Genomic DNA, 107,275 nt, shown 5'->3' on the forward strand with positions numbered 1-107,275 from the left:
AACGTTTTTGACAGATTTTTCAAGAATGGATTCTTCCAGTTGCAATTTAGCTGGTGCTTCTGCACCGCCATGTACTCTTCGAAGTTTCCCTTCATTCTCTAACTCGTCCAAATCCCTACGAACAGTGGATTCGGATGTTTCTAGAATATCAATCAATTCTTCCAGTCGGACAAATTGTTGTGCTTGAATACGTTCTAGTATGACTTGCTTGCGTTCTGATTTGAGAATGTCCAACACCTCCTGCAATCGTTTACAAAAACCATTATACACTAAAAACCATCATTGTCAATCATTTTCTAGCAAAATCTTTCAAAAAATGTCAATTTTCTTCAAAATTCTTCAAAAAAGAACAATCTCTTACGAAATCGTCCCCTTTTCTATCATTGATTTGACCATCTCTTTAAGCATAGCCATCTCTTCTGGACGTCCAACGGACAGGCGAATGTAACCTGCTAATTTCCCTGTTGGATAGTACTTGAAATTCCAATCTTTTGCTAAGGCTTGTCGGTGAAACACTTCTGCCCACGGCGCCTTAAAGGTCACAAAACTGGTCTGACTTGGCAGGACATGACAATCTTCTAATTGTTCTAAAAAAGCAATCATTTCTTGACGCAGTTTGACAATTATTTCAACCGTTTCTGTTACTTTATCTTTGTAATCCAAGGCAACTGCAGCCATATGAGCCGTTAAGTTGGATAGACTAAAAGGTGGAATAACCTTGTCTAGTTCATAAATAAGCTCTTCACTTCCAACCGCAAAACCAACTCGTAAACCTGCAAGTCCAAATGCCTTAGAAAGTGTACGTAAAACCAAGACATTCTCATATCCTTCAAGTCGACTGATGAAACTTTCAACTTCCGCAAATTCAATATAGGCCTCGTCAATAACCAGCAATCCCTTGAAAGAAGTCGCTAGCCTTTCCAAATCTTCCATAGAATAAGCAACCGATGAAGGATTGTTGGGATTGGAAAGCATGAAAATTTTTGCTTTGCTTGCCTCTGCACGCGCCAACAAGTTCTCAACTGGCAAAACCAATGTCCCATCTTTCTCTTCCAAGTCAATGGCTTCAAACCGACTACCATGCATCTGGTTATAGGTTTCATACATGAAGAAATCAGGATTGACCGTCAAGAATGCATCATCCTTCTCCATAAAGGTGGAAACAATCATATGAATGAGGTGGTCAGAGCCAACTCCCACCGTCACTTGTTTCGGATGTACTCCAAGATAGGTCGCATATTTCTCAATCAGATTTGAGTATGTATTGTCACCGTAAAAGCTCAATTGACCAACTTCTAAGCTCTCTAAGGTCTTTTGCGGTAAAAAGGACCAATCAATAATGCGATTTTCATTATTGCCCAAGTCAAATCTAGCCTTATGTTTTATTTTATAAGGTTGGTAGTCTTCAAATACCTGACGTTTCATAATTTTCTCCTTTGAACATGAAAACACAGTCTAATCAACTGTGTCTTCTGCTTTGATTTTTTCAAAAATAGTTAACTCTTCAGCTGTAAAGTTATAATTTTCCAACAAATCTGGACGACGTTGGTAGGTTTTTCGTAGGCTTTCTTCCAGACGCCATTTTCGAATATTTTCATGGTGGCCACTCATGAGAACATCTGGCACTACCATCCCTCGATATTCGTAGGGACGAGTGTACTGAGGATATTCCAGTAGACCAGAAGAAAAACTATCATCCGTATGGCTGACTTCCTTGCCAATAACCTCTGGAATTAAACGAACAGTAGCATCAATCATAGTCATGGCCGCCAATTCCCCTCCGGTCAGAACATAATCTCCGAGAGAAATCTCGTCTGTCACTAGGGTCTTAATCCGCTCATCATAACCTTCATAATGACCACAGATAAAAATTAACTGCTCTTCCTGGGCCAATTCTTCTGCATAGGCCTGATTAAAAGTTCTACCAGCAGGATCCAACAAAATAACACGGGGCTTGGTTTGTTCAATGCTATCCATGGTGTCAAAAATCGGTTGAGCTCGAAGCAACATCCCTTGACCACCACCGTAGGGCTCATCATCCACATGGCGAGCCTTTTCAGCTTTCTCCCGGAAATTATGGTAGTTGATTTCCAGCAAGCCCTTGTCACGTGCCTTGCCCACAATAGAATGTTCTAGCGGAGCAAACATTTCTGGGAAGAGGGTCAAAATATCAATTCTCATCGTCCAAGCCCTCAAGCAATTCCACATCTACGCGATTGTTTGGAATATCAATGTTTAAGACAACGGGCGGAATGTAAGGCAAGAGCAGGTCTTTCTTCCCTTTGCGTTTGACCACCCAAACATCATTAGCGCCAGGTTGCAAGATTTCCTTGATTTGTCCAATCAATTGGTCATTTTCATAAACATCCAAACCAATAATTTCATGATAATAAAACTCACCGTCTTCAAGGTCGGACAAATTTTCTTCCGCAATTTTCAAACTAAAGCCCTTGTACTTCTCGATATCATTGATGTGGTACATGCCCTTGAACTTGATAATATCAAAGTTTTTAGCCTTGCGGTGATTGGCAATTTCAACTTCCATGACAAACTGGTCCTTGTCAGTAAACAAGGCTAGCTTTGCCCCTTTTTTAAAGCGTTCTTCTGCAAAATCCGTTACAGACAAAACACGCATTTCTCCTTGTAAGCCTTGGGTGTTAACAATCTTTCCTACGTTAAAATAATTCATAATTTCTCCATCTGATTTTCTATCCTTTTATTTTAACATGATGAGGTTATTTTCTCAAGCAAAGAAAAAAGCCGGATTACTCCGACTTCTTCTAGTCTATCAACTCAGACAAGGACTTTTTGATCCTGACTGTCAACTCATAAGGAAACTCCAGATAAGTCTTGCCATTTTTTTCATAGAGATAGGCTATTTTGTTATTTGGATGAAAGGTTAGTTGATAATACTCTTCTACCCCGACTGGCTGGTCATGGTTGCTTGCATTTTTGAAAAGATAGGGATGAATTTGGATAAGCTCCGATAGAAAATCGCTCATTTCACTACCTTCCAAAGTTTTTATCTCTAAACTATCTTGATTGCTGATAATAATCTGGTCAGCTTGAGGTAAACTAATTTCAGTTTTCTTCACAACTTGATAAGCAAGCAACAAGGAAATACTAGATAAAACAACAAAAATCATCCATCTCTTTTTCATATAAGAACCCAACCTTTTCTAGTAAATTATATCAAGCTCAAAAATCTGTCAAGTAAAAACTTAGAAATCTATTGAACACTAGCAATTTTCCTCAAACGCAATCTTAGAGCAATCCCGCAAACAAAAATACCTGAAATTAGACCAATCCAATAGGCTTCCGGTCCCAGGTGGAAAAATCTTTCCAGGAAAAAGGCAACCGGAAAGGTTATGGACCAATAAGCAACTAGTCCAAGTACAAATGGAACAGTTGTATCCTTGTAGCCCCGCAAAATTCCTTGAATTGGAGCTGTATAGGCATCTGCCAATTGGAACATGAGGGCAAAGCTTAGAAAATGTGACGTTAGTCGGACAAAGTCTGTATCATTTCCGTAGAGATAGGCAACTTTTGAGCGGAAAAAATAAAGGAAGGTGAGGGTCAGCCCTGCAAACCCTAGTGCTACCAAACGTCCTAAATGGCTATAGGCTTTCACATCCTGAAGTCGTTTAGCTCCCACTTCGTAAGCAATAACAATGGCCAAGGCTGAAGATACAGAAGACGGGAAGGCATAAAGAAGAGTAGCAAAGTTCATGGCTGCCTGATGAGCCGCGATAATCTGAGCAGAAAATTTTGCCATGTAAAGGCCAACTACTGCAAAAATAGCCACTTCTGCAAAGACTTGCAAACCAATCGGCAAACCAATTTTCAAGCCTTCCTTCAATAAAGAAAAGCCAATCGGACTCCATCGCCAAATCTGATACGAAGAAATGGTCTTATTTTTGCACATGACAAGGACAATGACTAGCAACACAGCCCAGTAAGCTAAAGCAGTGCCCAATCCAGCACCTGCTCCGCCCAGGGCCGGTAGGCCCATTTTCCCATAAATCAAGAGATAGTTAAAGAGGCTGTTAAAGGGAACCAGAAGCAACATGAGGTACATAGATAGGCGGGTCAAACCTAGGGCGTCGAAAAAGGATCGGCAGACGCTGAAGAGTAAGAGGGGCAAGATGCCGATGGAGATATAGTAGAGGTACTGCCGACCGACCTGAAAGACAGCTTCGTCCAAGTCAAAACGAGACAAAGTCGGAACGGCAAAAAGATAGACCAATAGTAAGAGGATTCCCGTCAGTCCTAGGGCCAAATAGACAAACTGATGAAACTCTTGCCGAATCTTTGACTTCTCTCCTTGTCCTAGATATTGAGCAATGATTGGAACAAGCGCAGATACGATCCCCGTCAAAAATGAGAACAGGGGATTCCAAAGACTTGTCGCCATGGAAACACCTGCTAAATCCATGGTACTGTACTGACCAGTCATCATGGTGTCAATAAAAGATGCGGAGTAATTAGCAAATTGATAAATTAAAATAGGCAAAAATATTTTGATAAAGAGCCAGAGCTTCTCATTGTTATTTCTTGTTTGGTACATACTTATTCTCTTTCAATTTTATACAAATATTGTAACAAGAAAAGGACCTGCATTGCAAGTCCTCTTTGACTAGATAGAATCCCCATTCCAGATTGAATTTTTTACAATTACATAATCCACGTGCTTCAAGCTGGTAATGTCACGACCGCCAGCATAAGAAATGGATGATTGCAAATCTTGCTCCATTTCAATCAGCGTATCTTTCAAGTGACCTTTGGCTGGCAGGAGAATTTTTTTGCCTTCCACGTTCTTATAAGCACCTTTTTGGTATTCAGATGCAGAGCCATAGTATTCTTTAAACTGTTTGCCGTCTACTTCTACCGTCTTACCTGGGCTTTCGATGTGACCAGCAAAGAGGGAACCAATCATAACCATGCTTGCACCGAAACGGATAGATTTGGCAATATCTCCGTGGGTACGGATACCACCGTCCGCAATAATTGGCTTACGAGCAGCTTTTGAACACCAACGAAGGGCAGCCAGCTGCCAACCGCCTGTACCAAAACCAGTTTTGACCTTGGTGATGCAGACCTTACCAGGACCAATTCCAACTTTTGTTGCATCCGCACCAGCATTTTCCAATTCTCGAACAGCTTCAGGAGTGCCGACATTACCTGCAATGACAAAGGTATCAGGCAATTCTTTCTTGATATGCTTGATCATTTTAATCACGCTATCCGCATGACCATGCGCAATATCAATGGTAATAAACTCAGGCGCGTCAGCTTTTAAACTAGAAACAAAGTCATATTCATAGTCTTTCACACCAACCGAGATTGAAGCAATCAAACCTTGGTCATGCATGCGTTTCACGAAAGGAATACGCCCCTCTTCATCAAAACGGTGCATGATGTAAAAATAACCATCTTTGGCCAACATTTCTGCCACATCTTCATCCAAGATCGTCTGCATATTGGCTGGAACAACTGGCAATTTAAAAGTGTATTTTCCGAGTGTTACAGATGTATCTGCCTCTGAACGGCTATTGATGATACATTTGTTTGGAATGAGCTGAATATCTTCGTAGTCAAAAACAGGTGTCTCATTAAACATGGGCTTCTCCTCTGTTCGTTTTTAAATGATTTTTGTAGTAGGAAACAGGATTTTGTTCGCTTTTCCTTAACCGACATCTATTATTATAGTCCATTGTTTGTTTTTTGTCAATATACTTTGTACATCATGTTTAAACGTTCGTTTATTATCGTTTTATAGAAGTAAAACAGGATTGAATATTCGTCAAATTCCGTTTTAGAAGATATTCTATTAAATATTTATAAAAACGTTCTGATTTAGCTAGGTATTTCTTATAAGAAAACGAAAAAAATCTTCAAAAACTGAAGATTTTTTACTCAAATTCATATAATTGTGGAAATTTATCACATTCAGGATTTTTGGGATGGCAGACTTCTCGTCCAAAATAAATCATAGCCTGGTGGGCTGGCAGCCAGAGTTCTGGTGGTAAGACCTCCATGACCCGCTTTTCCGTTTCCAGTGGGGTCGCTGATTTTTTGACAATGTCGTGGTGTTTGCAGATCCGACCCACATGGGTATCGACTGCGAATGCAGGAATGCCAAAACCGACACTCAACACCACATTGGCCGTTTTTCTCCCCACACCCGCTAAAGCCTCTAATTCTTCCCGTGTCTGTGGGACAATGCCATCATGTCGCTCCAACAACTGCTGGGCGCATTCTTTCAAAAACTTGGCCTTATTACGATACAAGCCCAAGCGAGAAATATAGGGCTCGATGTCCTTCACCTCTGCTGCTGCCATGGCTTGAGGCGTTGGAAAGGCCGCAAATAGACCTGGGGTAGCCTTGTTAACAGCAGCATCCGTTGTCTGAGCTGACAAAAGTACTGCGCAGACCAATTCAAAATGGTTGCGGAAATCCAAACTAGGTTGAGCATCAGGATAGAGGGCAATAATTTCTTCGATAACTTTTCTAGCACGTTTTTTTGATAATACCATATGTCCATTATAGCATGAAAAAGATGATTTTTCTAAAAAGTTAATTGCAAATGCCACTGAAACTCATGCTATAATAATCTATGAAAGGAGTTGACAATTATGGATTTACAAGAACTTTGTAGGCAGGTCATTCAGGAACGACCTATGAACAGCCACAAGGGAACCTTCGGCCGTGCCTTACTGATTGGCGGACTTTACCCTTACGGTGGCGCCATCATCATGACTGCCCTAGCCACTGTCAATAGCGGAGCTGGCTTGGTTACTGTCGCTACTGAAAATGAAAATATTCCAGCACTGCATAGTCACCTGCCTGAAGCCATGGCCTTTTCAGTTGATGACAAAGACTTACTCCTAGCTAACTTAAAACATGCTGACCTGGTATTGATTGGTCCGGGTTTGGGGGACAATAGCCGAGCAGAAAACCTAGTTGACCTTGTACTTGAAAATGTGTCAGAAAAACAAATTCTTGTCCTGGATGGCTCTGCCTTGACCTTGATAGCCAAACAGAACAGGAAAATTTTTCCCTGCAAACAGGTCATCCTAACACCTCACCAAAAAGAATGGGAAAGATTGTCTGCCATCCCCATTGACCGACAAACAAGCCAGACCAACCTAACCGCCTTAAGAGAGTTTCAAGAACATACCATTTTAGTCGCCAAGAGTTCATCTAGCCATGTCCTGCAAGCCAATCCTGAGCAAATCACACCAATAACTGCTGGTGGTCCCTATCAAGCAACTGGAGGAATGGGCGATACGCTTGCTGGTATGATTGCAGGATTTGCCCTGCAATTTCCACATGTAGGACTATATGATAGAGTTGTGACTGCCACCTACCTTCATTCCTACATCGCTGACCAATTAGCCCAGCAATTCTATCTTGTAAAACCTACAGACATTTCGAAAGAAATTCAGAAAATGATGAAAGATTTTCAAACCAACTAGAGATGATAATAAAAGTCCTTCCCAGCAGGTATCCCATTTGCAACATATAGATAATCAATAGAAAACAGTAAAACCACTAGTTCAGAATTGTCCTAGTGGTCTTTTGTCTTATTTCCGATACATCTTGAACTGGAGATAAAGGTCATTGTACATTCCCAGCATCTCTTGTCCGAGGTTATCATAGACTTCCATCTTCTTCATGGTTTCTTCTGAAGGATAGAAGGATTCATCGTTCTGAGTTTCTTCATCCAACATGGCTTTTGCTGCAGGAATTGGTGTTGAGTAACCAACATATTCAGCATTGCGCAGTGCATTTTCAGGACGGAGCATGAAACTCATAAAGGCATAGGCACCGTCCAAATTCTTAGCGGTTTTTGGAATGACCATGTTATCAAACCACAGGTTGGAACCTTTTGATGGTACGACGTAACGTAGATTTTCATTGCCATCCAACATTTCACTGGCTTCACCAGAGAATGATACCGCAATTGCTGCCGCATCCTGTATCATGTAGCCCTTGATTTCGTCAGCTACGATAGCCTTAACATTTGGTGTCAAATTGTAAAGATGTTCAGCAGCTTTTTCGATTTCAGCTGAATTTGTTGAGTTTAGGCTATAACCTAAAGATTGTAGCCCAAATCCCATCACTTCACGAACACCATCGATCAACATGATATTGTCTCGGTATTCTTCAGACCATAAATCTTCCCATTCTTGAGGAGGATTTTCGACCATGGTTTCATTATAAACAATTCCCAAGGTTCCCCAGAAATAGGGGATGGAATAATCATTGTTCTTATCAAAACTCAAGCCCATGAATTGTGGATCAATATTTTCCAAACCTTCGATTTTCGACTTGTCCAATTTGATGAGCATATTCTCTTCGGTCATCTTGGAAATCATATACTCAGATGGAATGGTCAAATCATAGGTGGTACCACCCTGCTTTATCTTGGTATACATGGATTCATTGGAGTCGAAAGTCTGGTAATCCACCTGAATACCTGTTTCAGCAGTAAATTCTTCCAGTAATTCTGGGTCAATATAATCTCCCCAGTTATAGATAACCAACTTATCCGTCGTTCCTTGAGTTGAATCAGCTTCGAGTTTATAACTGATTCCCCAAAGAATGAGAATAATGGCAATAATTCCTAGGAAAAATGAATATAAACGTTTCATTAGTTGGCCTCCTTTTCACGTGAGATGAAATAATAACCCACTACCAATAAGATTGAGAAAAGGAAAACTAAGGTTGACAGGGCATTGATTTCCAAAGAAATCCCTTGACGAGCCCGTGAGTAAATCTCTACAGATAGATTTGAGTAACCATTTCCCGTAACAAAGAAGGTCACGGCAAAGTCATCCAAGGAATAGGTAAAAGCCATGAAATAACCTGCAATAATCGCTGGTGTCAAGTATGGCAACATGATTTCTTTCAGCATTTGCGGCTGAGTTGCACCCAAGTCATAGGCAGCTGAAATCATATCCGCATTCATTTCCTTCAAGCGTGGCAAGACCATCAAGACCACGATAGGAATGGAGAAGGCAATGTGACTGAGTAATACTGAAACAAATCCAAGCTGGAAACCAATCATGGTAAAGAGAATCAGGAAGCTCGCCCCAATCATGACATCTGGTGCCACCATCAAAATATTATTGACAGACAAAAGCGCATTTTGAAAACGAGGTGTTGCCTGATAGATATAGATGGCACCAAAAGTTCCAATAATGGTCGCAATCAAAGAACTCAAGAAAGCCAAGAAAAATGTTTGCGCCAAAATCAGCATCAGACGGCTGTCACCCAACATGGACGAAAAATGCTCCAAGGTAAAACCTGTAAAGCCGTTCATATCTCCACCTTCATTGAAAGCGTAGAAAATAAGATAGAAAATCGGCAAATAAAGAAGAAGAAAGGCAACTGTTAAGTAAATGTTTGCAAATTTTTTCATTATTTCTTCCTCTCTTTCGTCATCCACATAATTAAGAGCATGGCTAAAATCAAGACCACACCAATGGTTGAACCCATTCCCCAGTTTTGTGTTGTAAGGAAATGTTGCTCGATAGCTGTACCCAAGGTAATCACTCGGTTACCACCAATCAAGCGGGTCAACATAAAGAGGCTCAAACTCGGAATGAAGACGGCCTGAACACCAGAGCGCACACCATTCATGGAAAGAGGAAAAATAACTTTTGTAAAGGTCTGCCAAGATGTCGCCCCTAGATCACGACTGGCATTGATTAGGTTTTTATCCAAATCATCTAGGGCATTAAAAATCGGCAAAATCATAAATGGAATTTCAATATAGGCTGCAACAGCAATGAATGAGAAATCCGTGAAAAGAATTTGCTGGGCACCCAAGCCAATAAACTCTAAGAACTGGTTGATAGAGCCATGCTGTCCAAAAATACCGATAAAGGCATAGGCTTTTAGCAAGAGATTGACCCAGGTCGGCAAGATAATCAACATGAGCCAGAGCTGTCTATGCTTGAGCTTGGTCAAGAAGTAGGCAGTTGGATAAGACACCAACAAAGTGACCAAAGTAATAATACCTGCGTAAAAAATGGAGTTAAAACTCATACGCAGATAGGTCATATTTGGTGAATTAAAATAGGTTTGATAATTGGCCAGAGTGAAATTACCATGAATATCAAAGAAAGACTTGAAGATAATCAAGGCAACGGGTGCGAGTACAAAGAGAAAGACCCATAGGGCATAAGGAATTGCAAAGAGCCTAGAGGTTTTCTTCATTACGTTCCTCCTCGATGGCGTTAATCAAACCATCTTCCACTTCTTCCACTTCCACATACTCTTCGATACGAGCATCAAATTCCTCTTCCGTTTCATTGAGGCGCATGATATGGATGTCTTCTGGCTCAAAGTCCAGACCGATGACCTCTCCCACAATAGCCTTACGGGTTGAGTGAATCATCCATTCATTGCCCAAATCATCGTAGGCAATGATTTCATAGTGAACCCCACGGAAGAGTTGGGTATCTACTTTTACCTGCAATTTGCCTTCTTCTGGAAGTGTAATCTGCAAGTCTTCTGGACGGATAACGATTTGAACTTCCTCATTTGGACGCATTCCACCATCCACAGCTTCGAAGCGTTTGCCGTTAAATTCAACTAAATAGTCTTTAATCATACGACCAGACAGGATATTGGACTCTCCGATGAAGGTGGCAACAAAATGGTTGATTGGCTCGTCGTAAATGTCCACTGGCGTTCCTGACTGGACAATCTCACCTTCATTCATAACGAAAATCCAGTCACTCATGGCCAGTGCTTCTTCTTGGTCGTGGGTAACAAAGACAAAGGTAATTCCTAGACGTTGTTGCAATTCACGCAGTTCGTACTGCATTTCTGTACGGAGTTTCAAGTCCAGGGCAGAAAGTGGTTCATCTAGCAAGACAACGCGAGGCTGATTGATGATGGCGCGAGCAATAGCGACACGTTGCCGTTGACCACCTGACAATTTCTGAATGGAGCGTTTCTCGTAACCAGAAAGACGGACCATTTGAAGAGCCTCTGTCACACGGCGTTCGATTTCAGCCTTGTCAACCTTACGCAATTTAAGAGGAAAAGCCACATTCTCAAAGACAGTCATGTGTGGGAATAGGGCATAGGATTGGAAAACGGTATGGACATCTCGCTTGTTAGTCGGAACGTCGTTAATCCGTTGACCATCCAGATAAATATCACCTGAACTTGCATCCAACAAACCAGCGATGATATTCAAAATCGTTGATTTACCTGAACCAGAAGCTCCTAAAAGGGTATAAAATTTACCCTCTTCCAATTCAAAACTAATATCCTTTAATACAGTTGTACCACTGTCTTCAAAAACTTTTGAAACGTGTTTAAATTCAATAATTGGCTTTTTCAATTCTCATAAATTCCTTCTGTTTTGTAAGAGCCTGATGGCTAGAGTTTAGTCTTTCAGTTTGCTTTTAGTACTAGGCAACGAGCTGCAGACAGTACTGAAGTACGTCAAAGCGAGTTAACGACGTAATAAAAGATAAACTGAAAGACTATGTATCAGACGGGTCGCCGATAATACGCACTTCTCTCTCCAGTGTAACGCCTGAAGATTTTTCAACAACTTCGATAACGTGGGCAATCAGATTTTCATAATCCTTTGCTGTACCATTCTCGACATTGACCATAAAACCAGCATGTTTTTCAGATACTTCCACACCACCAATACGGTAGCCTTTCAAGCCAGCCTCCATGATCAACTGACCAGCAAAATGACCTGGAGGACGCTTAAAGACTGAGCCACACGATGGATATTCCAGAGGTTGTTTCAATTCACGCAAATGGGTCAAACGAGCCATTTCATTTTGAATAACTGGGTGGTTACCAGGTTTTAGGGCAAATTTAGCAGATAAAACAATGGCACCATTCTCTTGTAAAATTGACGAGCGGTAGCCAAAACGCAACTCACGGTTATCCAAGGTTTCTACATAACCTGCAGGGGTCAAAATCTGAGCAGAAACCAGAATATGAGCGATTTCTCCTCCGTAGGCACCAGCGTTCATATAAACCGCTCCACCTATGCTACCAGGAATACCACAGGCAAATTCAAATCCTGTCAAGGAATGGAAGAGGGCAACCTTAGTTGTTTCAATCAGGTTCGCCCCTGCTTCTGCTTCGATAGTATAGCCCGAAACAGTCACAGAATTGAGCTTGTCCATACGGATTACAAATCCGCGAATACCACCATCACGTACGATGATATTACTTGAATTACCCAATACCTGCCAAGGAATATTTTCACGCTTGGCAAACTCGACAATACGGACAATTTCATAACGGTTACGAGGAAATGCTAGGTAATCAACAGCCCCTCCAACTTTTGTATAGGTATATTCTTTTAAGGGCTCATCGAAGCGGATATCAATTCCTTCTAATTCTAGCCTAATTTTATCTTTCATCATCTTCTCATTTCAATTTAAAATATACAGGTCATATTATACCAAAAATCAGCTCAAAACACGAATATAAATCCAGTTTCTAGGCAGAAATTTTTACAAAAAAATCAGCTCTCGTGGAGCTGAATATTATATCACTTGAATACCCTTAGTATCCACCTGAAGAGGATGAACCGTTCCATCCAAGTCTAATTGCTCAAGGGCTGTTACAAGGGCAGCTTCCTTATCCTTTGAAGTCAAAACCATGACAGTTGGTCCTGCACCTGATAGATAGGTTGCGTAGGCTCCCAGTTCTTGTGCTGTTTGCTTGATTGGACAAAATTCTTTGACCAACAATTGGCGGAAAGGTTCGTGGAACATATCTGACTGAATGGCTTTACCAGCCTTCTCCAAATCACCCGCCATCAAACTAGCAACAGCCACATTGGAAATGGCGCTAGCAGCAACAGCTTTTTTGTAGCCCATTTGCGAAGGTAGAACTCCGCGACTTTCAACTGTGCGCAATGGGTAGTTTGGAATGAAGGCTACAAAACTTGCCTCCGGAAACGCTGTTACTACAGCCTGTACCTTCTTATTGACATAACTAGCAATAACCAGATTACCGTAAATCGCAGGAGCCACATTATCAGGATGCCCTTCAATTTCAGTTGCTTTAAGTAATTTTTCATCTGCAGTCATATTCAAGCCAGCCAGTTGGTTGGCCAACTCAATACCTGCTACAATAACAGAACTTGAAGAACCTAACCCACGCGCTAAAGGAATATCACTAAACATTTTAATCCGATGAGGCTGGAGGTTTTTAGCTACCTTCAAAGCTGTTTTGATAAGAAGATTATTCTTATCTGACGGCACATGGTCAAGATTGTGTTCGATGACCCACTCATCCGTCTGCTCTAAAACTTCAATGGTCAAGTATTTCGAAAGGGCAACACCAACTGAATCAAATCCTGGTCCGAGATTGGCAGATGTTGCAGGGATAATAATTTTCATGCCTTATTCTCCCAACACCTTGAACGTATTCAAGACTGTAAAGTCTGATTCTTGAGCCAATTTAGCTGTTACATTTTCCAATTGGGTCTTGCTCATTTCATGTGTTACAATGACCAAGCGAGCAGTTTCTCCATCTGCAGCCTGTTGCAAAATTTGCTTGAAGGAAATTTCTTCTGAATTGAAAATTTCTGCTAAACGAAGCATTTTACCATTCTTATCAGGTGCAACAATTGAGAAATAGTATTCGCTCTTCACATCACTTGGAGTCGCTAATTGAAGCGGACGATTATATTCGTTGAAGGCTTTACCGACTGTCTGGTCTTTCAAACGACGGACAATGCGAATAATGTCTGCCATAACACTTGTTGCAGTTGGTTTTTGACCTGCACCTGGTCCATAATACATGGATTGACCAATTCCGATAGACTCGACAAAGACTGCATTCATCACACCATTTACGCTAGCCAGTGGATGATTTTTCGGTAGGAAGGTTGGAGATACTTCGGCAGAAATACCAGAGGTGGTTTCTTGGATATCTCCCACAAGTTTAATGACATAGCCCAATTCTTGAGCCACTGCTACATCTTCTGGCGTAATGTTGGCAATCCCTTTGTGAGCTACATGGTCAAAATCAACCGTCATACCAAAGGCAAATTGACTAAGAATCACAGCCTTGTAGGCTGCATCGATTCCCTCAACGTCGTTGGTTGGGTCTGATTCTGCATAACCAAGTTCTTGAGCTGTTTGAAGAGCTTTTTCGTAAGTCCAGCCCTCATCAACCATCTTAGTCAACATGAAGTTTGAAGTGCCATTTAAGACGCCGAGGATACGAGTAACCTTGTCAGCAGCCAAAGAGTTGACCAAAGTACGCAAGATTGGGATACCACCAGCTACTGCAGCCTCATAATAAAGAGCCAGCCCCTTTTCTTCAGCCAATGCACGTAATTCGCTACCATGAACCGCCAACAAATCCTTGTTCGCTGTAACAATATGCTTACCTGCTTCCAAGGCGCGAGTGATAAAGGTTTTGGCTGGTTCGATACGTCCCATCAATTCAACGACGATGGCAATGTCCTCATCAGCTAAAATCTCGTCAATATTTGTAACAAAATTATAGTTATGTCCCGCAGCCAACAAACGTTCTTTCTCTGCATCATCTTTGACAAGAACTTTTGCAACCTCGATACTGTCCTGCGCTGCCTTTTCAATCTTTTCTGTATTCTCAGCTAATAAAAACGGCACGCCACTTGCAACTGTACCAAAACCTAATAATCCAATCTTAACTACCATGTGATCTCCTTTAGAAAGTATTTCTCCTATTATAGCAAATTGGCTAACCATTTGGCAAAAAATTTGATATAATCGTTATATACATATTTATAGGGAGAATTTCTCATGAAACATTCCAGACTGAATACTCTGAATCGAAAACAAAAGCGAAAAAGAAAGACTAGAATTGAGCGTTTCTTAGACCTACTCCCCCTAATTGTTTTGTTTACCATACTTGGCTTCCTCATCTTTCAAGTCGCACAACAAATGACTGTAAAACAAGCTAGCACTTATTCCTCCAGCACACAGATAAAAGAAACTACAGCTACTACAACATCCAACACTTCTAGCTCAACTGCTATTTCTTGGGAAGTTCAGTCCGAACCTATCAAACTGCCAATTCTCATGTACCACGCCATTCATGTCATGGCACCCGAGGAAGCTCCAAATGCAAATTTAATTGTAGATCCTGCAACCTTTGAAAGTCACCTTAAAGCATTAAATGATGCGGGTTACTATACTTTATCTCCTGAAGAAGCCTATAAGGTACTAACTGAAAATATTCTACCAGCTGGCAAAAAAGTGGTCTGGCTAACCTTTGATGATAGCCTATGGGATTTTTATAGCCATGCCTACCCTCTGCTCAAGCAGTATCAAATGAAAGCAACCAACAATGTCATTACAGGTTTTACGGAGTATGAACAGGCTGGACACCTGACCATTGAACAAATTAAGGAAATGCAGGCAGCAGGGCTCTCCTTCCAAGGCCACACTGTCAACCATCCTGACCTGGAATATAGCAGCATAGAAACGCAAACAGAAGAACTAACTGCATCCAAGGCCTACCTAGATAGCCAATTAAATCAAGAAACCATCGCCATTGCCTATCCAGGTGGACGCTACTCAGCTGATACCGTTGCCTTGACTGAGCAAGCTGGCTACAAGCTTGGCGTGACAACTAACAACGGCTTAGCTTCAGCAAGTGATGGTCTACTGACCCTCAATCGTGTTCGCATTCTACCAACTACTACAGCAGAAAATCTACTAGCTGAAATCGCCTATTAAGTACGAAACTCCCCTGTCTTCACTGACAAGGGAGTTCGTTTTTTATTTGGATTCACTAAACTGACTTTGATAGAGATTGTAATAGAAACCTTTATCTGCCAAAAGACTTTCATGGTTACCCTGTTCGATAATCTGTCCATCTTTCAAGACCAAAATCTTATCAGCTTCCTGAATGGTTGATAAGCGGTGGGCGATGACGAAACTTGTCCGCCCCTTCATCAATCGTTTCATGGCCTTTTGAATCAAAAGTTCCAAACGCGTATCGACTGAAGAAGTCGCTTCATCAAGAATCAGAATAGCAGGATCTGCCAACAAGGCACGCGCAATGGTCAAGAGTTGCTTTTGACCTTGGGAAATATTGCTGGATTCCTGGTTCATTTCCATATTGTAGCCACCAGGAAGCGTGCGAATAAAGTGGTCAACGTTGGCAGCTTTGGCAGCTTCCACAACTTCCTCATCTGTCGCATCCAGACGACCAAAACGTAAGTTTTCCTTGATAGTTCCTTCATAAAGCCAAGCATCTTGCAAAACCATACCAAATTGACTACGGTAGGATTGACGAGAAATATTTCGAATATCCTGGCCATCCACTTTGATAGAACCTGATGTCACATCGTAGAAACGCATGAGTAAGTTGATGAGGGTTGTCTTACCAGCCCCTGTTGGTCCAACGATAGCTACCATTTCACCCGTTTTAACATCAAGATTAAAGTTACGGATAAGTGGCTTGTCTTCTGAATAGCCAAATTTGACCTGTTCAAAGCTGACTTGTCCGGTCAAACTAGCTGTCAACTCCAGCGCATTGGCGTCTTCTTCGTCAAGCTCATCTAAGACTGAAAAGATGCGTTCAAGGGAAGATTTGGCAGACTGCAACTGGGGTGCCAACTGGGTCAAGGTTTGGACAGGCTGAGAAATCTGCCAGACGTATTGGACGAAGGCCTGCATATTACCGACCGTCAATGTACCTGCAAGTACTTTCAGACCAGAAAGTAGGGCGACGACGACATAGGCGATATTTGACAAGCCATGAACCAGAGGCATGAGCAAACCAGACATAAAACTAGCCTTGAAACCAACTTCCTGCAAGTCAGCAGTTATCTGGCGAAATTCCTCTGTAGAGATTTCTTCTCGGCCGTATAGCTTGAGGACATTGAAACCTGTGAGATTTTCTTGGACAAAGCCGTTCAATCGACCGAGGGCATCAGCCTGTTGTTTGAAATATGGCTGGGATTTGCCCATGACAAACTTGGAACCAAAATAGGTCACTGGAACCAAGGTCACGACTACGAGAGCTAATGACACATCCAACCAGAAACACATGAAAATGGCTAGAGAGAGGGTCAGAACGGCATTGACTAGCTGGAGAAAACTTTGTTGCATGGCGTTTGAAACAGTCTCCACATCGCTGGTAAAACGCCCCAGCAGGTCACCATACTGGTGCTTATCAAAGTAAGAAACAGGAATTTTGTTAATCTTGTGGCTTAAATCCTGACGCAATTCTTTGGTCGCCCCCTGCACTGCTTTTGTCATAAAATAGTTAGAACCATAGGCACCGATTTCGTACATAAGGGCACGGAATGCGTACAGACCAAGCATGACGGCGATATAGGAAACATTTATCTGCGCCCCCTCTACCCCATTAGCAATATCCAGCAAATTCTTGGTCAATTCTGTAATGATAAGCCCCAGTACAAAGGGTTCTAAGGCGTTCATAACTGCGCTAATGGCCTTTAGAAAAACGGCTAAAAATACAGAAGATTGGTAACGACGCAAATAGTCCCAAACACGAGTAAATACTGATTTATTCTTCATAAGTCCTCCTATTCTTCTGTTAGCGATTGACGGTTAAGCTGAGAATTGGCAATTTCTCGATAAATCTCATTGCTTTCCATCAATTCATTGTGGGTACCGCGACCAACGATTTCACCTTCATTCAGCACGATAATCTGGTCAGCGTCCATAATGGTTCCGACACGTTGGGCAACGATTAAGACCGTCGCATTTTCCGTCACTTCTTTCAAACGGCTCCGCAAAATTGCATCCGTTTTATAATCCAAGGCAGAGAAGGAATCATCAAAGATATAGATATCGGGCTGTTTGACAATAGCACGCGCAATGGACAAACGTTGCTTTTGCCCGCCTGACAGGTTGCTTCCACCTTCTGCTAGATGGGTGTCGAATTTCTCTTCCTTACTCTCGATAAACTCCTTAGCCTGAGCCACATCCGTCGCATCATGAAGTTCAGCAAGACTAGCATCCATCTTACCGTACTTTAAGTTTTCCGCGATAGTTCCGGTAAATAGCAGAGCTTTCTGCGGAATAAAGCCTATCTTGCTGCGGAGTGCCTTTAGATTGTAGCGTCTAACATCCACACCGTCCACTAAGATTCGACCAAGTGTCACATCATAGAAACGTGGAATCAAGTTGACCAAGGATGATTTACCAGAACCTGTTGAACCAATAAAGGCAATCGTTTCACCAGGCTTAGCTTTGAAGGAAATATTGTGCAATACAGGCGACTCGGTCTCACCAGGATAGGCAAAGGTCACATTTTCAAATTCCAAATAGCCACGAGTATCTGTTTCAGTAATACCATCCTCATTCTTAGAAATAGAAATCGGCATGTCCAAGACTTCCTGAATCCGTTGGCTCGATACCGACATCCGTGGATACATGTTAAACAAGTTAGCAAAGAGCAAGAAGGAGAATAGAGCGTGGAAACTATATTCGATAAAGGCTACCAAATCACCGATTTGCAAACTACCATCTTTCAAAGGAGGCAGGGCAAACCAGACAATAGCCACAATCATGGCAATAATAATCTGCACAAATAGTGGCTCTGTCAGCGCAGTCAGGTTAAAGAGTTTTTTGGATGTTTCAGTATATTCTTCATTAACCTCTGCAAAACGAGTTTCTTGGAACTCTTCACGCGTAAAGGCACGAATGACCCGCAAGCCCATTAGATTTTCACGAACATACTGGTTAATTGTATCCAATCGTTTCTGTTGTTTTTCAGAGAGAGGACGAGTTTTAGTAGCTACATAGAAAATAACAAAAACTAGAAACGGCATAGCTACTGCTACTGTCCAGGCCAAGCTCGGACTGGTTACCAAGGTCATGATGACCGAGGCAACCATCATCAAAGGTGTGATAATTCCAAGCTTCAATACCATTTCTGAAAACTGCATCAAAACAAAAGCATCGTTTGTCATGCGAGCAACTAGAGAGGAAACGCCAATTTGTTCATATTCATGATGCGAATAATCTTGAATTTTTTCATATAAGTCGTTCCGAATATCCTTGACGATGTTGGTTGTCAACTGTCCAGCCGCATAGGCTAGAGTAATGCGTCCAAGAATACCAAGCAAAACAATCAAACCCATCATTCCTGCCCAGTAGTAAAGCTGTCCAACATTGTTTTTTGTAATCCCTTGGTCAATCATTCTTGCCAAAAATGTCGGCAAGCCCAAGTTAACTACTATAAATAGGAATGCTCCGAACAAGTCCAAGGCAAGCCACTTGGGGTATTTTTTCAAATAAGTCCAAATCAGTCGCATAAATCCACCTTTCTATTTGCCGCTTCATTGAGCGACAGAAAATATATCAACCCCTAACTTTAGATGTATAAATCTAGTAAGGCTGAGGGTTTTCCTACTCTATCAAATTTCGAAATATCAAGAGGAAACTAAATGACGATAAAAAGGGGCCTGGCCCCTTTGTCTAAGTTAAAAGCCACCATACGGTGACTTTTATTATTCTTTCTCGTCGATCACTAAACGAACTTTTTTATCACTTGTTGGAACAGAGTAGACAATCGTTCTGATTGCAGAAATTGTGCGCCCTTTTTTCCCAATTATACGTCCAATATCAGATTTATCCAAATCCAAATGATATTCTAAAAATTCAGGTGTATCAACAATTCTAATTGTCAAGCTATCAGGCTGTGAAATCAAAGGTTTCACAATCGCAATAATGAGATTTTCAATCATGTCCATAAGTGTTCTCGCTTACTGTTCTTATTTAGAGAATTTTTGCTCGTGGAATTTCTTCAATACGCCAGCGTTTGAAAGAAGGGCACGAACTGTATCAGATGGTTGTGCACCTTTTGCCAACCACTCAAGTACACGCTCTTCTTTAAGAGTTACTGAGTTTTCAGCCAAAAGTGGGTTGTATGTACCAACTGTTTCGATGAAACGACCATCGCGTGGAGCGCGTGAGTCTGCAACGTTAATACGGTAGAAAGGTTTCTTTTTAGAACCCATACGAGTCAAACGGATTTTTACTGCCATTTTAAAATATTCTCTTTTCTTTATATTTTTTATTCGGTGAAATAGCAGAGCTATTTATCACATGTTCTATTATAACATACTTCGACCTGGTGTCAAGAAAAAAACTTGACAGATGATAAAAATAATTTCAATTATTTCAATGCATTGTCATCATGGGATGACTAGCGTGTTGGTGCTTGATTTTCCAACCTTGGTCATAAATAAAGCCTAGTGTGAAACGGTCTGTGACAGACTGCTCCTTTCCAATTTTTGAAAAGCTGGCATCAAAATAGGCAAAGGCACAGGTCTGAGAAGACTGAATTTCCAGATTTGAATAGCTCACTTCTATCCTATCCGTCGCAATTTCTTGAAACCAAAAAGTCACCATATCTGCCAAGTCCTTCTTACCAGACAAAGACCACTGCCCAGCCACATCGTAAATCAAAACATCGTCACAATACAGGGACAACATGAGATCCAAATCCTTTTCCAAGACAGCTTGCTTATATAATTCTAATACTTTCTCAATCCTATTTGCCATTTCTCTCCAATCTTACACATCCAGGAAGTCTACATATTCTCTTAGCTTAGCTGCTAATTCTTTTCTATCGACAAGCAAATTATAGACACCATCTTCACTCAGGACACCGCAGGGAAGATGTTTGAATTCCCCTCTATCAGCCAGGTCCATATCTTCTAGGTAGGTCGAGCTTTGGTAATAGTCCAGTAATTCCAAATAAGCTTGCTGGCTTGTTTCGACCTGTTCTAGAATTGTTCGTAATGCAGAAATGAGCTGGATTTGGGAATTAAAAATTCTTTCCATCTGTTCAACACGCTGTCTGCTCTGCCATTTTCCATCCATCAATGCGTCGCCCCTCCAACAGTTTTGATGTCTTCCTTGTCCGCATAGGCTACAATAGCTGAAATGGCCGCCTCTATGCCTTTGACAATCACCTCAAGGGACATGGACGGAACACCTTGCTTGTCCAAGACCTGCTCAGGAAGATAGGGAATATGGAGGAAGCCTGCCTTAGTATTAGGAAAGGATTTTTCAGCCAGATATAGGGCCTGATACATGAGATGGTTGCAGACAAAGGTGCCGGCGGTGTTTGAAACAGAAGCAGGAATGCCCACAGAACGAATGGCTTCGACCATGGCCTTGATAGGTAGGGTTGAAAAATATGCTGCTGGTCCATCTGAACGAATGGTCTTGTCAATGGGTTGTTGCCCCTCATTGTCTGGAATGCGAGCGTCATCCTGGTTGATGGCCACGCGCTCGGGTGTCAAATCTACACGTCCCCCTGCTTGTCCAATGCAAAGCACTGCATCGGGTTGATATTCTACCATTTTTTCTTCCAATACACAAGCAGCCTTATCAAAAACAGTCGGAACTTCGACAATCATAATCTCTGCACCTGCTATGGTAGGTGGTAAGGACTTGATGGTTTCTAAAGCTGGATTGATGGCCTCACCACCAAAGGGATCAAAACCTGTTACTAAAATTTTCATCGCTTTTCTCCAAAATAATTTCTCCATAATGAAATTTTTGATTGGGTCTGACATGGCGTCTAAAACCAAATTTTTCAAATGCCTGATCTCTAAAATGAGCCTTTAAAATCAATTTCTTCCGAGCCACGCGCCTGCATTCTTTCAAAAAATCTTCAGACAGAGCTGTATAATTGGCAAAGGGTTTCAGACCATCAAGATTGTCCGATTCCTTTATCTCCTGCGAAAACATGGGGTCAACATAAATCACATCGACTGACTGATCTGCTTGTGTCAGTAAGTAAGTCAGACTGTTCGTCCAAATCGTCTGAATAGACCTCATGGCTTGATTGACCGCTTCATTACCACTATCAAACTCTCTGAGCCCACGGCTCACCATAAAATGAATAAGCTGAGAACTCTCCAAGGCAGTCACCTGATGACCCGCACTAGCTAAGACAATACTATCAGAAGCCAGTCCCATGGTACAGTCCAGGACGGTATGTTTATCAGGTCCTAGCAATTCCAAGAGTGGATCTCTTCCAGATTTGATACGCAAGATAGCTGTGTCAGGGTGGAAAAAGAAGCGTTGTCCATTTATTTCTTCCAAAACTAGCTGGCTTTGATAAACGACCAGCACCGCGTCAGCTTCTGTTTCTGCTAGAATGGACTGGACTGACCTCTTACGACGGTCTTGATAGTCTAGATCGAGCTGCGCTGCTATTTCCCTAGCTTGTAAAATCAGGTCATGGTTCATTCTAAGACTTGTTGTGACGATTATTTTCATAAGTCTATTGTACCAGAAATACTGAAAATGTAGTCTTCATTTTGTAGAAATGACTCTACTCTGGCACTACAACCTTCAAACGAATATCTGTCGGCTGTAATACTTTTTGAACTTGCACCAAAAAGGCAAGACCGTTATCCGATGGGGCATACTGAAAAGTCAGATTGATAACTTTTTCTGTAAAGTCATCCCCATAGCTGTCCACATACTGCTTGCTTTCGATAAAGTGAATGTAATTGTTCAACTTTTCTTGGAGTTTGAGAAGGTGTTGTTTTTCCAGCGGTTTTCGCCATTTGTTGCTATCTAGCAATAACATTTCCAAATGATTTTCTATAACTCCTATAGAATCAATTTGGGTTGGATCAAGTTCAATCGGAAAAATTTCCTCAAGTGATGGAACTTCTTGAGGTCTGTTGGCTAATTCCTTAAGCTTATTCATAATCCTATCAATTGTTGTTTTGTCATACTCAAGAAATTCTGGTGTTTCACTCATCCAAGCACAAACCGCTCCATATCGAACTGATTCTGTTTCCAAAGGTATCTTGACAACTTTTTCAAAAAAAATCGGAACAAATTGTTCAAGTTCAATAATAAAAGGAAGGTTATTGTAGCTACTTAATAACCATTTCTGAATTTTAAAATACTGAGAGACCTGATACAATTTATTTATCTCACCACTTGCTACAAAATCTTTTAGAATATTTTCTGTGCGACGAACGATATCTCTATCTCCCTCTTCATACAAAGGAAACAAACAGTATCTTATCAAAACCTCCATATCTGTAATACCTTCAAATAAAGATTCTCGATGACGAATCATAAATTCGACATCACCAAGAAACACTTCATCCTCTTTACCTTCTTTTATGGCTTGCTTATATTTCTCAAGTTCCCAACCTGTTTTAACTGGCTGATAGTCTTTCATCAGTTATTTCCTCCTACCCATTGGTTTATTCTGACAATCCCCTCTGTTGGATAAGTCTGATTCGTTGTAACATTAGGAATAAAAACATTAGGATTTTTTATTTCATAATATCCCTTTTCTGCAATTGAAGCTTGGAAGTCTTCATATGAATGCCCTCGCATATCAATAGTAGGCATAAGTAGCTCACTCTCAGAATTTGTCATATCAGCCCCTGACCAAGTTTTAGCCCCTGGAATATTAAGTGGATTCGAACCTGGCGTATCACCATTGACAAATGATACCAAGTCATTATCTATAACATTTTGAACCCATTCGGGTGTATACTCAACTTGTTTCAAAATGGATGCGAGAGATAACAACTCCAACCTCATTCCCACTCCTAGGCTCCGCTTTAGACCAAGTCTAGCCAAACCGTTTATGCACAAATGAAGAATATTTCTACCCTCCCATTATACCAAAAAATCCAGACAAGTTGACCCTGTCTGGAATTAAAACTCTACTCTGGCACAATAACCTTCAAGCGAATATCTGTCGGCTGTAGAACTTTTTGAACTTGCACAAGGAAAGCAAGACCATTGTCTGATGGGGCATACTGAAAAGTCAGATTGATAACTTTTTCTGTAAAGTCATCCCCATAGCTGTCCACATACTGCTTGCTTTCGATAAAGTGAATGTAGTTGTTCAACTTTTCTTGGAGTTTGAGTAAGTGGTCTTGTTCGGTGTCAGGAAGCCATTCGTTCCCATCGGTCAATAACAGTTCTAGGTGCCCGTCCACGATGCCGATAGAGTCGATGGTGGTTGGCTCCAATAATACTTTTGGCTTTGACAACTCATAAGCTTTAGCTAACAATTCTTCAAATTCCTCTTTGGAAAAAAGCCTGCGATTGTTTTCAATATTTTTGAAAATCAACTGTGGATGGTTCCTCAAAAAATTACGATTTGATTCTTCTTGAGTAAGATGATTTTTGGGTTTCCAAAAACCATAATTAGCATAAGTCATCAACTCTTCACCAGTATACTCACCGGCTAGATAACTATCTACCGCTTCCTTAGAAACCTCTTTAACAACCTCCGGCATAGTGATATTAAATGTAGGATATTTTAAGATATACTTATCTTCATCTTTGTAAATCTCCAAGATATCTTTCTTACTAATATGAACTAGTTCCATAATTCCTCCTTATCACCACAATTTAGTTATTTTTAGTGCGTCTGTCAGTACAGGGTCTATTACAGCTTCTGGAACCCCTCCAGGATAGGTTAAGCCACCTGGACGCCATTGTATATTATCTTTTGAGCCTCCCTCATTACCACTTGGAATTCTCAAATTAGAGACCTCGCGCGGTTCTATCATAATGGGGTTTTCACCAAGACTTCCTTCATCTAGCCCCAATAATTTTTCAAGAACACGTGGATTCCCATCTGCTTCTCTAACCATAGCCTCTGCTACATCTTTAGGAAAAACAAAAGCTCCATCATCACGACCGAATTGGCCAAAGCGTTCTAAATTAGATGTATCTCTGGCGAATGCAGCAACACCATTCTCAAATCTGGCATTATGACTTTCAATATATTCAGAACCAAGATAATTCTCGGGATTTGGCCTAAATTCACCGTTCTCAGAATCTACCTGAATGGTGACGATGTCATCTATTATTGACTGCTCTAAATTAGGATTCGGAAAACTCTGACGTAGCTTTTCCCACTCTGGCGAGAAGCCGTCTCCCCCAATCGTAACATTCCCCCGTCTTCTGCGACACGACATCAATCCGTGTGCCCTTAGGTATCTCAACACCGCCGACAAAGTCGCCCTTGCCTGCGCCGACAATGGTGCCGCCGTACTTGGACAGGTCCTCCAAGAGGTTCTAACGACTGATTTTCAAACCATTCTGGGCAGTTGTGTATTCCTGAATGCGGATGTCACCTGCCTCGTCAAAACCAATCGCATCCACTCGGATTTTCTGCTCAACGCCATCAACCGTCATCTTGATCGTGATGTTATTCTCGACCTTGCTGGCGATTTTACCAAACTCGACCGTTTGTAAGTCCACAAAGTCCTGACCCTGACGCGCGTTGAGCTGAATTTGGCTTGGGCTAGAGACTTCAACATGAGAGATTTGACTCTGGAGTCCCTAAACAGAGGCCTCTATAATTTCGATAGAATCTATGGATAAATCTAAATAAGCTTTTCAGTTATATGAAATTTAAAAACAATCCATTCATACAGTTTCTCCATCGCTTCAGCTTCATCAGAACACTCTTCTCGTATAAACATGACTTGTCTCTCACTCATTTCATACACTTTATATTTTTGTGACTCCTCATCAAAATAGTAGCCGAGAGTAAATTGCCCACCAAATTTTCTTCCTGGCATAATAGTAAATGCCCCTATTTCAGATTGGTGAGCTTCCACAAAATTCAGTAATTCTTGCTTTGTCATTGATCTTCCTCAAGCTCTAATTCAATAATAGATTTCTGTTCCAGACTTGGTAAGGTATCATCGGGAAGGATGGTCTCAACCCGAGTTGCGTAGGCAGAAGCAAAACCGAATACAACCACAATAATCGCAACCGAATAAACTAAAAACCCCCTTTTTAGAAAGGCACTAGAAACTGAGTAGCCCTCTGTCGAATACTGTTTCAGCTCAGGTTGCTTTTTCTCTAAGATATTTTTGGAAAAAACATAGGGTCTGAATGCACTCATCAATACAGATAGAAACACCATCGTCACAAGTGAATTGTACATTTGTGTTCTCGCACCAATCACTGTGATATAAAACATGCTGGAAAACAAGAAAACTCCAAAAACAATAAATAGAATCAAGGATACCTGAGCATCCTTCTTCAATTGTAAAAACTCTTCTACTGTCATTTTTTCCATTTTCATTTTATTCCCTTATTTACCTTGCTGATCCTACTAGTTAAAATTACAACTCTATTATACCAAAAAGACGACCTCTTGCGAAGTCGTCTATGCTGCAAATTTGCATTATCTTCTATATAGCCTGTGTCATAAAGCTGCGGCTTTCCAACACTTTAATCATGGCTTCTGCTGTATCAAGAGCTGTAAAGAGTGGGATTCCTCCTTCAATGGCAGAGCTTCGAATGACTTGACCGTCACCATCGGCCACACGTTTTTTACCAACCGTATTGATAATAGCCTGTACCTTTCCAGCTCGAACTAGATTAGGAATATCTTGACAGGACTCATCGCCTAATTTTCCAACAGTTGTTACGGAAAGACCATTTTCTGTTAGAAAGGCAGCTGTTCCAGCTGTAGCCAGTAGACCATAACCAAGTTCATGGAAGCGTTGGGCAAGACCAAGTGCTTCTTCCTTGTCTTCATCCGCGATGGTAAAGACAACATTACCAAACTCAGCTAGGTGCTGATAACTTGCCTCGAAAGCCTTGTAAAGTGCCTTTTCCAGTGTCAAGTCTGACCCCATAATCTCACCGGTTGACTTCATCTCTGGACCTAACAAACTGTCAACTTTAGCCAATTTTGTAAATGAGAATACTGGTGCTTTAACGTGCACTTGCTTGCTCTCAGGATAAAGACCGTCTTGGTAACCCAGTTCCGCAAGGCTTTGTCCCAAAATCAATTTGGTTGCAACCTGAGCCATCGGAATGTCTGTGACTTTGGATAAGAATGGCACCGTACGACTAGCACGAGGATTGACCTCAATCACATATACCGTTTCATCCTTGATAACAAACTGGATATTCATCATACCGATACAGTTGAGGCCGATTGCCAATCGTTTGGTGTAGTCTGCAATGGTCGCATGCACCTCTTTAGACAAGGTTTGTGGCGGATAAACTGCCATCGAGTCACCTGAGTGAACCCCTGCACGCTCGATATGCTCCATAATACCCGGAATCAAGACATCCTTACCATCTGAAATAGCATCCACTTCACACTCACGACCGACGATGTAAGAATCCACCAAAACTGGGTACTCTGGCGAAGCCTTGACCGCGGTTCTCATATAAGAACGTAAGTCCTCTTCATTTTCGACAATCTCCATAGCACGACCGCCCAAGACATATGAGGGACGAACAAGTACCGGGAAACCAATTTTGCGGGCTGCTTCTAGTGCTTCCTCTTCGTTGGTTGCGGTTTGGCCTGGTGGCTGTGGAATCCCAAGGTCTTTCAGGGCTTTTTCAAATAAATCCCTGTCTTCAGCTCTATCCAAATCCGCTACTTGCGTACCCAAGATTGGAATACCCGCTTTAGCCAATGGCTCTGCCAAATTGATGGCCGTCTGGCCACCGAACTGAACGATAACCCCTTTGGGTTTCTCAAGGTCAATCACATTCAAAACATCTTCCAAGGTCAACGGCTCGAAGTAAAGCTTGTCCGAAACCGAAAAGTCAGTTGACACTGTTTCAGGATTTGAATTCATAATGATGGCTTCGTAGCCAGCCGCCTGAATGGCCTTGACCGAATGCACCGTTGCATAGTCAAACTCCACACCCTGTCCAATACGAATTGGGCCTGAGCCCAACACTAAAACAGATTCTTTTTCCGAGCGGATGGACTCATTTTCCCACTCATAAGTTGAATAGAAATAAGGTGTAGTACTTTCAAACTCGGCCGCACAAGTGTCCACCATCTTATAAACAGGGACGATTTTGTATTCAGTCCGCAGTTGACGAATGTAGGATTCTGTCCGTCCCCAGAGTTCCGCAATCTTGCGGTCTGCAAAACCGTACTTCTTGGCTTTTTTCAATAAGTCGATATTATCGTGATTGATTGCCAATTCCTGCTCAATTTCTAAGATATGGAGCAGTTTATCAAGGAAGAATAGATCAATCTTCGTCAACTGAGCCAGTTCTTCTACTGTATAGCCACGTCGAAGGGCTTCTGAAAGATAGAATAAACGATCATCCTGTGCCTTGACAATCTTTTCAACCAATTGGTCATCTGTCACTTGGCTGAGTTCAGGCATTTCATTGTGATAGACTCCGATTTCCAAAGAACGGCAGGCCTTGAGTAAACTTTCTTCGATATTACGACCAATGGCCATAACCTCACCAGTTGCCTTCATCTGCGTTCCAAGGCGACGCTCCCCTTTTTCAAACTTATCAAATGGGAAACGTGGAATTTTTGCCACAACGTAGTCAAGAGCAGGCTCAAACATAGCGTAGGTTGTTCCTGTGACAGGGTTCACCATTTCATCCAAGGTCAAGCCAACCGCAATTTTTGCTGCCAATTTGGCAATAGGATAACCTGTCGCTTTGGATGCCAAGGCAGACGAACGGGACACACGTGGGTTTACTTCAATGACATAATATTTGAAACTATGTGGATCCAGTGCCAACTGCACATTGCACCCGCCTTCGATTTTCAAGGCACGGATGATGCTGAGACTGGCATCACGCAACATCTGGTTTTCAATATCCGAAAGCGTCTGCGTTGGGGCAAATACGATAGAATCTCCTGTATGAATTCCCACAGGGTCAAAGTTTTCCATGTTACATACGACCAAGGCATTGTCAGCCGCATCCCGCATCACTTCGTATTCGATTTCCTTGAAACCAGCAATCGAACGCTCAATCAAACACTGAGTCACTGGTGACAATTTCAGACCATTTTCTGCAATTTCACGCAGTTCTTCCTCATTGGCACACATACCACCTCCAGTACCACCCAGCGTGAAGGCTGGTCGAACAATGACAGGATAGCCGATTTCCTTGGCAAATGCCAAAGCCTCATCAACTGTTGTCACAATGGTTGATTCAGGAATTGGCTGCTTGAGATCTTCCATGAGTTGTTTGAAGAGGTCGCGGTCCTCTGCCTGATCGATTGCAGACAGTTTGGTGCCCAACAGCTCAACTCCAAGCTCATCTAAAATACCAGCCTTGGACAATTCCATGGCCATATTAAGACCTGTCTGACCACCCAGGGTTGGCAAGAGAGCATCTGGACGCTCCTTCCGTAAAATCCGTGTGACAAATTCAAGCGTAATTGGCTCAATATAAACCTTGTCTGCTATTTCCTTGTCTGTCATGATGGTCGCAGGGTTTGAATTGACCAAGACAACGCTATAGCCTTCTTCCTTCAAAGCCAAACAAGCCTGAGTCCCAGCATAATCAAACTCCGCAGCCTGACCGATAATAATCGGACCAGACCCAATCACCATAATTTTCTTAATATCCGTACGTTTTGGCATAATTTTAAGATATTAAGGGCGTTAAGCGGACACAGTCAAAATAGGAGTTTGACCAAGAACGCTTGCGTTCGAGGAAAAACTATCTTTTTGACCCAGTCCGTAGCCCGAATTCAATTAGAAAATCCGAGCAACAGAACACCCCTTCTCCTTTCTATTCGTCAACTCTCAGGTTGACATTAAATAAGATAAGTCCGACGCAGTAAGGTTTAGCTCGATATTAGTTAAACCTTACTGCTAGTGCAAGGGATAGCCTGACCTCCATAGAGGCAGGCGTAGGGAAATGAGTTGCTTGCAACCATTGACCTATCCCTTGCCTTTCTATTCGTCGCCTATCTGAGCGACATTAAATAACTGACATTCGGCAATAAAGTGTTTTCGAAATTGTAAACAATAGATTTATTATCTTGCCTGGAAGCCATCCATCAAATCCATAAATTCATCAAAGAGATAGCTAGCATCGTGTGGACCAGGTGCTGCATCCGGATGGAATTGAACAGAGAAACCTGGATGGTACTTATGGCGTACCCCTTCAACTGATTTGTCGTTGATTTCCTCATGTGTAATCATCAAACACTCTGGCAAATCTTCACGAGCAACAGCATAACCGTGGTTCTGACTGGTAAAATCTACTCGACCAGTCGCAATTTCACGAACCGCATGGTTAAATCCTCGATGTCCGAACTTCATCTTGTAAGTTGTAGCACCATTGGCCTTGGCGAAGAGTTGGTGCCCCATACAGATACCAAAAATTGGAATTTTTCCAAGAATGCCCCGAATCATGTCCAAAGCTTCTGGAACATCATCTGGGTTACCAGGACCGTTTGACAGCATGACACCGTCTGGATTAAGAGCCAATATTTCTTCTGCTGTCGTATCGTAAGGAACAACCGTCACATTGCAGTCGCGTTTTGCTAATTCACGAAGAATAGAATGCTTCAAGCCAAAATCAACCAGCACAACACTACGGCCAATTCCAGGCGCAGGATAGGCTGTTTTGGTAGATACTTGCTGGATGTTGTTGGTTGGCAAAACGGTCGCCCTCAGCTGATCCGTCAAATGCTCAACGGAATCACCAACATTTGCAAGAGTCGCCTTCATGGTCCCGTGCTGACGAATAATTTTTGTCAAGGCGCGTGTGTCAATTCCAGAAATAGCTGGAATTTTCTTAGCCTTTAAAAATTCATCCAAAGTCATCTGGTTACGCCAGTTACTTGCCCTACGAGCCCATTCACTAACCACAACCCCCTTACAGGTCGGATTGATGGATTCATAATCATCTCGATTGATCCCATAATTTCCCACCAAAGGATAGGTAAAGGTTAAAATCTGACCATTATAGGACTGGTCTGTGATTGATTCCTGATAACCAGTCATCCCCGTTGAGAAAACTAACTCACCAGTCACATCAATATCAGCACCAAAGGCCTCACCTTCAAAAATAGTACCATCTTCCAAAATTAAACGTCTTTTTGACATAAACTATGATACAAAGCCCGTTAAAAGGACAAAGTGAAAATAGGAAATTCGACGCCGACGCTATGAGCGTCAAGACGATATTTATCTTTTTCACACAGTCCTTAGGGCGTGTTCGAATAGGAAAACAAGATCATACTCGAACCTGTATCTTCTCCTTTCTATTTTCTATCTCTCCGGATAGAATTAAATAATAGTCCGACGCCGAAAGGTTTAGCTCGATATTAGGTAAACCTTACGGCTAGTGTCAGAGGTAGCAAAGGTCCCATAGGACTTTACGTAGAAGGACACATGCCTTCCATGTAGTCCGACTGGCTCTGACCGACGTGAGAAAATGGATTCGATAATAATCCATTTTCGAGCTAGTGCAAGGAATAGCCTGACCTCCATAGAGGCAGGCGTAGGGAAATGAGTTGCTCGCAACCATTGACCTGTTCCTTGCCTTTCTATTCGTCGCCTCTCTGAGCGACATTAAATAAGATAAGTCTAACAAATTACGAACTGCTCAGTTCTAAGATACCTGAACAGCTTACTTTTAAGCCTTGCCATTGACAATTGCTTCCAAAATCGCCATCCGGACAAATACTCCATTCTGCATTTGTCTGACGATGCGTGATTTTGATGCCTCTACTAAATGGTCATCAATTTCTACATCACGATTGACAGGGGCAGGATGCATGACAATAGCTCTGTCTTTCAAGCGCTTGTAGCGTTCTTCAGTCAAGCCATGCAAGCGATTGTAGGTTTCTTTCGAAAACCCTCCATCACCATCATGTCGCTCGTGTTGCACACGAAGCAACATCAAGACATCTACTTTCTCAACAATATCATCAATATTCACATGTTGACCATAAACATCAAATTCCTCTGCATACCACTCTTCTGGCCCAGCAAAGTAAATTTCAGCGCCCAAACGCTTCAAAATTTGCATATTGGACTTGGCAACCCGTGAGTGTGTAATATCACCAGCAATGGCAATCTTCAAGCCCTCAAAGGTTCCAAATTCTTCATATATAGTCATCAAGTCAAGCAAGGACTGGCTTGGATGTTGCCCAGAACCATCACCACCATTGACGATTGAAGTCTGAATGGTAGGGCTATCAATCAATTGCTTGTAATAATCTACTTCAGAGTGGCGAATAACACAAATATCAACTCCCAGAGCTGACATGGTCAAAATCGTATCATACAAGGTTTCACCCTTATTGACCGAACTGGTACGCGCATCAAAATCAATCATACCCATATCCAAACGAAGCTCTGCCATTTCAAAAGACTTATGAGTCCTAGTCGAATCTTCAAAGAAGAGGTTGGAAGCGTAATATTTCCTATCTAACTGAACTTTTTCACCATTTTTGAAAGCAATTCCTCTCTGAATAAGCCCGAGTACTTCTTCGTTGGAAAGAGTTTCCATTGTAACCAAGTGTTTGAGTGAAACTTTACCATTTGTAATTGTCATGACGATACCTGCCTTTAGGATATAAGATGTAGAATATTGAGTTGAAAAATAAACGACTAAGCTCCCTCGACTAGGAGGACAGAATCCTGACCATCGATTTCAGCCATGTGAACAATGATTTCTTCCGAACGACTAGTCGGAATGTTCTTCCCAACATAGTCCGCTCGAATAGGTAACTCCCTGTGCCCACGGTCAACTAGAACAGCCAGACTAACGCGAGCTGGTCGCCCCAAGGAAACCACATTGTCAATAGCCGCACGAATGGTCCGACCCGTATAGAGCACATCATCCACCAAAATAACATCACGCTCATTCACATCAGCAGTCATGCTTGTCGTATCTTCTTCGACTTTTACATCATCACGGAAAGGCTTGGTATCCAGTTCCCCCAGTGGAACATCAATCCCCTCTAACTGTTTCAGCCTTTCCTGAATACGTTTAGCAATGAACACCCCGCGGGTTTTTATACCTGCCAGAACAATATTATCCAAATTTTTGTTCCGCTCGATAATTTCATAGGTGATACGGGTGATGGCCCGTTTCATGGTCATATCGTCAACGATTTCTTTTGTCTTCATAAAGACCTCCAAAAAATATAGAAAAAAGTCCCCTTTTACAAGGAGACTATGAAAATATAGGCTAGTATAGTCATTTGAATTAGCTTTGATACATCGTCACTTTCGGCTTGCCATACCCCAGTATTGCCTGCACCTCAGTTCCTTGTCTGAAAGCTAATTCATTCGACTATATTATCTACTAACCTGCTTAACACGTTGCTCCTTGTCTGCCTCTCTGGACAGGATTTAAAGGATTGATTAAGCAAAGTATAGCACAATTTTTCTACCTAGACAAATTCTTACAGTAAAAAATTGGAAAATCTTCGGATTTTGCTGAGAATGTTACCTGTTTAGCAGATTACGACGGAGATTTACGGACTTTACACCAGTCAAAACAAAACCAAAAACCAGATAGGCCACAAAAATCATTGCCGCATAGGTCAGTACATAAGGCCAGCCATATTTGGGAACATTGAGGAAGAAATAGGCAAAGGGACTATCCTTGGCATCAGGGATAGGAATTTTAATAAAAAAACCATTAACAAGCCCAAAAATCATGTAGAGAACTGGCAAAAGTGTCCACCAAATCGGGTCAAACCACTTGTACTGTTGCTGACGGTCGACAAGTAGGGTATCTAACAAGAAATAAATCGGAACAATATAGTGACAGAGCATATTTTCCACTCGCCAAAAATCATCTGCCAAAGGCGCCAACATGAAATGATAGACCACACAGGTAATCATGATAGACATGGTTACCGCTGCCTTTATACGAAGAAAACGAGTAGCCTGTAAATCCTCACCCTTCTTCATGGCAAGCACCATATAAACCGCAAAGACAGATACCAAGAGGTTTGAAAGCACTGTATAGTACATAAGCATACCGATACCGTACTTTACAATTTCCAAGACCGTTCCTGTAATAGCCAAAACTGCCAACAAGCACCGACTATAGAATAAAATAGTTTGATTCTTCATATTATCCTTTCAAAGACGACAAAAGACTGGATGGACCAGCCCTTTTTCTTAGATTTTTTTAACAAATTCTGATTTCAACTTCATGGCACCAAAACCATCGATTTTACAGTCGATATTGTGATCGCCTTCAACGATACGGATGCCTTTAACACGTGTACCTTGCTTCAAATCTTTAGGTGCACCCTTAACTTTCAAGTCTTTGATTAGTGTCACAGTATCGCCGTCCGCCAAACGATTACCGTTAGCATCAATTGCAACAGGTCCACTTTCTTCCTCAGCTACATCTGCTGGGTTCCATTCGTAAGCACACTCAGGGCAAACCAAGAGGGCACCGTCTTCATAGACATATTCAGAATTACATTTTGGGCAATTTGGTAAAGTTTCCATATTTTTTCATACTCCTTACATTTTTATCGTCTACTAGTATAGCATTTGTTGGGAAAATGGGCAAGATGAACAGGTTTTCATCAGCCATTTGAACGACGGAGTTTTTCAAGCGTTTCTTGGAAAATAGGTGGCGCTTCTGCCGTAAACTCCACCACTTCCCCAGTTCTCGGATGGGTAAATCCAAGCGTTCTGGCATGAAGAAATTGGCCATGCCCTTTGAGTGTCTTTTTAGGACCGTAGGCTTCATCACCAGCCACAGGATGACCGATATAAGCCATGTGAACACGTATTTGATGTGTCCGACCGGTTTCCAAGGTCAATTCTAGCAAGGTATAATCCCCGAAACGTTCCAAAACCTGAAAACGTGTCACAGCTTCTTTCCCTTTAGCAGTCACAGCCTGTTTCTTGCGGTCTTTCTCAGAACGCCCAATCGGTGCCTCAATCATGCCACGGTCATTTGGCAGATTGCCATGAACAATCGCCCAATATTTCCGAAGGGACTTCTTATCTTTCAACTCCGCAGCCAGCTTGGTATGAGCCTCATCATTTTTGGCAATCATGAGCAAGCCAGATGTATCCTTGTCAATCCGATGAACAATTCCTGGTCGAAGAACACCATTGATACCTGACAAATCCTTGACATGATACAAAAGCGCATTGACCAGTGTACCAGATGTGTGGCCCGCAGATGGGTGAACAACCATCCCTTGAGGTTTATTGACCACAGCCACATCCGCATCCTGATAGACAATTTCTAAGGGAATGTCTTCTGCTACATAGTCAATTTCTTCAACTTCTGGCACCTGATAGGTTAAGACATCTCCTGCCTGCACGCTATATTTGGCTTTTTTGGGCTGGCCATTGACCAAAACCTGACCATTTTTAATCTGTTCATTGGCAACTGAACGGGACAAATCTGTCAAATCCGCCAAGGCCTTGTCTAAACGAATGCCACCAATCTCAACTCTTACTTCCATTATTCTCTTCTTTCATGATACAAATAAACAAAATTCCAACACCGACAGATAAACACATATCCGCCACATTAAAAACTGGGAAACTGATAAAATCCAAGTGGAACATATCCACTACATAACCAAGACGAATTCGATCAATAAAATTCCCCAAGGCCCCAGCAATCATCAAAGCCAGACTAAATAAGGTCCATAGGTTACCCTTGATTTGCTTCACATAATACCAAATTAAACCTGTCACCGCTGTAATTGTTACAATCGTGAAAAACCACTGCTGATTTTGCAAGATAGACCAAGCCGCTCCATAATTGCGTAAATAGGCTAAACTCATAAATCCTGGAAGAAATGGCTCAACCGTGTCTAATTCAATATTGGCAACAGTCCAAGCCTTAACAAGCTGGTCAACAGCTATCAAAACAGCTGCCAGTATTGGAAATCCAAACTTTCTCATACTAACCTTTCTTCGCATCAAAATATTGATGCATCATTTCAATAAAATCTAAAGCACATTGGCTTAAGTCTCCATCAGCTCGTTTGACATAGACCATGCGATTATCGACCTGTCCTTTGATTGGAATGACCGTTATCCCGTTCACACTTTCACTATCTAAGAAACCAGATCCTGTCGCATAGGCATCGGTCCGCTCCAAAATACCATTCAAAGTTGCTCGGTCCGTTACATCAAAAGTAACAGAGGAATCTGACGTATCAATCAAATTTTCAGAATAATAGAGATATGCTTCCTTCTCTTGTGTGAATCGCACTGTCGGAAGACCAACTAAATCATTCAACTCAACCTCAGACTTGCTAGTCAAAGGATGGTCTTTCCGAATATAGATATGTGTTTGAAAGGCAATTAACTCCTCAACCTCTAACTTGAGTTTCTCTAATTTCTGCATAATGCCTTTTGTATTGCGACCATTCAGATAAATAATCCCTAGTTCGCTATATCCTTGGGCCACTTCATCCAAAATTTGAACCGTTGTCGATTCAAAAATTCGGAGATTTTTATACTGAGGATGCTCCTTTGAGAATTCTGTTATCAACGGTGGTAAAAAGTCATAGTGCTGACTGGAAATGGAAAAAATCTTTTCCCCTTCTTCAGGTTGCAAATAACGATTTTCAAATTGGTCAAAGCCCTTAACCAAGGCTTGAGCTTTTTCATAAAAATCCATTCCCTCTTTGGTTAGAAAGGTTCCTGAACTTGTTCGGTTAAAAATTTGAAAACCAACCTCTTTCTCCAAATCACGAATTGCAATGGACAGACTAGGCTGGGACACATACATTTTCTCTGCCGCCTCTCGAAAAGTACCACTGTTGGCAATAGCAACAACATACCGTAATTGTTGAATATTCATCGTCAAGTCCTTTCTCAATTCTCATCTTTCTATTATAACACAGATTAAAACCACCAGCAAAATTGCTGATGGCTAATGACTATAACTTTTTAATCATAATAAGACAGGGATTCCATTCGTCCCACAAGTTTGGAAAAACTTCTAACTTAGCAAAGCCACAAGAGTGATAAAAGCCAATCGTCTGATCATATTCTTTATAATGCCCTTGATCAACCGTCTTGACCTGTAGATAGGTAAACGATTTTCTCGCCTCTCCTTCTAATGCTTGCATCAACGCTCGTCCCAGTCCTTTTCGATGATGAGATTTTTTAACACCCATACAATGAACTTCCCCGCAAGCGTCAGAGGTGCTCGTTAGGGTTACAAATCCTATTGGCTCATCTTCGTCAAATGCGGCCCACAACGGCAGCAAACTCCCATCCTGAATATATTCTTTAGTGCTTTCAGGTAAGCCAAACCACTCAGGTAAATCTGCTAATACCGTTTTAATAATCTCAGCTTTTTCAACTGAATCACTTATTGCTACAATCTTCATTATTTTCTCCTATCGGAGGTTAATTTGCCCTAACCTCCTTACTCTTGATTCCTAGTTTTTCGAAATATCTTACTATTCCTTTCATTTGAATCGCCTCCCTTCATTCTATTATATGGTTATACTAGCATATATTGCCCCTGTCAGTCAACCTATATTAAAATGTTCAGTTTCAACTGATAACTTTTTATATAACTACAAATGCCTGACCATTTCACACCAAACCCTTGGTAAATGAAAAATGGGTATCAAAACAAAAAAACAGGCCTTCCGAAATCTCGGAAAGCCTATTGTTAAGTCATTTTCAGACTTATTTAGCGATTGGGTAAACAGATACTTGTTTCTTATCGCGACCTTTACGTTCGAAGCGTACAACGCCTTCTACTTTAGCGTAAAGAGTGTCATCTCCACCACGACCTACGTTAGCTCCTGGATAGATTTTTGTACCACGTTGGCGGTAAAGGATTGAACCACCTGATACAGTTTGGCCGTCAGCAGCTTTCGCACCAAGGCGTTTCGCTTGTGAATCACGACCGTTTGACGTTGAACCTCCACCTTTTTTGTGGGCCATAAATTGCAAGTTAGCAAGATTCAAGTTTAACATATGTTATTCCTCCGAATTTCTGAAATGATTGTTTCAAGCTACGCCTTAAGCGTTGATAGCGTTGATAACAACTTTTGTGTAAGGTTGACGGTGACCTTGTTTGCGGTGGCTACCTTTTTTAGGTTTGTACTTGAAGGTAACAACTTTTTTCTGTTTACCTTGTTTTTCAACAGTACCAACAACAGTAGCGCCTGCTACAAGTGGAGTACCCACAACAGTTTTCTCACCACCAACAAGAACTACTTCTTCGAAAGTAACTTCTTGACCTGCTTCAACGTTCAATTTTTCAACGTAGATAGCTTGACCGACTTCAACTTTAACTTGTTTGCCGCCAGTTTTAATGATTGCATATGTGCTCATTATGCACCTCCTATGATTTTTGGGCCTTGCCCGAATTTAATGTGAAGACTCGCCTAGTACCGTGGGACGAACCACTTAAACGGTATTCGTGCGGTTGCACAGGATGTGTGCATAGTCAACAGTCCTATTATAACAAAAACACCTGCAAATGCAAGTGTTTTGTATCATTTTTTTACATTTCAAAAACTTCGCTCTCCTGCTTGTTTGGCAAGAAAAGTGAAAAAATGATTCCGACAAGAGCTGGTAATAACCATGCTAATGATTGTCCTGCCAATGGCAGAGCTGAGATGATTTTTGAAACAGCAGTCCAGTTGAATTGTCCTGCTAACACTTCTACCAATGACAAAGCTGTTACTAGGCCAACTGTCAACTGCATACCGTAGGTCGAAAGCGGTACAAATTTGTTAACAATGGTAATCAAGACAATACAGATAGTGATTGGATAGAGAACCAAAAGAACTGGAACTGAGAAGGTAATGATATTATTCAAACCAAGGTTGGCAATACCAAATCCAATCAAAGTAAAGATAGTCGCATATACTTTGTAGCTAAAACGTGGGAAACGCTCAGCGAAAAATTCACCTGAAGAAACAATCAAGCCAGCCGTTGTCGTAAAGCAAGTCACAATCACCATAGCTGCCAAGAAAATTTGTGCACTTGGACCAAAAATATCCTGTGTTGCTTGCGACAGAATATACACTCCTTTATTGGTATCTGACGCTAAAACATCTGCCGGTACCGGGAAATGATTTCCAAGGAAAGCCAAACCAATATAGAGTGCTGAGAAAGCCAAGGCTACAACTAAGCCAACAGACCAAATAGTTGAAACATATTCTTTCTTGCTGGAGAAACCTAGTTGTTTTAAGGTATTGACAGCTACCACACTAAAGGCAATAGATGCAAGGGCATCAAGCGTATTGTATCCCTCAATAAATCCTGTACCAAAGGCCTGTCCAGCTGAATAGGCTTCTGCTGGTGGTATTGGACTAGTCGAACCATACTTGATGATACCTAGCACCACCAGAATCACAATCAGAACGGCAAAGACTGGTGTCAGAATACGTCCGATACTATTCAAGATTTGTGACGGATTGAGGGCAATCAGGTAGGCTGCAACAAAGTAGAGGGCTGTAAAACCGAACAACCAAATTCCAAGGTTTGCTTCACTCAACAATGGCGCAATACCAATTTCAAAGGACGTTGTAGCCGTACGGGGAATGGCAAAGAAAGGACCAATTGCCAAGTACAAGGCAACAAGATAGACCGTTGCAAAAGCTGGTGAAATCTTGCGAGAAATCTCATGCACATAACCTTTGGGGTTCAATGTTCCGACAATCAAGGCAATGACGGCAATTCCTACACCCGATACGACAAATCCTAAAATAGCTGGCCAGAAATTCTCACCAGATAAGACACCAAGTGCAGGTGGGAAAATCAAGTTTCCTGCACCAAAAAACATACCAAACAGGAGTAAACCTGTTAGCGCTCCTTTTTTCATAATAACTCCTTTGTTTTTTTCTGAAGTCTTATTATATCATACAAATTCGATTTTTCCGAACGATTCGAACTAAAAAATCCAGCAATAACTGGATTTACATGTATGTCAAAATAATTGTATGCTACAACAACTCCTCAATTAAACTATCCACTTCATCTTTCATTTCCTCTTTCGGTGTGATTTCAGTTACTATAATCCCTGCCACAGCTCGTTCCACCAAAGCTTCTATATCCATACGGGCTTCGTATTGCTCGACATTTTTGATTTTAGGGTTGGTTTTTGGACGGTCAGGGGCAAAGATGGTACAGCAATCCTCAAATGGCTGGATGGAAATGTCAAATGTATCAATTTCTTGAGCAATATCAATGATTTCCAACTTATCCATGGTAACGACTGGACGGATAACAGGTGTATTTGTCACCGCATTGATAGCCTGCATGGATTCCAAGGTCTGACTTGCCACTTGTCCTAGACTTTCACCATTGATAATAACCATGGCACCACGCTCTTCCCGTACTCGGTCTGTAATCCGCATCATGAAGCGGCGTGTCAAGGTCATCAAATAAGCTTCAGGTGCTTTTTCCTTGATCTCTTCCTGAATTTCTGTAAATGGCACTTCGATAAAGGTGATATTACCACCAAAGGCAGTCAATTTGCGAGTCAAATCATGGGCCTTTTTAAGTGCACCTGGGCTAGTATAAGGCGGACTTGCAAAGTGCAGGGCTTCGATTTCTACCCCACGTTTGAGTGCCAAATAGCCCGCAACAGGCGAATCAATACCACCTGATAGCATGAGCGTACCCTTGCCAGATGTACCAACTGGAAGACCGCCTGCCCCCTTGATTTCTTCATGGGAAATATAAGCGGCATCAGGACGAATTTCCACACGCAGAGTAATATCTGGCGACTTCATCTGTACCTGTACATTTGGAATGGCTGTGAAGACCGCATCTCCAAGGACTTGGTTAAGGTCACGGCTATCCAATTCAAAACTGTGGTCGCTACGACGCGCAGCAATCTTGAAGGTCATCCCTTCCTTGTAAATGGACTGCATTATTTCCACAACCGCTTCTTTCAAAGCTGGAACAGACTTTTCAACCTTATAAGATGGTGCGAAATTTTGGATCCCAAAAATCTTCTTCAAAGAAGCTGAAACTTCCTGATAATCCGCCCCATTCAAATAGACATGACCACGGTCACGGTCAAAATAAACGGTCACTTCTGGGTAAACAGAAAGGACATGCTTGATATTATTGCGGAGTTTGTTGACAAACCGCATCTTGTTTTTTCCTTTAGTTGACAATTCGCCATAGCGAATCATAATTTCTGAATAGTTCATACTACCTAACTTTCTGTGTATTGTGATAAATTTGTTTGAAAATGGTGAGGAATTGTTCGATTTGCCCCATGTCGTTATCATCGTCTAAACTGATACGGACGGCAGTTTGAGCCAGCTTCTGCGGTACTCCCATGGCAATCAGGGTTCCAGCCGGTTTTCCAGCCTTGGACGAGCAGGCTGAGGTGGTCGAAATATAAATCTGGTGGTCTTCAAAGGCATGGACGATGACCTCGCCTCGGATGTTCTTAATACCAAAGGTCAAAATGCTCGGTACAAAGCCATCTATTCCAGAAAAGACCGTCACGTCGTCGTATTTACCCAATTCATCTACCAAAATCTGCTTCATGGCTACAAGGCGCTTCTGGCTGTCTGTCGCCTTGTCTAGGGTCAAGCGGAGCGCCTTGGCCGTTGCAGCGATACCAGCCACATTTTCAGTTGTTGAACGTTTATCGCTTTCCTGTCCTCCTCCTGTCAATAGCGGAGCGATTTTCTTGCCTGCTTTGACATAGACGAAGCCTACTCCTCTGACAGAGTGGAATTTGTGACCTGAAAAACTGGCAAAATCAACTCGGTCTGTCAGATACCCTTCCGTCGGCACCTTGCCGATTGCCTGCACCGCATCCACATGGAAGGAGATAGTCGGCTTATCAGCTAAGAGCTGGGAGATTTCCTGAATAGGCTGAATAGCACCAATTTCATTGTTGACAACCATGATAGAAACCAGTGTGGTATCTGGACGAATCAAGCTCTCTAAGGCTGAAACATCAACAAAACCTTGGGCATTGACCGGAGCCAAATCCACCTCAAAACCTTGCGTTTTGAGCCAAAGTGCTGACTCTTTTACCGCTGGATGCTCAATAGCTGACACGATGATATGCTTGCCCAGATAGGCCTTCTCAAATGCGACACCTTTAATGACCCAGTTGTCACCTTCCGTACCACCTGAGGTGAAAAAGATTTCCTTGCTGTCCTTGCCGAGAAGCTCTCCTATTTGCTTGCGGGAAGCTTCTAAAATCCGTGTTGCCTGACTGCCAAGATTGTGGAGGCTAGAGGGATTTCCCCAGATTTTTGTCGCCACTTCCGTATAGGTCTTCAACACTTCTGGATAGACGTGAGTGGTTGCTGCGTTGTCAAAATAAATCATGTTTTCATTCCTTTTTTTGCAATAGTCCTATTTTATCACGTTTTCATGCCTTTCGCCAATCTTTAAGATAGTTTTAAACTTGGTTTTTTATGATGAACTTGGAGGATAGCACATGAAATCAACAAATAGAAAAGAACATGGTTCTGCCTTAACAAAACTACAAAAGTTTTTGACCTTTATAGGTTCGATTTTAGGGATTATTACTGCCTGTATTACCATTTATACTTTCTCAGTACCTTCTAATGCAGCCACTACTACTCCTAGCAGCTCAGTGACCACAGTATCTTCAACCAACCAAGGCTGGTCGTCTTCGATCAATCAAATAGGGAAAAACAATAGTGTGACAATCCCAAGCTCTGAAATATCGTCTCCAAATGAAGAATACAATAGCTCTACCACAGAGAACATCGGTTCTTTAAACGACACAGAAACCTCATCTAATCAAGAAATCCAAACTAGTACAACAGAAACAACGAGTAGTACAGAAAACTCTACTGAAGCGTCCACTAGTTCTTCCCAAGAATAACTAGATAAATATTTGAACAACTGCTCTTGGTTTGATATACTCAATTTAGGAGGTGCGGTATGAAATATTTTATTTTTAGAATACCTATTTTAATTTGGTTATTGCTATTTTCATTCATTGAAATCTTCCTGCTAGCATCATTTTTACCAGAACCGTTTAACACCAATTCTCTTCTTCCCATAGTTATCTTATCTAGCTGTGCAGTTAGAGTATCGAATGAAGTCAAAGAAAGAGATGGACAATACACTCCATTCAAAGAGTTATGGTGGGCGGTACTTGCTTGGATTATCTTGGGTATCCTTTTCGGATTGACTGTCCAGGCACCCCTATCAAAACACCTTGTCTTTATCATCAAAGCTATTTTGGGTGGAATATGCTACCGCCTTATTGAACGCTATACCGTCTATCGCTATCACTATTTACAGACGAAAAAAGAGTAGGTCTAAAACGGGCTATTTCCAGACCGTTTTAGTCCCACTCAACCAATGCGTCAAGTTTAACTATTTAGAAAAAAACTAGTGGGAGCGGGAAAGAGCTCGACTGGTCAAAAAAAGAATTCATCAACAAGTCCTTATTTCCAGTTGTTGAGCTGAAACAGTCTATCCCCAGACTGTTTCACTCCCACCCCCGCACAGCTCAAACTGTCTGGGAGACAGTTTGAGGTTGGAGATGAAACAAACTCTGTTCGCATCAGTCGTAATGGTCAGATTTGGAGTGTAAAACACGAACTGCTGAGATTTGCTTTGCAAATCTTATCTCCTACCTTTAACAGACTCCCAGACTGTTAAAGCCAATCAACCACTGCGCTGAGATGTTGACACAAACCCTAAGAAGCATGGTTGGTCTTTTTGCCCAGCCTCTTTTTAGTTTTCTAAAGTATTTTTCTTAGTTCATCCATATCTTCTTGGCTAGTTGACCAACTAGTTGCAAAGCGGATGATACTGTGGCTACCGTCATATTTTTCCCAGAATCCATAGGCAATTCCAGCTTCTGTCAATCTAGTCAATTCTTCATTCTTAACAATAACGAATTGCTGATTGGTCGGTGATTTGAGGTAGAATTGAAATCCTTTTTCTTTCAATATCTCTATAAGCTGCTCTGCCATTGCGATAGCATGACGCCCCAATTCAAGATACAAGTCATCAGTGAACAATCGATCAAACTGGACACCAATCAAACGTCCCTTAGCCAACAGAGCACCGTGGTGCTTGACGATGGACACAAAATTCTTCGGCTGATTATTCTTTGTAAAGACAAGGGCTTCTCCCAACAAGGCACCAAGTTTTGTCCCGCCAATGTAGAAAATATCTGTCAGCTCTGCTATAGTCTGCAAATCAAGATCCGTATCTCGTGCAGCAAGCCCATAACCCAAGCGAGCACCGTCTAAAAAGAGCGGAATATTGTGCTGCTGGCAAACTTTGGACAAGTCTTCTAACTCTGTTTTGCTATAAAGCGTACCATATTCAGTCGGGTGGGAAATATAAACCATTCCTGGATGAACCATATGAGCATGGTTAGCATCAGCATAGAAATCTTTGATGAAGTTATCAACCACATTTGCCGTTATTTTCCCTTCATGATGTGGCAATGTCAACACCTTGTGTCCAGAAAATTCAATGGCTCCAGCCTCATGTGTAGAAATATGGCCTGTATCTGCGGCAATAACACCCTCATAAGAAGCCAGCATGGAATTGATGGCAATCTGATTGGTCTGAGTACCGCCAGCCAGAAAAGTGATTTGAGCTTGAGGACAAGCGATTGCCTGACGAATTTTCTCAATAGCTGACTGAGTATAAAGATCTGTTCCATAGCCAGATAAACCTTCTTGGTTGCTAGCAACCAAAGCTTCAAGCAGGACTGGGTGGGCACCTTTGTTATAGTCATTTTCAAAATGTAACATATCATAGCCTCCTTGATATAATATAACAAAAAAGCCTGTTAATGCAGGCTTTTCACTTTAGTCCACCCTGAGGGAATCGAACCCCCATCTCAAGAACCGGAATCTTACGTGATATCCATTACACTAAGGGTGGAAAGTAAAAACTTGCACAAGGCAAGTTTTTATATAAATTACAATTCAATGTCACCGAAAAGATCAGCCATTGAGAAACCAGATTGTGTTTCTGGCAATTCGTAATCACGTTTTTCTTCACGTTTTTGACGACGTGGACGTGGAGCACGTTTTTCAGCTTTTTCTTCACCTTCAACTGCTGCTGGACGCTCTTCCAAAGCTTTGATAGAAAGTGATACACGTTCATCAGCTGCGTTTACTTCAAGAACTTTAACAGTTACTTCTTGACCTACTGACAAAGCGTCTTTTGGATTTTCAACACGTTTGTGTGAAATTTGTGAAATGTGCACCAAACCATCGATACCTGGCAATACTTCAACGAATGCACCAAAGTCAGTCAAGCGTTTTACTTTACCTTCGATTACATCACCAGCTGCCAATTTTTGCTCAACGCCATCCCATGGGCCAGGCTGTGTAGCTTTCAATGACAATGATACGCGACCTTCAACTTCGTCAATTGCAAGAACTTTAACTTCAACTTCTTCACCGACTGTTACAGCTGATTTAGGAGATACGTTACGCTCGTGTGACAATTCAGTCAAGTGTACCAAACCATCTACACCACCAAGGTCGATGAAAGCACCGAAGCTTGTGATACGTGCAACTTTACCAGTTACAACTTCACCAACTGACAATTTACCAAATACTTCAGCACGAGCTGATGCAGCTTCTGCTTCAACAACTTCACGACGTGACAAGATGAAACGGTTCTCAGCTGGATCAACTTCTTTGATTTTAGCATCAAATTCTTGACCTACGAAACGCTCAGTGTTACGAGTGAAACGGCTGTCGATCATTGAAGCTGGGATGAATCCACGAAGACCTTCAAATTCAACGGCAAGACCACCTTTAACGGCACGAGTTACTTTAACAGTAACAACTTCTTCTTCACGACCAACAAGTTTGTCCCATGCTTTGCGTGCTTCCAAACGTTTTTTAGATACAAGATAAGTAACAGTGTCTGTATCTTTACCAACAACTTGGCGAAGTACTAACAATTCAAGTGTCTCACCAACTTTAACAAGGTCGTTGATATCAGCATCACGGTCGTTAGTCAACTCACGAAGAGTCAATACGCCTTCAACACCAGTACCTGAGATAGCTACGTTTGCTTGACCAGCATCAACTGTCAAAACTTCTGCAGTTACCACATCACCAGGTGTAACTTCGCTTACACTGTTCAACAAATCTTCAAATTCGTTCATTATAAAAAAACCTCCGACAATCAGGTCTATCGACCCAACATAAAATATATTTTATTTAAGGCACACGCAAGGACAACAACAATTAGACATCTTTGACGAACTAGATTTAATCTAGTACCTTGACTGGGGTAGCTGGATTCGAACCAACGCATGAGGGAGTCAAAGTCCCTTGCCTTACCGCTTGGCGATACCCCAAAACATTTTTCTAAGATAGTATTCTGAAATGAATTCAAGCTAAACGTTGTGTAAAAAAGATAAGTTAGCAGTAAATCAAGATTTGCTGTCAACTTCCTATTTTTACTCTACGTTTGATGCCTTAGTATCTTAGACATGGAAAGAGAGGGATTCGAACCCCCGAACCCGAAGGAGCGGATTTACAGTCCGCCGCGTTTAGCCTCTTCGCTATCTTTCCATACACCAACAGTCACTATTCTAACATAAAATAGTGACTATTACAAGCCTTTTAGTGACTTAAATTATAATTTTCTATGATATTTCCGACTGCTTTTTCTAGTTTTTTATAAAAGCTTTCGGTATTGCCATTTTTGACAACAGCAAAATTATTTTCTGCCAATTCTGCAATTTCACCGATAACTTTTTTACCAATTACTAAGCGGTAACCAGCAAACTCTTCCTTATTAACCAAGACTTTACTATCTTCAATTTGAATTTCAATTTTTTTATCTTTTTTACTCATTTTCAAACCTCACTTTTACTATTCTACAAAAAAATAGAAGAGCTTGCAAGTGCAAGCCTTCTATTTTATTCCACTTCTACAATCCAGCCTTCTGGTGCTTCGATATCGCCGAACTGGATACCTGTTAATTCTTCATAGAGTTTTCGGGTAACTGGACCCACTTCTGTTTCACTGTGGAAAACGTGGAGCTTGTCTGCGATTTGGACACCACCAATAGGCGAAATCACTGCTGCCGTTCCGCAGGCTCCTGCTTCGACAAACTGGTCTAATTCTTCGACAAGGACTTCTCGCTCCACTGCCTTCATCCCCAGACGATGCTCTGCTAGATACAAGAGAGAATACTTGGTTATAGAGGGCAAGATTGACGGTGAAATCGGTGTGACAAACTCGTTATTGGCTGTGATCCCAAAAAAGTTTGCTGAACCGACTTCTTCAATCTTGGTGTGGGTAGCTGGGTCCAGGTAAATCACGTCTGAGAAGCCCTGCTTTTTAGCATATTTGCCCGGCAAGAGCGATGCTGCGTAGTTACCGCCGACCTTGGCTGCCCCTGTTCCATTTGGTGCCGCACGGTCGTACTTGTCTTGAATGAGGAAGTTGGTCGGAGCTAGACCGCCCTTGAAATAGTTACCAACTGGCATGGCAAAAACGGTGAAAATATATTCCTCTGCAGGTTTTACGCCGATGATGTCGCCAACGCCAATGAGGAGCGGGCGAAGATAGAGGGTGCCGCCAGTTCCATAGGGAGGAACGTAGTCTTCGTTGGCTTTGACCACTTCTTTGCAGGCCTTGATGAAGAGCTCCGTCGGAACAGGCTCCATGAGCAAGCGGTCAGCTGTTCGTTGTAGGCGCTCAGCGTTTTGGTCTGGACGAAAGAGCTGGAGTTTTCCCTCCTTGGTACGATAGGCTTTTAGTCCTTCAAATGCCTGTTGGCCGTAGTGGAGGGCTGGTGAGCTTTCTGAAATGTGAAGTTCCGCATCTTCAGTCAACTGCCCTTCAGACCATAGGCCGTTCTTGAAGTGAGCGATGAAACGGTAAGGCAATTTCATGTAGGCAAAACCAAGGTTTTCCCAGTCAATGTTTACTGTCATAAGTTTTCTCCAAAGGTATTTTTTATTATTTTACTACTTTTGAAAGTGATTTTCAAGAAAAATTCAGAATATTTTGGAATATAACAAGTAATCCAATCCAGCCTATCATTCTCCTCATCTACCACTATCAGTAAATTTTCCAGCAACAGTAGTCCAATCTATATCCATTCCGGATCCAAATCCTTTATTTGTCTGAAGATATCCTTCCTCATCAACTCGAAACGACCATACAATCTGCCCCTTCTCATCTATAATATCAGCATAAACTAAACCATCATCTTGATTTTTGTAACTCCTTACATTCCAACCTTGTTCGATATAGAAGTGATAATCAGGAGTTCCCATGCCAATACTAAAATTACGCCAAACCCAATCTTCTACCTCTTCACTCGTTAAATTTTTAGTATCGGTATTCAGAAAATCACCATCAGTTTTAAGATGTTCTCCCTCCTTGAGTCGCAATGTCTCCAAATCTCTATACATGCGCATTGATTGTTCTGAAGGAACAATATCATTTGGGTAGTCAAATTCTTTTCCTTCTTCAGTTGAAAATAATACTGGCTCTATATAGCTTCCATCTGAATTTATATAGACACCATATTCATACTTGATACCGACTCCGCCAATATTGCCCTGAAAAACACCGCTACTATCTTGTGATTTTAATTCATATCTATATAAGTTTTCACCCACTTCTATCAAATTACTTACTGTTGAAGCTTCCAGTTTTCCGCTTGGCAACTGTTCCTCAACTAAGCCTGAAGAATGAAAGGTACGACTATAAACTGCAATATTATTATATAAGTCATATCCATACCACGTCCCAAGCACAATCTCTGGAAAAACTGAAGTTGATGTTTTCGCAACCTCATTGGAGGCTATGAAAACTTGCAAATCCTCACCAGTCTTACCATTTGTCAGTACAAAAATTCCGTCGCTTGTCTGATAGGCATAAAAAGTAACTTTCTCATCTCCTTCACGGTTAGGCTCTGCTTTTTGCAATTCTGCTTCAGAAACATCAATTTGCACAATTAAGTCTGGTAAAACTTTTATCCTCTCCGGTTCCGTATCTGTAGCCGTTTTCGCATCCAAAATCAAATACGTTTCAACACTTTCTTTTTTATCATAGTATTTCAACCTATAGGTTCCGCGCACAGTTTTTCCTTGATTCCAAGCCAACAATTCACTGCCTGAACGATAGAGTTCAACCTCTTGATTAACCCTTAAAGAAAAACCCGCCGTCATCAAAGTGGAGGTATCCGATGCCACAAATGCATATCTGAAATTTTTCTGCCATTTTTCATATAGTTCGTCCGAGTTGTCAATATATGAAGTAGTAACAGCTGTATCATCTATATTATCTTCCTTTTTGGTTTGACAAGCTGAAAGACAGATTAGTAGCAAAATCAATAACGGAACAAATCTTTTCATATTCTCACCTCTATAAAATTTTAAAAATTATATAAATCAAACGATGATAACTCAACGATATATTCTAATTATATCATTTTACAGAAAATGCTCAAATAATTTATGTAATAGAAAAACCCGCCTGAGCGGGTTCATTTCTTCATTTGTCAGTACCAACCACTCAGCTGGTGAAGCCATTCCTCAAAAGCAGGAAAGAGATTCATAGCAAGCAATGTCAAAACCATGACTACTATCAGAATCAGGAGTACAAGGTATTTCTTCTTCACTGGCTTCTCCTATTTCACCCAGGCCGATAACACTTCCTCATCAGAAATGGTTTCCGAGATAAAGCTGCCGTTGCTGGTGCGTTCAGACAGGCTAAGCTGGGTCACATCGACTTCGTAAACCTTAGCCGCTTTCGATGTCACCTGTAAAATCTGGCTACTTGTTTCTTCCTCGCTAGCTGTGCTAAAGAGGTCAAAATCACCCTGATCCGTCAAAACAGGCCCTGCCGCAAAGACACGGTGAGGCTTAGCCTTGAGTTCGCGAAGGACCTGCAAACCACGCTTGGCACGACTGGTCACAGGGATTTCCTCCGTCGCCATTCGTTTAAGACTACCGCGCTGGGTCAGGAGATAGACAGAGCTGGTGTTGCTGATAAAGGCCGCAGCCACCACATCTTCGTCCTTGAGGTTGACCGCCTTGACACCAGCCGCCTTGGCGCCGATAATCGGCACTTCTTCGATGTTAAATCGCAGAGCGTAGCCCTTTTCTGTGATGAGCATGATGTCATCCAAGACTACAGGCGATATGGTAATAACCACATCATCCGCATCTTTAAGTTTGGCATACTTGGTTGACTTGGACTTGTAAGTCCGCCAAGGAGCAAACTCCTTCCGCTCCACACGCTTGATTTGACCGTATTTGGTCACCGCGAAATAAGTCCCCTCTTCAAAATTCTCTACCAATTCAGCGAAGATAATCTCTTCATTGGTATCAAAGTTCATGAGAGTCTGGCTCAGGTGTTCACCAATGTCCTTCCAGCGAATATCTGTCAGTTCATGGACAGGCCGGTAGATGACATTTCCAAGATTGGTAAAGAGCAAGAGGTGCTGGGTTGTCTTAGCATTCTGCAAGAAAATCAGCTGGTCATCCTCTCGTTTGCCCATTTCTTCAACCGTTGAAGCACCGAAAGAACGCGGACTGGTTCGTTTGATATAACCTGCTTTGGTTACGCTGACAAAGGTTTCTTCTTCGACAATCAAGCTGGCGGTGTCAATCTCAATCGTTTCTGCCTGATCCTGCAATTCACTCAAACGAGGATTGCCAAACTGCTTCTTGACCTCACGCAGTTCCTTCTTCATAAGATTGAACATGGTCCGCTCATCGCCGATAATAGTTGCCAAGGTCTGAATCTGCTCGCGTAGGGCTGCTTCTTCATTTTCCAAGGTCACAATGTCGGTATTGGTCAAGCGGTAGAGTTGCAAGGTCACGATAGCTTCTGCCTGTTCCTCGCTGAAATCATAGCTGACTTTCAAGTTTTCCTTAGCATCCGCCTTGTTTTCAGAAGCACGAATAAGGGCAATAACCTCGTCCAAAATGGAAATGACACGGATCAAACCTTCTACGATATGGAGACGTTTCTCTGCCTTTTCCTTGTCGAACTTAGAACGAGCAATGATAATCTCACGGCGGTGGGCAATATAGCTAGATAGAATCTTCTGCAAGCCGACCTGACGCGGTGTGAAATTATCAATCGCCACCATGTTGAAGTTGTAATTGATTTGCAAGTCGGTGTACTTGTAGAGGTAGTTGAGAATGGTTTGCTCATCGCTATCTTTTTTCAGCTCAATGGCAATCCGCAGACCTGTCCGGTCTGACTCATCACGCACCTCGGCAATACCAGGCACCTTGTTGTTAACACGGACATCATCAATCTTCTTAACCAGAACAGCCTTGTTGACCTCGTAAGGAATCTCGGTAATGACAATCTGTTTCTTACCTGCCTTGAGTTGTTCAATTTCACAACGGCTACGGACAACGACACGTCCCTTACCAGTTTCATAGGCTTTCTTGATTTCGTCAGCCCCTTGGATAATGGCACCTGTTGGGAAGTCTGGTCCAGGCAAGAACTCCATCAGCTTTTCTAACTTAGCTGTCGGATGATCAATCACGTAAACAACGGCATCGATGACCTCCGCCAGATTATGTGGCGGGATGTCAGTCGCGTACCCAGCTGAAATTCCTGTCGCTCCATTGACTAAGAGATTAGGGAAGGCAGCTGGTAGCACAGTGGGTTCTTTTTCCGTATCGTCAAAGTTCCATGCAAATGGTACCGTCTTTTTCTCGATGTCAGCCAGCAGATAACCAGCCATTTCCGACAGGCGAGCCTCGGTGTAACGCATAGCCGCAGGCGGATCGCCGTCCATGGAACCGTTGTTTCCGTGCATCTCCACCAAAATCTCGCGGTTCTTCCAGTCCTGACTCATGCGGACCATGGCATCATAAATAGAGGAATCACCGTGCGGGTGGAAATTCCCCATGATATTTCCGACTGACTTGGCAGACTTGCGGTAGCCCTTGTCAAAAGTATTGCCATCCTTATTCATGGAATAAAGAATCCGACGTTGCACGGGCTTTAGACCGTCACGAATGTCCGGCAGGGCCCTCTCCTGAATAATGTATTTGGAGTAGCGACCAAAACGCTCTCCCATGATGTCCTCCAGGGACATGTTTTGAATGTTAGACATAAATTAAGATACAAAGGGACGATTCAGTCCCGTGTTCAGTTAGACAAACTAGCTGAACATTCCTTTCTTTGTTTCTTGGTGGGTAGTAAAATTTTCTTTCTTTTTTACTTTTTTGATAATCACCTTAAGTAGTGAGAACGGAAGAGACCTTAAATAGCAATTTCTATTGCTATATCCTTAGCTAAACATTAGTTCTTTACCTAAGTTCTCTGATAAAAGAAAGCAATCATATCCCCTACTCTATCATAAAGATTATCATCAACATATGCTAATTTCTCAATTTCTAGTTCCTCATCATCAATCAAATTTTCTTGATAAGCTTGAGCATATTCACCACACGATTTTAGATAATCCATTATTAAAACTAACTCTTGCTTCTGTTGAGAAGAAAGGACTTTTCCTTTATAGAGAGTCTCCTTTATGAATCGACAGTAGTTTGAGTGCTCTTCACACCAATTGACATTGCCATTTGCTTGAGCTTCCCAGCGAAGTTTTTCTAATTGTCGAAGTAATTCACCTTGTAAAGTAGAAGAAATCCCGTATTTAGGCACATCTGCTCGCCAAATTGAACGTAGAACCTCTGTGTGCTGAGAAGCATACGGAACTTGTTTAAGTTGCTCAATAGTTGGCTTTTTTCTTAAAAACTTTATCATAGCTACTCTTCTGCCTTCCACTGACTTGCTTGCCAGTTCCTATACTCATCTACATCTGACTTGACTAATTTGAGGCAGGCATTGAGCACAAAGGCATCATCTAATAAACCAGGACCAAAGAGGAAATCAGGCAGCGCATCCAAAGGGCTAAAGAAATAAATCAAGGCACCAATGGTTGCCAGAATGGCCCCTTTAGGAAGAGCCGTATAGTCTCGCCTGACATAACTTCGAATCATGGAAATCATACCTGGAATGGCTGAAAACTTATCCCCACCGAACGGCAAACGTGCCAATTTCTTCTCGATATCTTGCAGAAAATGTTCCAATTTTCCTTGGTCTGACAGTAAGACCTCTGCCCGTTCTCTGGTCTTGGACGATTTCCAAGATTCAAGCGCCTGGTCAAACTTTTCTTCCAATTCCTGTTTGTTTCTAAATGGCTTACGCTTTCGAGCCCATTCAGTAAACTGTTTTTGAAAACGGTCAGTTAATTTTACTCTTAGTGGCATAAAACACCTCATTTTCTGCTTAAATGTAATCTTAGTAAGCCAATATTTCTTTTAATCTACTGTAAGCTTTTTCTATTTTAGGGAAGTAATGATTGATAAACTTTTCATAAAATAGCAACTTTTCAAAGTCATCAATAGTATAATCTGCCAGCATATTCAGGCTTAGAATAAAGTCATCATAAGTTGAAATAACTTTTGGTGGAATAAATTTCTTATCAAGCAATACTATTTGAAACTCTGGAATATCTTCAATAAAGCCAAAAATGACATCTTCGTCATATTCACCACATTTAATAGCATCATAAACAGAACTGAATGCACTTTCAAATTCATCTAATGTTTGAAAAAATATTGGATATGCAGATTGCAAAGAGATTAGATTAGATAATCTAGTTTGTTCCACTAACTTATTCACTTCTCTCAAATCTTCTTCGATTTTTTGTTGAGTTTGAATCAAGTCTTTTTGACTATTTGTAAGCTGGGAGATATTGGTACTAATTGACTCTTGTATGTTTTCTAATCTCTTTTGACGTTCATCTAGTTCAATTTTATCCTGTTTAGAAGTCCATATTGCAAAAGTAACTGGTATTATTACTCCCAATAGGCTTCCTACATACCCTAACCAGTCAGCAGCTAATGTTTCAAACAAACCCCAATTGAAGAAATCACTCAAGAAACATACTAAAGTTAATATGAAAATAGTAATTATTGAAAAAATAGCTAGTTTTCTCATAAGATACCGACTTTCGATTTCTAAAACACCGTATTCTCCTCCAATGTAAACTTAACATTGTCTTCAATCCACTTGCGGCGTGGCTCGACCTTGTCGCCCATGAGGACGGATACACGGCGTTCAGCACGGGCTAGGTCTTCAATGGTGACACGAATAAGGGTACGGGTTTCAGGGTTCATGGTTGTTTCCCAGAGCTGATCGGCATTCATCTCACCAAGTCCCTTATAGCGTTGGAGGATAAAGCCCTTGCCAAAATCCTTGCGGAGATCTTCTAATTCTCCGTCAGACCAAGCATAAGCAATCTTTTCTGTCTTGCCCTTGCCTTTTGACATCTTGTAGAGGGGTGGAAGGGCGATGTAAACCCGTCCTGCTTCTACCAATGGTCGCATGTAGCGATAGAAGAAAGTCAGCAAGAGGGTCTGAATGTGAGCACCGTCCGTATCCGCATCGGTCATGATAATAATCTTGTCATAGTTGACATCTTCCAGCGTAAAGTCTGAGCCAACACCTGCACCAATGGTGTAAATCATGGTGTTGATTTCTTCATTTTTGAGGATGTCCGCCATTTTAGCCTTAGCTGTGTTGATCACCTTACCACGCAAAGGTAGAATGGCTTGGAACTTGCGGTCACGGCCCTGTTTGGCAGAGCCTCCAGCTGAATCTCCCTCGACCAGATAGAGTTCGTTTTTGGCTGGATTTTTAGACTGGGCTGGAGTTAATTTTCCTGATAGGAGGCCCTTGTCCTTCTTGTTTTTCTTACCGTTTCGGGATTCGTCACGGGCCTTACGAGCGGCTTCGCGGGCGTCACGGGCCTTAATGGCCTTGCGGACTAGATTAGATGCTAGCTCGCCATTTTCCAAAAGGAAGAAAGTCAGCTTATCCGATACAATGCCGTCCACCACAGGTCGTGCCAAGGGGCTTCCCAGCTTGTCCTTGGTCTGCCCTTCAAACTGCAAGTGCTCTTCTGGTACAAGGATAGAAAGGACCGCAGACAGACCTTCACGGTAGTCAGAGCCTTCCAAGTTCTTGTCCTTTTCCTTGAGCAAGTTGGTCTTGCGGGCGTAGTCGTTCATAGCCTTGGTAATGGCTAGTTTGAGACCTGTTTCGTGGGTACCGCCGTCCTTAGTCCGAACGTTGTTAACGAAGGACAGGATGTTGTCTGAATAACCGTCGTTGTACTGCATGGCCACTTGGACCTGGAATCCTGCATCTTCTCCTTCAAAATAGAGGACAGGTGTCAGAGTTTCCTTGTCTTCGTTGAGGTAGGATACAAAGTCCTGGACACCATTTTCGTAGTGGTACTCCTCCTGCTCACCCGTCCGCTCATCTGTCAAGGTCATGGTGACTTGTTTGAGCAAGAAGGCTGATTCTTTCAGGCGTTCGGCAATGGTGTTGAACTTGAAATCGGTCGTTGAGAAAATGGTGTCGTCAGGCATAAAGGTAACTTTTGTACCTGTTTTTGATTTTGGAGCGGTACCAATCTTCTCTAAAGTCGTAACTGGCTTTCCGCCCTGCTCAAACCGTTGCTTGTAAACAGCACCATCACGGGTAATCTCAACTTCCAGCCAGCTGGACAGGGCATTGACCACCGAGGAACCAACCCCGTGGAGACCACCTGAAGTCTTGTAGCCACCTTGACCGAACTTACCACCTGCGTGGAGAACGGTGAAGATGACTTCGACGGTTGGCTTGCCTGTAGCGTGCATACCGACTGGCATCCCACGTCCACGGTCGGAAACAGACAGGCTACCGTCCTTGTTAATAGTCACGTCAATCCGATCACCAAATCCTGACAGGGCCTCATCGACAGCGTTATCGACAATCTCCCAGACCATGTGGTGCAAGCCATTTCCGTCTGTGGAGCCGATGTACATACCAGGGCGTTTGCGAACGGCATCTAGCCCTTCCAGTACCTGAATGGCATCGTCATTATAGTTATTTATGTTAATCTCTTTCTTAGCCAAAACTGACCTCCATACTTCTCATCCTTACTATATTACAAGTTTTTGGACATTTTTGCAAAATTTTTCTGTCGCCTATCGGCTGAGACAACTCACAAAATAAGATTTTGGACTAAATGAGATGAAAATATGCTATAATGAAAACATGTTAGTCAATCTTATTTTACTATTTATTGCATATTTATTGGGATCTATCCCGTCAGGACTTTGGATTGGTCAGGCCTTTTTCAAAATCAATATCCGCGAACATGGTTCAGGCAATACAGGAACCACCAATACCTTCCGTATTCTTGGCAAAAAAGCGGGCACCGTGGTCTTCCTGATTGATTTCCTCAAGGGAACCTTGGCAGCCTTGCTTCCCATCATCTTTCATGCCCAAGGAATTTCTCCAATTGTATTTGGGCTGCTGGCCGTTTTAGGGCATACCTTCCCTATCTTTGCCGAATTCAAAGGCGGTAAGGCGGTTGCAACATCTGCTGGCATGTTGTTGGGTGTCGCACCTGCTTTCTGCCTCTATCTCGTTCTAATCTTTGCCAGTTCACTCTACTTGACGTCCATGGTTTCCTTCTCAAGTGTCTTGGCAGCAGCCTTAGCCATCTTAGGAGCTCTGCTATTTCCAGCAATAGGAATCATCCTGCCAAGCTATGAATGGCTCTTTACAATTATCATTGTCTTTTTAGGACTTTTTGTCATCGTTCGACACAAGGAAAATATCCAACGGATTTTGAAAAAAGAAGAAAATTTAGTTCCATTCGGCCTCAATCTAACCAAACAGAAAAAGCGAGTTTGAATCACTCGCTTTTAGTTTACATCAACTTGAACTACTTCTATTCTTCCCCCGCCAAGCAATATCAAATGGCAGTCTACACGATCTATCTTGTAGGCTTTTTTCAATGCCTCGGCATAGAGTTGCATTTGAGTTTGGTAACGTTGGCTGAGTTGGCTTGGTTGGTCATATTTGTCGGTCTTGTAATCAAAGAGGACAATATGATCATCATATAGCAGGTAGCCGTCGATAATCCCACGAAGGACAAATTGTTCCTGTGATACAGGATCCGTCTGCAGACTGGCAAATGGAGCTTCTCGGTGGAGTTTGTCCGTATTGGCTAGAATTTCTCTTCCTAAGTCTGTATCAAAGAAATCTAAAATCATCTGAATATTGATTTTATCTTTAATCGCTTGCTCAGCATGAACAGCTTCTAGAGCTTCTCTTACCGTATCTTCCGTCAGCAACCAAGACAAGTCCAAGCGTTGCATGAGTTCATGGACTGCTGAACCGACTTGGGCTCCAGTAATTTTTGGTTTCTTGGAGAAATCTGGCAAGTTGAAGGTCCGTTTTGTTTTGGATTTTGCCAAGCCCTGCCTTGTATCGGACTTATCCATGATTTCCATTCCTTCTTGTTCCAAAATAGGCTCATAGAGTTTCTTGATTTGACTTGGAGTGCGTAAACTTGGTAATTCTATAGCAGCCTTATAGCCTTCGTTCAACTCTTGGACAGAAGACAATAATTTCAAACCAATCTCAATGTCTTTTAACTGGATTTTTTCTATTTGATCCGACTTCACCTCTTTGGCTTGATCAGTTTGGTCAGCTTGCTCTAGTAGTAACTGTTCAGACACAGTAACCTCTACGGTTTCAGTTGCTTCTTTTGCACCTTCTTCCACAGTTTCTTGCTCTGTCTGTTCTTGGTGCCCTCCCCCCTGTTCACTGTCTTCTACCATGTCCTCATCCGTCACAAATCTTTTCTTGAAGTGAAGGTCTTGACCAGCAAAGGCAGCATCAATGGCTAGTATCCAATCTTGAAAGCTGACCATATTTTCTCTTGTTGATTTAGCCAAGACACCATTTTCTTGTTTGCCATCATACCTGACAGATAGTTTTTCTTTGTCCCCTTTTCCAACCAAGTAGAGTTTTATCTCAGCTCGGGTCAGGGCTACATAGAGCAAGCGCATTTGTTCAGATAGATTGGCAATTTTCAGCTCTTGCAAGTTACGACGATAGGGAAGAGTATTCATCAGCACGCGCACCTGGGGTAATGAACTCCTTACCCGATTTTTCATGTCTGCCAGATACTGAACCCCAAGCCCATTTTTTCGACTGATAATAACAGACTGGTAATGGTCCTCTAAGTTAAATTTCTTATCAATATTCATAAGAAATACATACTTGAACTCCAACCCCTTTGACTTATGAATAGTCATGAGTTGCACTGCGTTTTCCGGAACAAATTCTTGAACATCTGCCAGGTCTTTGTCGTTGGCTAAGGCACGATCAATCATGGCAATAAAGCGAGATAATCCCTTGTAACCAGTCTTTTCAAATTGATGAGCACGCAAACCCAGGGCGTAAAGATTAGCTTGTCGCTTGCTGGCATTTGGCAGAGTAGCTACATAGTCGTAGTAGAATTTTTCATTGAAAATCTTCCAAATCAAATCATGGATAGAATGTAGCTTGGCAAAAGAACGCCAGCTATCCAATACTGACAAGAAATGACTAATCTTAGTTTGCAAACCTTTTGTAATCAAGTTTTTCCTAGCACAATTCGCTTGGTCCGCATCATCTTTGATACCTTCTATTTGTTTTGCTTCTTCCATCTTTTGATAGAAAAATCCTGTATTAGCCTGTAGGGAAATGCGGGTCAATTCATCCTCATCAAATCGAAACATAGGAGATTTGAGAAGGGCTACTAGGGCATAATCATTGAGCGGATTGTTAATTACCCGCAAGGTATCTAGCATGACCATGACTTCCAAGGATTTCAGATAGGATGTTAACCCACCATCAGCCACTAAGGGAATACCATACCGGTCAAAAATGCTTGTAATCAGATGATTGTGGGTTCGTTTTTGGACTAATAGCGCAATGTCTTCAAATTTTACGTTCTTCTCCTTATGCAGACGTAAGATTTCCTTAGCCACCATTTCAACTTCGCCAGCTGATATGGCCACCTCCTCTTCCCTATCCTCTGTATCAGACTTATCTTCCTTCTGACCATAGAGCCAGTACTCCATCTGATTTTCAAGCTGATAATCCGATTCCTCGCTATTTCCTGCTATCAAGCAATGTGTACCATCATAGTTAATTTCACCCACCTGTTTATCCATAAGGCGAGTAAAAATCGCATTAGTAGCTTCTACAACCTCGATACTGCTACGGAAATTCTCCTTGAGTAATATCAATTTTCCTGCCTCTGGATTAGACCGATAAAGTTCAAATTTCTCTTGGAAAATCATCGGATCAGCCTGACGGAAGCGATAGATTGATTGTTTGATATCCCCTACCATGAAGCGATTGTGCCCATTAGACAGCAAATCCAACATTCGCTCTTGACTGTGGTTATTGTCTTGGTACTCGTCCACCATTACCTCATGGTACTTGTCTTGGAAATACTGGCGAATGTCCTCGTTTTCCTCTAAAATCCGAATGGCAAAATGCCCAATATCCGAAAATTCAAAGGCAGCTTCACTGATTTTCAACTCCAAATAGGCTTGTGAAAAATCCAAAACAAAATCACGCAGAAGCTCCAACAAAGGCAGAGCTTGAAGCTGGTAGTCTTTAAGCAAGTTCAATTCATAGACTTCCTGCCCTAACTCCCGTAAGCCTTCAATAATTTGTTTCTTACCTGCATTGTATTCCTCTTTAAAGGCAAGTAAATGCTCATCCTTAGGACGCTTAGCATTTGTCAACCCCCTGCCATTGGATTGTTTATTGATGAGTAGAATTTTTTCAACCCGTTCCGTCAAGTCCTTTAGACCCAAGCCATCTAAATCTGTCAAAAGACCCACAACCTCTTCAACATTAGCAAAATATGGAGCAGAGCCAAAATCTTTTTTCCCCCACTCCACATGGTAATGGAAAAAATCTGCAGCATCATAAAGCTGGTCCAAAACAGTTTGCTTATAGTCTTGCTCAAGCATCTGGTCAATTTTTTCCTGGCTATAAAGTTCTGACTGAACAGCCTTTTCTTTTAGCCATTGGGTCGGATTGCTAGTTGATTGGCTAAAATCATAAATCTGATAGACGACTGCACGAAAACCGCTATTGTCTTTCCGACTACCTGAAAAATTGCCCACCAGCTTACGAAAGTCCCCTGATTTGTCATTATCTAAATAGGTTGCAAAAATCTGACTAAAAATTTCTTTTTTGAAACTAGATTTTTCAACCTCATCTTGTAGGATACGAAACTGGGGCGAAATACCCAGACTATAGCCATAGGTCGTGACTAATTTCTGCGTGAAAGAGTCCATGGTCCCGATATCAGCCTTGGTCAAATCAGCCAACTGAGCTGATAGGTGTCGCCTCAAGTCCATATCGCTAGTCGCAGCAATGCTTTTATTAAGATTTTCCTCAATCCGATCCTTTAGCTGACCTGCTGCCTTAACTGTAAAAGTAGAGATAAAAAGCTCTTCAATCCCCACACCACGTTGTAGCTTGTCCAGTATCCGCTCCACCATGACAAAGGTCTTGCCAGAACCAGCTGATGCTGAAACAAGTATGTTCTGACTATGACTATAAATGGCTTCAATCTGCTCAGGTGTCCGCTTGGGCTTCTTTGCAGAAGCAGCCTCCTCCAACTGAATAGCACGAATTTCTTCTGCATTTAAAAATGGTTCAAAAGCCATTAGTCCTCTTCTCCTTTCATTCTCTCTAGCCAATTCTCTCGTTTTGTTTCTTTGACCAAACGACGAGCCATTCCCATATGTCGATCGGCCTCAAAACCAGTAATGGCCTTCAGTTGCTCACCAGCAACCGAACGTCCATCTTTTGTATAAGGGTTAATAGCAAAGCGACCATTGATAATTTCCTCAGCAGCCTTCTGATAGAGATGTCGATTATGCTCCAGTAGAATATCACATTCCTCTTTCTCATAGGTCTGCTTCTCTGTCTTATAAAGGGATGAAAGACCTTGACTTTCCCCTTTAATAAATAAACCCTTGTAGACTAAACTGGTATTGGCAAGCTGCTCTAGGTCTTCCATATTCTTCGTATCCTTTAATCGGATAAGAGGATTTTGTAAATGTAGATACATAGCTCCAAAAGCAGCCTTGTCTTTTGTTTCTTTCAGATGGCGCACAGCTTCCAAATAAGTGACCAATTGGGGTTTCAAACCATTGTAAAAATCAGCCAATGAGAATGTCTGAACACTGGACTTGTAATCTACGATACCTACAGCATTATTTATCAATAAAGTATCCAAGCGGTCAATGGTACCATTGATATGAATTGGACGATTGCCCTGAGTATCTAGGATTTTAATAGCTTGTTCCTCACGGAAACTCTTTTCCTGACCATCAATAGCAACCAAATCATTATCCCTTAGAACAGTCGCTGTAGAGCGAGCAATCGTATCTAAAACTTGCCCCGTGAACTCCGCTTCTGCATCCTGACTATAAAACATCTTAAACTCCGCTTCATTTTGAGTGTCAGAAATAGCCTTATCCAACTTCTGCTCAAAACTATCACTAGATTTGTCCATAGCAAAGCGTTCCATGACACGATGCAGAAATAGTCCGTGCTGGGTCACTGTCGGATGAATGGTTTCCTGCTCCCGCAAGCGTAGGACGTTGCGAATAAAGTAGAGATACTGGTTATTGTAAAAATTGGTCAAACTAGAGGCCGATAGTTTTAGCGGCTTATCTGCTGGATAGAGAACTGCTCGAGTATCTTCACGCAAGGCGATTGGACTGATATCATCCTTGATTTCAGGAATAGAGAGATCTTTTGCTGTAAATTTTTCTTTTATTTCGGATACCAGAGTAGTCCAAAAAGCTGATCGACCTTTCCAATCTTGTTCAAGGCTTGAGAAGGCTGGCTCTTTTAGCTGAGAGAGCAAGCCTTTATAGTAACCGACATCTTGAGGATTTGGACTGAGTGTTCGACCATGCGGTATCACTTGAAACTTCATCAGCTCGACGAGAAGGCCTATATAAGGGGATTGAAGATCTTCACCTTCATTGTAAATCTGAGGTGCAGAAAGGACCAAGTGTGCCGTAGCCGCATTTAGTAAGGACATCATGGTAGCGTGGTTTTTCTTAATATTGTCACGACTGACCAAGTCAAAACGAGAGGAGCTAGCTGATACCAGATTGACCTTGGCCATCTCTTCTTCGGTCAACAGACTGGTATTCTTAGCAACTTTTGGGAAATTAGCCTGTCCCATACCGATAGCAAAAACGTACTTGGTAGTATGAGGCATAATCAAATCATAGGATTTTACATTGACCACATCGACTGTTGCTGGAACAGTCCTATACTGACTGGCCTGCATTCCAGCCTGTAAAATAGCCAGAAAATCATCCAACTTCATCTTTTCATGACCAAAAATCTGACGAAGAGAATGAAGAGTATGGATAAAGCTATTCCAGACTTGTTCCGCCTTATCCTGCTCTGCTTCACCTAACTCTTTAGTGAGCACTTCCATATTTTGAGTTAGCTGAACAGCCTCTAAAAAGACCATAAATTTCTCTAGTAAACTGCTAGCCTTTTGCGGACCAGCCTTAAACAAGGTCAGCAAAGGCTCCATAATCTTGGCCCGCAGAGGTTCTAAGACATTCAAATCATAGATAAGCCCCTTCTCCTTAATTACCTCCTCATCATAGTCTGCTCTGCTATTGACCGAAAAGGACCGTGAAAAAGCAGCCTGGCCCTTCATATCTGCAAATTGCACATAAGATTCAAAAAGATCCAGTTCCTTTGTAGAAATACTGGCGTACAAGCCTGATTTGAGAAGGTTGAGCAGGTCCTCTGGTCTGAAACGGTTGCGACGCAAGCGCTGAAGTGACTCAACAAAATGCACGAGGGGATGGTGACTCATCTCTTCTGCCTTCCCCAAATAATAGGGGATGTCAAATCTATCAAAGACCTTGCCAATTTGTAAATGATAGCTATCAACATCGCCAACCAACAAAAGAATATCCTTGTAACGAACACCCTTGCTAAGTAGATGACGAATGGCGATTGCAACCTGCTCCACTTCAGCTTTTTGATTGATAGCTTTCCAAATCTCAATCTTGCTTTGTTCTGCCTCTGTTAGGGCGATCTGAGAACCACTATAATCGTAATGACATTCCATAATCTTGGAAATTTTACCTAGACTATCCAAAACAGGCTCCTGACCAATGTAGTCAATTTTGCTGCCAAAATGGGCAGATAAGTGACGCAAGAAATCAACATTGGCCTGGTAAACATTTCCTTCAATATAAGCAGACTTTACAGCCTTTTTACTAGCATAAACACCTATCAAAATCTCCGATACCCGTTCATTTAAGGCGCTTACCAAGGCCTCTTCTTCTGCAGAAAAACGAGAAAAGCCATCTATAACAAGGACTATTTCTTTTAACTGCTGATCTAACTGACCTGCTTCAATCATACTAATCAGCTGTGCTAACTTGGACCGGTGCTCAAAGCCTTCTTTGACCAAAACATCAGTTACTGCCAGAATTATCTTAGTCAAATCAGCCTGTTTGTCTGGAGAACCCATAGCTTCCAAGTCAAAAACAGACATATTGGCCCCTTGCAACTCTTTATATAGTGCTACTAGTTGATTGATAAAACCAAAATCTGTCTTTAAACGCCCGTAGACTTTCAAATCACCATCTTTAAACTGTGATAAGACACGGAAAAAAACCATGGCCAAGCCTACATCATCAAGCGACTGCCCTTCCTCTACCTTATCAATCAACAAATAACGTCCTAATTGACCGAAACGTGTCACGATAATGTCAAAAGTAGCTTGCTCTGGCAAGTATTCCAAAACCTTGCGTTCCATTTCAAATGATAGGGAGTTAGGAGCAATATAAAAAACACGCTTTCCTTGTTTGGCAAATACTGCCGTCTGCTCTGTCAGATACTGTGTCAGAGGATTACGAATATCTGTATAGACTAATTTCATTCGGCCACCACGCTTTCATAAAATATACTATGTATAGTATAACAGAATTTGGTTAATATCTGACCAAAAAAATAGAATCTGCCAGTCATGCAATACACCAGCAGATTCTAACTTTACTCATTTTCTTTCTCTTTAGCTATACGCTCTCTTTCCAAGCGCAATTTACGATTGGGATTTAGCGTGTTAAAAAGTTCTTCCAATTTCTCAGCATTCCAAACATCTGCTGCAGAAACGAAATTTCCATCCTTATCCTTGAAGGATATCGGTTTATCACCCATAGACACCTCCAAATTTCTATCATTACTTATTTTTACTCGTCCAAGTTTAAAGCAAGCAACTGAAACAGCCTATTCCAAGACTACCTCGCCTTCGAGTTCCCCAGTTAAAGCCACGCCAACTTATCGGATGTGTTACGACATGGAGTACAGGCAGTCAATGTTACTGCCTTTACGGAATTAGTAAGGTTGGTTACCTCGCTTTTGAATTTCTTGGCTCGGGTTAAAACTGTCCCCGGACATGGTCGCTTTCGTATTTCAAGGCGACCAGCTGAAAAAGTCCACTGGACTTTTTCACTAATCAACAAACTCGAATTCAAACTTGCCGATGCGAACGGTGTCGCCGTCTTTTGCTCCACGTGCGCGGAGGGCTTCATCGACACCCATGCCACGCAACTGGCGGGCAAATTTCATAACTGATTCGTCACGGTCAAAGTTGGTCATAGTAAAGAGTTTTTCTAGCTTATCACCAGATAGAATCCAGCTGGCATCATCTGAACGGCTGATATCAAATTCTGGTTCATCTGGGTTAAAGCCATAGTAAGCCTCTTCTTCTTGGAAGTCAGATTCATCATAGAGCAAGAATTCTGGCGTTTTCTCTAGCAAATCTGCTGTCGCTTCCAACAGATTTTCCAAACCTTGGTGGGCTATCCCTGAAATTGGGAAAATCTGTGGCAGTTCATCAAATTCATCATAGTTGGCTGCTAATTTTTTCTTGAATTCCTTCAGATTTTCAGCTGCTTCTGGCATATCCATCTTGTTAGCAACGATAATCTGCGGACGTTCCATTAGTCGAAGATTGTAGGTTTCCAATTCGTTGTTGATGGCCACATAATCTTCATAAGGATCACGCCCCTCACTCGCTGACATATCTAAGACATGCAAGATAACTCGTGTCCGCTCGATGTGACGAAGGAATTGAGTTCCAAGACCAACACCTTGGCTAGCTCCTTCAATCAAACCTGGCAAGTCTGCAACTGCAAAAGATTCTCCAGATTTAGTCCGAACCATTCCCAAGTTTGGAACAATAGTTGTAAAGTGATAGGCACCGATTTTTGGCTTGGCAGCCGTAATCACGCTGAGCAGGGTTGATTTACCAACCGACGGGAAACCAACAAGACCTACATCAGCAAGAACTTTCAATTCTAATTCCAATTGGCGTTCTTCACCTGGTTCCCCATTTTCAGAAATTTCTGGTGCAGGATTTTTAGGTGTCGCAAAACGGATATTTCCACGACCACCACGTCCGCCATGGGCAATGATAAATTCCTGACCATGCTCCACCAAGTCAGTAATAACCTTGCCAGTTTCCGCATCACGCACAGTAGTTCCCTGAGGAACACGGACCAACATATCTTCGGCGCCACGCCCATGCATTCCCTTGGTCATGCCTTTTTCGCCATCGTCAGCCTTAAAACGACGGTTGTAACGGAAGTCCATCAAGGTGCGCAAGCCTTCATCCACGACAAAGACCACATTACCACCACGACCACCGTCACCACCCCAAGGACCGCCGTTTGGGACATATTTTTCACGGCGGAAGGCCACCATGCCATCGCCACCCTTACCAGCCTTGACTGTAATCTTGGCTGTATCTAAAAACATACTCATAATTTACCTATTCTTTCCTAGAAAAAAACGCTTAGAAGCGCTTAATTCATCAATGCATTGATTGCTGGCAAAATCAGACCAGCCAAGGTTACTAGAACCATTACAATAACGATAATAATCGTTACTTTCTCAAAAAGTGTTTTTTTATGTTTTACTTCTCCAAAAGCCATAGCTTTCTCCTTATTTCAGTATAAATCAGTTCATTTTACCACAATTTTGCCCCTTTTTCAATTGTCACCTTTTGGAGCCAAACATTCCTTAACCTTCTCCGCCACCTTATACGGCACACCAGCTTCTGCGATTTCCTGCAAACTTGCTGACTGGATATTGCCAATGGACTTGAAATGCTTCATCAGAGCCTGCTTGCGTTTTGGTCCCAAACCTTCTATGCCATCCAATTTAGATGAGAAGGAATTTTTTGACCGAACCTGACGATGAAACTCAATAGCAAAGCGGTGAACCTCATCTTGAATCCGATGCAGGAGGAAAAATTCCTGTGAATTGCGAGGCAACTCGACCACCTCTAAGGGATTTCCAAAAAGCAATTCGTGGGTCTGGTGCTTGTCATTCTTCTGCAAACCTGCAATGGGAATGGACATGCCCAACTCCTGTTCAATGACCTGTTTGGCGACATTGACCTGTCCCTGACCACCGTCAATGATAATCAAGTCAGGTGCTGTCAAACCATCTCGCAAGACCCGACTATAACGGCGTTGCAGCACTTCACGCATAGAGGCGTAATCATCCGGCCCCTCAACCGTCTTAATCTTGTACTTACGGTATTCCTTTTTATTAGGCACCCCATTTTCAAAGACCACCATAGCCGACACTGGACTGGTTCCCATGATGTTGGAGTTGTCAAAGGCCTCAATCCGCACAGGCGTCGGAATTCCCAACAGCTGACCGATATTCTCCACAGCACCGTAAGTCTTCTCCAGATTTTTCTCCAGGAGATTAAACTTCTGCTCCAGACTGACACGGGCATTCTTGGTGGCCAGAGCTATGAGTTGCTTCTTCTCACCACGCTGGGGCTTAAGCACCTTAGTATCCACCAAAGCTTCTACGGCTTCTTGGTCAATGTCCTGCGGTATCAACACTTCAGAGGGAATCAAATGTTGTTGGTCCCTGTAAAACTGACCGATGTAGGTCAAAAAGTCTTCGTCCGCATCATTATAGTAAGGAAAGAGATTGACATTCCGCTCAATCAATTTCCCCTGCCGAACAAAGAAAACCTGCACACACATCCAGCCCTTATCTACATAGTAGCCAAAGACATCTCGGTTTTGCAAGTCATGTGCCATGACTCGTTGCTTGGTCCGCAGGGTTGAAATGGATTGAAGGACATCGCGGTATTCCGCAGCCTTTTCAAATTCCAGATTGCCAGCTGCCGCTTTCATCTTGTCCTGAACTTCCTTGACAATCTTATCATCATGCCCCGTCAGGAACTGGGCAACTTCTTTTGCCATCTTGTCATAGTCAGACAGGCTAGGCAGGTTTTCCCCATGTGCCAAACATTGTCCCAAATGGTAGTAAAGACAATACTTGTTCTCAGGGATTTTACACTTACGAAAAGGATAGAGGCGTTCCAGTAGTTTGAGGGTTTGATTGGCCGCACTGACATCGGGATAGGGACCAAAATACTGACCGCCATCCTTCTTAATCTGCCGAGTAATGATCAGCCTTGGATGACGTTCCTTGGTAATCTTGATGAAGGGATAGGACTTGTCGTCCTTAAGCATGATGTTATAACGAGGCTTGTTCTCCTGAATGAGATTGATTTCCAACAAGAGGGCCTCGATATTGGAATCCGTTACGATGAATTCAAAGTCGGCAATTTCAGCTACTAAGGCCTCTGTTTTGGTATCATGGGCACCACGAAAATAGGACCGAACCCGATTGCGCAGGTTTTTGGCCTTGCCCACATAGATAATCTTTCCGTACTTATTCTTGTGGAGGTAACAACCAGGGCTATCTGGCAGTAACTCCAACTTGTGCTTGATTAAATCGTTCATAAAACTATTGTAACACAAGTTTATTCAATGGAACACTAGACATCTTCTCAAAAAACATTAAATTTTCTCACAATTTAATAACTTGTAATGTTATATTTTCTAACATAAAGAATTGATAGATTTTGCAAAAATTTTCAGAATATGGTATACTAGCAAAGTTATTTTATATAGAAGGAGTATGAAAATGAAGAAAAAACTATTCATGTTCTTGGCAAGCATACTGCCGATATTCTTTATTTTTACAGGCGTAAAGGCTGACGATACTATTGATATTGTTTTCGATAATGCCTACGCACCATTTGAGTTTAAAGACTCAGACCAAGTTTACAAAGGATTAGATGTTGATATCATCAACGAAGTAGCTCAACGCTCTGGTTGGACTATGAATCAGTCTTTCCCAGGCTTCGATGCTGCCGTTAACGCTGTTCAAGCCGGTTCTGCCGATGCCCTTATGGCAGGTACAACCATTACAGAGGCTCGCAAGAAAGTCTTTACTTTCTCTGATCCTTACTTCGATACAAAAATCGTTATTGCTACAACCAAGTCAAACACGATTTCTAAATACGAAGACCTAAAGGGCAAAACAGTTGGTGTAAAAAATGGTACTGCTGCCCAAGCCTTTCTTGAAGAAAACAAAGAAAAGTACGGCTATACTCTTAAAACCTTTGATACAGGCGATTTGATGTACAACAGCCTTTCAGCTGGTGCTGTTGATGCAGTTATGGACGATGAAGCAGTTATCCAATATGCCATCCAACAAGGTCAAGACCTCAGCATCGACATCGCTGGTGAAGCTATCGGTTCCTTTGGTTTCTCTGTTAAAAAAGGCAGCCAATATGAGTACCTTGTAGAAGATTTTAACAAGGCACTTGCAGCCATGAAAGAAGATGGCACATATGAAACAATCATGAACAAGTGGTTGGGAACAACAACTGCTTCTGCTGAAACAACTGACTACTCTTCACGCCTTAGCTTGACTGGTAGTGCCACTGCAAAAGCAACGCCTGTAAAAGCAAGCTACACCATTGTAGCGGATTCCTCATTTGCCCCATTTGAATACCAAGATGAAACTGGTAAATATGTCGGCATCGACATGGAATTGATTAAGGCAATTGCAGAAAACCAAGGTTTTACTATTACCATCCAAAACCCTGGCTTTGATGCAGCCTTGAACGCTGTACAAGCTGGACAAGCTGACGCGGTTATCGCTGGTATGTCTATCACAGACGCCCGTAAAGAGATTTTTGATTTCTCAGATGCCTATTATTCATCAAATATTCTTCTTGCCGTTAAAAATGGTAGCGATATTACTTCCTACGAAGGCTTGAAAGGCAAAACTGTCGGTGCTAAAAATGGTACTGCTTCATACACATTCTTAGAGAGCAACAAAGATAAGTACGGTTATACTCTCAAAGCCTTTGATGAAGCTTCTGGTATGTATGACAGCTTGAATTCAGGCTCTATTGATGCCCTCATGGATGACGAAGCTGTGCTTCTTTACGCTATCCAACAAGGTCGCGACTTTGCAACTCCAATCCCTGGTGAAAAATCTGGCGAGTACGGTTTCGCTGTTAAAAAAGGGACAAACCCAGAGTTGATTGAAATGTTCAACAACGGTATGGCTGCTCTTGTCCAATCTGGTAAGTACGATGAAATTCTTAACAAGTACTTCAATTCTACTGAGGAAACAAGCTCTACTACATCTACTGTTGATGAAACAACCATTGCTGGTCTTTTGAAAAACAACTACGGTCAGTTACTCTCTGGTCTTGGTATCACAATCGGTCTTGCACTTCTTTCATTTGCAATCGCTATTGTTATTGGTATTATCTTCGGTATGTTCGCGGTTAGTCCAATCAAAGCCCTCCGTGTTACTGCATCTGTGTTCGTTGATGTGGTTCGTGGTATTCCTTTGATGATTGTAGCTGCCTTCATCTTCTGGGGTATTCCTAACTTAATCGAATCTATCACAGGTCAGCAATCTCCAATCAACGACTTCGTTGCTGGTACCATTGCCCTGTCCCTCAACTCTGGTGCTTATATCGCTGAGATTGTTCGCGGTGGTATTCAGGCAGTTCCTGCTGGTCAAATGGAAGCCTCACGCAGTTTGGGTATTTCCTACGGTACAACCATGCGCAAGATTATCTTGCCTCAGGCTGGTAAAATCATGTTGCCAAACTTCATCAACCAATTCGTAATCACTTTGAAAGATACAACTATCATCTCTGCGATTGGTTTGGTGGAGCTCTTCCAAGCAGGTAAAATTATTATCGCTCGTAACTATCAGTCCTTCCGTATGTACGCAATCCTTGCCATTATCTACTTGGTAGTTATCACTCTCTTGACGCGCTTGGCTCGTAATCTTGAAAAAGGAGGCAAATAATGGCTCAATTGAAAATTAACGTCCATGACTTGCACAAGTATTATGGAAAAAACGAAGTATTGAAAGGTATTACTGCTAAGTTCTATGAAGGCGATGTTGTTTGTATCATCGGTCCTTCTGGTTCAGGTAAATCAACCTTCCTTCGTACCATGAACTTGCTTGAAACTATCACAAGTGGTCAAGTGATAGTGGATGGATATGATTTGACAGATCCTAAGACAGATGTTGATGTCTTCCGTGCCAATGTCGGCATGGTATTCCAGCACTTCAACCTCTTCCCACACATGACTGTCCTTGATAATATCACTTTTGCACCTATCGAACATAAATTGATGGATAAGGCAGAAGCTGAAAAAGTTGGTATGGAATTATTGGAAAAAGTTGGTTTGGCAGACAAGCGTGACGCCATGCCTGATAGCCTATCTGGTGGGCAAAAACAACGTGTTGCTATCGCTCGTGCCTTGGCTATGAACCCAGACATCATGCTCTTTGATGAACCTACTTCTGCCCTTGACCCTGAGATGGTTGGTGATGTACTCAATGTTATGAAGGACTTGGCAGAACAAGGTATGACCATGTTGATCGTTACTCACGAGATGGGCTTCGCCCGCAAGGTTGCTAACCGCGTTATCTTTACAGATGGCGGTGAATTCCTTGAAGATGGTACTCCAGAACAAATCTTTGACAACCCACAACACCCACGTTTGAAAGACTTCTTAGATAAGGTCTTGAATGTGTAAGCTAAACGAAAAGCCTTTGACTAACAGTCAAGGCTTTTTTTGCATCTCACAATGATTTATAAATTCTTTTTATAGGACCAACCTTTCTTTGTCTTTTCAACAGCTTCAAAGCCACATTTCTCAAATAGTTTACGGGAGCCCGTATTCCAGTCATATATTTCTTCGACAAGTATTTCCACAAAGCCCAGCTCCCTTGCTCGATCAATCATTCGCTGCAATACCTTGGTTCCTATTCCCTTTTTCCAATACCGCTTATCTCCAATGGCAATGGCAAAATCATCTGCAAACAGCGTCACATCACCAATTGGGATAAACTGATTGTCTTCAAAAATTTCAATAAAGTAACATTCGCCATTCGTTGACAAGTATTCATACATGCGATGAAGCAAGTCTGCACTATAAACTTCCCCATCCCCGTCAATGAGCCAGACCAATTCCAAATCTTGATGCCATATCAAAGCAAAATCATGAATCCCATCATATCTACGAAGCCGAATTTGATTGTCAATTTCTAATACTGCCGCCTGCTCTACTCCTTCGATCGCCATGAATATCTCCTTACTAGTTCATCTCGGTAGGTCAATTTTATCACAAATCTGAATAGATGAGAATAGCCATTCCTATTCATCTAGTAATGCAAACATCAAAAGAAGCCTCATTTCGAGGCTTCTTGTTTTATAAAAACAATCCAACTAAAGCCGTAATGATTCCGTAGATAAACATAGGTACGGCAGTTTTCTGCATGATAAATCCTTCTTGACGACGCACTCCGGAAACGGATGAGGCCGCAATGATATTGTTGACACAGGTCATATTCCCCATGGCTCCACCAACTGACTGCATGGCCAAAATGCTAGTCATATTCAGACCCGTTTGCGTGGCGATGGATTGTTGAACACCTCCAAAAATGAGATTGGAAATTGTCGCAGAACCCGAGAAGAAGGCTCCAATGGCACCTAGATAGGAAGCGAAGAGACCCCAATATGGACCAGTTGCTGCTGCCAAGGACATGCCGATAATGGATACCATAGACTGTTCACCATTAAGTAGCATGAATTTTACCATGGTCACACCACCTAGAAGGGCAAAGAAGGGTTCCGACACTTGTTTGGCGGTTTGTCCAATCATCTTCCATACTTGACCTTTCGTACTCGGATAGAGGCTCGATAGGGTCAAAACAATGAGGAAGAAAGGAATGAATGCTGGTGCGTAAAGCAATTCATAAGATTCTGTCGAGCTAGTACCAAATACATTGGCTAATGTGAATTTCAGAGCCTTTGTAATTTCTAGCTTAGCAAAGCCAATATCTGTACTTAAAAGCAGGGCATCCGTTCTCATCAGGCCTTTAATCCCTAGCTGAGGAACACGGGTTATCACCAGTATCAAAACCAAGCAAATCAAGGGAAGAGTAGCCATAAAGAGTTCTTTAGCTGTTACTTGTTCCACAAAATTTTTCTTGTTTTCGACCGAATTTAAGCCAATCTGTTTTTTGGCTAACCAGATTGAAATAAGAAAACCGATTGCTCCTCCCAAAAGAGATGGGAATTCATAGTTGATAGTGGCCAAAAGGGTCATGGGCAGGGCGCAAGCAAAGACTGTCAAATAAATATAGAGGAGATTGGCCTTGATTTGTGACCAAGAAAAGACATAACGAAGGGCAATCAAGGGAATGAGCAAGCCTGCGGTTAAATGAATTAGAGCTGCCTTTAAGCCTAGCTCTCCAATCTGCTGACCGGTCAAACCCAAAGAACCAAATCCAAACCAAGTCGGCGTACCGACAGCACCAAAAGATACAGGAATTGAATTAAAAATCAATACTGCTAGCACAACCTTGATGGGTTCAAATCCCAAAGCAATCAAGATGGGGGCTGCAATTGCTGCGGGAGTTCCAAAACCAGATGCCCCTTCAATCATGAAGGCGAATGCATAACCGATAATCATCATCTGAGCAACAGGATTGGGTGTCAAACTAGACATCCATCTGTTGATGATAGCTTGGTTTCCTGTTTTTCGTTGAAAGTTATTAAATAGCACTGCTCCCATAATCACTGTTATCGGCGTTAGGGTAGCAAAAAAACCTGTGACCAAGCCTGAATTTAACAAGGCAAAATCCGTCTTAAAATACACCAACAAAATCAAATAAACCAAACCTGCAATCGCTGGCAAGGCATAACTGGCTGCCAAACGCATCTTAATCATCAAAAATATCAAGAGAACAATTGGAAAAATACTCAATAAAATATCCATAACATTTTTCATTTCCTTATTTTTTAGCTATTGCTTTAGAGTTCTGTCTAAACACAGCTTCTCTTATTATAACCTAGGCCTAGCGAAAAATGCGTTTGTTTGCTCTCCTGATGAAAGAAAATTCATTTTTTCTTCATTCTTCGACAAGTTTTCCGTACAAAAACAGTATATTGACAAGTTTTTATCGATATGCTATACTAAAACAAATGTAGCAAGCGAGGTAGGGAGAAATGGACAATAAGAAGTAAACTCAAGCTAAGTTTTATACTTATTTAGTAGTTTCCTTGCGTCCATTTTTCTGTTTCTCTATTCCATGAATAGGGTCTTTTTGAGCAGATTTCGACACACTACTAAATAGGTAGTGTGTTTTTTCTTGTAAAGGAGGCCTTATGCTACTAAGCACTCAACATTTATCTCTCGACCATCAAAAAGATTTAAGAACCTTGGTTCAGGACCTAAACCTCATTGTAAACCCCGGCGATAAAATAGCCATCATCGGGGAAGAAGGAAATGGCAAATCCAGTCTACTACTCACCTTAATGGACTCAACTCTTGTCACAGACTACCTACTCCTATCAGGCAATATTCAACGACATTTTCACTCACCAGTCTATATTCCCCAAAGTCTTCCATTGAAAATGGCTGAGCTAACCTTGAACGACTACTTCTTCGGAGATATGGTCAGTGACATTGATTACAGCCTACTCTACCTCTATGCTGAGCAACTCCAGTTTGACAGCGAGCGATTTTCCAGTCAACAATTGATTGAAAGCCTGTCAGGTGGTGAAAAACTAAAAATTCAGTTGATCAAATTACTGTCTATTCCATCTGACATCATCTTTCTAGATGAACCATCAAATGATTTAGATTTGGATACCTTACTTTGGCTTGAAAACTATATCATCACGAGCCCTAACACCATTCTATTTGTTTCTCACGATGAAGATTTCCTCAGTAAAACAGCCACAAAAATCATTCACCTAGAATCGGTTAAAAAGAAAACACTTGCTCAAACCAAAGTTGAAGAATTGGTCTATCAGGACTACGCACAGAAGCGCCAACAAGCCTATCAGAAACAAGTCCAACAGGCTCGGAATGACCAAAAAGAATTTGACAAAGCCATGAATAAGCACCTACGACAAAAATCACAGGTGCGCAATACCTTGCTCAATACCCACGACGCGACCATGGGCCGTCTGATTGCCAAGAAAATGAAAAATGTTCTATCACGCGAAAAACGCTATGAAAGAATGAAGGAAAACCTCACACAAGTTCCTTTTCATGAAGATGCCATTTCCCTCTTCTTCTCAGACATTTCACCACTACCAGTTAGAAAACAAATCTTACACTTAGAAAACTTCCGATTAAAGGTTAACGAGCGACTACTCGTTCAAAACATCCATTTCAACATAAATGGGCAAGATAAGATTGGCATCATTGGACAAAATGGAATTGGTAAATCCAGTTTTCTAAAGCTAATCTATCAAGAACTCAGGCAACGAGCAGATATAAACTTGGGATACATGCCCCAGCGCTATTCAGAAGTCCTTGATGAGTCTAAAACTCCACTTAATTTTTTATTAGAAAACGGCAATCGTGAGCAGGAACAACTAATCTTGACACATCTAGCCAGTCTTCAGTTTACACGCCAAGAAGTTCATCACAGGATCTGTGAACTTTCGGGGGGACAAAAAGCCAAGTTACTCTTGTTAAAAATGGTTCTTGAACAAGCCAATTTTCTCTTATTAGATGAACCCAGTCGAAACTTCTCTCCGACTTCTCAGCCATATATTCGTCAACTATTTGCCGATTATCCAGGTGGCTTAGTCTGCGTATCACACGACAGACGCTTTTTGAAAGAAGTTTGTCAAAGAATCTATCGACTAACTGAGAATGGACTGGAAGAATTAGAGCATCTAGTATAAAATTGTCATTTGAATTAGCTTTGATACATCGCCACTTTCGGCTTGCAGTACTTTACGGAAGTGACTTGCTTCACATGTCTTATTCCTAACCTAGAACAGCCTCTAGGCTGTTCTAACTAACTGCATCTCAGTTCCTTGTCTGAAAACTCTTCATCGACTATGAAAAAAGGAAATTGGGCTATCCAATTTCCTTTTCTAATGATATTTCGGATGTATTCGCCTTACAGCTTATAGTTTATCGAGAGCAAGTTGCAAATCCTCAATTAAATCATTGACATTTTCTAGTCCGATAGAAAGACGGATTTGATTTGGTGTCACACCTGCTGCAATTTGGTCTGCTGGTGCTAATTGAGCGTGGGTGGTTGTAGCTGGATGAACTACCAATGATTTAGCATCTGCAACGTTTGCTAGATTAGAAAAGATTTCTAAACTATCAATAACCTTACGCGCCTCTTCCGCTCCGCCTTTTACTTGGAAAGAGAAAATAGATCCAACACCTTTAGGCAAGTATTTATCCGCCAAAGCCTTATAAGGACTATCTGGAAGTGATGGATAATTGACCGACTCAACATTAGGGTGATTGAGTAAGAAATCTACAATTTTTTCAGCATTAGATACATGACGCTCTACACGGAGAGACAAGGTTTCTAACCCTTGCAAAAGCAAGAAGGCGTTGAATGGAGAAAGGGCAGCACCTGTATCGCGAAGCAATTGTACACGAACTGCTACAATAAATGCAGCAGCACCAATATCACGAGTATAACTTATGTTATGATAGCTTGGATCTTCTTCAACAAATTGCGGAAACTTACCAGATGCCGCCCAGTCAAACTTGCCGCTATCGACAATCACACCACCAATGGTCGTACCATGTCCACCGATAAACTTGGTTGCAGAATGTACCACAATATCTACACCATGTGAAAATACATTAATTAAATAAGGAGTAGCAAAGGTATTATCTGAAACGAGTGGGATATTGTGACGGTGGGCAATGCCTGCCAGTTTTTCAAGGTCAGGAATGTTGATAACAGGATTCCCAAGGGTTTCAATAAATACAAGCTTTGTATTGTCTTGAATGGCAGCTTCTACTGCTTCAAAATCATCAATATCGACAAAACTTGTTGTTATTCCATAACGTGGAAGAGTTTCTTTGAATAGGTTAAAAGTCCCACCATATAGTGTCATTGCCGCCACAATGTGATCACCAGCATGCGCTAATGCTAGAATAGTGTATGTGATGGCTGCCATTCCTGAAGAAGTGGCCAAGGCACCAATACCACCTTCTAAAGCTGCTACACGATTTTCAAAAGTAGAGACCGTCGGATTAGTGATACGAGTATAGATATTCCCTGATTTACGCAAGGCAAATAAATCTTCTGCTTCTTGAGCATCTTCAAAAACATAGGAAGTGGTTTGATAGATGGGTACAGCACGTGATTTTGAAGCAGAATCAACCTCTTGTCCTGCATGCAATTGAAGGGTTTCAAACGAAAATTCTCTAGTCATAGTGATAGCTCCTTTAGGCTTTTTCTGTATTCTACCTTATTTTTTCCATCTTGACTAATACTTTTTCTATGCAAAAAGGTATAGTTATTAGCTATATCTGTTACCACTTAAGAATAACTTTTGTCTGATAAATAGAAATAACACTCTATATTACCACCAACTACTTTAAGATGATACCAACCGCTATAAAACTTACATTCGTTCGCGCAACTTTTCAACGAAGAGATAGGCTGCTGGGCAGATAAGAGTATTTTTTATGGTTAGATTGTTGATTTGGTAAATCTTCTTCCGATCAGTATGTGGAAATTCTCGGCAGGCTTTAGGACGAGCGTCATAAATGCTACAGAGATTATCACCTCCAAGGAATGGACAGGGCATGGATTGAAACACCTTATCGCCATCCTCATCCACGCGTAAATACATATCCTCAAAAACAGGTAATTTCATGCGCAAATGCTTGGCAATTCGAGTAATATCAGCTTCTGTAAAAAGCGGGCCCAAGGTCTTGCAGCAATTGGCACACTCTGTGCAGTCAATTTCCGAAAAAACTTCCGCATGGATATCTTGAACAATTCTATCCAGATTTTTGGGCGCTTTCTTCTTTAGATTGGCTAGAAATTTTCGGTGTTCTCCCTGTTTCTGCTGGGCTAGTTGCTTGTATTTTTCGATATCTACAGTCATAAACTCTCCTTTTCGACCTCTATTATACCACAAACAAGCTTTTCAGCTCTGCTATTTTTCCAAAGGCTTATGGGGCGAAAATCCTGCGGGAAACTTCAGCCACGGGCAGACCGATGATGGTATGAATATCCCCTGAAATGCCCGCCACAAAGCGTGGATCCAGCTCTTGAATACCGTAGGCACCTGCCTTATCGAGTGGCTGTTTTTCATGAATATAAGCTTGGATGTCTTCCTCAAGCGCTGGATAATAGTCAACAAAATCAATCCGTGCCAGCGTATAAAAAACATCCAGTGAATGACTTGTCCGTAGGCAGACAGATGTTACTACGTGATGGCTTTTTCCAAAATAGGAACGTAACATTGTTTCAGCTTCTGTTAAATCTTGAGGCTTATTAAAAATTCGACCATCTGAAACAACAATGGTGTCTGCAGAAATGTAGAGCTGACCTGATACCAAATCCATATCCGATTTAGCTTTGGAAATTTCACAACAAGTTTTTGCAGCTCGAGTGAGAAAATCATCTGTAGCGAATTGTTTCATAAAATGTTCTTCGATACCACGCTCATCCACTTTGACTGAAGCGATCTGTGGTTGTAAAAATCCTAATAATTGTTTACGACGTGGGGAGTTGCTAAGTAGAATGTAAGAACTAATCTGCTCACGACTCCCTTCTTTTTGATAGTTAAATACAGTTTGCATATTTCCTCCAGTCAAAAACAGAGTCCTAAGACTCTGTTTCTGTCATTTGATTTGATTAGTTTACTTTACGACGTCGAACAGACACTGCAAGTCCAGCAAGACCAAGGCCAAATAGACTAAGTGCTAGGCTTGATTGGTCACCGGTATTTGGCAGGTTAGCAGCTGAGCGAGTAGCTGTATTTTCCTTAGCAACTGGGGCACCAGCAGCCAAAACTGGTTTAACAATTACAGATGCTTGCCGACTTTCTGTCACATGTGTCAGTGTTTGACCACCAGTTTGTGCATCTTTTTGTGTAGATGGAGCCGTTGGTTTTTCTACTGGTTTAACAAGTGTTTCTGGATTTGACTTAGCATCAGTTGGGTCAGTTTCTGCCAATACTTCAATATAGTCTGGGTAGTTATCACCATCTGTATCTAAAGTTGAGTTCACAGAAACTAAACGAGAGTTTGGATTAACAACTTCATAGACGGTTAAGTCAGCGGTTTTCAAATACTCAGCGAATACACTATCCATTGATGGACCTTCTTCACGAGCGCCACCAAGCATAGTGTAGCCATCACCACCAGCTGCTAAGAAGTCATTGGTTGCTAGGTAATAGGTTTTAGCAGGATCCAACTCTTCGTAGAGGCCTGTTTCAGGATTGAGGATACCAATCAAGAGAACGCGTTGGTCAGCTGGTAGGGTTGTATCATAGAATACTTGGGCACCTGAGATGTGCAAGAAACCACCACTTGCTTCCAAGAGTGGAAGTCCATTTTCATCCAATACAGGAGCGCCTGTTTCCTTATCAGCCTGCAAGGTTGCAGACAAAGACTTGGCAAACATATCAGCAATCTGTTGACCAGTCACAGTGATTTGAGAAACAATATTACCAAATGGCAAGACAGCAATAATATCACCTTTTGTGACAGGCTGGTCTTTAGCAATGGTTGCACGAATACCACCGCCGTTTGTCACAGCAAGGCTAGTTTTATTAGAGAAACCTGTTTGACCATAAGCGTAAATGGCATCTGTCACCGCATTCCCCAAGTTTGTTTCACGGACACGGACGTTTGAACGTTCACCGTTCAATTCAACTGGATTGTTGGCAATAACAACTTGTGCATTTTCAGCTTCGTACTTGGCTTTGATTTCAGCCACAAGCGCCTCAATTTTTGCATTTGGTGTCACATTCTTAGCATCGGCAGCAGAAATCAGACCTGCTTCAGCTAGCAACTGATTTGATTTCAAGGTTACCTTACCAATGTTGTTCAAGTATGAACCTGTTTGGTTGTAGGTAACATTATTTCCATAGGTTGTTGACTCAACTGTATGAGAATGTCCGTCGATAACAATAACACGTTTACCAGCCAACTTGCTATTTTCAGAAAGCGCCTGAGCAAGTGTTGAACCTCTCCATTCCACAGGAGTTGTTGTATCAACACCCAGGTGAGCAAGGATGATATAGTTGTTATAAACACGGTTATCAGCCAAGGCACGTGCTTCTACTTCGTCAATGACCTTGTTTACCTCAGTGATTGGATCCGCAAAAGTAACGCCTTCAACGTTTTTAGGGTGTGTCTTCGTAGCTGTTTCAGGTGTTGTCACTCCGATCACGACAAACTCATCACCAACTACAGTTGGAGTTTTATCAACAATGGTTGAAGCTTCAAAAAAACGAACTCCATCAACATAAGTATTGGCACTTAAAAGTGGGAAATTCAAGGTTTCTTTGTACTTGATAGCCTGTTCCATACCAAAGTCAAATTCATGGTTACCAACAGCCATAGCATCGTATCCAACCTCATTCATGATATTGGCACGATCTTCACCCTTGGTCGAGTTAGAAATTGGCAAACCTTGGAAGGCATCGCCAGCGTCTACAACGATGGTATTTTCAACTTTTGCACGCTCTTCTTCAATGACAGCTGCAGCCTTGGCATCACCGATAACGCCAGAACGGGTATCTTCAAGAATACGACCGTGTACATCATTAGTATGAATAATGACTGCTTCTACAGTTTCTTCTAAAGCAGTTGGAGCCGATGTTGTTGTTTCAGATGCGGTAGTTTCTGCTACAGTCGCATCTTGTACTGTTGAAGTTGTTGTCTCTGTTGTTGGAGTCGTTTCAGCAGCTTGAACCTGTTGAGCCAAGACGAATGGTGCTAACAAGAGCGTAGACATAACTGGCAATAAGAAATCTTTCTTTATCATAAATTGACCTTTCTTGTACTAAATTTACAAGTCTATTATACACTTATTTAATAAAAATAGAAACATTAAAATCGCTTACACAAAACTATCGTTCAGAAAAAGCGAATTAGTTACCCAATCCGCTTCCTTCTTATTTCTCAAACACAATTTTACCATCCGAAATCGTATAATGAACCTCTCCCTTCAATCGATCACCAATGAATGGAGAATTAGCTGATTTGGAAGCAAAATCTGCTGTGACCAAACGGTCTGCATTTGGGTCAAAAATGACCAAGTCGGCAGGTCCATTTTCTGCAAGATGACCAGCATCAAGACCATAGAGTTTGGCTGGATTAATAGTCATTTTCTCCAACAATTGCACGAGTGTCAGATGCCCTTCTTCCACCAGATGCGTCAAACCAAGTGAAAGCGAGGTTTCCAAGCCTGTCATTCCTGAAGGAGCTTGCGTAAGATCCTCTACATTTTTCTCATCTGCGTGATGAGGAGCATGGTCCGTCGCAATGACAGAGATAACACCAGATTTCAACCCATCAATCACAGCCAAGCGATCACTTTCTAGACGTAGAGGCGGGTTCATCTTAGCATTGGCACCTTTTGTTAGAAGTAAGTCCTCAGTTCGTGAAAAATGTTGGGGTGCTACTTCTGCCGTGACGTTTGCTCCGAGACCTTGAACAAATTCAACCACCTTGACCGACTCGGCTTTGGATAGATGCTGGATATGAACACGCGCACCCGTTTCATAGGCAATCATGACATCGCGAGCGACCATGCTGTATTCTGCTACGCCAGTTGCTCCACAAACATGAAAATGTTTTTCAGCTACTTGCTCGTTGAGTCCCAAGACACCATTCAGGTCAGGGTCTTCTTCATGCAGACTGATGAGACAGCCCTGCTCTTTGGCTAATTTCATAGCTTTTCTAACCACGCCAGCATTTGTCAAAGGAATACCATCATCCGAGAAGGCTACCGCACCAGCCTCTAGTAAGGCAGGAAAATCGGTCAGATGTTGACCATCAAATTGATTGGTGATGGTTGCTACACTGTAAATGTGAATGGCTTCTTTTTTGGCAGATTCTAAGACTTCTTTCAGAGTTTCGACAGTCGAAATCGTCGGACTGGTGTTGGCCATCATAACTACGGACGTAAAACCACCCGCAGCAGCAGCCAAGGCTCCAGTATGGATATCTTCCTTGTGGGTCTGACCTGGCTCACGAAAATGCACATGAACATCGACCAAACCTGGTGCAACCACCAAACCTGTCGCATCAATAACCTGCTCCACATCTTCCGAAATCGATTCAGCAATCTTGACTATTTTCTTGCCGTCAATCAAAAGATCACATACTTTATCTAGACCAGATTGTGGATCGACGACACGACCATTTTTTACTAATAACATTCGACTTCTCCTTTTAACAGCCAACTGCTTTTAACGCAGCCAGTCAATTTCTGAACTTCCTTTTGAATGTAAAAAGGCATTTGCTTTTGAAAATGGCTTACTTCCGAAAAATCCTCGGTAGGCTGATAGAGGGCTTGGGTGAGCTGATTCGACAATCAGATGGTTGGGATTGGTAATCAATGCCTTTTTCTTACGAGCATAAGCTCCCCAAAGAATGTAGACGACAGGCTGGTCTAAGCTATTGATCACCTTGATAATAGCATCTGTAAACGGTTCCCAGATTTGCCCTGCATGCCCATTGGCCTGACCAGCTGGCACAGTCAAACAAGCATTGAGCAAGAGAACCCCCTCTTCCGCCCAACCTGTCAAATCGTGGTCCTGTTTCACCCCGATATCATCTGCCAATTCCTTGAGGATATTTTGGAGAGATGGCGGAGCTGGTACCGTGTTTGGTACAGAGAAGGACAAGCCTTGAGCCTGACCAGGTCCGTGATAGGGATCCTGCCCCAAAATAACCACCTTAACCTTATCTAATGCCGTCGTCTGAATGGCTGCAAATACCTTCTCACGAGGCGGGTAAACTGTCCCACTTGCATAAACTTGGTCCAAAAACTGATTGATTTTGCCGAAATAATGTTCGGGCAACTGTTCCTTAATCAATTCATGCCAGACTGAATGTTCCATACACAACTCCTAGTTAGAACTTTTTTCTTTGACAATATACACTGGGCGTTTCTTGGTTTCCAAGAAAACTTTTGCCAAATATTTACCAAGAATACCGATAGTCATCAATTGCAAACCACCTAAAAATAGGATGATACAAATAGTCGACGGCCAGCCAATTGTAGGATCTCCGAACACCAAGGTTTTAACCACTACAATCACCATCAAGACCAAGGACAGCAAGAAGGTGAAAAATCCTGTATAGGAAGCAATATTAAGCGGTGTATCTGAAAAATTGATAATCCCTTCAATCGAGTAGGAAAGTAATTTCCAGAATGACCAACTTGTTTGACCAGCCACGCGCTCAACATTCTTGTACGGAAGATATTCTGTTTCAAATCCTACCCAGGCAAAAATTCCCTTTGAAAAACGATTGTATTCAGAAACTGACAAAATGGCATCCACCATATGGCGACGCATAAGACGAAAATCACGCGCACCGTCTACCACATCGACATGGCTAATCTTATTCATCAATTTATAGAATAATTTTGCAAAAAAGCTACGAATTGGTGGCTCGCCATCTCGACTGACACGACGGGTTCCCACACAGTCCAAGTCTGCATTAGCTTCAAGCATGGCCTTCATCTCTATCAACATCTCAGGCGGATCCTGTAAATCAACATCCATAACGGTCACTAAGTCGCCTGTAGCGGCCTGCAAGCCTGCGTAGAGGGCAGCTTCCTTTCCAAAATTTCTTGAAAATGATAGGTAGCGAACAGCTTGGTCTTGACCAGACAACTGACGCAAGGCTTTTAAAGTGCCATCCTTAGAACCATCATTGACAAAAATATACTCAAATTTTTCCCCCATTTCCTTACGAACCTTTTCCATGGCCTCGTAAAAATAGGGAATTGCCTCTTCTTCATTAAAACAAGGCACGATAACTGAAATCATGTATTTCTCCTCATACGGTCAATTTGTATGTCAAACATACTTAGAAACCATTATACCATTTTAGAAGATAAGTTCCCAGAAATCGTGCGTTTGAACATGACTACTTAATCTTCTAACCAAGTTTCTTGGTTTTGGCGGAACTTCTTGAGCAAGGTCAAGCCATCAGCATTGATATAGCCCTGTACTTTTGCGACCTTGATAAGTTCGGAGTAATTGCTGAGCGTTACCAATTTGACGCCAGCATTGTCAAAATTGCGCTCTGCTTTTGGTAATTCATAAGTGAAAATGGCCACCACACCGATAACATCTGCCCCTTCGCGCTCTGCCGCTGCAACAGCGTCCAGTACAGATCCACCTGTTGAAATCAAATCTTCAATGACCACCATTTTTTGTCCCTTGACAATGCGACCTTCCAACTGATTACCAACCCCATGTTCTTTTGGTTTGCTACGAATATAGGCAAAAGGCAAATTCATACGGTCAGCAATGATAGCCCCGTGTGGAATACCTGCTGTCGCAGTACCTGCAATAACTTCGACTTCTGGAAATTCTTCTTCGATACGCTGAACAAAGCCATCTTCAATCAAGTTCCGTGTTTCAGGATAAGAGAGGGTAATGCGATTGTCTGTATAAATCGGAGATTTAATACCTGATGCCCATGTAAATGGCTTTTCAGGACGCAGATGAACTGCCTTAATATCCAATAAGTGTGATGCGATTTCTGTTGCTAATGTCATTATAGACCTCCTTTTAAATGCGTGCCTTCTCTACATGACCATCCCGCCGAATAGCCTTGTATCCACCTAAAAATGCTGGTTCTATTCGTGAACCCTTGTCACCTTTATAGCCATTTAACACTAAGTTTGGTGAAAAATGCTCAACTTTACCATCATCAAAACGGTACTTAAAACCATCAAAAAATAAATCCTTTGAAATAATCTTTCCCATATCTTCTCCTCGATTCTTAAATCAATCCATTTATCAAAGAAAGACCCATTACCTCATTTGAATCATACACGACACCATTCTTCTTTGATTGCCAAATAGGTTTCATAAGGATCTTCAGATTTTGTAATTGGGCGACCTACTACGATGTAATCACTACCAATTCGAGCAGCATCTGCTGGTGTCATGACTCGTTTTTGATCACCGATTTCTCCACCACTTGGCCGAATTCCAGGTGTCAGACAAACAAATTCGGGATTTGTAGCTTCTTTTATGAGTTTCACTTCATGAGCGGAACAGACAACTCCGTCTAAACCTGCTTCTTGAGTCTTTTGGGCATAATGTACTACCGCATCCTGTAAGCTGGTTTGAATATTCTGGTCCTTTCTCATCTGCTCTTCAGAAGTTGAGGTCAACTGAGTAACAGCGATTAAAATCGCATCCTCCCCCAATCCTCTACGAGCCGCCTGCATCATCTCCACACCACCAGCAGCGTGAACATTTGTCATATCCACACCGAGTTTTGCCAAGACTCGCATCGCAGACTCAACGGTATTGGGAATATCATGGAGTTTCAAGTCTAAGAAAATACTGTGACCGCAGTCTTTCAAATAGTGAATGATATCAGGACCTTCCGCATAGTATAGTTCCATTCCTACCTTTACAAATAGTTTTTCTTGGCTAGGAAACTGTTCTAGGAATGTTTGCACTTCTGTTCTGCTTGCAAAATCTAGGGCAATAATTGGTCGACTCTCTTTCATAAAATCCTTTCAAATATGCATAAAAACCCTGCCAATTGAGACAGGGTTGTACACGAAGTCAGCCTGAAAAATACATTTTCAAGCAATTTACATGACACCTTCCCAGCCTCTCTGGACATAGTTAAAGGACGATGTTACTCTAATAATACTATTTTATTTTATTTTTGTCAACGCTTACCCAAGCTTTCTCTAACTTCTTGGCGTAAATTTTCTAAGGTGTCAATCCCATAAACATCCATACGTTTTGGTAAATCCTTGATAATGGTTGGACAGGCAAATGGGTCTGTAAAGTTGGCCGTTCCAACCCCAATGGCTGAAGCTCCAGCAATCATCATCTCTAAAGCCTTGTCAGCCGAATCTACACCACCCATTCCGATGATTGGCAGCGTGGTCATCTGTGCCACCTGACGAATGAGCTTTAGGGCAACTGGAAAGACCGCTGGACCTGACATACCTCCTGTACCATTTGCCAAGATTGGCTGGCGATTTTTTAGATTAAAACGCATGCCAACCAAGGTGTTAATCATGGTCAAACCGCTGGCTCCAGCATCCTCGGCCGCCTTTGCCAAGAGGCTAATATCTGCCACGCTCGGTGTTAATTTGACATAGACAGGCACAGAGGAGGCTTCTACCGCAGCCTTTACAGCATCGTAGGCCAATTCTGGCACCTGACCAATTAGCAGACCATTGTTGCCATGGTCCACATTTGGACAGGAAATGTTCAACTCGATGGCTTTTACATTTGGAGCTTGTGAAATTTTCCCTGACACATAGGCATATTCTTCATTGGAAAAGCCTGCCACGTTGGCAATGATGGGCAAGTCTGGGAAATGCTGCTCAAGCCATGGTAGTTTTTCGGATAAGACCGCGTCAACACCCGGATTTTGAAGTCCAATGGCATTGAGCATACCTGCCGGCGTTTCAGCTACACGGGGAGTCGCATTGCCATAACGAGGATACCGAGTAGTAGCCTTAATCATAATGGAGCCAAGCTGGTTGAGGTCATAATAGTCCGCATACTCCTGACCAAAACCGAAGCAACCAGATGCTGGAATGATTGGATTTTTCAAGTCCAAGCCTGGCAAGGAAATGGATAATCGTTCTTTCATCTCAACCTCCTATAACATCAGACTGCCGGTTGCAAAGACAGGTCCTTCTTTGCAGACACGCTTATTCTCATGTTCTTGCCCCTGCTTTGGTTTGACAACACAGGCATAGCAAGCCCCCATCCCGCAGGCCATGCGGGCTTCTAGGGAGATGTAGGCATAGGGATGGTCCTGAAAACGTTGGTCAACATAATTCATCATAGCAGGTGCTCCACAGGAATAAATGGCAGCAAACTCATTTGTCAGTTCTTCAACGACCGTTGCGACATTCCCCATACGCCCATAGGAACCATCATCCGTTGTGACATAGACCTGACCGAATTGAGCCAATTCTTCTTCCAAAATGACTGCCTCTTTTGTGGCGAAGCCAATGACTGACGTGACCTTGACACCACGGAGCGCAGCCTGTTTGGCTACTTCCACCAAGGGAGGAACACCGATTCCCCCTCCAATAATGAGAATATGGTCACCTGCTTGAAGAAAGTCCACTTCAAATCCTTTCCCAAGAGGTCCCATGACATCTACATGCTGTCCGACCGTCATCTCAGAAAAGACTTTCGTCCCCTGACCTTCCACTCGATAAATAATCCTACATTGAGAGTTGCCTTTATCAATCTCAGAAATAGAAATTGGTCTTCTCAAAAGCATGGAATCATCAGGAATACGAAGATGGATAAACTGCCCCATCTTCATATCCTGAACCATCTCACCCTGCAAGGTCATAGCAAAAATACGTGGGGCAAGTTGGACTTGGTCAACCAGTATCATCTGTTCTTTTAAAATCATCTTTTCTCCTATTCTATGAAACACAGAAAATAAGAAAGTCGACATAGAGAAAAAAACCTTGCTGGCTAGCAAGGTTACACGAAAAGAAGGCAGTATCTGCCCTATTTATCACGTTCCCTTCTTCGCCTCTCTGGACTCAGTTAAAGGATATATTTTCAGCATTATACATTTTTTAGAATTATTTGTCAAATCATGATACAATAGAGATATGAGAATTCAACAATTATACTATATTATTAAAATCGCAGAAACTGGCAGTATGAATGAGGCTGCCAAACAACTCTTCATCACCCAGCCCAGTCTTTCCAATGCCGTCCGCGATTTGGAAAAGGAACTTAGCATCAAGATCTTCTTCCGCAATTCCAAGGGGATTACCTTGACCAAGGATGGTATTGAATTTCTTTCCTACGCCCGCCAGATCGTCGAACAGACTGAACTCCTCGAGGATCGTTATAAAAATCCAAATGCTAAACGCCAACTCTTCAGTGTATCCTCTCAACACTATGCCTTTGTTGTCAATGCTTTCGTATCCCTCTTAAAAGATACGGACTTGGAAGATTATGAACTCTTTCTAAGGGAAACGCGGACCTGGGAAATTATCGATGACGTCAAGAATTTTCGCTCAGAAATCGGCGTCCTTTTCCTCAACCATTTCAACCGAGATGTTTTGCTAAAGCTCTTGGACGACAATCGTCTATCCTACACCCATCTTTTTACTGCCAAGCCCCACGTTTTCGTCAGCAAGACAAATCCACTGGCACAGAAGAAATCGATAACTTTGGACGAATTAGCTGATTTCCCTTATCTTAGCTACGAGCAAGGTATCCACAACTCTTTCTATTTTGCTGAAGAAATATTGGCACAAGAGCACCACAAGAAATCAATTGTCGTTTCTGACCGTGCCACCCTTTTTAATCTACTGATTGGTCTAGATGGCTATACCATTGCAACCGGTATCCTCAATTCTAATCTCAATGGAGATAACATTGTTTCAATTCCTTTAGAATTTGATGATAAAATCGAATTGGTCTATATCCAACATGAAAAAGCTATGCTATCAGACATGGGCGAAAAATTTATCAACCACCTTCTGGAAGAAGTTAAATTTGGCAAGAAGTAAATACAGATTTATATAGACAAACTCCAAATAATATGTTATAATATATTCATGAAAGCTTTTGAAAAGAAATTTGAAATATTTCAATTTCTGCATGGGAAACGCTTTCATTTTTTTTATATCTATGTTATAATTTGCTTATAATATATATTAAGGAGTGGTTAGATGGCTCAAAATAAAATGTTAGCTATGATTCTTGCTGGTGGACGTGGAACACGTCTAGAAGGTTTGACCAAGAAAGTCGCTAAACCTGCGGTCGCATTTGGAGGAAAATATCGTATTATCGATTTCCCTCTCAGTAACTGTGCCAACTCAGGTATCGATATTGTCGGAGTTTTAACCCAGTACGAACCTGTCCTCTTGAACTCTTACGTTGCTCAATCACAACGTTGGGGCTTGGATGTGCAAGGTTCTGGTGTCTTTGTCCTTCCCCCAAGTGAGAAGATTGAAGGCTTTGGTCTGTACAAAGGTACTGCTGACGCTATCACCCAAAACATTGACTTTATTGATTTGAACGATCCTGAATATGTCTTGATCTTGTCAGGTGACCACATCTACAAGATGAACTATGACAAGCTCCTTGACACCCACATTCAGAAAAAAGCAGATGCAACCATCGCTGTTATCGAAGTGCCAATCAAAGAGGCTTCTCGCTTTGGTATCATGAATACTGACGAAGACTATCGTATTGAGGAATTCGAAGAAAAACCTGCAAATCCTAAGAGCAACTTGGCATCCATGGGTATCTATATCTTCACTTGGAAGACCTTGAAAAAGTATCTCCAAGAGGATGATAAATCTGAAACATCTTCACACGACTTTGGTCATGACATCATTCCTAAATACTTGGAAGACGGTCGTACCCTTATCGCCCATCCATTCCGTGGCTATTGGAAGGACGTTGGTACCGTTAACAGTCTTTGGGAATCAAACATGGACTTGATTGACCACGCTGGTGACTTGGATCTTTCAGACCGTTCATGGAGAATTTACTCAGAAGACAAGGGCTCTCCAGCTCAAGTAATCGGTGCTACCGCAACTGTTAAGTCAGCCTACATTGACAAAGGGGCTATCATTGACGGCTATGTAGAACACTCTGTCATTTCAACTGATGTTCAGGTTCATAAAGAATCTGTTGTGAAAAACTCCGTCCTTCTTCCTGGTGCTATCATCGGTGAGGGAGTTGAGCTAGACTATGTCATCGTTGCTGAAAACATTAAGATTGCGGATGGAACGAAGCTCTCTGGTGACGCTGATAATATCCTCTTGATTGATAAGAATGTAACCAAGTAAGAAAGGATTGCTATGTTAAGAAACACTCTAGGAATTGTAAATATTGAAGGAAACAATGTACACTTTGGTGACGTAATGGAACATCGTGGCGTACAAGCCTTTGGTTTTTTGGGACGCTATCGACTAATTGACTTCGTTCTATCAAATATGTCAAACTCAGGTATTACAGAGTTCCAAGTTTATATGCCTGTTCGTATGCGCTCAACTATCCAGCACGTTGGTACAGGTAAACACTACAACATCAACAGTAAACGCGGTTCTCTTCGCCTGCTCAACAGTGTAACAGACCCAAACTCTGTTTACCAACATGATATCAATGCATTTTCTGATAACCTTCATTTCATTGAAAACTCAACCAAAGAACATGTTTTGATTGCTCCTTCTTACTTCATCTACAGCCAAGATTTTACCAACGTCATGGAAGAACATGAGAAAACAGGTGCAGACATTACGGTTCTCTACAAGAATATTACCGATGCAAAAGAAAACTTCATCGGTTGCCAAACCTTAAAATTTGATGATAACAAGCGTGTAGTGGCCTTTGAAGAAAACCATGGTAAATATAAAAACCGTCCTGTTTCATTAGAAGCCTACATCATGAAACGTACAACCTTTATCGAGTTGATCAAACGTGCCAACAAAGTTTCATCACTCTACTGGTTGAAAGATATTCTTCGTGATACAGTAGATCAATACAAAATCATGGGCTATGCACACCGTGACTTTGTCGCTTGTATCAATAATGTTGAATCTTATTTCAAAACTCAGATTGATTTGATTGACCGTGATACTCGTAAACTACTTTTCAAGAATGACTGGCCAATTCATACGCAAACAAGTGATTCTTCTCCTACTCTTTATGGTCCTTTAGCAGAAGTCAAACGCAGTTTGATTGCCAATGGTGCCAATATCAATGGTCAGGTAGAGAACTCCGTGATTGACCGCGATGTGATTATTGAAGAAGGTGTTGTTGTCAAGAACTCAATCATTCTCAATGGTGTAACTATCAAGAACGGTACTACCATTGAAAATGCCATCATTGACAAGTCGACAAAGATTGTTCATTCTACAGATATCAAGGGTAGTGAATCAAATCCTGCCTACATCAAAGCACATCAAATTATCTAGGAGACCTCATGACAAAAAAATCTGTTCTTTTTGTAGCATCTGAAGGACTTCCATTCATCAAGACTGGTGGTTTAGCCGATGTAATCGGTTCCTTACCTAAAGAATTGGTAAAGCAGGGGTTGGATGTCCGAGTGGTACTTCCACTGTATAAGAAAATTGCTATCAATAACCATGCTGATTTTGATTATGTATCTAGTTTTGATGTTCGTGCTGGTGATATTCAGTCCATGGCCAATGTCTACTCCCAAGTGATTGATGGAGTAACCTTCTACTTTATTGAACATCGTGATTTCTTTGAGCGCGATGAATTGTATGGATACGACGATGATGCCATGCGCTTTGGTTATTTCCAACATGCTACTTGTCGTCTACTAGAAGCTCTCAACTACTTCCCAGATGTCATTCATACACATGACTGGCATACTGCTGCGCTTCCATTCCTCTGCCGTACTTTCTACAGCTACCGTGAGGAATTCCGTGCTATCAAGCATGTCTTCACCATTCACAACTTAGCTTTCCAAGGGATTTTCCATAAGCAAGCCCTTTGGTCAGCTCTAGGTATGGACTACAGCTACTACTTAGATGGAATTGCTCGTTTCCATGACGAGTGCATTTCCTTTATGAAATTGGGTATCTTGTATGCGGACAAGGTAACAACCGTTTCAGATACCTATGCGCGTGAAATTTTGACCGAAGAATTCGGCGAAAACATGCAGCACGTTCTCGAACTTCGCAAACATGACTTGGTCGGTATTGTCAATGGTATCGATTACGATAGCTGGGATAGTCAGACAGATACATACCTCGTAAAAAATTATAGTCTTGAAACAATTGCAGACAAAAAATCCAATAAATTGGCCTTGCAAGCTCAGTTTGGACTTCCACAAGATGAACATGTCTTGATGATTGGTATTGTATCTCGTTTGACCTGGCAAAAAGGTTTCTATCTCTTAACTGAGGTGCTCAGCCATCTGCTTCAAGCCCACGTTCAATTTGTTATCTTGGGCAATGGCGAAGCAGATGTTGAAAATGCCTTTAACCATTTCAAACACGCTTATCCTGAAAAATTCGCCTTCTACCGTGGCTACAATGAACCACTTGCCCACCAAATTTATGCAGCAAGTGACCTCTTCCTCATGCCATCTATGTTTGAACCGTGTGGCATCAGTCAGTTGATTTCTATGCACTATGGTACGCTTCCATTGGTTCGTGAAACAGGCGGTTTGGTAGATACGGTGACACCTTATCATATCGACAGCAAAGAAGGTACTGGCTTTACATTTGGTGGTCGTGATGCCTACAATATGCGACAAGTCTATGATTTGGCACTTCAGACCTACTATGACCGTCCAGAAGACTGGTATTCTATGGTTAAACAAGCTATGGAACGTGATTTCAGTTGGACTGCTTCCGCTGAGAAATACATCTGGCTCTACCGTGAAATTAGTGGCTAGGTGAGATTTGACAACAAACGGAAGGGGAGTGCGACCAAGGTCCACTCCTTTTCAACAAGGAGATTGCTATGACAGAATTTACTGATTTGGATTTATACTATATGAATTCCGGTGAGCACACCACACTATACGAGAAAATGGGGGCTCATTTAATAAAGGAGCGTAATAAAATCCTTGGCACCCAATTCCGTGTCTATGCTCCAAATGCAAGAGAAGTTTTCTTGGTTGGAAACTTTAACGACTGGCAACGTAGCCATCCAATGCAATGGGAAATTGATGGTGTTTTTCAACTCTATGTAGAAGGTTTAAAATCACTTGAAGATTATAAGTACCTCATTATAACCCACGATGGACGTGAAATTTACAAGGCTGACCCTTATGCATTTTTCAGCCAAGTGCGTCCAAACACTGCGTCTACAACCTACAACTCTCGTTATAAGTTTAAAGACGATGTCTGGATGTATCATCGTGTCAACTATGACTTTAAGGAGCAACCTGTTTCTATCTACGAAGTTCACCTTGGTTCTTGGAAGCAAAAATTTGCTAATAAAAACGAAGGCGGTGCACCACTTGAGGCCTTCAATAGTTACAAAGAAATTACACCGCTTCTCATTGAGCATGTCAAAGAGAATAACTATACCCATATCGAACTGTTACCAATTACTGAGCATCCTCTAGATGCTTCTTGGGGATATCAGGTTACCGGTTATTACAGCCCAACTAGTCGCTATGGTAAGCCAGATGAACTTAAATATCTGGTTGATCAATGTCACCAGGCTGGCATTGGTGTCATTCTTGACTGGGTCCCACTACATTTCTGTAAAGATGCCCATGGTCTCTATCAGTTTGACGGTAGTTGGCTCTACGAATATCCGAATGAGCACGACCGCGAAAATCACCAGTGGGGTACCGCAAACTTTGATTTGGGTAAAGGTTTGACACGTTCGTTCCTTCTCTCAAACCTAAAATATTGGTTGGAATACTTCCACTTTGATGGGATCCGAGTTGACGCTCTGTCCTACCTTCTCTACTGGCGTGGTGAAACGGAAGATGACAAGATTAACCATGGAGCCATTGATTTTATCAAACGTGTCAACGCCATGGTTCACACCGACTATAAGGGCGTCATGATGATTGCAGAAGATTCGTCAAGCTTCCCTAAAGTAACTCATTCCCTTGAAGAAGGTGGTATCGGTTTTGATATGAAATGGGATTTGGGTTGGATGAATGACACGCTCAAGTTTGTAGAACGTCCGTCTGTCTATCGTAAATACCATTCAAATGAAATTACTTTCGGTATGTACTACAACCAAAATGAGCAATTCCTCTTGCCCTTATCTCATGACGAGGTTGTCCATGGAAAACTCTCTATCATTGATAAAATGAATGGGGAATATGAAGACAAGTTCCACTTGGCCCGTGTCTATTACAGCTTCTATTTTGCCCATCCTGGTAAAAAATTGCTCTTTATGGGTAATGAATGGGGCCACATCCGTGAATGGCATGAGTACACCGAAATGGATTGGAATTTACTAACTTATCCAACTCACTCTAGTTTCTACCAGATGATGAATACCTTGTCTACTTTCTATCGTGAGCACGATGCTTTTTGGAAGTATGATTACCAGGCCTATGACAAAGGATTCCAGTGGGTCAAAATTGACAGCGAAGCTAGTCTATATGCCTTTTCACGCATGAGTGATGACCAAGAAATCTTGACCATTCATAATTTTAACGACCAAGAATTGTTCGATGTCCACTTGGATTTGCCTAATAATAGCGAATACAAACTCGTCTTTTCATCCAATGCCATTCCAATGGAAACATTCAGCCTCTTTCCTAATGAAAATGGGGCTACAATAACCGTTCCACGATTGACTAGTCTGTATTTAGAGCGGGTGAAATAAGAACATGTAAAGAATGAAGTTCAAAAACTTCATTCTTTTTTGCATGAAAAAACAACCACCGTTTCCGATGATTGTTTGTCTGACTTATTCAACAGCTGTATAAGTTGCTGCTTTTTCAAGGAAGGTATCAAATTCGCCACTTGCTTTCACTTGAGCGATGACCTTGTCAATCTCAGCTTTTAGCTCTGCACTTCCTTTTGGAAGGGCGATAACTTTTGAATTCTCGTCAATAGTTGGAAACTGTGCTGATGCAATTGCAAGGTCACTGTTTTGTGAAACATAGCCTGCTGCTACTGGTGAATCCATCAAGACAGCTTCTACCTTACCTGTCTTCAATTCATTAACTGCTTCACCCATTTGTGTCAATGAAATAATTTTCGCATCTGCCATTTTTTCTTTGGCATAGGTTTCTTGGGTAGAACCTTTTTGAACAGCCAAGGATTTTCCTGCAAGAGCATCAACACTTGAGATGGTTTCCGCATTTTCTTTCTTAACAAGTAGAACGTCAGCAATTTGGTAATAGCTTTCTGAGAAGTCAAAAACTTTTGCACGTTCTTCAGAGTAAGATAGACCAGCGATTGCAATGTCAGCCTTTCCTGATTGGACGCTGTTCAGAACGTTGTCAAAACTCATGGCTGATACTTCCAACTTCACACCGAGCTCATCCGCAATTTTTTGTGCTAGCATAATATCTGCTCCAACAACTTCGTTTTTGCCATCTACAAGCGTTTGAAATTCAAATGGTGCATAGTCAGGACTTGTCGCTACAACCAAGGTTCCTTTTTCTTTAATTTTGTCGAGTGTTGATTGGCTTGAAGATGAGCTAGTTGAAGAACAAGCTGCCAATGTAAATCCTGCTAACAAGGTAGCTGCTAAAGTAAATAGTTTTTTCATTTTTTATCCTCTTTTTCCTTTTTTATTAAAACGATGTCATTTTTCCTAATGAATCATCGGACCTTAAAAGTAATTTTCTCCATATTTTCTTCCTCTTTTCAAAAGATATGTCTAGTATATAGTAATTTTATACAATTGTCAATAGTTATTTTGTATTTTTATGCGATTTTTTATTTTTTTATTCAAACAAAAAAATTCTAGCCCTTACTACAGGGCTAGAATGAATGGAGGAAATATACTATTCTATTGAATCAATTCCATAGTATCTCTCGCTATCATAAGTTCTTCATTTGTTGGAAGAACAAATAGCTTGATATTCGAATCCTCTGAACTAATCAATTTTTTATTGCTTTGATTTGACTCACGGTCAAGTTTTATACCAAACACAGAAAGTTTTTCTGCGACTTTCTCACGTATCAATCTGGAATTTTCTCCGATTCCTGCTGTGAAAACAATGGCATCTACTCCACCTAAATCTACCATATAGGTCGCAATAGTGTGAGCGATACGATTGGTAAACATTTCAATTGCTGTGATGGCTTGAGAATAGCCTTTATGATACGCTTCCTCGATATCTCGCAAATCATTACTAATTTCGGAAACAGCTAATAGGCCAGACTCTTTATTCAGAATGGCTGTGATTTGACTAGGGGTCAAGCCTTCTTCTTCCATTAGGAAAGGAAGAATGGCTGGGTCAATATCACCACTTCTGGATCCCATCATTAAGCCTGCCAAGGGGGTAAATCCCATAGAAGTGTTGATGGATTGTTGCCCCTTAATGGCACAGATACTTGCTCCATTGCCAAGATGACAACTGATGACCTTCAACTGATCCGTACCAAGACCTTGCTGTTTATATACTTCCTTGGTAATTAAAGAAATATATTTATGGCTGGTGCCATGGAAACCGTATTTGCGTAAACGGTATTTGTCATAATACTTTCTAGGCAGAGGGTAAAGATAGTATTCCTCGCTTAAGGTTTGATGAAAAGCTGTATCAAAAACTGCCACATTTGGAGTATTTGGCAAAAGCTCCTTGAAGGCTTTGATGACTTCTAAATTTGCAGGGTTATGGCTAGGAGCAAGGAATGAAAATTCATCAATCTTAGTGAGAGCACGTTCATCAACCAAAGCAGATGCCTTAAAATAATCACCACCATGGGCCACACGATGCCCAATCCCAGCAATATCTGCTAAGGATTGTATAATCCCTTTTTCATCTAATCTTTTTAATAGATAGTTTACTGCCTCTTTATAACTTGAAAGAACTAGTTTTTCTGTCTCCTTTTGTCCTTGGTAAACCAAAGTAAATGCCGATTCCGGTTCTCCAATTCTTTCAAATATACCTTTAGCGATGATTTCCTCAGCAGGCATGGCTAATAATTGAAATTTTAAAGATGAACTACCAGCATTGATTGCAAAAATTTTCCTCATTACTCGTCCTTTCTTTAATCACATTTTACAATGAGAGAGGGATTAGCCCATTCCCAAGGCTTTAAATACGAATACAGCTAGAGTTGCACCGACAGTTGGTGCTACAATTGGAATCCAAGCATAGCCCCAATTCGCTCCGCCCTTATTTGGAATAGGTAAGAGGGCATAGGCCAAACGAGGACCGAAATCACGCGCAGGGTTGATGGCATAACCCGTTGTTGAACCAAATGAAAGACCGATGGCCATAACTAGGAAAGCAACTACAACAGGAGCAAGACCTACTGCAAAACCTGCAGTATTCATCAATAACAAAACGAAAATGAAGAAGAAGGTCGCGATTACTTCACTCAAGAAGTTAAAGGTTGTGTTTGGAATAGCTGGACCAGTGGCAAAAATACCGACTGAATTCCCTTCCTCAGCTGTTGTTGCTTGGAAATGTGGATAGTAATGCAAAACAACGATTGCTGCACCAGTAAAGGCACCGAGAATTTGTGCAATAATGTACCCTGCTACCATACTCCAATCAAACAAGCCACCTAAGGCAAAAGCGATTGTGACTGCTGGATTTAGGTGCCCACCTGTTTCAAAGAAGCCCGCCACATAAACACCGCACATTACGGCAAAGCCCCAGGCAAAGATTACAGTTAGAAAACTAGGGGACATATTTTTAGATAGGGCGTGTTTTAAACTAATTGAGGAACCAAAGCCTGTACCAAAGGCTATCAGAACCATTGTTCCTAAAAATTCACCAATGTATTTCTCCATCGTGAGAATCTCCTTCTATTCTTTTTTATCTTGTATTTCTGCTATTGCATATTCTGCAATTGTTTGATCTTCAATAGCGTTGCCGCCACTAATACCAATTGCTCCGATAATCCGTCCATTGCAGTAGATCGGAATACCGCCAGCCAAGCTGACAATCTGACCTTCTGACATTGTTTCTAGTTGAAAGAGCCACTGATCAGGTTTTGTAAGTGATGAAAGATCCTTAGACTGCATCTTCATGCCAACAGCTGTATATGCTTTTCGATAGGCCATATCGTAGCTAACTAAAAGTGAATCTTCCATTCGATAGGTTAGGATTACATGAGCCGCTGCATCCACCAGGGTAATCACAACAGGCACCTTCAATTCCTGTGCCTTTTCTATCGCACGATTAACAATGGCAAAGGCATGATCATAAAGATTTATGTTGTGTAAATCATCTTTTTTTTCTAAGAGCTCTTGGCATTTTTGAATGATTCTTTGAAGCAGGATTTCATCGATTTGATTTTGATTTTGTGTCATCTTTTCTCTCCGATTACCTATTTCTAAAAGGATGTTTCCAAGGCAGAATCCTGTATCAATGGAGTTCCTTTAACAAGTTTAGCTGCGTTAGTCCCTAAAATCCTTAAGACACGATTAGACTGGTTTGGATAGTCATTTAAACGATAGAAAAACTGTTCCGTTTGTAAATTTCGATAATGGAGAACAATTTCTCTTTCATTGATAGCTAAACCAACCGAGAGTGGTGAGGACTGAGCAGCTTGATGGGCCAGAGAAACGATACTTTCCGAAGAAAGTTCTATAGTTTCTTTTAAAAATGGAATTCCTTCTTCCTCCATACCAAGCTCTAACTGAGTCAACTTGTCTTCAGGCACCTTTCCCAACTTGTAAATAAGAATAACTGGCTTAGTTGCTTGATAAAACATAAGCATCACCCCACTCTTCTTTACAGTATGAAAGTACCAAACCTGTTGCTACTGCATTTCTTGGTCCAGAAGTTCCTCGGATATTTCCTCGACCTGCCACGATATTGCTCTGAGATAGGGCATCGGTTATCAACTGCGGTACTTCAAAGTCTAAGGCTGACCCGCCTACGATAACAACAAATGGAATATCTCTGATGTCTTGAGTTGGACTGACCGTCTTTAAGGCTCGAATGGCATTGGTCACAAAGACTCGTTCTTTGGCTGTTTGACGAACAATCTTGATTTTTTCAATCGAATAATCTGTGTCAAGCGGTACTAATTCTCCAGTATCTTTGACGATGACTACTCGGGCAAATAAATCTCCACTCAGAGGTTTGTCAAAGAATTGGACACTACCATCCTCATGGCGAATATGGAAAATACTTTCAACCTTAGCAAGGGGGTATTTCTTAATATCCTCTGCCAAATGCCTATCTTCTAGACCTAACTCCGTATTGATGAGCATGGTGACCATATCACCAGCACCAGCTAGGTGAACAGCTTGGATCTCCCCTTTTTGGTTAATAATGGAGGCATCTGTGGAACCAGCCCCAAGGTCTAGAATAGCCATTGGTTGACTAGTACCTGGTGTTGTTAAAGCTCCAAGAATAGCTGAGTGGGCCTCAGCTCCCCCGATTTCAACAGGTACACCCAATTCCTTTTCAACTTCCTGGGCAATAAGGGACATCTGTAATCTGTCAGAGTTAACCATGGAAGCAATTCCAACGGCCTGCTCCATAGAAAATTCTCCGGCAAGACCACCTTTTACGGTGATAGGAGCAAAAGTATCCACTGCCAGAATATCCTGAATCTTAATCTGATCCAGTTGTTTCTCAGTTAAATTTGCCATGGTAAGCCGGACTTTCTCAAGCATACCACCCACATTTGTGCCTGCTTCACCCAGAACATTTTCGATATGTTGAATACGGGAAACATGGTCCATAATGGCTTCTGCACCTTTTGAAATATCAACGCTGGTATTCTGTTGCTGACCAATAATCTTGATAGTTCCTGCTGGAATTGTCCTTGCTTGAACATCTCCTTTTGGTGTTTTGATGACAACCGCTGAACGATTGCCAATCAGGGCACGGGCAATCGGAACGACCTGCTTAGTATCTTGTGCATCAAGCTGAAAGACCGTCGCAATACCATAAGGATTGGAGAGTTGGGAAATGACTTTACCAACTTCTGCAACCTCAACCGCCGCCAACATTCCTAAAGGCACCTTATCTATATAGGAAATTTCATCTACAATCGGTATCTTTTTCTCCAAGCGATTATTAACTAAGACACCGTCATCAGCCTGCAAGACCGCACCGACAATCTTATATCCTCTTGAAACATAGGCATTGATAAGCTGGGCCACCGCATCGAAATCAACTTGCTTAGAAGCCACAACGATATAGCTATCTGTTATTGGCTTATTGATCAAATCCAGGATATCAACGGTATAACCAACCCCCAACCCAAGACCACCTGGTGTCCTTGGGTTGTGGCCAATCATGGTAGATTCTGTAATGACAGTTTCCGTAATGGTTTCCATAGCAACATCTCCAATTACGGGAGTTGCTTCATTGATACGGATCAAAGAAATATCTTTGATACTAAGATTGGTTGGTTCTAAGAGTAATTTCAGGGACTGATATATGCCATGAACATTTTCTTTTGTTCCCTTGATACCAGTTGTATCTGCAATCGCAGAGGACAGAAACTGGACGGTTCCATTATCGTATAGCTGAGCTAAGGCAGACTCAGTTGACGAATTTCCAATGTCAATACCGATAATATACTTCATTCCTTCTTCCTCCTTTCGATTTTCAGATTAGTTATCACCTTTTAGTTTCTTACGGCGTTCATAGTGTTCTGCTGCTTCACGAACAAAGCCTGAACAGATTTTCGCGCCATAGACATTTTCAAGTTCATTTGCGATGTCCAATAGTTCTTGCTTAGAAGAACGGTAAGGACGAAGGGCGTTGTAGATTTCCAATACACGTTCATCTGGTACCTTGGTCAATTCTGCCGCGCGTGAGAAATTGTATTCGATAGCTTCACGACCGGCATTTCGAGCGATTTCACCCTGCTTTAAGAGGATTTCTGGCTTGATCCGCAAGTCTTTTGAGGTGATACTACCGTTGACAATATTCTCCAAGGTAATGTCTTCAAATTTCTTGTTATCACCAACGACAATCCAGTCTGGGTGTTTTTGTGCAATCGGATAGTCTGCTGCAGTAGCTTCTGTACCTTTTGGTAGACCACTGGTTACAGGTTTGTCGTGTCCATTCATCTCTTCTAAGATTTTTCTTACTAATAGTTCTACTGATTCACTCATTTCGATTTCTCCTTGAAGATTTTCTTAAATCAATTCAATTTCATCAGCTGGACGACCTTTTTCAACAAGCTTGGTTTCTTTGATATGAAGCAAGGCTGAATAGGCTTGGTACTTAGGACGAGCCATTTGGTCATTCAAGGTTGGAACAGGGTTTGGTGTTTCACCTTTGGCATATTTAGCAGCATTTTTACCAATTAAACGGTAAGTATCAGCTGTCAGGAGTGGTGCTTGCGGGAAGAGTTCTAAGTTGCTCAATGGTGGTAAATCTCTTTGGTGAATAACGGTTGTTCCTTTAGACTGAATACCGATTGAAATACCTGAACCAGATAGGTGGTCACCTTCTACTGCTACAAAGGCAACGTCTGATGAACGATAAACTTTCACAACACGCGCTTTCAAGCCTTCTTCTTCAATACCTGCAATCACTTGTCGTAACACTTCTGTATGAGGGATATCAACCATGGTCTTGGTTTGTTGTGTGCCAAAAGCAGGACCAACTGCAATAACCACTTCATCAACAGATTGACTTGGTTTGGCAACGCCAATGGTGCGAACTACAGCCTTTTCTGGCAATACTTCTTTCTTGGCAGTTGTAGTAGTTTGAGTTGCAGGAGTAGGGTTGACTAAGCCAACTTCCTTGATTACTTCTGCAATAATGGAACGTAGTACGTCCTCATTGATGGTTGTCATAATGATTACCTCCTAGATATCACGTGGATCAATGGCATTTGGAATATTCTTCACTTTTTCCCACTCTTCACCAACTAGACGGTGACCTGTGCCGACACCGACATAGTCATTTGGTGAGTTGATTGCAGAGATAACATTCCAATTGCGGTCAAAGATAGCTGATGTTTGCAAGAAATCTCCAGCAACACGTTGTTTGAAGAGATTTACAAGCTCATTGGCAACATCTGGGAAACCATTATTGGCAAGGGCTTTAATGAGGTCTACGCCTTGTACACCACGTTCTAAGAGATTAACAGCTGCCTTGATGTCTTCAACCTTGTCACGTTCTGGCATATCTTTTGAACCATGGGCGTAGGTAGCTGCTTCAACTTCCTCATCTGTAATAGCTGGCAAACCAAGACCTTTGAAGAGGGCTTGCATAACTTTGGCTGCTTTACGGCGAACTTGAACAACTTCCTCTTCGCGAGCTGGACGTAAACCACCATCAACACGCAAGTCACGTTGCAAGATATTGTAATCATCGTAGTCTTCTGCATCCCAGTTAGAGCCAGCAAACATGTTGTCGTAGTTTGGTGTAGAAGAGTAACCTGAGTTAATAAAGTCTGTACCTGGTGCCAATTGCATCAAGGTGCGGACAGAGCGACGGAGGTCTGAGTGAGTAAAGGTTTGGTCATTTGAAGAAGCACATTCCAAATCAAGCATGGTAGCAATCAAGTTTTCAGCAATGACTGCACGAATACCACTTGGAACGGCCGCAGGAATACCGATACAAGATACAGAACCGTTTTGAGTACCTTGTACACCAGCTGCTTTTGTGATATACAAGCAACGAGCTTCTAGGTAAAGCATGGATTTGCCTTCTGCTTGTCCCATCTGCACTTCAGCACCAGTACCTGATGTGAAACGCATCTTCAAGCCACGAGAAGCGTAGGCAGATGCCAAGAAGGCTTTAGACCAAGGAGTATCGTCACCATCTGTAAAGACATCTTCCGTACCATATACAGAAATGGTTTCAGCGTAAGCTGTAAATCCTCTCATACCAAGGTCTAGCTCGGTTGCTTCTTCCAGGGCACATTGGGTCAATACGCCCGGACGACCAACTTGAGAACCAATCATAATCCCTAGGGCGTTGAATGGGGCATAACGAGCAACCGCAACAGTTGTTTCTTGCTCTGCGAAACCACGAAGAGCTCCTTCTGCTGCATCCGCTGCAATTTGAACAGGGTTGTCGTTTACGTTGGTAACGTGTGATTGGGTAGCTGTCTGTTTGCGGGTACGCATTTTCTGAACAGCCATCATAATTTCTACGACGTTCATGTGGCTCACGACTTCAACGATTTTGGCTGGAGTCATAGCCTTGGTCAACTTAACAATTTCAGAACGAGGTACAGAAGGAGTCAAAATCATATTGGCAATCTCTTTTGAGTCCATCTTCACGACTTCTTCTGCATGAGCCAAATCAATACCGTAGTTTGCAATAAACTGGTCAATCAAGTCAAATTCTTCTTTTGGTTTCCCATCCAATTCAACCACTTTACCATTGAGAATTTTGATACTTGGTTTTGGATCGTTAGGGCTTTCCATTGCAATAAGACCTTCTTCAACCCACTCTGTTACAAATCCGTCTTGGTTGATTGGGCGGTTACTTAATGCCTCAAAACGTTTTGATTTCATATTTCTTTCTCCCTATCTATCAGATGTATGAAGGTTGAGAGTTAACTGGAGTATCTCCAAGCGTTCCTAATAATTCTTTACCAATTTCACGGGCAGAGATAACAGCTTGACGAACAGCACCAGAATCACCACTGATGAAAAGAATAGTTTCATTTGAATAGCTAGTGCCGTCACCTGGAGAGGCATAACCAATCACATCAACATCTGCTGCTTTTACTGCTGTGTCAGCCATAACAACACCAATGGCAGCTGGTGCTCCTACAATTAAACCAAATGCACGACCAACTTCTGCACCAAAAGCAGCCTGGCAGGCATGGCTTGCACGTGCTGTATACTGTAATTCAATATGGCCTGCTTCATTGGCATAAACATCACCAAAGGTACGTGCGATATCCCCAAGAGTCACTTCTACCGCCCGTTTCACGTCTGAAACATCGTCGCCACCAAAGATAATCAAGCTACCGTGACCAGCACCACCTTTGGTATCACGTGGTAATTCAATTTTAACAATTTCTGTATTGGTTGCTTTTACTGCTTCATCTGCAGCCATAATGTGAGGACCCGCACCAGTACGAGCACCTACCACACCAAGTGAACGGTAAGATTTTTCCAACTTCATCGCACTAAGTACTTGTTGATCGACATTTGCAATCACCAATCCAATAGTATCACCAATAGGGTTTGAACCAATAAATTCGGTAACATTACATTTGTTTGCCATAATAATCTTCCTCTATTTTTTGTTTTCATTTACATCGCCTAACGCGATAACGCTTACATTTTGTTTTAAAAAAATTTACTGATTTTGCCAATCCGCAGGATAGGTTACATAGATAAACCTTGCCTTATCTTTGACAGAAAATTGAATATCACTTCCCTTAGGAATAAAGAGAATTTCACCTGGTCCTGCGGACATAACCTCATTGCCAGTAATAATATCCAATCGTCCTTCTATGACGTAATCCACTTCATCATAGTCAAGATGCCATGGGAAGGTTGTTTTTTCCATGGTCATCAAGCCGAGTCCCAAACGAGGACTTTCTTCCAGAGTTAGGAGGTCACGGGTATAAACTGAGTCAGTATCATTACCTGTATCTAAACGATCCTCAGGTCTGACATCCATCCGGGGCAGATTGAGGGAAATGATTCCTGTCGAGCTAGCTGCTTTACATGACTTGCCTGCTCCCAAACTTTCTAGCAAAATCTTTCTAACAAGTTCTTCTAGCTGGCTACGATTGATGTCACTCATAGACTACCTCCATCAATTAGGATTCTTTCTTGGTAAGAACAAAGGCGAGTAGGACAGCTGTTACACCACCAACCAATTTTCCGACCATCATTGGAAGAATCATATCTGGATTTTGACCAGCAGTGAAGCCCAAGTGGTCTCCGATAACAAAGGATGCTGATACTGCAAAGGCAACGTTAATAATCTTACCTCGTTTGTCCATATCCTTCATCATTTGGAACATAGCAATATTATTTGCTAAAGATGCTACAAGGCCTGCTGCACCGACTTCGTTCATTCCAAGGGATTTACCAATCGCTGAAAGTGGCTTGTTGGCAACCTTGGTGAAGATTGCTACTAAACCGAAGGCCCCTGCCAATGTTACTGCAATAGAACCAACTACACCAAAGGCTTCCATAAGAGTTTCAGCTCCACTCGGGTAGAGGCTATTTAACCATTCATTACCTGTCAATAGCTGTGCTGCACCGAAAGCCAAACCGAGAGTTGCAATCACTACAATGATATGACCAAAAATCTCGAATCCTTTTATCATTCCATTTGGTGCTAATAAAAGACCGATAAAAATCAATGCAGAAACAATCACTATTGGAATGAGGTTAATCATCAATGTCCCTACAGGTAAGCCAGGAACCAAGAATCCTCCTACTAAACAGCCAATTGGAACTGTTACTAAGCCGTATAAAATACCTCTAGCCAGTAATGGACGATCATCTTTTTCAATGATTCCCAATGCAACCGGGATGGTAAATACAATCGTTGGTCCCATCATCGATCCTAGTACATAGGCAGCAAAGTTTCCAACTACAGGATCATCAGCTAGACTAAGAGCTAATGGTGCTCCACCCATATCGTTAGCAATGAATGTTGTAGCAAAAATAGATGGGTCTGCTCCAACCATGCCGTATAGTGGGACAATAATTGGTTTGAGAATATCCGCTAATAATGGTGCAACAACCATAATACCGGCCATCGAAAGGGCCAAAGCACCCATGGCCATGATACCTTCCTCAAATTTTTCACTAAGTCCTAATTTCCCTCCGATACATTTATCAACTGCACCGGCCAACATAAATAGGACCATGATGTAGATGATGATTTCATTTATACTCATAATTCCCCTTCTCACTTTCTAGTGAATTTATTCTGCATCAGCTGTGTACTCAACTTTATCGATAATTGCGACAACGACCATATCAACAGGAACATTTTCTCTATTCAAGCTAACTCTAGCTGCACTACCTGTAGTCACCATTACCTGATCACCTTCCCCAGCACCGATGCAATCTGCGACAACAACCAAAGATGGATCTGTTTGTTGTTCATTTAGTTGGCGCTCGACCACTAAAAACTTCAATCCATTTAAGTTCTCATCTTTTCTAGTAGCCCAAAGACTCCCTTTTACTGTTCCAACAAACATACTCTCTCTCCTCTTATTCTATGATTGTTATTCTACGACGATTTAGATAGTCGCGCGCCAAGGCTGTTATAATGGTTCCCTTTTCAATATGAAATACTCCATCATCTTCCAATTCTAAAGCTCTCAGCCTAGATTCTGTAATGAGTTTGACCTTCTTTGAAACATTTTTCTCAGGAGTTTGCTGAATGGATTGAACCTCAATAGGTCCCTGTTTCAATAAGGCAGGCAAGTCTTTCTGTGAGTAAAACTGCACACCATATTGTTCCAGTTTCAATTTTCTTTGAAGTAGTTCTTGGAAGAGCAAGTTCTTAGCTGACTGTTTATAGCAGTCTATGGCAAATGATTCCTTTGAAACCAAGACCTTTCTACCTGCTAACAAACTAGTAACAACTTCCATCTCCTCTGAACTATTGGGACAAAGCTGAGAAATCCTTAACAGTGAATCTAAAGATAGACCATTTGCAATGATATGCTCTGCCTCATCAATACCTTCTACAATACGATACTCTCCATCTAAGAAACCGCCTACTGTTTTATCACCGATAAGATACAGACTGATTTGATGGGAACTACTATTCAGACGGTCTAGAAGGCGATTGGTAATCTCTTGAACTAAAAATTCTAAGTTATCCATTTTTAATCCTTTCTAAACCATCTCTATCCTTTTTTGATAATGCGACCACGCATTCCTTTTTTAAATCCGCAAGCATTGGCTTCATCATAGTCAATGTGCATAAAGGTCGCAAACTTAGGGTGTACTCGAATGACTACATCATCAAAAATTAGTCCTCGTTCTCCACCTACTTTTACTTGCACAATTTCCTTATTCACTACATTAGCTTTAGCAGCATCTTCTGGGGTCATATGAATATGACGTTTAGCAACGATCAACCCTTTATCCAGAGATACTACCTTACTTCCATTTATCAAGACAATCCCTGGAGTATCCTCAATCTGTCCGCTCTCTCGAATAGGCGCATTGACACCTAGCTTCAAGCAATCTGTCAACGATACTTCAACTTGTGTAGCACCACGAACAGGACCGAGTATCACCACATTTTGGAAGGAACCTTTTGGACCTAAAATTGTCAAACGTTCTTTACAAGCAAATTGTCCTGGTTGGGATAAATCTTTGGCTTTGCTTAGAGAATAATCTTTTCCAAATAAGGTTTCTAAATCTTCTTGAGAAAGGTGGATATGGCGTCCACTCGCCTCAATTTCAAAACTTCCTTCTAACTCATCCTGAACTCTTGTAGCAATCTTATCAATTAGCTCTTTTATTTCCATTCTAATCACACCTTACCTTTCACTCATCCATTGTCATCCATAGGAAAATCTGAATAGAATGCAATAGATGAGTTAGCTTAGCCAAATATACATCATTTTCTCGAGAACCTATCAGCGATAGCTCCTGTTCAAGCGTAGCTAAGGCTATGTAAGTTTCGTACAGAGCTAGTTTCCAGTTAGTTACAGCACAGGTTAAGGAAAGCTTTGTAAAATCCAGTTCCCTTTGCTGACTATATTCATCCAGTTCTGTCACCGACGGTAGTAGTTCATCATAATCGTGAAGTTCATCCAGTATCTGACCAGATACCATACCTTCAATCATTGTCAGTACTTTGCTGACTTTCTCAAATTTTGATTGTTCGAATGAAAGATAGAGTTCACGTTTACTTTTAAGAAAATGTGGATATAGTGTCGTTAGACGAAACAATAGTGGATAGATTGCTGAATCCTCTAAAGTAGTTACTTTTTGATGTATCGCTTGTGGAGATGTCGTAAGTTGCTGATTATTGGAACGCGTTTGGACCACTCGAATATGATGGTCATTCAAGTAACTTCTTGCTGATGGAGTCAGTTTTTCATGTTCACCTAACTGGAAAACTCCTCCGTCAGCAATAGAAAGCTCCTTGAGTAGCTTTCTAATCTTTACTTCTGTAAAAACCGACATACACTCACATCCTTTAACGATTATTTAATCAACTGGCTACCCGCAGAGAACCCACTCAAATGGGTAGCCAGTACACTTATTCGCTACTTCGGTAAAATTACTTCTACTTCTGAATGAGGACGTGGGATGACGTGTACAGATACTAATTCACCAACATTTTCTGCTGCTGCAGCACCAGCATCTGTCGCTGCCTTAACTGCACCAACATCTCCGCGAACCAAGACAGTCACCAAACCACCACCAACTTGTTCTTTACCTACAAGGGTAACGTTTGCTGCTTTGACCATTGCATCTGCTGCTTCGATTGCGCCAACCAAGCCGCGTGTTTCTACCATTCCTAATGCGTTTGCGTTTGCCATTGTTATTTCCTCCGATTTTTTATTCTTCTTCTTTTTTAGCTTGAGGTAAAATCACTTCTACTTCTGAATGTGGACGTGGGATAACGTGTACAGATACTAATTCACCAACATTTTCTGCTGCTGCTGCACCAGCATCTGTCGCTGCTTTAACTGCACCAACATCTCCGCGAACCAAGACAGTCACCAAACCACCACCAACTTGTTCTTTACCTACAAGGGTAAC

Annotated in this window: 106 protein-coding genes, 3 tRNA genes and 1 other annotated feature (1 of these 110 cut by a window edge); of the genes, 13 read left to right on the forward strand and 96 right to left on the reverse strand. The window is 41.8% G+C overall.

Features of this window, described 5'->3' with window-relative positions:
• From ACEE44_RS00925 to nth, 8 genes are all read right to left on the reverse strand, one after another.
• Window positions 1-234, reverse strand: partial view of a DeoR/GlpR family DNA-binding transcription regulator gene (locus tag ACEE44_RS00925; protein WP_449170926.1) — the 5' portion only. The gene continues 516 nt to the left of window position 1, outside the view; the window shows 234 of its 750 coding nt (coding positions 1-234); its start codon is at window positions 232-234; the stop codon falls past the left edge of the window.
• A gap of 123 nt (window positions 235-357) precedes the next feature.
• On the reverse strand, window positions 358-1,425 hold the full coding sequence (locus ACEE44_RS00930) for a pyridoxal phosphate-dependent aminotransferase (protein ID WP_449170927.1): 1,068 nt from the start codon (window positions 1,423-1,425) through the stop codon (window positions 358-360).
• A gap of 30 nt (window positions 1,426-1,455) precedes the next feature.
• A complete protein-coding gene (gene trmD / locus ACEE44_RS00935) occupies window positions 1,456-2,181 on the reverse strand; it encodes a tRNA (guanosine(37)-N1)-methyltransferase TrmD (protein ID WP_024390342.1) in 726 nt (241 codons plus the stop codon).
• Window positions 2,171-2,689, reverse strand: a complete 519-nt coding sequence (gene rimM / locus ACEE44_RS00940; RefSeq protein WP_449170928.1) for a ribosome maturation factor RimM — start codon at window positions 2,687-2,689, stop codon at window positions 2,171-2,173. Before rimM ends, trmD begins: the two co-directional genes overlap by 11 nt.
• A gap of 91 nt (window positions 2,690-2,780) precedes the next feature.
• Window positions 2,781-3,161, reverse strand: a complete 381-nt coding sequence (locus ACEE44_RS00945) for a DUF5301 domain-containing protein (RefSeq protein WP_449170929.1) — start codon at window positions 3,159-3,161, stop codon at window positions 2,781-2,783.
• Between the two features lie 68 nt (window positions 3,162-3,229).
• Window positions 3,230-4,567 (reverse strand): MATE family efflux transporter, encoded by a 1,338-nt coding sequence (locus ACEE44_RS00950; protein WP_449170930.1) that lies wholly within the window; start codon window positions 4,565-4,567, stop codon window positions 3,230-3,232.
• 69 nt (window positions 4,568-4,636) lie between these two features.
• Window positions 4,637-5,620, reverse strand: coding sequence for a GMP reductase (guaC, locus tag ACEE44_RS00955; RefSeq protein ID WP_105124557.1), 984 nt, complete (start codon window positions 5,618-5,620; stop codon window positions 4,637-4,639).
• Window positions 5,621-5,912: 292 nt separating this feature from the next.
• A complete protein-coding gene (gene nth, locus ACEE44_RS00960) occupies window positions 5,913-6,536 on the reverse strand; it encodes an endonuclease III (RefSeq protein ID WP_449170931.1) in 624 nt (207 codons plus the stop codon).
• A gap of 99 nt (window positions 6,537-6,635) precedes the next feature.
• On the opposite strand from nth, the gene ACEE44_RS00965 reads away from it, so the two are divergent.
• Window positions 6,636-7,478, forward strand: a complete 843-nt coding sequence (locus ACEE44_RS00965) for an NAD(P)H-hydrate dehydratase (protein WP_449170932.1) — start codon at window positions 6,636-6,638, stop codon at window positions 7,476-7,478.
• A gap of 108 nt (window positions 7,479-7,586) precedes the next feature.
• On the opposite strand, the gene ACEE44_RS00970 is transcribed toward ACEE44_RS00965, so the two are convergent.
• From ACEE44_RS00970 to ACEE44_RS01000, 7 genes are all read right to left on the reverse strand, one after another.
• Window positions 7,587-8,657: an ABC transporter substrate-binding protein gene (locus tag ACEE44_RS00970; RefSeq protein ID WP_449170933.1), complete on the reverse strand. Its 1,071-nt coding sequence runs from the start codon at window positions 8,655-8,657 to the stop codon at window positions 7,587-7,589.
• Window positions 8,657-9,427: an ABC transporter permease subunit gene (locus ACEE44_RS00975; RefSeq protein ID WP_172022945.1), complete on the reverse strand. Its 771-nt coding sequence runs from the start codon at window positions 9,425-9,427 to the stop codon at window positions 8,657-8,659. Before ACEE44_RS00975 ends, ACEE44_RS00970 begins: the two co-directional genes overlap by 1 nt.
• Window positions 9,427-10,227, reverse strand: coding sequence for an ABC transporter permease (locus tag ACEE44_RS00980; protein ID WP_024400543.1), 801 nt, complete (start codon window positions 10,225-10,227; stop codon window positions 9,427-9,429). The genes ACEE44_RS00975 and ACEE44_RS00980 overlap by 1 nt, the downstream gene beginning before the upstream one ends.
• Window positions 10,211-11,365, reverse strand: coding sequence for an ABC transporter ATP-binding protein (locus tag ACEE44_RS00985; RefSeq protein ID WP_105117890.1), 1,155 nt, complete (start codon window positions 11,363-11,365; stop codon window positions 10,211-10,213). Before ACEE44_RS00985 ends, ACEE44_RS00980 begins: the two co-directional genes overlap by 17 nt.
• A gap of 145 nt (window positions 11,366-11,510) precedes the next feature.
• Window positions 11,511-12,416: a UDP-N-acetylmuramate dehydrogenase gene (gene murB, locus ACEE44_RS00990; protein WP_449170934.1), complete on the reverse strand. Its 906-nt coding sequence runs from the start codon at window positions 12,414-12,416 to the stop codon at window positions 11,511-11,513.
• Window positions 12,417-12,542: 126 nt separating this feature from the next.
• Window positions 12,543-13,403: a homoserine kinase gene (gene thrB / locus ACEE44_RS00995; protein WP_449170935.1), complete on the reverse strand. Its 861-nt coding sequence runs from the start codon at window positions 13,401-13,403 to the stop codon at window positions 12,543-12,545.
• A gap of 3 nt (window positions 13,404-13,406) precedes the next feature.
• Window positions 13,407-14,693 (reverse strand): homoserine dehydrogenase, encoded by a 1,287-nt coding sequence (locus ACEE44_RS01000; protein ID WP_449170936.1) that lies wholly within the window; start codon window positions 14,691-14,693, stop codon window positions 13,407-13,409.
• 105 nt (window positions 14,694-14,798) lie between these two features.
• Here ACEE44_RS01000 and ACEE44_RS01005 point away from each other — a divergent pair, with 105 nt between their 5' ends.
• The gene (locus tag ACEE44_RS01005; RefSeq protein WP_449170937.1) at window positions 14,799-15,737 is read left to right on the forward strand and encodes a polysaccharide deacetylase family protein; all 939 of its coding nucleotides are present in this window, start codon (window positions 14,799-14,801) and stop codon (window positions 15,735-15,737) included.
• Between the two features lie 42 nt (window positions 15,738-15,779).
• Here the strand turns inward: ACEE44_RS01005 and ACEE44_RS01010 are convergent, their stop codons facing one another.
• The 30 genes from ACEE44_RS01010 to ACEE44_RS01155 form a co-directional block, all read right to left on the reverse strand.
• Window positions 15,780-17,549: an ABC transporter ATP-binding protein gene (locus ACEE44_RS01010; protein WP_449170938.1), complete on the reverse strand. Its 1,770-nt coding sequence runs from the start codon at window positions 17,547-17,549 to the stop codon at window positions 15,780-15,782.
• A gap of 8 nt (window positions 17,550-17,557) precedes the next feature.
• Window positions 17,558-19,294 carry an ABC transporter ATP-binding protein gene (locus tag ACEE44_RS01015; RefSeq protein ID WP_449170939.1) on the reverse strand — a complete coding sequence of 579 codons (1,737 nt, stop codon included), beginning with the start codon at window positions 19,292-19,294 and terminating at the stop codon, window positions 17,558-17,560.
• Window positions 19,295-19,489: 195 nt separating this feature from the next.
• The gene (locus tag ACEE44_RS01020) at window positions 19,490-19,732 is read right to left on the reverse strand and encodes a KH domain-containing protein (protein ID WP_332412707.1); all 243 of its coding nucleotides are present in this window, start codon (window positions 19,730-19,732) and stop codon (window positions 19,490-19,492) included.
• Between the two features lie 21 nt (window positions 19,733-19,753).
• The gene (rpsP, locus tag ACEE44_RS01025; RefSeq protein ID WP_024392238.1) at window positions 19,754-20,026 is read right to left on the reverse strand and encodes a 30S ribosomal protein S16; all 273 of its coding nucleotides are present in this window, start codon (window positions 20,024-20,026) and stop codon (window positions 19,754-19,756) included.
• 136 nt (window positions 20,027-20,162) lie between these two features.
• On the reverse strand, window positions 20,163-20,546 hold the full coding sequence (locus ACEE44_RS01030; protein ID WP_449170940.1) for a YybH family protein: 384 nt from the start codon (window positions 20,544-20,546) through the stop codon (window positions 20,163-20,165).
• 12 nt (window positions 20,547-20,558) lie between these two features.
• Window positions 20,559-20,867, reverse strand: coding sequence for a DUF4298 domain-containing protein (locus ACEE44_RS01035; protein ID WP_449170941.1), 309 nt, complete (start codon window positions 20,865-20,867; stop codon window positions 20,559-20,561).
• A complete protein-coding gene (pcp, locus tag ACEE44_RS01040) occupies window positions 20,867-21,514 on the reverse strand; it encodes a pyroglutamyl-peptidase I (RefSeq protein ID WP_449170942.1) in 648 nt (215 codons plus the stop codon). Before pcp ends, ACEE44_RS01035 begins: the two co-directional genes overlap by 1 nt.
• A complete protein-coding gene (locus ACEE44_RS01045) occupies window positions 21,489-22,277 on the reverse strand; it encodes a class I SAM-dependent methyltransferase (RefSeq protein ID WP_449170943.1) in 789 nt (262 codons plus the stop codon). The genes pcp and ACEE44_RS01045 overlap by 26 nt, the downstream gene beginning before the upstream one ends.
• 55 nt (window positions 22,278-22,332) lie before the next feature.
• Window positions 22,333-23,202, reverse strand: coding sequence for an NAD glycohydrolase toxin immunity factor (gene ifs / locus ACEE44_RS01050; RefSeq protein ID WP_449170944.1), 870 nt, complete (start codon window positions 23,200-23,202; stop codon window positions 22,333-22,335).
• Window positions 23,202-23,573, reverse strand: a complete 372-nt coding sequence (locus ACEE44_RS01055) for a hypothetical protein (protein ID WP_449170945.1) — start codon at window positions 23,571-23,573, stop codon at window positions 23,202-23,204. Before ACEE44_RS01055 ends, ifs begins: the two co-directional genes overlap by 1 nt.
• Window positions 23,574-23,698: 125 nt before the next feature.
• Window positions 23,699-24,373: a DUF6572 domain-containing protein gene (locus ACEE44_RS01060; RefSeq protein WP_449170946.1), complete on the reverse strand. Its 675-nt coding sequence runs from the start codon at window positions 24,371-24,373 to the stop codon at window positions 23,699-23,701.
• 12 nt (window positions 24,374-24,385) lie between these two features.
• Window positions 24,386-24,967 (reverse strand): hypothetical protein, encoded by a 582-nt coding sequence (locus tag ACEE44_RS01065; RefSeq protein ID WP_449170947.1) that lies wholly within the window; start codon window positions 24,965-24,967, stop codon window positions 24,386-24,388.
• Window positions 24,968-25,067: 100 nt separating this feature from the next.
• Complete coding sequence (locus tag ACEE44_RS01070) at window positions 25,068-25,253, reverse strand: hypothetical protein (RefSeq protein WP_105208996.1); 186 nt, start codon at window positions 25,251-25,253, stop codon at window positions 25,068-25,070.
• A gap of 125 nt (window positions 25,254-25,378) precedes the next feature.
• Window positions 25,379-25,642 (reverse strand): hypothetical protein, encoded by a 264-nt coding sequence (locus tag ACEE44_RS01075; RefSeq protein ID WP_193434487.1) that lies wholly within the window; start codon window positions 25,640-25,642, stop codon window positions 25,379-25,381.
• Complete coding sequence (locus ACEE44_RS01080; RefSeq protein WP_449170948.1) at window positions 25,639-26,082, reverse strand: hypothetical protein; 444 nt, start codon at window positions 26,080-26,082, stop codon at window positions 25,639-25,641. Before ACEE44_RS01080 ends, ACEE44_RS01075 begins: the two co-directional genes overlap by 4 nt.
• Before the next feature lie 115 nt (window positions 26,083-26,197).
• Window positions 26,198-29,377 (reverse strand): carbamoyl-phosphate synthase large subunit, encoded by a 3,180-nt coding sequence (gene carB, locus ACEE44_RS01085; RefSeq protein ID WP_449170949.1) that lies wholly within the window; start codon window positions 29,375-29,377, stop codon window positions 26,198-26,200.
• Between the two features lie 399 nt (window positions 29,378-29,776).
• Window positions 29,777-30,853, reverse strand: a complete 1,077-nt coding sequence (locus ACEE44_RS01090; protein WP_449170950.1) for a carbamoyl phosphate synthase small subunit — start codon at window positions 30,851-30,853, stop codon at window positions 29,777-29,779.
• 532 nt (window positions 30,854-31,385) lie between these two features.
• Complete coding sequence (locus ACEE44_RS01095) at window positions 31,386-32,309, reverse strand: aspartate carbamoyltransferase catalytic subunit (protein WP_449170951.1); 924 nt, start codon at window positions 32,307-32,309, stop codon at window positions 31,386-31,388.
• Between the two features lie 56 nt (window positions 32,310-32,365).
• The gene (gene pyrR / locus ACEE44_RS01100) at window positions 32,366-32,887 is read right to left on the reverse strand and encodes a bifunctional pyr operon transcriptional regulator/uracil phosphoribosyltransferase PyrR (RefSeq protein ID WP_172081771.1); all 522 of its coding nucleotides are present in this window, start codon (window positions 32,885-32,887) and stop codon (window positions 32,366-32,368) included.
• A 321-nt stretch (window positions 32,888-33,208) separates the two neighbouring features.
• Entirely contained in the window at window positions 33,209-33,844 is a 636-nt protein-coding gene (locus ACEE44_RS01105; protein ID WP_449170952.1) for a Pr6Pr family membrane protein, read from the reverse strand.
• Between the two features lie 48 nt (window positions 33,845-33,892).
• Window positions 33,893-34,231, reverse strand: coding sequence for a zinc ribbon domain-containing protein YjdM (locus ACEE44_RS01110; RefSeq protein WP_012775074.1), 339 nt, complete (start codon window positions 34,229-34,231; stop codon window positions 33,893-33,895).
• An 80-nt stretch (window positions 34,232-34,311) separates the two neighbouring features.
• Window positions 34,312-35,208 (reverse strand): RluA family pseudouridine synthase, encoded by an 897-nt coding sequence (locus ACEE44_RS01115; RefSeq protein WP_449170953.1) that lies wholly within the window; start codon window positions 35,206-35,208, stop codon window positions 34,312-34,314.
• Complete coding sequence (gene lspA, locus ACEE44_RS01120) at window positions 35,192-35,656, reverse strand: signal peptidase II (RefSeq protein ID WP_029998820.1); 465 nt, start codon at window positions 35,654-35,656, stop codon at window positions 35,192-35,194. The genes ACEE44_RS01115 and lspA overlap by 17 nt, the downstream gene beginning before the upstream one ends.
• A 1-nt stretch (window position 35,657) precedes the next feature.
• Complete coding sequence (locus ACEE44_RS01125; RefSeq protein WP_029998818.1) at window positions 35,658-36,563, reverse strand: LysR family transcriptional regulator; 906 nt, start codon at window positions 36,561-36,563, stop codon at window positions 35,658-35,660.
• A gap of 79 nt (window positions 36,564-36,642) precedes the next feature.
• Window positions 36,643-37,098 carry a GNAT family N-acetyltransferase gene (locus tag ACEE44_RS01130; protein ID WP_029998816.1) on the reverse strand — a complete coding sequence of 152 codons (456 nt, stop codon included), beginning with the start codon at window positions 37,096-37,098 and terminating at the stop codon, window positions 36,643-36,645.
• 307 nt (window positions 37,099-37,405) lie between these two features.
• Window positions 37,406-37,699: a 50S ribosomal protein L27 gene (gene rpmA / locus ACEE44_RS01135; protein ID WP_009909754.1), complete on the reverse strand. Its 294-nt coding sequence runs from the start codon at window positions 37,697-37,699 to the stop codon at window positions 37,406-37,408.
• A gap of 45 nt (window positions 37,700-37,744) precedes the next feature.
• Complete coding sequence (gene rplU / locus ACEE44_RS01140) at window positions 37,745-38,059, reverse strand: 50S ribosomal protein L21 (protein WP_002941330.1); 315 nt, start codon at window positions 38,057-38,059, stop codon at window positions 37,745-37,747.
• A gap of 35 nt (window positions 38,060-38,094) precedes the next feature.
• Window positions 38,095-38,165, reverse strand: a sequence feature (ribosomal protein L21 leader region).
• Window positions 38,166-38,231: 66 nt separating this feature from the next.
• The gene (gene brnQ, locus ACEE44_RS01145; RefSeq protein WP_032534425.1) at window positions 38,232-39,560 is read right to left on the reverse strand and encodes a branched-chain amino acid transport system II carrier protein; all 1,329 of its coding nucleotides are present in this window, start codon (window positions 39,558-39,560) and stop codon (window positions 38,232-38,234) included.
• Between the two features lie 118 nt (window positions 39,561-39,678).
• Window positions 39,679-40,896 carry a tRNA uracil 4-sulfurtransferase ThiI gene (gene thiI, locus ACEE44_RS01150; RefSeq protein ID WP_449170954.1) on the reverse strand — a complete coding sequence of 406 codons (1,218 nt, stop codon included), beginning with the start codon at window positions 40,894-40,896 and terminating at the stop codon, window positions 39,679-39,681.
• Between the two features lies 1 nt (window position 40,897).
• A complete protein-coding gene (locus ACEE44_RS01155) occupies window positions 40,898-42,040 on the reverse strand; it encodes a cysteine desulfurase family protein (RefSeq protein ID WP_449170955.1) in 1,143 nt (380 codons plus the stop codon).
• A 112-nt stretch (window positions 42,041-42,152) separates the two neighbouring features.
• Here ACEE44_RS01155 and ACEE44_RS01160 point away from each other — a divergent pair, with 112 nt between their 5' ends.
• Both ACEE44_RS01160 and ACEE44_RS01165 read left to right on the forward strand, forming a co-directional pair.
• On the forward strand, window positions 42,153-42,566 hold the full coding sequence (locus ACEE44_RS01160) for a DUF6556 family protein (protein ID WP_449170956.1): 414 nt from the start codon (window positions 42,153-42,155) through the stop codon (window positions 42,564-42,566).
• A gap of 59 nt (window positions 42,567-42,625) precedes the next feature.
• Window positions 42,626-43,006 (forward strand): hypothetical protein, encoded by a 381-nt coding sequence (locus ACEE44_RS01165; protein WP_449170957.1) that lies wholly within the window; start codon window positions 42,626-42,628, stop codon window positions 43,004-43,006.
• Between the two features lie 431 nt (window positions 43,007-43,437).
• Here ACEE44_RS01165 and ACEE44_RS01170 read toward each other — a convergent pair whose 3' ends face one another.
• The 13 genes from ACEE44_RS01170 to parE form a co-directional block, all read right to left on the reverse strand.
• Window positions 43,438-44,466: a threonine aldolase family protein gene (locus tag ACEE44_RS01170; protein WP_449170958.1), complete on the reverse strand. Its 1,029-nt coding sequence runs from the start codon at window positions 44,464-44,466 to the stop codon at window positions 43,438-43,440.
• Window positions 44,467-44,527: 61 nt separating this feature from the next.
• Window positions 44,528-44,599 (reverse strand) — tRNA-Arg (locus tag ACEE44_RS01175).
• 37 nt (window positions 44,600-44,636) lie between these two features.
• On the reverse strand, window positions 44,637-45,842 hold the full coding sequence (gene rpsA / locus ACEE44_RS01180; RefSeq protein WP_449170959.1) for a 30S ribosomal protein S1: 1,206 nt from the start codon (window positions 45,840-45,842) through the stop codon (window positions 44,637-44,639).
• Between the two features lie 123 nt (window positions 45,843-45,965).
• Window positions 45,966-46,037, reverse strand: a tRNA-Gln gene (locus ACEE44_RS01185).
• Between the two features lie 136 nt (window positions 46,038-46,173).
• Window positions 46,174-46,254: transfer RNA gene (locus ACEE44_RS01190), tRNA-Tyr, on the reverse strand.
• Window positions 46,255-46,305: 51 nt separating this feature from the next.
• The gene (locus ACEE44_RS01195) at window positions 46,306-46,539 is read right to left on the reverse strand and encodes a DUF2969 domain-containing protein (RefSeq protein WP_099806657.1); all 234 of its coding nucleotides are present in this window, start codon (window positions 46,537-46,539) and stop codon (window positions 46,306-46,308) included.
• 65 nt (window positions 46,540-46,604) lie between these two features.
• Window positions 46,605-47,627 carry a branched-chain amino acid aminotransferase gene (locus ACEE44_RS01200; RefSeq protein ID WP_449170960.1) on the reverse strand — a complete coding sequence of 341 codons (1,023 nt, stop codon included), beginning with the start codon at window positions 47,625-47,627 and terminating at the stop codon, window positions 46,605-46,607.
• A 114-nt stretch (window positions 47,628-47,741) separates the two neighbouring features.
• Complete coding sequence (locus tag ACEE44_RS01205) at window positions 47,742-49,058, reverse strand: hypothetical protein (protein WP_449170961.1); 1,317 nt, start codon at window positions 49,056-49,058, stop codon at window positions 47,742-47,744.
• Window positions 49,059-49,333: 275 nt separating this feature from the next.
• Complete coding sequence (gene parC / locus ACEE44_RS01210; protein WP_449170962.1) at window positions 49,334-51,787, reverse strand: DNA topoisomerase IV subunit A; 2,454 nt, start codon at window positions 51,785-51,787, stop codon at window positions 49,334-49,336.
• A gap of 200 nt (window positions 51,788-51,987) precedes the next feature.
• The gene (locus tag ACEE44_RS01215) at window positions 51,988-52,440 is read right to left on the reverse strand and encodes a hypothetical protein (protein ID WP_248028048.1); all 453 of its coding nucleotides are present in this window, start codon (window positions 52,438-52,440) and stop codon (window positions 51,988-51,990) included.
• Between the two features lie 2 nt (window positions 52,441-52,442).
• Complete coding sequence (locus tag ACEE44_RS01220; RefSeq protein ID WP_449170963.1) at window positions 52,443-52,946, reverse strand: YkvA family protein; 504 nt, start codon at window positions 52,944-52,946, stop codon at window positions 52,443-52,445.
• A gap of 31 nt (window positions 52,947-52,977) precedes the next feature.
• A complete protein-coding gene (locus ACEE44_RS01225) occupies window positions 52,978-53,679 on the reverse strand; it encodes a hypothetical protein (protein ID WP_449170964.1) in 702 nt (233 codons plus the stop codon).
• A 20-nt stretch (window positions 53,680-53,699) separates the two neighbouring features.
• On the reverse strand, window positions 53,700-55,643 hold the full coding sequence (parE, locus tag ACEE44_RS01230) for a DNA topoisomerase IV subunit B (protein WP_449170965.1): 1,944 nt from the start codon (window positions 55,641-55,643) through the stop codon (window positions 53,700-53,702).
• A gap of 142 nt (window positions 55,644-55,785) precedes the next feature.
• Between parE and plsY the strand changes: the two genes are divergently transcribed.
• Window positions 55,786-56,430 carry a glycerol-3-phosphate 1-O-acyltransferase PlsY gene (plsY, locus tag ACEE44_RS01235; protein WP_449170966.1) on the forward strand — a complete coding sequence of 215 codons (645 nt, stop codon included), beginning with the start codon at window positions 55,786-55,788 and terminating at the stop codon, window positions 56,428-56,430.
• Between the two features lie 11 nt (window positions 56,431-56,441).
• On the opposite strand, the gene addA is transcribed toward plsY, so the two are convergent.
• From addA to uvrC, 6 genes are all read right to left on the reverse strand, one after another.
• Window positions 56,442-60,263: a helicase-exonuclease AddAB subunit AddA gene (gene addA, locus ACEE44_RS01240; protein ID WP_449170967.1), complete on the reverse strand. Its 3,822-nt coding sequence runs from the start codon at window positions 60,261-60,263 to the stop codon at window positions 56,442-56,444.
• Complete coding sequence (rexB, locus tag ACEE44_RS01245) at window positions 60,263-63,532, reverse strand: ATP-dependent nuclease subunit B (RefSeq protein WP_449170968.1); 3,270 nt, start codon at window positions 63,530-63,532, stop codon at window positions 60,263-60,265. Before rexB ends, addA begins: the two co-directional genes overlap by 1 nt.
• Before the next feature lie 113 nt (window positions 63,533-63,645).
• A complete protein-coding gene (locus ACEE44_RS01250; RefSeq protein ID WP_105117801.1) occupies window positions 63,646-63,810 on the reverse strand; it encodes a hypothetical protein in 165 nt (54 codons plus the stop codon).
• Window positions 63,811-64,104: 294 nt separating this feature from the next.
• Entirely contained in the window at window positions 64,105-65,418 is a 1,314-nt protein-coding gene (obgE, locus tag ACEE44_RS01255) for a GTPase ObgE (RefSeq protein WP_332412676.1), read from the reverse strand.
• Between the two features lie 41 nt (window positions 65,419-65,459).
• Entirely contained in the window at window positions 65,460-65,588 is a 129-nt protein-coding gene (locus tag ACEE44_RS01260) for a DUF4044 domain-containing protein (protein ID WP_172052924.1), read from the reverse strand.
• 57 nt (window positions 65,589-65,645) lie between these two features.
• On the reverse strand, window positions 65,646-67,430 hold the full coding sequence (gene uvrC / locus ACEE44_RS01265; protein ID WP_449170969.1) for an excinuclease ABC subunit UvrC: 1,785 nt from the start codon (window positions 67,428-67,430) through the stop codon (window positions 65,646-65,648).
• Between the two features lie 184 nt (window positions 67,431-67,614).
• Between uvrC and ACEE44_RS01270 the strand changes: the two genes are divergently transcribed.
• Together ACEE44_RS01270 and ACEE44_RS01275 are read left to right on the forward strand one after the other, a co-directional pair.
• The gene (locus ACEE44_RS01270; RefSeq protein WP_449170970.1) at window positions 67,615-69,813 is read left to right on the forward strand and encodes an ABC transporter substrate-binding protein/permease; all 2,199 of its coding nucleotides are present in this window, start codon (window positions 67,615-67,617) and stop codon (window positions 69,811-69,813) included.
• Entirely contained in the window at window positions 69,813-70,553 is a 741-nt protein-coding gene (locus tag ACEE44_RS01275) for an amino acid ABC transporter ATP-binding protein (protein WP_449170971.1), read from the forward strand. Before ACEE44_RS01270 ends, ACEE44_RS01275 begins: the two co-directional genes overlap by 1 nt.
• A gap of 56 nt (window positions 70,554-70,609) precedes the next feature.
• On the opposite strand, the gene ACEE44_RS01280 is transcribed toward ACEE44_RS01275, so the two are convergent.
• Window positions 70,610-71,101, reverse strand: a complete 492-nt coding sequence (locus ACEE44_RS01280) for a GNAT family N-acetyltransferase (RefSeq protein ID WP_449170972.1) — start codon at window positions 71,099-71,101, stop codon at window positions 70,610-70,612.
• 127 nt (window positions 71,102-71,228) lie between these two features.
• Window positions 71,229-72,812, reverse strand: coding sequence for an L-lactate permease (locus ACEE44_RS01285; RefSeq protein WP_449170973.1), 1,584 nt, complete (start codon window positions 72,810-72,812; stop codon window positions 71,229-71,231).
• A gap of 377 nt (window positions 72,813-73,189) precedes the next feature.
• Between ACEE44_RS01285 and ACEE44_RS01290 the strand changes: the two genes are divergently transcribed.
• Window positions 73,190-74,725, forward strand: coding sequence for an ATP-binding cassette domain-containing protein (locus tag ACEE44_RS01290; protein ID WP_449170974.1), 1,536 nt, complete (start codon window positions 73,190-73,192; stop codon window positions 74,723-74,725).
• Window positions 74,726-74,953: 228 nt separating this feature from the next.
• Here ACEE44_RS01290 and ACEE44_RS01295 read toward each other — a convergent pair whose 3' ends face one another.
• From ACEE44_RS01295 to ACEE44_RS01350, 12 genes are all read right to left on the reverse strand, one after another.
• Complete coding sequence (locus ACEE44_RS01295; protein ID WP_449170975.1) at window positions 74,954-76,234, reverse strand: O-acetylhomoserine aminocarboxypropyltransferase/cysteine synthase family protein; 1,281 nt, start codon at window positions 76,232-76,234, stop codon at window positions 74,954-74,956.
• Window positions 76,235-76,426: 192 nt separating this feature from the next.
• On the reverse strand, window positions 76,427-76,915 hold the full coding sequence (locus ACEE44_RS01300; RefSeq protein WP_105124893.1) for a YkgJ family cysteine cluster protein: 489 nt from the start codon (window positions 76,913-76,915) through the stop codon (window positions 76,427-76,429).
• A 67-nt stretch (window positions 76,916-76,982) separates the two neighbouring features.
• The gene (locus tag ACEE44_RS01305; protein ID WP_449170976.1) at window positions 76,983-77,615 is read right to left on the reverse strand and encodes a Maf family protein; all 633 of its coding nucleotides are present in this window, start codon (window positions 77,613-77,615) and stop codon (window positions 76,983-76,985) included.
• 55 nt (window positions 77,616-77,670) lie between these two features.
• A complete protein-coding gene (gene nt5e, locus ACEE44_RS01310; RefSeq protein ID WP_449170977.1) occupies window positions 77,671-79,809 on the reverse strand; it encodes a cell surface ecto-5'-nucleotidase Nt5e in 2,139 nt (712 codons plus the stop codon).
• A gap of 130 nt (window positions 79,810-79,939) precedes the next feature.
• Complete coding sequence (locus ACEE44_RS01315; protein ID WP_449170978.1) at window positions 79,940-81,208, reverse strand: dihydroorotase; 1,269 nt, start codon at window positions 81,206-81,208, stop codon at window positions 79,940-79,942.
• 30 nt (window positions 81,209-81,238) lie between these two features.
• Window positions 81,239-81,892: a uracil-DNA glycosylase gene (locus ACEE44_RS01320; RefSeq protein WP_449170979.1), complete on the reverse strand. Its 654-nt coding sequence runs from the start codon at window positions 81,890-81,892 to the stop codon at window positions 81,239-81,241.
• 9 nt (window positions 81,893-81,901) lie between these two features.
• Window positions 81,902-82,828: a glycosyltransferase family 2 protein gene (locus tag ACEE44_RS01325; RefSeq protein ID WP_449170980.1), complete on the reverse strand. Its 927-nt coding sequence runs from the start codon at window positions 82,826-82,828 to the stop codon at window positions 81,902-81,904.
• A 104-nt stretch (window positions 82,829-82,932) separates the two neighbouring features.
• Window positions 82,933-83,565 carry an orotate phosphoribosyltransferase gene (pyrE, locus tag ACEE44_RS01330; protein WP_105109403.1) on the reverse strand — a complete coding sequence of 211 codons (633 nt, stop codon included), beginning with the start codon at window positions 83,563-83,565 and terminating at the stop codon, window positions 82,933-82,935.
• Between the two features lie 13 nt (window positions 83,566-83,578).
• Complete coding sequence (locus ACEE44_RS01335) at window positions 83,579-83,776, reverse strand: hypothetical protein (protein WP_105127153.1); 198 nt, start codon at window positions 83,774-83,776, stop codon at window positions 83,579-83,581.
• A gap of 62 nt (window positions 83,777-83,838) precedes the next feature.
• Window positions 83,839-84,534, reverse strand: a complete 696-nt coding sequence (gene pyrF, locus ACEE44_RS01340) for an orotidine-5'-phosphate decarboxylase (RefSeq protein ID WP_449170981.1) — start codon at window positions 84,532-84,534, stop codon at window positions 83,839-83,841.
• A 167-nt stretch (window positions 84,535-84,701) separates the two neighbouring features.
• The gene (locus ACEE44_RS01345) at window positions 84,702-85,643 is read right to left on the reverse strand and encodes a dihydroorotate dehydrogenase (RefSeq protein WP_449170982.1); all 942 of its coding nucleotides are present in this window, start codon (window positions 85,641-85,643) and stop codon (window positions 84,702-84,704) included.
• A gap of 9 nt (window positions 85,644-85,652) precedes the next feature.
• On the reverse strand, window positions 85,653-86,426 hold the full coding sequence (locus ACEE44_RS01350; RefSeq protein ID WP_449170983.1) for a dihydroorotate dehydrogenase electron transfer subunit: 774 nt from the start codon (window positions 86,424-86,426) through the stop codon (window positions 85,653-85,655).
• A 208-nt stretch (window positions 86,427-86,634) separates the two neighbouring features.
• Between ACEE44_RS01350 and ACEE44_RS01355 the strand changes: the two genes are divergently transcribed.
• The 5 genes from ACEE44_RS01355 to glgB all read left to right on the forward strand — a co-directional run bounded on the left by ACEE44_RS01355 (window position 86,635) and on the right by glgB (window position 93,325).
• Entirely contained in the window at window positions 86,635-87,546 is a 912-nt protein-coding gene (locus ACEE44_RS01355) for a LysR family transcriptional regulator (RefSeq protein WP_172029342.1), read from the forward strand.
• Window positions 87,547-87,708: 162 nt separating this feature from the next.
• Window positions 87,709-88,836 (forward strand): glucose-1-phosphate adenylyltransferase, encoded by a 1,128-nt coding sequence (locus ACEE44_RS01360; RefSeq protein ID WP_332412700.1) that lies wholly within the window; start codon window positions 87,709-87,711, stop codon window positions 88,834-88,836.
• A 12-nt stretch (window positions 88,837-88,848) separates the two neighbouring features.
• Window positions 88,849-89,964 (forward strand): glucose-1-phosphate adenylyltransferase subunit GlgD, encoded by a 1,116-nt coding sequence (glgD, locus tag ACEE44_RS01365; RefSeq protein ID WP_332412702.1) that lies wholly within the window; start codon window positions 88,849-88,851, stop codon window positions 89,962-89,964.
• 8 nt (window positions 89,965-89,972) lie between these two features.
• Window positions 89,973-91,418 (forward strand): glycogen synthase GlgA, encoded by a 1,446-nt coding sequence (gene glgA, locus ACEE44_RS01370; protein WP_449170984.1) that lies wholly within the window; start codon window positions 89,973-89,975, stop codon window positions 91,416-91,418.
• A 68-nt stretch (window positions 91,419-91,486) separates the two neighbouring features.
• Window positions 91,487-93,325 (forward strand): 1,4-alpha-glucan branching protein GlgB, encoded by a 1,839-nt coding sequence (glgB, locus tag ACEE44_RS01375; RefSeq protein WP_449170985.1) that lies wholly within the window; start codon window positions 91,487-91,489, stop codon window positions 93,323-93,325.
• An 84-nt stretch (window positions 93,326-93,409) separates the two neighbouring features.
• Here glgB and ACEE44_RS01380 read toward each other — a convergent pair whose 3' ends face one another.
• The 18 genes from ACEE44_RS01380 to ACEE44_RS01465 all read right to left on the reverse strand — a co-directional run.
• Window positions 93,410-94,219 (reverse strand): transporter substrate-binding domain-containing protein, encoded by an 810-nt coding sequence (locus ACEE44_RS01380; protein WP_449170986.1) that lies wholly within the window; start codon window positions 94,217-94,219, stop codon window positions 93,410-93,412.
• Window positions 94,220-94,462: 243 nt separating this feature from the next.
• Window positions 94,463-95,653, reverse strand: a complete 1,191-nt coding sequence (locus ACEE44_RS01385; protein ID WP_449170987.1) for an acetate/propionate family kinase — start codon at window positions 95,651-95,653, stop codon at window positions 94,463-94,465.
• Between the two features lie 42 nt (window positions 95,654-95,695).
• Window positions 95,696-96,418, reverse strand: a complete 723-nt coding sequence (locus ACEE44_RS01390; protein WP_024380875.1) for an MIP/aquaporin family protein — start codon at window positions 96,416-96,418, stop codon at window positions 95,696-95,698.
• Window positions 96,419-96,433: 15 nt separating this feature from the next.
• Window positions 96,434-96,940 carry a GlcG/HbpS family heme-binding protein gene (locus ACEE44_RS01395; protein WP_449170988.1) on the reverse strand — a complete coding sequence of 169 codons (507 nt, stop codon included), beginning with the start codon at window positions 96,938-96,940 and terminating at the stop codon, window positions 96,434-96,436.
• 23 nt (window positions 96,941-96,963) lie between these two features.
• Window positions 96,964-97,344 (reverse strand): glycerol dehydratase reactivase beta/small subunit family protein, encoded by a 381-nt coding sequence (locus ACEE44_RS01400; RefSeq protein ID WP_248033350.1) that lies wholly within the window; start codon window positions 97,342-97,344, stop codon window positions 96,964-96,966.
• Complete coding sequence (locus ACEE44_RS01405) at window positions 97,325-99,178, reverse strand: diol dehydratase reactivase subunit alpha (protein ID WP_449170989.1); 1,854 nt, start codon at window positions 99,176-99,178, stop codon at window positions 97,325-97,327. Before ACEE44_RS01405 ends, ACEE44_RS01400 begins: the two co-directional genes overlap by 20 nt.
• A gap of 27 nt (window positions 99,179-99,205) precedes the next feature.
• Entirely contained in the window at window positions 99,206-99,712 is a 507-nt protein-coding gene (locus tag ACEE44_RS01410) for a diol dehydratase small subunit (RefSeq protein WP_024380879.1), read from the reverse strand.
• Window positions 99,713-99,736: 24 nt separating this feature from the next.
• Window positions 99,737-100,402 (reverse strand): propanediol/glycerol family dehydratase medium subunit, encoded by a 666-nt coding sequence (locus tag ACEE44_RS01415; protein WP_449170990.1) that lies wholly within the window; start codon window positions 100,400-100,402, stop codon window positions 99,737-99,739.
• Between the two features lie 12 nt (window positions 100,403-100,414).
• The gene (locus ACEE44_RS01420) at window positions 100,415-102,076 is read right to left on the reverse strand and encodes a propanediol/glycerol family dehydratase large subunit (RefSeq protein WP_449170991.1); all 1,662 of its coding nucleotides are present in this window, start codon (window positions 102,074-102,076) and stop codon (window positions 100,415-100,417) included.
• A 19-nt stretch (window positions 102,077-102,095) separates the two neighbouring features.
• The gene (pduB, locus tag ACEE44_RS01425; protein ID WP_332411775.1) at window positions 102,096-102,797 is read right to left on the reverse strand and encodes a propanediol utilization microcompartment protein PduB; all 702 of its coding nucleotides are present in this window, start codon (window positions 102,795-102,797) and stop codon (window positions 102,096-102,098) included.
• A gap of 75 nt (window positions 102,798-102,872) precedes the next feature.
• Window positions 102,873-103,325 carry a cupin domain-containing protein gene (locus ACEE44_RS01430; protein WP_332411777.1) on the reverse strand — a complete coding sequence of 151 codons (453 nt, stop codon included), beginning with the start codon at window positions 103,323-103,325 and terminating at the stop codon, window positions 102,873-102,875.
• Window positions 103,326-103,341: 16 nt separating this feature from the next.
• Entirely contained in the window at window positions 103,342-104,436 is a 1,095-nt protein-coding gene (locus ACEE44_RS01435; RefSeq protein WP_449170992.1) for an ethanolamine utilization protein EutH, read from the reverse strand.
• Window positions 104,437-104,463: 27 nt separating this feature from the next.
• Window positions 104,464-104,742: a EutN/CcmL family microcompartment protein gene (locus ACEE44_RS01440; RefSeq protein WP_024380885.1), complete on the reverse strand. Its 279-nt coding sequence runs from the start codon at window positions 104,740-104,742 to the stop codon at window positions 104,464-104,466.
• 13 nt (window positions 104,743-104,755) lie between these two features.
• A complete protein-coding gene (locus ACEE44_RS01445) occupies window positions 104,756-105,376 on the reverse strand; it encodes an ethanolamine utilization protein (RefSeq protein ID WP_449170993.1) in 621 nt (206 codons plus the stop codon).
• 23 nt (window positions 105,377-105,399) lie between these two features.
• The gene (gene eutD / locus ACEE44_RS01450; protein ID WP_449170994.1) at window positions 105,400-106,029 is read right to left on the reverse strand and encodes an ethanolamine utilization phosphate acetyltransferase EutD; all 630 of its coding nucleotides are present in this window, start codon (window positions 106,027-106,029) and stop codon (window positions 105,400-105,402) included.
• Between the two features lie 19 nt (window positions 106,030-106,048).
• Window positions 106,049-106,693, reverse strand: a complete 645-nt coding sequence (locus ACEE44_RS01455; protein WP_172023903.1) for a hypothetical protein — start codon at window positions 106,691-106,693, stop codon at window positions 106,049-106,051.
• A gap of 83 nt (window positions 106,694-106,776) precedes the next feature.
• Window positions 106,777-107,052: a propanediol utilization microcompartment protein PduA gene (gene pduA / locus ACEE44_RS01460; protein ID WP_024380889.1), complete on the reverse strand. Its 276-nt coding sequence runs from the start codon at window positions 107,050-107,052 to the stop codon at window positions 106,777-106,779.
• 19 nt (window positions 107,053-107,071) lie between these two features.
• Window positions 107,072-107,275: BMC domain-containing protein (locus tag ACEE44_RS01465; protein WP_449170995.1), on the reverse strand; the 204-nt coding region annotated here is incomplete at its 5' end.

This window comes from Streptococcus sp. 32226D021BW, from assembly GCF_053545015.1.

Coding starts and splice junctions, on each gene's coding strand:
- pyrR (WP_172081771.1), bottom strand. CDS start 32,887: ATGAAGACAAAAGAAATCGTTGACGATATGACCATGAAACGGGCCATC.
- ACEE44_RS01065 (WP_449170947.1), bottom strand. CDS start 24,967: ATGTCGTGTCGCAGAAGACGGGGGAATGTTACGATTGGGGGAGACGGC.
- ACEE44_RS01075 (WP_193434487.1), bottom strand. CDS start 25,642: ATGACAAAGCAAGAATTACTGAATTTTGTGGAAGCTCACCAATCTGAA.
- ACEE44_RS01105 (WP_449170952.1), bottom strand. CDS start 33,844: ATGAAGAATCAAACTATTTTATTCTATAGTCGGTGCTTGTTGGCAGTT.
- ACEE44_RS01390 (WP_024380875.1), bottom strand. CDS start 96,418: ATGGAGAAATACATTGGTGAATTTTTAGGAACAATGGTTCTGATAGCC.
- ACEE44_RS00945 (WP_449170929.1), bottom strand. CDS start 3,161: ATGAAAAAGAGATGGATGATTTTTGTTGTTTTATCTAGTATTTCCTTG.
- pduB (WP_332411775.1), bottom strand. CDS start 102,797: ATGGCAAACAAATGTAATGTTACCGAATTTATTGGTTCAAACCCTATT.
- ACEE44_RS01295 (WP_449170975.1), bottom strand. CDS start 76,234: ATGACTAGAGAATTTTCGTTTGAAACCCTTCAATTGCATGCAGGACAA.
- ACEE44_RS01260 (WP_172052924.1), bottom strand. CDS start 65,588: ATGGCTTTTGGAGAAGTAAAACATAAAAAAACACTTTTTGAGAAAGTA.
- ACEE44_RS01320 (WP_449170979.1), bottom strand. CDS start 81,892: ATGGAACATTCAGTCTGGCATGAATTGATTAAGGAACAGTTGCCCGAA.
- ACEE44_RS01035 (WP_449170941.1), bottom strand. CDS start 20,867: ATGGATGGAAAATGGCAGAGCAGACAGCGTGTTGAACAGATGGAAAGA.
- ACEE44_RS00975 (WP_172022945.1), bottom strand. CDS start 9,427: ATGAAAAAATTTGCAAACATTTACTTAACAGTTGCCTTTCTTCTTCTT.
- murB (WP_449170934.1), bottom strand. CDS start 12,416: ATGAAAGATAAAATTAGGCTAGAATTAGAAGGAATTGATATCCGCTTC.
- ACEE44_RS01030 (WP_449170940.1), bottom strand. CDS start 20,546: ATGGCAAATAGGATTGAGAAAGTATTAGAATTATATAAGCAAGCTGTC.
- ACEE44_RS01405 (WP_449170989.1), bottom strand. CDS start 99,178: ATGAAGTATATTATCGGTATTGACATTGGAAATTCGTCAACTGAGTCT.
- ACEE44_RS01280 (WP_449170972.1), bottom strand. CDS start 71,101: ATGGCGATCGAAGGAGTAGAGCAGGCGGCAGTATTAGAAATTGACAAT.
- ACEE44_RS01445 (WP_449170993.1), bottom strand. CDS start 105,376: ATGGATAACTTAGAATTTTTAGTTCAAGAGATTACCAATCGCCTTCTA.
- ACEE44_RS00930 (WP_449170927.1), bottom strand. CDS start 1,425: ATGAAACGTCAGGTATTTGAAGACTACCAACCTTATAAAATAAAACAT.
- ACEE44_RS01130 (WP_029998816.1), bottom strand. CDS start 37,098: ATGAAGATTGTAGCAATAAGTGATTCAGTTGAAAAAGCTGAGATTATT.
- ACEE44_RS01345 (WP_449170982.1), bottom strand. CDS start 85,643: ATGAAAGAACGATTATCCATTTCCTTGCCAGGCTTGGACTTGAAAAAT.
- rpsP (WP_024392238.1), bottom strand. CDS start 20,026: ATGGCAGTAAAAATCCGTTTGACTCGTATGGGTTCTAAAAAGAAACCT.
- trmD (WP_024390342.1), bottom strand. CDS start 2,181: ATGAGAATTGATATTTTGACCCTCTTCCCAGAAATGTTTGCTCCGCTA.
- glgD (WP_332412702.1), top strand. CDS start 88,849: ATGTTAAGAAACACTCTAGGAATTGTAAATATTGAAGGAAACAATGTA.
- guaC (WP_105124557.1), bottom strand. CDS start 5,620: ATGTTTAATGAGACACCTGTTTTTGACTACGAAGATATTCAGCTCATT.
- ACEE44_RS01170 (WP_449170958.1), bottom strand. CDS start 44,466: ATGTTACATTTTGAAAATGACTATAACAAAGGTGCCCACCCAGTCCTG.
- ACEE44_RS01095 (WP_449170951.1), bottom strand. CDS start 32,309: ATGACAATTACAAATGGTAAAGTTTCACTCAAACACTTGGTTACAATG.
- ACEE44_RS01080 (WP_449170948.1), bottom strand. CDS start 26,082: ATGGAAAAAATGACAGTAGAAGAGTTTTTACAATTGAAGAAGGATGCT.
- lspA (WP_029998820.1), bottom strand. CDS start 35,656: ATGAGAAAGTTTGGATTTCCAATACTGGCAGCTGTTTTGATAGCTGTT.
- ACEE44_RS01015 (WP_449170939.1), bottom strand. CDS start 19,294: ATGCGACTGATTTGGACTTATTTGAAAAAATACCCCAAGTGGCTTGCC.
- thiI (WP_449170954.1), bottom strand. CDS start 40,896: ATGAACTATTCAGAAATTATGATTCGCTATGGCGAATTGTCAACTAAA.
- ACEE44_RS01300 (WP_105124893.1), bottom strand. CDS start 76,915: ATGACTGTAGATATCGAAAAATACAAGCAACTAGCCCAGCAGAAACAG.
- ACEE44_RS01400 (WP_248033350.1), bottom strand. CDS start 97,344: ATGTTTTATCAAGCAACTAAGCCAGTTATTCTTATTTACAAGTTGGGA.
- ACEE44_RS01115 (WP_449170953.1), bottom strand. CDS start 35,208: ATGGAAGTAAGAGTTGAGATTGGTGGCATTCGTTTAGACAAGGCCTTG.
- rimM (WP_449170928.1), bottom strand. CDS start 2,689: ATGAATTATTTTAACGTAGGAAAGATTGTTAACACCCAAGGCTTACAA.
- ACEE44_RS01440 (WP_024380885.1), bottom strand. CDS start 104,742: ATGTTTGTTGGAACAGTAAAAGGGAGTCTTTGGGCTACTAGAAAAGAT.
- ACEE44_RS01305 (WP_449170976.1), bottom strand. CDS start 77,615: ATGCAAACTGTATTTAACTATCAAAAAGAAGGGAGTCGTGAGCAGATT.
- ACEE44_RS01420 (WP_449170991.1), bottom strand. CDS start 102,076: ATGAAATCAAAACGTTTTGAGGCATTAAGTAACCGCCCAATCAACCAA.
- ACEE44_RS00950 (WP_449170930.1), bottom strand. CDS start 4,567: ATGTACCAAACAAGAAATAACAATGAGAAGCTCTGGCTCTTTATCAAA.
- plsY (WP_449170966.1), top strand. CDS start 55,786: ATGTTAGTCAATCTTATTTTACTATTTATTGCATATTTATTGGGATCT.
- ACEE44_RS01270 (WP_449170970.1), top strand. CDS start 67,615: ATGAAGAAAAAACTATTCATGTTCTTGGCAAGCATACTGCCGATATTC.
- ACEE44_RS01045 (WP_449170943.1), bottom strand. CDS start 22,277: ATGAAAATAATCGTCACAACAAGTCTTAGAATGAACCATGACCTGATT.
- ACEE44_RS01385 (WP_449170987.1), bottom strand. CDS start 95,653: ATGAGGAAAATTTTTGCAATCAATGCTGGTAGTTCATCTTTAAAATTT.
- ACEE44_RS00965 (WP_449170932.1), top strand. CDS start 6,636: ATGGATTTACAAGAACTTTGTAGGCAGGTCATTCAGGAACGACCTATG.
- ACEE44_RS01060 (WP_449170946.1), bottom strand. CDS start 24,373: ATGGAACTAGTTCATATTAGTAAGAAAGATATCTTGGAGATTTACAAA.
- ACEE44_RS00970 (WP_449170933.1), bottom strand. CDS start 8,657: ATGAAACGTTTATATTCATTTTTCCTAGGAATTATTGCCATTATTCTC.
- ACEE44_RS01055 (WP_449170945.1), bottom strand. CDS start 23,573: ATGAGGTTGGAGTTGTTATCTCTCGCATCCATTTTGAAACAAGTTGAG.
- ACEE44_RS01160 (WP_449170956.1), top strand. CDS start 42,153: ATGAAATCAACAAATAGAAAAGAACATGGTTCTGCCTTAACAAAACTA.
- pyrE (WP_105109403.1), bottom strand. CDS start 83,565: ATGACATTAGCAACAGAAATCGCATCACACTTATTGGATATTAAGGCA.
- nth (WP_449170931.1), bottom strand. CDS start 6,536: ATGGTATTATCAAAAAAACGTGCTAGAAAAGTTATCGAAGAAATTATT.
- rplU (WP_002941330.1), bottom strand. CDS start 38,059: ATGAGCACATATGCAATCATTAAAACTGGCGGCAAACAAGTTAAAGTT.
- ACEE44_RS01250 (WP_105117801.1), bottom strand. CDS start 63,810: ATGGGTGATAAACCGATATCCTTCAAGGATAAGGATGGAAATTTCGTT.
- ACEE44_RS01380 (WP_449170986.1), bottom strand. CDS start 94,219: ATGAAAAAACTATTTACTTTAGCAGCTACCTTGTTAGCAGGATTTACA.
- ACEE44_RS01285 (WP_449170973.1), bottom strand. CDS start 72,812: ATGAAAAATGTTATGGATATTTTATTGAGTATTTTTCCAATTGTTCTC.
- glgB (WP_449170985.1), top strand. CDS start 91,487: ATGACAGAATTTACTGATTTGGATTTATACTATATGAATTCCGGTGAG.
- ACEE44_RS01335 (WP_105127153.1), bottom strand. CDS start 83,776: ATGGGAAAGATTATTTCAAAGGATTTATTTTTTGATGGTTTTAAGTAC.
- ACEE44_RS01125 (WP_029998818.1), bottom strand. CDS start 36,563: ATGAATATTCAACAATTACGGTATGTTGTTGCTATTGCCAACAGTGGT.
- ACEE44_RS01360 (WP_332412700.1), top strand. CDS start 87,709: ATGGCTCAAAATAAAATGTTAGCTATGATTCTTGCTGGTGGACGTGGA.
- ACEE44_RS01355 (WP_172029342.1), top strand. CDS start 86,635: ATGAGAATTCAACAATTATACTATATTATTAAAATCGCAGAAACTGGC.
- ACEE44_RS01205 (WP_449170961.1), bottom strand. CDS start 49,058: ATGAAAAGATTTGTTCCGTTATTGATTTTGCTACTAATCTGTCTTTCA.
- ACEE44_RS01455 (WP_172023903.1), bottom strand. CDS start 106,693: ATGTCGGTTTTTACAGAAGTAAAGATTAGAAAGCTACTCAAGGAGCTT.
- ACEE44_RS01020 (WP_332412707.1), bottom strand. CDS start 19,732: ATGGACATGATTGAAAATCTCATTATTGCGATTGTGAAACCTTTGATT.
- rpsA (WP_449170959.1), bottom strand. CDS start 45,842: ATGAACGAATTTGAAGATTTGTTGAACAGTGTAAGCGAAGTTACACCT.
- pduA (WP_024380889.1), bottom strand. CDS start 107,052: ATGGCAAACGCAAACGCATTAGGAATGGTAGAAACACGCGGCTTGGTT.
- uvrC (WP_449170969.1), bottom strand. CDS start 67,430: ATGAACGATTTAATCAAGCACAAGTTGGAGTTACTGCCAGATAGCCCT.
- ACEE44_RS01195 (WP_099806657.1), bottom strand. CDS start 46,539: ATGAGTAAAAAAGATAAAAAAATTGAAATTCAAATTGAAGATAGTAAA.
- ACEE44_RS01220 (WP_449170963.1), bottom strand. CDS start 52,946: ATGCCACTAAGAGTAAAATTAACTGACCGTTTTCAAAAACAGTTTACT.
- ACEE44_RS00980 (WP_024400543.1), bottom strand. CDS start 10,227: ATGAAGAAAACCTCTAGGCTCTTTGCAATTCCTTATGCCCTATGGGTC.
- ACEE44_RS01010 (WP_449170938.1), bottom strand. CDS start 17,549: ATGAAGAATAAATCAGTATTTACTCGTGTTTGGGACTATTTGCGTCGT.
- addA (WP_449170967.1), bottom strand. CDS start 60,263: ATGGCTTTTGAACCATTTTTAAATGCAGAAGAAATTCGTGCTATTCAG.
- ACEE44_RS01290 (WP_449170974.1), top strand. CDS start 73,190: ATGCTACTAAGCACTCAACATTTATCTCTCGACCATCAAAAAGATTTA.
- ACEE44_RS01350 (WP_449170983.1), bottom strand. CDS start 86,426: ATGATTTTAAAAGAACAGATGATACTGGTTGACCAAGTCCAACTTGCC.
- rexB (WP_449170968.1), bottom strand. CDS start 63,532: ATGAAATTAGTCTATACAGATATTCGTAATCCTCTGACACAGTATCTG.
- ACEE44_RS01000 (WP_449170936.1), bottom strand. CDS start 14,693: ATGGTAGTTAAGATTGGATTATTAGGTTTTGGTACAGTTGCAAGTGGC.
- ACEE44_RS01415 (WP_449170990.1), bottom strand. CDS start 100,402: ATGACAACCATCAATGAGGACGTACTACGTTCCATTATTGCAGAAGTA.
- ACEE44_RS01110 (WP_012775074.1), bottom strand. CDS start 34,231: ATGGAAACTTTACCAAATTGCCCAAAATGTAATTCTGAATATGTCTAT.
- ACEE44_RS01215 (WP_248028048.1), bottom strand. CDS start 52,440: ATGATAAAGTTTTTAAGAAAAAAGCCAACTATTGAGCAACTTAAACAA.
- ACEE44_RS01430 (WP_332411777.1), bottom strand. CDS start 103,325: ATGAGTGACATCAATCGTAGCCAGCTAGAAGAACTTGTTAGAAAGATT.
- obgE (WP_332412676.1), bottom strand. CDS start 65,418: ATGAGTATGTTTTTAGATACAGCCAAGATTACAGTCAAGGCTGGTAAG.
- thrB (WP_449170935.1), bottom strand. CDS start 13,403: ATGAAAATTATTATCCCTGCAACATCTGCCAATCTCGGACCAGGATTT.
- pcp (WP_449170942.1), bottom strand. CDS start 21,514: ATGAAAATTTTAGTAACAGGTTTTGATCCCTTTGGTGGTGAGGCCATC.
- ACEE44_RS01275 (WP_449170971.1), top strand. CDS start 69,813: ATGGCTCAATTGAAAATTAACGTCCATGACTTGCACAAGTATTATGGA.
- ACEE44_RS01315 (WP_449170978.1), bottom strand. CDS start 81,208: ATGTTATTAGTAAAAAATGGTCGTGTCGTCGATCCACAATCTGGTCTA.
- eutD (WP_449170994.1), bottom strand. CDS start 106,029: ATGGAAATAAAAGAGCTAATTGATAAGATTGCTACAAGAGTTCAGGAT.
- ACEE44_RS01410 (WP_024380879.1), bottom strand. CDS start 99,712: ATGAGTGAATCAGTAGAACTATTAGTAAGAAAAATCTTAGAAGAGATG.
- ACEE44_RS01200 (WP_449170960.1), bottom strand. CDS start 47,627: ATGACAGTAAACATTGACTGGGAAAACCTTGGTTTTGCCTACATGAAA.
- ACEE44_RS01435 (WP_449170992.1), bottom strand. CDS start 104,436: ATGAGTATAAATGAAATCATCATCTACATCATGGTCCTATTTATGTTG.
- ifs (WP_449170944.1), bottom strand. CDS start 23,202: ATGAAAGACTATCAGCCAGTTAAAACAGGTTGGGAACTTGAGAAATAT.
- ACEE44_RS01325 (WP_449170980.1), bottom strand. CDS start 82,828: ATGATTTCAGTTATCGTGCCTTGTTTTAATGAAGAAGAGGCAATTCCC.
- ACEE44_RS01165 (WP_449170957.1), top strand. CDS start 42,626: ATGAAATATTTTATTTTTAGAATACCTATTTTAATTTGGTTATTGCTA.
- ACEE44_RS01155 (WP_449170955.1), bottom strand. CDS start 42,040: ATGATTTATTTTGACAACGCAGCAACCACTCACGTCTATCCAGAAGTG.
- carB (WP_449170949.1), bottom strand. CDS start 29,377: ATGCCAAAACGTACGGATATTAAGAAAATTATGGTGATTGGGTCTGGT.
- ACEE44_RS01005 (WP_449170937.1), top strand. CDS start 14,799: ATGAAACATTCCAGACTGAATACTCTGAATCGAAAACAAAAGCGAAAA.
- glgA (WP_449170984.1), top strand. CDS start 89,973: ATGACAAAAAAATCTGTTCTTTTTGTAGCATCTGAAGGACTTCCATTC.
- ACEE44_RS01090 (WP_449170950.1), bottom strand. CDS start 30,853: ATGTCAAAAAGACGTTTAATTTTGGAAGATGGTACTATTTTTGAAGGT.
- nt5e (WP_449170977.1), bottom strand. CDS start 79,809: ATGATAAAGAAAGATTTCTTATTGCCAGTTATGTCTACGCTCTTGTTA.
- parC (WP_449170962.1), bottom strand. CDS start 51,787: ATGTCTAACATTCAAAACATGTCCCTGGAGGACATCATGGGAGAGCGT.
- ACEE44_RS01225 (WP_449170964.1), bottom strand. CDS start 53,679: ATGAGAAAACTAGCTATTTTTTCAATAATTACTATTTTCATATTAACT.
- pyrF (WP_449170981.1), bottom strand. CDS start 84,534: ATGAAAGAGAGTCGACCAATTATTGCCCTAGATTTTGCAAGCAGAACA.
- ACEE44_RS01395 (WP_449170988.1), bottom strand. CDS start 96,940: ATGACACAAAATCAAAATCAAATCGATGAAATCCTGCTTCAAAGAATC.
- rpmA (WP_009909754.1), bottom strand. CDS start 37,699: ATGTTAAACTTGAATCTTGCTAACTTGCAATTTATGGCCCACAAAAAA.